This window comes from Nonomuraea spiralis (assembly GCF_014648435.1).
GTDB classification, from domain to species: Bacteria; Actinomycetota; Actinomycetes; order Streptosporangiales; family Streptosporangiaceae; genus Nonomuraea; species Nonomuraea spiralis.
Window position 1 is genome coordinate 57,672 of sequence record NZ_BMRC01000010.1, and the last position, 115,343, is coordinate 173,014.

Here is a 115,343-nt window from a genome sequence, read left to right on the forward strand (position 1 = left end):
CTTGAGCGCCCGCAGCGCGGGCAGCGGCAGCGCGGCGATCGAGCGGGCATGCCTGAGCGCCGCCTTCAGCACCGCGTCCTGCGGCAGTACGGTCACCCCCGCGCCCCGCCGGGCCAGCTCCTCGCCCGTGACGGAACGGCCGGTGTAGAGCATCTCGTACGCCACCGACCGGCCCAGCCGCTCCTCAAGGATGTACGTCGCCCCCATCCCCGGCGTGAACCCGAACTTCATGAAGTTGGCGCTGTAGACGCCTTCGGCGGCCATGACGACGAGGTCGGCGAACAGCCCGAAGGCCAGCCCGCCACCCGAGGCGTGCCCCTGGACGGCGGCGATGACCGGCCGGTCGCACCGCAGCAGCCCTTCGTACAGGAACGGCACGTCCGTGAAGCGTCCCTGGCCGCCCGCGAGCGTACGCAGCGCCTCGGGCGTGGCGCCCATGCTGAAGACGTTGCCGCTGCCGGTGAGGACGACCGCCTTGACGTCCTCGCGCCCGGCGATCTCGGCGAACACGGCCTGGAGGTCGTCGATGAGCTCCCTGGTGAACATGGACGCCCCCGCCCCCATCACCACCAGCGCCACCCCTTCGGGCAGCACCTCGAACCGCACCCCTTCCCCGTCCGGCACGAACTCCCCGACCGCGACCCGCGGCCCGGCGGGCGACCCGGCGTACGCGGGGGACGACTCGACGGGCGCGGCGGACGGCTCGGCGGGCTCGGCGGATGTGGTGCGCTGCCAGCGTCCGAGCCAGCACGACTCCTCCTGGAACGGGTAGACCGGCAGCGACACCCGCCGCCCGCCGTCGTGGCACTCACCCCACGGCACCCGCGCTCCCCCTGCCCAGGCCGCCGCCACCTCCTCCAGCCGCCCGGCACGGAACAGCCGCACACACTCCTCCGCCGTCGGCGTCCCGTCCCCGCCGCCGTCCCCGCCGCCGGAGCCGGTGAAGGCACGGGGGCCGGGACTCTCACCCCGCCCGTACGCCTCCAGCCCCGCCCGCAGCTCGGCCACGTCCTCCACGACGAGCGCCAGCCGCGCCGCCATGCCGGTACGGCCGACCTGCGAGGTGTAGGCGAGATCGGCCAGGGCCGTTCCACGCCCAGCCGAACCGCCGACAGTCTCCACGGCGCTCACGCTGCCGACAGCGCTCACGCTGCCGACTGCGCTCACAGTGTCGACCGCGCTCACAGTGTCGACCGCGCTCACGGTGTCGTCCAGCGAGAGTCCCTGCCCGAGCTGGATCAGCGCGGCCGGGTCGAGGCCGAGGTCGCCCAGCGAGTCGGCGGGATCGAGCTGGTCGGCGGGTACGCCGAGCAACGCGGCCACCCGTTCCACGCCCCCGGCCGGGCCGCCCTGGCTTTCGGCCGAGCCGCCCTGCGACAGGAAGCCGGTCCAGGCGCGGGCGTAGTCGCGCAGCGCCTCGGGCGTACGGGCGGAGAGCACGAAGAGACATGGTCCGTCCGGGCTCGCCGCGAAGGCGGGTTCCGTGTGCTCCTCGACCAGGACGTGGGCGTTCGTACCGCCCGCGCCGAACGCGCTGACCCCCGCCCGCCGGGGCGTTCCGTCGGCGCGGTTCCAGGGTTCGAGCGCGCGCTGCACGTGGAAGGGCGTGTCATCGAAGTCGATCTTCGGGTTCAGCTCCTCCGCGTGCAGGGACGGCACCAGTTGCCCGTGCTGGAGCTGCAGCAGCACCTTGGTGAGCCCGGCGATCCCGGCGGCGCCCTCCAGGTGGCCGATGTTGGACTTGACCGAGCCGATCGCGCAGTCCGCGTCCGACGGCAGGGCCTGGCGCATGCCCTCGACCTCGATCGGGTCGCCGAGCGAGGTGCCTGTGCCGTGCGCCTCGATGTAGCCGATGCTCGCCGGGTCCCAGCCGGACCTGCGGACGGCCGTACCGATGAGCGCGGCCTGCGAGCGCGGGCTCGGGACGGTGGCGCCGCTGGTCCTGCCGGTGTGGTTGACGGCGGTGGCGGCGATGACGCCGTAGATGTGGTCGCCGTCCTCCAGTGCCCGCGACAGCGGCCTGAGCAGGACGGCCCCGACGCCTTCGCCGGGGACGTACCCGCTGCCGCCGGCGCCGAAGGCGCGGCACCGGCCGTCCTCCGACAGCCAGTGTCCCTGGGCGAGTTGCAGGTACTTCTGCGGATGGACGGTCGCGTTCACGCCGCCGGCCAGGGCGAAGCCGCACTCTCCGCGCCGCAGGCTCTCCACGGCCAGGTGCACGGCGGTCAGGGAGGAGGAGCAGGCGGTGTCCAGCGCGATGCTCGGCCCGTGGAGGTCGAAGGTGTAGGAGACGCGGTTGGCGATGGAGGCGTGCATGGCGGTGGGGGCGACGCCGCCCTCCCCGCCCTCGACGAGCTGGTAGTGGTTCCACATCACGCCCGCGAACACGCCGACGCTCTCGTCCGACAACGTCTCCGGCGGGTGGCCGGCGTCCTCCAGGGTGTGCCAGCAGGTCTGGAGGAACAGCCGTTCCTGCGGGTCCATACGTTCGGCGTCGCGGCGGGAGATGCCGAAGAAGGCGGGGTCGAAGCGGTCGACGCCGTCGAGGAAGCCACCCCATTTGCCGTACGTCCTGCCTTCGGCGCCCTTCTCGGGGTCGAAGATCTCGTCGTGGTTCCAGCGGCCGTCCGGGATCTCCTCGATGCAGTCGCGGCCGTCGGCGAGGTTGCGCCAGAAGGCGCGCAGGTCCGGCGCCTGGGGGTAGCGCCCGGCCAGGCCGACGACGGCGATGGGCTCGCCGGCCCACGCCACCGGCTCCCCTGCCGCCGACTGTCCCACCGACCGTCCCGTCGGTCGTGCCATCGGTTCCCGGGTGGGCCCGCCCGGCTCCGGCGGCGGGGCCGGCAGGAGGGTGGGGACGCGCGCGGCGTCGCCGTGCAGCACCGTCAGGACGTCCTCCGGGCCGCACAGGGCGCGGTCGAGCACGTCGAAGGCGGCCTCGCCGGGCAGCGGGACCATCCCGGTGGCCGCGCGGGAGCGCTCGATCGTCTCCGGCCCGACCCGCATCCCGCCCTCGGCCCAGTACGGCCACGCCACGGCCAGGGTCCGGCCCGGCCGGTCCGCCCGCGCCGCCCGCCGCCGGGCGAACGCCTCCAGGTACGCGTTCGCGAAGGCGTAGTCGGCCTGCCCCGGGTTGGCCAGATGCGCCGAGACGGACGAGAACACCACGAAGCAGTCGAGATCATCGTCCTTGGTCGCGGCGTCGAGGTGCCGCACGCTCAGGGCCTTGGCCGCCACCACGTCCCGGATGTCGGCGGCCCGCTTGCCGGGGTAGAGCCCGTCGCGGTTGACGCCGGCGCAGTGGACCACGCCGTCGATGCGGCCGTGGCGCTCGCGTACCGTGGCGAGGGCACGTTCGACCTCGTCCCGGTCGGTGAGGTCGGCGGCGATCTCCGCGCTCCTGCTGACGGGCACGGCCCTGGCCTGGTGGCGGCGTTCCAGGTGGTCGGCGAGCAGCCGGCCGATCCCGCCCGTGCCGCCGGCGATCACGTACACGCCGCCCTTCCTGAACGGGACGGCGCCGCCACTCTCGGGCGGATCGGCCGGGAGCCGGCGGCGGACCAGGCGCTCACCGCGTACGTAGCGGATCTCGGGCTCGGCGGAGGCGTCCCTGAGGGCGGCGTCCGGTGCGGTGTCGTCCAGGCGGATGGCGCGGCAGCGGATCAGCGGTGTCTCGGCGCTGATCGTCCTGGCCAGCGCGCCGACGGCGTCGTGGGCGGGGTCGTCGCCGGTGTACGCGTACGTGAGGGTGACCTGTTGGTCCGGTTTCGTGGCGAGGACGGCCTTCGCCGTCTCCCAGACGGCCAGGCAGGGGTCGGCGGGCTCGCCCGTCGTGCCACGAATGAGGAGATGACGGGATCCGTCGGGACGGGCGCCGGAGGTGATCTCGCGGTACTCGCCGGGATCGTCGCCGTCAGGGGACATCGGCACCCATACGTCACGGAAGCACCGCGTCTCACCATCATCCGACACCAGGTCCGGGGCCGGGTTCGGGTTCGGCTGGGTCAGGTCGTAGGTGGCGGACAGATGGGCGGCGAGGGTGTCGATGTCGCCGTACTCGAAGAGCAGCGTCGGGTAGAGCCGCTGCCCGACGATCTTCTCCAGCCGCTCGCTGAGGTCCACGAGCGTGACCGAGTCCAGGCCGAGGTCGTAGAAGCCGGTGTCGGTGGGCACCTCGCCGGGAGCGCGGCCGAGTGGCCCGGCGACGAGCGCGCGCAGGTGGCCGACCAGGTCGCCGGAGCCGCTGTGGCTCGTGGCGGTCGGCCGCGGCCGTACGGGGTCGTCGAGCAGCCGCTCGATCAGCCGGGGCGACCTGATGCGCTTGCACGACAACCCGCCGAACCCGGCGACGAACCGTCCCTGCTCGTCGTACAGCCCGAAGTCGTTGGTGATCACGTCGCCGGACGGCGCGATGCTCTCCGGGCGCGGCGCGTACACGTGGAAGGCGGCGCCGAGCCGCCGGGGCGCCCGGAACTCGGCGATGTAGACGGGGATGAACGGTTCCTCCCCCGACGCCTGCGTCTGGCCCAGCCCGGCCAGCGTGGCCGCGTCCAGGCGGGCGGGGTGCAGGTGGAAGCCCTCGTGGCCGGGAGCGGGCGACTCCTGCCGCAGCTCGGCGAGCAGGTAGCCGTCGCCGTGGTGCAGCCGTCCCGCGCACTTCATCGGCTCGCCGTGGTTGATGTCCTCGGCCCTGGCGCGGGCGTACAGGTCCTCCATGTCGCCCTGCCGCCGCGCGTCCCGCCGGAGCGCGTCCACGTCGATCGGGCCGGGCGCGGGGCCGGTGGGCATGCCCAGCTTGCCGGTGAGGTTCCGCCGCCAGCCGGACAGCGGCGTCCCGTCCCTGCTCCAGCGGCTCTCCGCCCGTACGTCCTCGCCGTCCACGGTGACACGGAGCTCGCGGTCGGCCTCCGGCCTGGTGACGATCGCCTCGGTGAACAGCACCTCACGCAGGACGATCTCGGCGGGATCGCGCCCGGTCGCGATCAGCGTACGGAACACGAGATCGAGGAACGTCACCCCGGGCATGACGGAGATGTCGTGCACCCGGTGGTTCCGCATGATGAAGTCGGAGTGCTTCAGCGTGGTGTGACACTCGATCGCGGGCATGGAGTCAGCGCCTCCCCGTGGTGATGTGCAGGTCGAGCAGCGAGCCGGCGTCGTCCGGCGGCCCGGGGTCGGGCCCGGGATCAGGTGTGAGGGCCGGGGCGGGGTCGCGTTCCAGCCAGAGCCGCCTGCGCCGGAAGACCGGCGCGGGCGCGGGCTCGCGTTCCCGCCGCGCGCGCAGCCGCGGATCGAGCTCGCTCAGTACGAGGTGCGCGTTCGTCCCGCCCAGCCCGAACGAGCTCACGCCCGCGACCCGCGGCGAGGGCCACTCCCGTGTCTCGGTGGCGGGCTCGAAGGGCGAGGCGCCGAAGTCGAAGCGCGGGTTGGGCCGCTCGCACGACAACGTCGGCGGGATCCGCCCGTGCTCGACGGCCAGCGCCGCCTTGATCAACCCGGCGATCCCGGCCGCGCTGAGCGTGTGCCCGATGTTGCTCTTCACGCTGCCGATCGCGCACGTGCCCGGGTCGCCGCCCTCGCCGAACACCCGCGTCAGGGCGCGCAGCTCGATGGGGTCGCCGATGAGGGTGCCGGTGCCGTGCGCCTCGATCAGGCCGATCTCGTGGGGGGCGCGACCGGCCGCCGCGAGGGCCCGGCGGACCACGTCGGCCTGGGCCTCGGGGTTGGGCGTGGTGACGCCCATGGTGCGGCCGTCGTTGTTCACGGCGACCGCCTCGATGACCGCGTGCACCCGGTCGCCGTCGGCCAGCGCCGCCCGCAACGGCTTGAGCAGGACGACCCCGCAGCCCTCCCCCGGCACGAACCCGTCGGCGCGCTCGTCGAACGTGTGGCACCGGCCGGTGGGCGACAGCGCCTTGGCCGCGCTGAGCTGGAGGTAGTCGTTCTCGTCCAGAAGCACCTCCACACCGCCCGCCAGGGCGACCTCGGCCTCCCCGGCGAGCAGGCTCTGCGCGGCGAGCTGCACGCCGACCAGCGAGGACGAGCAGGCGCTGTCCACGACGAGGTTCGGGCCGCGCAGGTCGAAGTGGTGGGCGACCCTGGCCGCGATGAAGTTCTGGTCGGAGGCGAGCCCGCCCGGCCGCACGCCGACCCGCCGCCCGTAGTCGGACATGCGGGCGCCGGCGAACACACCGGCGCGGCGTCCGCGCAGCTCGGCGGGCTGGTATCCGGCGTCGGCGAGGCAGGCGGCGCAGCACTCCAGAAACAGGCGGATCGCCGGGTCGAGGGCGCGGGCCTCGTCCTCGCCCAGGTCGAAGTAGTCGTTGTCGAAGTCCTCGATGCCCTCGACGAAGCCGCCCCACTTGCTGACGCTGCGCCCGAGTGCGGGCTCGGGGCTGTAGAACTCGCGGTGGTCCCACCGGGAGGCGGGCACCTCGCGTACGTCGCACCGGCCCGCGACCAGGTTCCGCCAGAACGCGGCCACGTCGGGAGCGCCGGGCAGGCGGCAGGCCATCCCGATGATCGCGATCCTGCGGTCCTCAGCCGACGCTTCGACGGCGACGACCTCCGGGGCAGGCTCCGGGACGCTCTCCGGGGCAGGCTCCGGTGTGGCCTGGGTGGGCTCGTCCGGGAGGCCCAGGTGGTCGCGGAGCTGGTCCAGCGTCGGATGGTCCAGCAGCAGCGACGGTTCCAGGCTCTCCCCGAGCCGTTCCTCGATGCGCTGCACCAGCTCGGCCAGCATCACCGACTCCACCCCGAGGTCACCGAACTCCGCCGCCGGATCCAGCGCGTTCACGGGGATGCCGATCGTCTCGGAGAACAGGACGGCCAGCCAGTCGGGCCCCGCAGATCCGGCGTCCCGCGCGGGCTCGGGGGCCGTACGGCGCTCGGCCCGTTCCGGCAGCCTGACCAGCGCCGGTACGTCCACCTCCGCCCCGGCCGGCGGGCACGGCAACACGGTCGCGCCGCGCGGGAGCCCGATCACCCGGTCCAGCACGCGCAGCCCGTCCCGGTCGGCGAGGGCCGCGAGGCCGACGGGCTCGCAGACGTTCGGCTTCCCGCGCGCGCCGCCGGACTCCCGCCACTGCGGCCAGTCGACCGAACGGAACTCCGGCCGCCCGGACCGCCGCCCGACCCCGGTGTAGAGGTCGAGGAAGGTGTTGGCGGCGGCGTAGTCCGCGACCCCGGCGGCCAGGGCGGGCACGGCGGCGCAGACGGAGGAGAAGGTGACGAAGAAGGCCGGACGGTCCTGCGCGCACGCCTCGTCCAGCGCCTCCAGGAGGTCGGCCTTGGGCGCGAGCACGGCACGCAGGTCGTCCTGGGACTTGTGGGCCAGCGACGGGCGGCCCTGGCTGGAACGTCCCGCGCAGTGGACGACGCCGCCGATCGGTCCCAGCTCGCGCCGTACGCCCTCCAGGAAGGCGGCCAGCCCGGACGGCGGCCCGGTGTGCACGACCACCCGGGCGCCCATACGTTCCAGGCCGAGGACGGTGGCGACGGACTCCTCGCCGGAGCCGTCCCACTGGTCGCGCGGCGGCAGCGGCCGGACGCCGAGCAGGGCGAGCCGCCGCGCGCCGCGTCCGGCCAGGTGGCGGGCCACCAGCGCGCCCAGGCCCCTGGTTCCGCCGCTCACGACGTAGACGGCCTCGGGGTCGAGGTCCGGCTCCGCGTACGGCGCGGGCAACTCCCGCAGACCGGGACGGAAACGTCCGCCGTCCCGGTGACAGACCTCCCCGTACGGCTCGTCGGCCGCCCACTCGGCCCGGATCTGCGGGGCAGAGGGCCGGTCGCTGTCCAGCACGGTGGCCTTGACCGTCGGGTACTCGGCGGCGAGCATCCGTACGAACCCCGCCATCCGCGCCCCCGCCAGGCTCGGCCGGGCGCCGTCGAGGTCCAGCAGGCCGCTGGTGACGTGCAGGATCGTGAGCGGCTGCCGCCTGGCCAGGGCGTCCTGGAGGGTGGCGAGCCGTTCCAGCTCGCGGCCCGGGTGGGCCTCGCCCAGGTCGCACAGGTCGATCCAGCCGGTGAACCCGTCCGGGACCGGGTCACCCTCGCGTATGAGCACGACCTGCTCGCCCAGTGACCGGGCCAGCTCCTCCGAGGCGTCGTTGAACAGGCACACCACGCCGCCGCCGCCCAGCGTGCCGGGGTCGGGCGCGGGACGGTCGCAGGCCGTCCAAACCCGCTCGAAAAGCGGCGTCTCAGGACCGAGCGGCTCGGAGGTGGTCGGCTCGGGACCGATCGGCTCGGGGGACGCGGCCGGTTCGAAGGGCCAGCACCGCATCCGGTCGAACGGGTACGTCGGCAGCCCCACCACGCGGGCGCCCGGGGGCGGCGTCCAGTCCACGTCGCCGCCGTCCACCCAGTGCCGTCCCAGCTCAAGCAGGTCGTCCGGCCGCACGAGGGGTGGGGCGGCCGGGCGTACGCGGCCGTGCAGGATGTCGGCGGGCTCCGACCGGGCGAACCGCTCCAGCCGTTCGCACAGCTCCCCCACTTCGGTGGCGACCAGCGCGAGCCGCTCGCGCAGCGGCTCGCGTCCGATCTGGAGGGTGTGGGCGACGTCGGCGAGGCGTTCGGGCGTGGCGCGCAGGTGCGCGGCCAGCCGCCCGGCCATGACGCGCAGCCGCTTCTCGTCGTGCGCCGACATCACGACCAACTGCGCCCCCGCCTCGCCCGCACCGGCCTCAGGGGGTGGGGGTTCCTCCAGCACCGCGTGTGCGATCGTGCCGCCGGCGCCGAAGGAGCTGATGCCCGCCCGCCGGGGCGCGCCGCCGGGCCCCTCGGGCCAGTCGGCCGCCTCGCGCTGCACGCGGAAGGGGATCTCGTCCCAGCGGATGTCCGGGTTGAGCTCGTCGGCGTGCAGGGACGGCGCCAGCCGCCGGTGCCGGAGCTGGAGCACGATCTTGGTGAGCCCGGCGATGCCGGCGCCCGACTCGACGTGCCCGAGGTTGGACTTGACCGACCCGATCGGGATGCTCCCCTGAGCCGCCCCCGCCTGCCCGAAGACCCGCATGAGGGCGTTGATCTCGATGGGGTCGCCGAGCGCGGTGCCCGCGCCGTGGCATTCCAGGTAGCCGATGCCGGCGGGGTCCACCCCCGCGTCGGCGAGCGCGCGGGCGACGAGTTCGCCCTCCTCGACCGGGCTGGGCACCACCCAGCCGTTCGTACGGCCCGAGTGCACCACGGCGGTGCCCCTGATCACGGCGTGGATGCGGTCGCCGTCCGCCTTCGCCCTGGACAGCGGCTTGAGCAGGACGGCCCCGGCCCCCTCGGCGGGCACGAAGCCGTCCCCGCCCGCACCGAAGCTGTGACAGCGCCGGTCGCCGGCCGTCAGCCGCATCCGGGCGTGCTGGACGAACTTGTTCGGGTGCAGGTTGAGGTTGACGCCGCCGGCGATGGCCAGCTCGCACTCGCCCTGGCGCAGCGACCGTACCGCGAGGTGCAGGGCGGCCAGCGACGACGAGCACATCGTGTCGACCGACATGCTGGGCCCCTTGAGGTCCAGGTGGTAGGAGACGCGGTTGGCCACGCCGCCCAGGGTCGCGCCGGTGTCCTGGGGCGTGCCGCGCAGGCTCTGCTCGACGCCGAAGAACGGGTACTCGTTGTACATCACACCCGCGTAGACGGCCACGTTCGATCCGTGCCGGTCGCGCAGGCGGGTGCGGGGGTAGCCGGCGTCCTCCAGGGCTTCCCAGGTGACCTCCAGGAAGACGCGTTCCTGCGGGTCCATGAGGGCCGCGTCGCGCGGGGTGATGCCGAACAGCAGCGGGTCGAAGTCGGTCACGCCGTCGAGGAAGCCGCCCCACATCAGGTCCACGGGCCAGCCGTCGCGGGTCCGGCCGTCGGGGACGCGGGAGAGCGAGTGCCGCCCGGCCGCCAGGTTCTCCCAGAACGTCGCCAGGTCGGGGGCGTCGGGGTAACGCCCGGCGATCCCGATCACGGCCACCGCGCCGTCGTCGTCAGGCTCGGTGGTTCCCGGCCCCGGCCGTCCAGGGCTCGCGGGCTGCTCGGAGGGCTCGGGTCGCTCGGGTCGCTCGGAGGGCTCGGGGCGTGGGGCGGGGGTTCGGGCGGAGAGGGCGGCGGCGACCCCGGCGAGGTCGCCGTGCTCGAAGAAGAGCGTCCGCGACCGTTCCCCAAGGTCTTGTTCCAGCCGCGCGTTGAGCAGGCCGATCTGGTACGACGTCAGCCCGTACTGCTCCAGCGGCACCCGCACCCCCAGCCGGTCGGCGTCGATGCCCGAGACCTCGGCGTAGACGCCCTTGAGGTACTCCTCCATCTCCCCCGTCTCGACCCGGGCCGCGACCGGCTCCGCCCGCTCGATCCAGTACGGCTCCCCCTCGGACGGACCGGCGGGCAGCGCCACCCGTCCGGGCGGCTCCGGCCAGAACCGTTCCCAGTCGACCTCCTGCCCGGCCACCCAGGCGGCGGCTGCCTCGGCCTCCTCCGTACCCCCGCCGGGGTGAGCGGCGTCGCCGGTGAGCACGGACGGATGCGCCCTGCCCGCCGCGAACGCCTCCAGCCCCTCGCGCAGCCCCGCCACGTCCCGGCAGACGACGGCGAGCCGATGCGCGAGCGCGGCGCGCCCGGTCTGCGTGGTGTACGCGACCCGGCCGAGCCCCGGCTCCCCGGCCCCGGAGGCCGCTCCGGCCTCGGCGGTCCCGGCGGCGAGGCGGCGGACCGCGGTCACGAGTTGCTCCCCGGTCGCGGCGGAGACCAGCACGGCGTGCTCCCGCCCGTCGCCGGGCACACCACCCGGGGACTCCTCCGGCAGGGGCGCGCGGACGACGGCGTGGGCGTGCGTGCCGGTCGCCCCGAAGGCGTTGACCAGCGCCCGGCGCCGCTCGCCGGTCCACGGCCGCGGCTCCTCGGGCACGGTGACCGCGTCGGTGGGCGGCTCCGCGAGGAGGGTCGGCGCGAGGCGTCCGTGCCGGATCTGGAGCAGCACCTTGGCGAGCTGGGAGGCTCCGGAGGCGGCTTCGAGGTGGCCGATGTTCGGCTTGAGCGTGCCCGCCGCGACCGGCTCGGCGCGTGCGCCGAAGACCTCGGTGAGCGCCTCCGCCTCGGCCGCGTCGGCCAGGGCGGCGCCGGCCGCCGCACACTCGACGTAGGAGATGTCGCCGGGTCCGGCGCCGGCCCGGTCCAGCGCCTGGCGCATGGACTCGGCCATGGCCGTGGCACTCGGCGCGGTGAAACGCCCGGTACGTCCGGTGTGCGCGACCCATGTGGCCTCGACCACGCCGTGCACGTCGTCCCCCGCCCGGACGGCGTCCGCGACGGGCCGCAGCAGGAAGGAGCCGACGCCCTCGCCCACGGTCCAGCCCGGCCGGTCGGCGTCGAACGCGGCGGCCCCGGCCTCCTCGGCCAGCAGGCCGAGCCCGGCCAGCAGCCCGGCGTGGTAGGGGTCGGCGAGCAGGTTGACGCCCGCGACCACGGCCGCGTCGCAGTCGCCCGTACGGATGGCCTGGGCGGCCAGGTGCAGGGCGGTCAGCGTGGAGGAGCACGAGGTGTCCACGGCGATGCTCGGCCCGGTGAAGCCGAAGAAGTACGAGACGCGGTTGACCATGTCGGACGCGGTCGCCGAGACCACCGCCGGGCCGCCCGCGCGCCAGGCGGCGGCGCCCGCGTGCTGGTAGTCGTGCCACATCGAGCCGACGAAGACGCCCACTCTGGGGGCGGTCGCGTGCAGCGAGGCGGGGGTGTGCCCGGCGTGCTCCAGGCATTCCCAGACGCTGTGCAGGAGCAGCCGGAGCTGCGGGTCGAGCGTCACGGCCTCCTGCGGCGAGATGTGGAAGCGCAGGCTGTCGAAGCGGTCGATGTGTTCCAGGTAGCCTCCGGGGCGCTCGCCTCTGGGGTTCGGGCCGAGGCTGCGGGCGCCGGTGCGCAGGTTGTGCCAGAAGCCGTCCAGGTCGTCGGCGCCGGGGTAGCGCCCGGCCATGCCGATCACGGCCAGCCCGGCCGGCCGCGTCGCGGGGCCGGGCGCGGTCGCGGTCGCGGGGACGGGCTCGGCCGCCGTCGCAGGGGCGAACGTGGGGGCGGTGCCGCCGGTCGCGTGGTCGGCGGGGCCGCCCAGAAACGCCTGGAGGAAGTGGTGGCCCTCGTCGAGGTCGAACTGGTCGCGGATGCGGTCGAAGGCCACGTCGCCGATGGGACAGAGCCCGATGCCGCAGGCCGCCTGGCCGGTCATCAGGAGTTGCCCGAGGTAGCCCGCCTCCAGGGTCAGGTAGCGCAGGCTCTGCTCGCCGTACAGCGGCTCGATGCCCTTGGTCTGGCCGATCAGGTAGAGGGTGAAGCCTGCGCGGTCGTACAGGTCGCGGTTGTAGACGAAGTGCACGGAACGGTCGTTCTCGGGGCGGGCGTTCACCAGCTGGAGGGCGTGCTCGTTCGGGTTGTAGTAGTAGACGCCCTCGGCGACGCCGTCGATCGCGCCCCTGGTGACGTGCAGGTACGCCTGCACGGCGTACGTGTCCCCGGCCGACGGGTACAGGTGGCGCGCACGGTCGCCGAGCCGCCGCTCGCGCAGCAGGCTGAGCAGCCGGCACAACGACCGGTACGGCAACGAGCCGGGCCCGAAGTCGCGTACGCTGGCCCGCCACGCGAAGTGCTCCTCGGGCACGTCGATCCGGTCCAGCCGGATGAGGGTGGCGTCCGGCTCCAGCGGGCGCAGGTTCCACCGTCCCGCCTTGAACGCCTCCCGGTCCTCGGCCGAGAAGAAGTCCACCTCACCGGGCACGGCGGGCTCTTCGGAGACGGCGGGCTCTTCGACGGGACGTCTCTCGGGCGGTTGTTTCCGGGCGGGGGGCCCGGTGGGGGCGCCCGCGACGGCGGCGATGCCCATGACGGTCGGGTTCTCCAGGAGCAGCGCCACCGGGACGCGCCGGCCGTACCGCTTCCGCAGCGCCTTGGAGACCTGGACCATGGTGAACGACGTGACGCCCTGGTCCCACAGGTCCTGCTCGGCATCGACCTCCTCGACCCCGAGCAGCTCGGCGAACAGCTCCGCGATCTCCGTCACCACCTCCTCCCCCACGCCCTCGGGCTCGGGCTCGGCTTCGGGAACAGGGTCGGGCGCCTGGGCGGTGAGCGGCCAGGGAAGCGCGTCGCGGTCCAGCTTGCCGTTGGAGGTGGCCGGGAACGTACGCACGAACGCCACATGGTTGGGCACCATGTACGCCGGCAGCGTCCCGGCCGCGTGCGTGCGCAGTTCCCCGACGTCGGGCTCCGCGCCCTCGGCCATCACGTACGCGACCAGCTTGCGTTCCCCCGAGCGGTCGTCACGGGCCAGGACGACGACGTCCCGTACGCCCGGGTGCTGCCGCAGCCGGTGCTCGATCTCGCCCAGCTCGACCCGGAACCCGCGGATCTTGACCTGGTTGTCGGCCCGCCCGAGGAACGTGATGTTCCCGTCGGGCAGCAGCGCGGCCCGGTCGCCGGTCAGGTACATGCGACCGCCCGCGAACGGGTCCGGCACGAACCGCTCGGCGGTCAGCTCGGGCTGGTTGCGGTAGCCGAGGCTCAGGCACCGGCCGCCGATGTACAGGTCGCCCTCCTCCCCTTCCGGGCAGGGCCGCCGGTCCTCGTCGAGGATGTGGTAGAGGGCATCGTCGATCGGCCGCCCGTACGGGATGCTCCGCCACGACGGGTCGATCTGCCCCACCTCGTACCAGTTCGACCAGACGGTGGCCTCGGTCGCGCCGCCCAGGCTGACCACCCGCGCCCGCGGGAAGGTGGCGCGTACGGCGTCGGGCAGCGGCAGCGGCGTGTAGTCGCCGCTGAGGAAGACCAGCCGCAGGTCGCCGGTGCCCCGCTCGCCCTGCCGCTCGGCGAGCAGCGGGGCGAGCTGGTTGAGCGTCGTGGGCGCGGAGTTCCAGAACGTGACGGGCTCGTCGATCAGGACGTCCAGCAGCAGCTCGGGATCACGCTGCTGGCCCTCGTCGGCGATGTAGAGCGAGGCGCCCCGGCCGAGCAGGCCGAAGATGTCGAACACCGACAGGTCGAAGCCGAGCGAGGTGACGCAGAGCCCGACGTCGGACTCGTCGAAGTCGAACGTGCGGTAGCACCAGTCGAGCAGGTTGAGCAGCGGCCGGTGGCTGACCTCGACGCCCTTGGGCTTGCCTGTGCTGCCCGAGGTGAAGATCACGTAGGCGAGGTCGTCCACGGTGTTGACGAGGGGCGGGTCGCCGCGGTCGTCCGTGCCGTCGTCCTCGCTGTCGTCCAGCTCGACGGCGCGCACGCCGTCGGGCATGGCCCAGCCGGACGTCTCCGCGCGGGTGAGCACGATCCGGGCGGCGGCGTCGTCCAGCATGACGGCGGCCCGCTCGTCCGGCAGCGACGGCTCGACGGGCAGGTACGCGCCGCCCGCCTTGAGAATCCCGAGGACGGCGGCCACCATGTCCGGCCCGCGGCACAGGCGCACGCTGACCACCGTCCCCGGCCCCACGTCCAGCTCCTTCAGCCGCCAGGCGGCGGCGTTGGCGCGGCGGTTCAGCTCCCCGTACGTCATGGTGCCGCCGGCGTGCCGCAACGCGACCGCGTCGGGCCGGGCGGCGGCCTGCCGCTCGAACAGCCGGTGCGCCGGGCGCAGCCGGTCCTCGAAGGCCGCGAACAGCTCGGCGAGGTCGGGGAACTCCGGCTCCAGCGCGTCCCAGTGGTAGTGCAGCCGGTCACCCTCCCTGATGACGATGCAGTCGAGCGCGACGTCCGGGGTGTAGGTCAGCCACGGCCCGGCCTCGACGCCGTCCGGCAGCGGGTACGCGGTCAGGTCGAGGGTGCTGGTGTAGACGACGGGGAAGGCGTACGCGCGGTGGCGGCGTTCCCGCATGACGTGGCCGCGCAGGGTGGCCAGGCCGGTCAGGGCGCCGTTCGCGGCGTCGGCGGCGATCCGGTCCGGGTAGGACTCCTCGTCGGTGACCCAGCTCAGGGCGGTGAACTCGCCGGGGCGCAGCGGCTCGGACTCGGCGGTCCAGCGCACCACGGACACGCTGAACGGGTCGGGGAACCGCCTGCCCAGCGCGCCGGCCAGGGCGGCGAAGACGGTCTCGTCGGAGACGGCGGCGACGCTGCCGCTCAGCCGGACGCGACGCGCGGGCGTCGTCGCCACCTCAGGCCCGGGCGGCAGGTCGCGGAAGCGCTCCTGCCAGTACCCATCCCCACGCGGCCCCGCCGGAGCGCCCCCCACCTCGTCGGACGGGCGCGCCTCGACGGACGGCCCCGCCTCGTCGGACGCCCCGACCGCAGGGGACGGGCGTGGGTCGGCGGAGGGGTCGGCGTAGAGCCTGAAGAGCTCGCGCAGCACGATGTGGATGCTCCGCCCGTCGAGCACCGTGAGGTCGACGGCCGCGTGCACCGTCTCGCCGCTGACCCGCAGCTCCCACTGCGGCCAGCGGCCCAGCGGGAAGGCCCGCCCGGCCATCTCCTCGGCCGTCCGCTCCGCCGACGCCGTCCGCTCCGCCGACGCCGGCTGCTCGTCATCGGCCCCACCGGTCTCGGGGATGTTCCAGTTCTCCGGCGCGCGCGGTCTGACCCGTAGCGTCCCGTCGTGGGTGACCTCCGAGCGCAGCGCGTCGTAGGCCGCCACCAGCCGCAGCCAGGCCCGTTCGAGCCGGTCCCGGTCCAGGTCGCGGACGTGGAAGCTGTGGTAGACCTGGCAACCGTCGTACCGGCACGAGCCGCCCGCGCGGGCCACGTAGTACGCCTTCTGGAGCTCGTTGAGCGGCCGGGTCTCCGCCTCGCCGGTGTCGGCCGCGAGAGCACGCAGCGCGTTGGTGAAGCGGGCGAACAGCGCCTCCGGCTCGCCGGGCGCGAAGCAGCCGGGCACGAGGTCCCAGCGCAGCCGCAGCTCGCCGTCGAGCTCCCACATCTGGTGGTCGAGCGCGACGCCTGAGGTCTGGCTCAGCGCGTACGACACCGGCGGCACGGCCTCGTCGGGCCGGGCGTCCAGCAGGCTGGTGAACACGACGGGCAGCGCCGTACGCGCGCGCAGCTCCCGCATGACGGTCACGCCGGGGACGGCCGCGTGGCCGAGGTCGCGCCACAACCGCCGGTGCACCTCGCGGACGGCCTCCTCCAGCGGCTCGCCGAGCGTGCTCTCCACGGCGAACACGGCGGTGCCGGTGAACGGCCCGACCACCTCGTCCACCTCGCGCGGCAACCAGGCGCGGCCGGTCGTGGTGACGGCGAGGGAGCAGTCCTCGCCCCTGCCGACCGTCTCGGCGAACAGGGTGAGCACGAGGGCGGTCGGCGAGACGTCCAGCTCGGCGGCCCTGGCGCGCAGGGCGCTCCACTGGGCGGCGGTGAGCGAGCCGGTCAGCGCGGTACGCGGCGACCCGTCCGGCGTCCGGGCGGCGGGGCCGGGCGGCAGGTCCGTCAGGCGCTCCCGCCAGTAGTCCAGGTCCTCCTGGTGGCGGGGGCCGCGCCGCTGGGCCTCCAGCGCCAGCAGGCAGTCGCGCACGGAGTGACCGGCCTCCTCCAGGCGATGTCCGGGGTCGCGGTAGCAGTGCCACCAGTCGCGCATGAGCACGTCGAGCCCGCGACCGTCGGTCACGCTCGCGTCGATGCCGAAATGCACGGTTCCGGGCGTGGTGACCTCGACGGCGAACGGCGGCCAGACGCCGGGCTCGTAACGCCGGTGGGCGAGGCGTTCGCGGGCGCCGGGCTCGTCCACCGGCAGGTCCCAGGAGGGGGCCCGCTCCAGCACCCGCTGGCTGCCGTCGTCGCCCAGCTCCAGGCGCAGGGCGTCGTGGTGGTCGACGACGCGCTGCCAGGCGGCGCGCAGCCGCTCGGGGTCCACGCCGGGCACCTCGAACTCGCGGTAGACCTGGCAGCCGACCGGGTCTGGGGTGGCGTCCTCGTCCGCGCCCATGACGTACGCCTGCTGCAGGGGCGTCAGGGGGAACGGCTCGTGCCGCTCGCCGGGGGCCGCCTCGATCACCGGCCCGGCCGGGACCGTGCCCTCCGCCGTCCCGGCCGCCTCGGCGATCAGCTCGGTGATCAGCTCGGCCAGCTCCGCCGGTGTCCCGCAGCCGCCCAGCCGCTCGACCGGGAAGTCGAGCGAGAACTCCCGCTGGATCTCGAACCACACCCGTACGGCGGAGATCGAGTCGAGTCCGCTGTCCTTGAGTGAAGCGTCGGGGGTCAGGTCCGCGCCGCCGGGCAGCACCTCGGCCAGCAGTCGGACGACCGTCTCCGTCACGCGCTCGTTGTGCTCCATGAGCCTCCTCCCTCTCTGCGAAGTTAGTGAGGAGGCCGGGCCCTGCCTGCTCAAGACTGAGCAGGCGCCGGCGGACGATCGGACGTAGCTTTCGGACCATGCCTGGTTCCTGGATAGCGGGCGGAGAGCCCAGAGCCGACGCCCGGATGAGACTGTTCTGCTTCGCGCACGCGGGAGGCGGTTCGGCGTTGTTCCGCAAGTGGGAGGAGCACCTGTCGCCGGACATCGACGTCTGCCCGGTGGTGTTGCCGGGGCGCGAGTCGCGTATCCGTGAGCGGCCCTACAACCGTATGGAGCAGCTCGTGGGGCCGCTGTCGGAGGCGATCGAGCCGTACATCGACCGGCCCTTCGCGCTGTTCGGGCACAGCATGGGCGCCGTCGTGGCCTGGGAGACGGCCCGCCGGTTCCCGCCCGCGGTGTTGTTCGTGTCGGGACGCCGCGCGCCGCAGCTCCCGACGCGCCGCCGCCGCTTCACCGACCTGTCGCAGGACGAGCTGCTGGCCGAGCTGGGCAAGCTGAACGGCACGCCGTCCGAGGTGATGGACCAGCGCGGCCTGCTGGAGGTGTTCCTGCCGAGCCTGCGCGCCGACTTCGAGCTGAACGAGTCGTACACGCCGCTGCCCGGCACCCGCCCGGACTGCCCGATCTCGGCGCTGCTGGGCGACGCCGACCCGGAGGTGGACCCGGACGAGATCACCGCCTGGGCCGAGGCCACCGGCGGCGGCTTCACGCTGCGCGTGTTCGGCGGCGACCACTTCTACCTCAAGGGCCCGCGGCCCGAGGTGCTGGCGGCGATCCAGGAGGACCTGGACCGCCACCTGCTGAACGTCTAACCGTCCTTCGTCAGGTCGCGCAGCCGGGCTTCGAGCAGTCCGGCGGCGGCCTCCATCAGCCGGTCGGCGATGACGTCCACGTGCCTGGCCCGCCAGTCGGCCAGCTCGGTGCCGGCGACCCACCGGTTGAACGCGCCCATCGCGGGCCCGCAGTGGACCTGGTAGTCCACCTGCCGTCCGGCCTCGCCGCGCAGGGCCAGCCTGATCGTGTGCACGAAGTACCAGCGGAACACCAGCGCCATGCGGTGCTTGGGGTCGCGCTCGGCGCGGGCCAGCTCACCCGGCCTGCGCGCGGCCAGGAACGCCCGCGTCTCCTCCCACACCTCCTCGAAGGAGCGGCGGAAGAACTTGTCCTGGATGGTACGCCTGGTCCGCTCGTCGATCTCCTCCAGCGAGCCGTGCCGGCGGTAGAGCTGGTAGAGCTGGCCGGCCCGCGCCGGGAAGAGTGTGCCCTTCCTGGCCACCTGCGCCTGCGCGCCCGTCTCGAACATGTCGCCGGCGGGGGCGTAGGCGGTGTCCTGCACGTCGAGCCCGGCGAGCAGGTCCTTGACGGCGTCGGACGTGCCGGCCTCAGGCGTGCACTGGTTGACGCTGCCGGTGACGATGAAGTCCGCGCCGAGCACGAACGCGGCGGCGGCGGCCTCCGGGGCGCCGATCCCGCCCGACGCGCCGACCCTGATGCGTTTGGCGTAGCCGTGCGCGGCCATCTCCTCGTCGCGCAGCCGCAGGATCGCGGGCATCAGCGCGTACGGCGAGCGCCCGTCGGTGTGCCCGGCCGAGTCGGCCTCGACGCAGACGTCCCCGCTGACCGGCAGCTCGGCGGCGACCCGCGCCTCGGCCTCGGTCAGCGCCCCTTCGCGGACGAGCCGGTCCAGGATGTTCGGCGGCGCGGGCCGCATGAACGCGGCGGCGACCTCGGGCCTGGAGACCTTGGCCAGCACGTGCCGTACGGCGACCGGCCGACCGGCGGCGTCGTGGTGGGCGCCGCTGTAGCGGTAGCGGACGAGGGGCGCGGTGATCCGGGGATAGGCGGCGGCCTCGACGTGGCGTACGTCGCGGCGGAGCAGCAGGTCGACGGTCTCGCGTTCCAGGCCCTCCTCGTCGAAGCCGTAGAGCAGGTTCACGCCGTACGCGCCGTCGGGTCCGAGGCCGTTCTCGATCGTGTCGAGGGCCTTGCCGATCTCGTCCGTGGTGAGGCCGCCGGCGCCGAAGAAGGCCATCAGCCCGGCCCGGCCCATCCTGATCACGAGGTCGGCGGAGGCGATGCCCTTGAACATCGATCCGGCCAGGTAGGCGTGGCGGACACGGTAGTCCGCGCGGAACTCGGCCGAGCCGAGCGAGATCCCGGGCTCCGGCGCGGCGGGCGTCTCGACCGGGTGGCGTCTGGTGACCTCCCACAACTTGCCGAGCACGTCGCCGGGGCCGATCTCCTCCAGCTCGCGCACGCCCCGGCCCATCAGGTAGCGCAGGCTGTCCACCCAGCGGACCGGGTTGCAGATCTGGCGGCGCAGCAGCCCGGCCGCCTCGGCCACCTCGTACGGGCGTCCGGTCACGTTGGAGATGACGGGCACCCGCGGCTCGGCGATGTGGACGCCGTCCAGCGCCTCGGCGAAGGCGGCGGCGGCCGGTTCCATGTAGCGGGAGTGCGAGGGCACGCTCACGCTCAGCGGCACCCATTTGCCGGGGACGTCGCGGCTGAGCGCGTCCAGCTCGTCCTTGGGGCCGGCCAGGACCACCTGTTCGGGGGAGTTGTAGTTGGCGATGTCGACGCCGGTGCCGGCGAGCAGCTTCTCCAGCCGTTCCGGCTCGGCGCCGAGCACCGCCGCCATGGTGCCGCCGCTCGCCTCGGCCATCAGCTCACCCCGCCGCTTGACCAGGGCGAGGCCGGTCTCGAAGTCGAAGCAGCCGGCCGCGAACAGCGCCGCGTACTCGCCCAGGCTGTGCCCGGCCAGGTAGTCCGGCCGGTCGCCCGCCTCCTTCCTGGCCAGGTAGCTCAGGGCGTTGACCGTGAAGAGGGCGGGCTGCACGTAGCGGGTCTGGCGCAGCCGTACGGGGTCGTCGCACAATTCGGCGACGGAGTAGCCGAGGATCTCGTCGGCGCGGGCGCACAGGTCGGGGTACCGCTCCAGGACGCCCGTACCCATGCCCTTGCGCTGCGACCCCTGACCGGGGAAAACCCACACGACGGACATCAGGCGCGTTCCTCTCTAGCGTTCCCAGGGGAATCTCTTCTCGGTCGCGTAGTCCACGAGCCTGCGGCGTACCTCGGGGCCGGACATGAGCCTGCCGAACTCCTCGACCGCCACCCGCTCGGTCTCGTCGGAGAGGATCCACAACTCGCGGAAGTAGCGCTTCATGTCCCCGACGATCGGCCGGTCCAGCTTCGTCAGCCGGTACGCCAGCCGCCGCACGAGCGCCTCCGGGTCGTCCGACACCTCGTCCACCAGGTGGAAGGCGGCGGCCTCCGCGGCACTCACCGGCTGGGTGCTCAGCGTCATCGCGTACGCCTTCTGAAAGCCCGTACGCCGGATCAGGAACGGCAGCACGCAGCACGGCAGCAGCCCCCACAGCGCCTCGGGGAGGCTGAAGGTGCTGCGCCCGGCGGCGAAGACGAAGTCGCTCGCGGCGGCCAGCCCCACGCCGCCGCCCGCCGTCCGGCCGTCCACCCGGGCGACCACCGTGACCGGTGTCTCGGTGAAGCGCCGCAGCAGCCCGAAGAAGGCCCGGCCGCCGTCGGCGACGTCGCCGCCGGCCGCCTCCTCCAGGTCCATGCCGGTGCAGAAGACGCCGTCCCCGCCCTCCAGCAGGAGGATGCGGCAGCCGGGGTCGTGCTCGGCCGCGTCCAGGACGGCGCCGAGTTCGTGGATGGCGTGGTCGTCGATCGTGGCCCGGCGCAGCCTGTGGCGCATGACCGCCTGCGTCAGCTCCATCGGTACTCCCGGTGGAAGTCGGCGATGCGGTCCAGCACCAGCAGGTCGCGCCCGGCGAAGGCGTCCTCGTACAGGTCGCCGTACGGCTTGGGGTCGAGCACCGCGTCCCGCACGCCGAAGGCGCGGTCGGCGCTCAGCTCGGTCAGCGCGTCCAGGTCCGCGACGGTGATCTCGCGCCGCTCGTCCAGCGCCTCGGCGATGCCGCTGCGCCGCTGGGGCGGGATCACGCCGCTGAAGAACTCCGACGCGCAGCCCGACCCGTACGAGAACAGCCCAGCCCGTCGCGGCACGTCGAAGCCGCCGTGGTCGATCAGCGAGCACAGCGCCAGGTAGAGCGCGGCCGAGTAGGTGTTGCCCACCCGCATCCCGTAGACCAGGGACGGCGTCACCCGCGCGGCGAAGTCGGCCTCGATCTCGCGCGGTCCCATGCCCTTGAGCTTGCGCAGCAACATCCGGTGCGCGCCCTTCACCATGCCGGCGAACGGCGTGTGCAGCGCCAGGTAGTCGAAGGTGCGCACGATGTCGGCCCCGCTCACCCGCCGCCCGTAGGCCGCGAAGCACTCCTCGACGCAGCGCATGTACGCCAGCAGCGACAGGTCGGGGTCGACCGCGTCCGTGTCGTGCCGCGGCCGGGCCGTGTCCATCACCTCGAAGGTGTGGTAGCCGTTGGCGCCCTGGTCGAGCCGCAACACCCGCGCGTCCTCGCCGACCAGCATCGCCACCGCGCCGGCGCCCTCCGAGGGCTCCCAGTAGGTGGACTTCGCCGTGCCACTGGCCGCGTCCGTGGCGATGGCCAGCGCCTTCACGCCGGGGACCGGGCTCGCGCCGACGACGGCCGCCGCGCACTGCAGCGCGCCCGTCCCGCCGTAGCAGGCGTGTTTGACCTCGAACGACCGGCAGGCCGGGTTCAGCCCGAGATGGTGGTGGATGTAGGTGCTGATCGGCTTGCCGAAGTCGAGGCCCGACTCCGTGCCGACGACCAGCAGCTCGATCCGGTCCCTGTCCTCGGGCGCGAGCGCGTCCACCAGCGGCCGGGCGGCGTTCACCGCGTTGGTGACCGGGTCCTCGCAGGGCAGGTTGACCGAGCGCTGCTCCATCATCAGGTTGCCGAAGCGGTTCACGTCCAGGCCGCGCGCGTCGAACAACGCGCGCACGTCCGTGTACGCCCGGCCGACGTACGCGTTGATCGCCTCGATCCCGGGAGCCATGGGCTAGGGCACCATCAGGACGTCGTTGATGCTGGCCGGGACGAACAGCCGGTCCCACTGGCCGCCGCCGTGCCGCTCCGGCACCCGTTCCACGTCGTAGACCTCTTTGCGCATGCCCTCGCTCCGGTCCACCTCGCGCACCGCCTGGTAGTCGTCCGGTTCGCGCAGGTGGATGAGGGCGTGCAGGCGGTCCTGCCGGCCCCACGTCTGCTCGTAGATGTAGGCGGTGGCCCGGCCTTCGAGGTCGCCGTTGACGTACTGGGACCAGTCGTAGAGGAACTGCCGTCCCTCCTCGCGCAGCTCGTAGCGCACGTCGGCGCTGCGCAACACGATCGCCCCGGCGGTCGCCGAGTTGAGCTGCTCCTTCTGCGTGGTCTGGTGCGTCGCGGGCGGCACGAACGTGCCCGGCACGTCGTGCACGTCGTCGGTGAACCCGTGCTGCGGGCACATGACGGTCTCTTGCAGGCTGCCGTGGACGAACATCTTCTCCCAGTTGCCGCCGCCCTTCTTGGGCAGCCGGTCCTTGAGCGAGATCTGCTGGAACGCCTCGTCGTGGTCGACCATCTCGATGAGCTTGCTGTACTTCTCGGGCGACTTCATGTGCACGAACCAGTGCAGGCGCTCCCGCACGCCGAAGACCTCCTCGTAGCAGAAGGTCGTGGCGACGCCGGCCTGGGCCCGGTTCATGTAGTCGAGCAGGTCGACGCTGAAGTCGCGGCCCTCGCGGGCCATGCCGTACTCCAGCATCCCCACGCGGTGGATGATCAGGCCCGCGTTGCCCGAGTGCAGCAACTGGTCGGGGGGCAGGGTGGTCTGATACTGCGCCGGCTTCGTCATGCCCCGAATGTCGCCCACGAGGGCGGGAACCTCCGCTCAATATTGAGCAGGGCCCTCGCGGGCGTCCCGGGACGGCTCAATTTTGAGCAGCAGGACGTCCGGCCGATCGGCTTAGCCTCTCCTGTGCCTGACATGCCTCTGGGAGCCCGCGAGCTGCTGGTCTTCATGCTGCAACTGGGCCTGCTGCTCGGTCTCGCCGTCCTGCTCGGCCGCCTGGCCGCGCGCCTGCGCATGCCCGCCATCGTCGGCGAGCTGACCGTGGGCGTGCTGCTGGGACCGTCCGTGCTGCACCACGTCGCCCCCGGCCTGAAGTTCACCCAGCTCCACCTGCTGGACGCGGTGGGCCAGGTCGGCGTCCTGCTGCTCGTCGCCATCACCGGCATCCAGCTCGACTTCGGGCTCGTCCGCCGCCGCGGCGCCACCGCCGCCAAGGTGAGCGTCGCCGGGCTGGTCGTGCCGCTGGCGCTCGGCGTGGCCGCCGGCTACCTGCTGCCCGCCTCCCTGCTCACCGAGGGCACGAGCGTCACCGTCTTCGCCCTGTTCCTGGGGGTGGCCACGTGCGTCAGCGCGATCCCGGTGATCGCCAAGACGCTGACGGACATGAAGCTCCTGCACCGCGACGTCGGCCAGCTCTGCCTGACCGCCGGGATGGTGGACGACGCGTTCGGCTGGTTCATGCTCTCGATCGTCTCGGCCATGGCGACCACCGGTGTGCGTACCGGCCAGATCGTGTTGTCGCTGGTCTACCTCGTCGCCCTCGTGCCGTTCGCCCTGTGGGTCGGCCGTCCCCTCGTCCGCTGGACGATGAGGGCGGCCACCCGGTCGGCCGAGCCGGGCCCGGCCGTGGCCGCCGCCGTGGTCCTGGTGCTGCTGGCGGCCGCGGGCACGCACGCGCTCGGCCTGGAGGCCATCCTCGGGGCGTTCGTCTGCGGCGCCCTGATCGGCCGTTCCGGTCACGCCGACGCCGCGTGGCTGGCCCCGCTGCGGACCGTCGTCCTCAGCGTGCTCGCGCCGCTGTTCTTCGCGTCGGCCGGTCTGCGCATGGACCTGACGCTGCTGGCCCGGCCGGACGTCCTGGCGGCGTCGGGCGTCGTCCTCGGCGTGGCCATCGTGGGCAAGTTCCTCGGGGCCTGGCTGGGGGCGCGGCTGAGCCGGCTGGGCGGCTGGGAGGCGTTCGCGCTGGGGGCCGGCATGAACGCGCGCGGCGTCATCGAGGTCATCGTGGCGATGGTCGGCCTGCGCGTCGGCATCATCGACACGGCGATGTACACCATCGTGATCGTCGTCGCGATCGTCACCTCGCTCATGGCCCCGCCGATCCTGCGCGTCGCGATGCGGCGGGTCGAGCTCACCGCCGAGGAAAACCTGCGCCGGGCCGAGCACGACGAGCTCGTCGAACCCGTACGACGGACCTGACCACCGGGGCCTGACCATCGGGGCCTTGCTACCGGGGGACGACGATCGCCGTGGCCAGCAGCCCGGCCGAGGCGCCCCAGCGGCCCGCGAACTCCGTCACCGGCGCGTCCGGCGGCAGCAGCCTGGCGTGGAAGCGCCCGTCGAGCGAGAAGTCCAGGGAGCCGTCGAGGAAGCCCAGCCACTCCCCGGTCAGCGGGAACCACGCCTTGTAGACCGACTCCTTGGCGCTGAACAGCAGCCGGTCCCAGCAGGTGTCCGGCCGCAGGGCGCTGAGCTCGTGCACCATCGCGGCCTCCTCCGGCCGCGCGACCATGCGGAAGACCCGTTCGGGCAGGCGTTCGTGCGGTTCGGCGTCGATGCCGATGGTCCGTACGTCCGCCGCGCCGGCCACCGCCGCCGCCCGGAATCCCGCGCAGTGCGTCATGCTGCCCACGGCGCCGGCCGGCCACCGGGGCGCGCCGCGCCGCCCCGGGACGATGGGCGCGGGGGGCAGGCCGAGGGCCGCCAGCGCCTCGCGGGCGCAGTGCCGTACGGTGGCGAACTCCCGCCGCCGCTTGGCGACCGCCTTCCTGACGGCCGCCCGCTCCTCGGGGAAGAGCCGCACGTCCGGCGCGTCGCCGTACGCGGTCGAGACGGCCACGTTGCCGGGAACGAGTGCTTCGATCACCGGACGCCCCTTCCGATCGGCGGCGCCTGTCCGACTCCGCCTACCCACGGACCGCCGCCTCGATCGCGCTTGCCCGGCTCGTCCCGTCCTATCCCTCGGCGTCGCCGCCGAGCGGTTCGAGCACGAAGACCGGGATCTGGCGGTCGGTCTTGAGCTGGTACGCGGCGTACTCCGGGTACGCGGCCACCGCCCGCCGCCACCAGGTCGCCTTCTCCTCCCCCGACACCTCGCGCGCCCGGTACACCCGGTTCACGGTGCCGTCCTGGAGCTCGACGACCGGCTCGGCGAGCACGCTGGCGTACCACTGGGGGTTGACCGGCGCGCCGCCCAGGGACGCGACGGCCGCGTAACGCCCCTCGTGCTCGACCCGCATCACCGGCGTCCTGCGTACCTTGCCGGTCTTGGCGCCCCGGTAGGTCATCAGCACGACGGGCAGGTCGTGGATGGTGACGCCGTCGGTCGTGCCGGTGCTCATGATCTGCTCGACGTGCTCGCGGACCCATGCCGACGCGCTGGGCTCGTACTCGCCGGTCAGCGCGGCCCGCGGCTCCGCCGCCGGGGCGTGCCGCCGGCCGGGACGCCGGTCCACGTTGTCGGTCAGGGTGTGCAGGACGCCGGGCAGCCCGGCCACCGTCTCGGCCGGCAGGCCGGCCACGGTCTCCTCGGCCAGGTCGCACCAGAGCCGCTTGACCTGCTCGGCCAGCGCCCTGCCGCTGTCGGTGAGCTCGACCACGCTGGCCCGCTTGTCCGACGGCGCCGGCGTACGGCGGATGTGCCCGGACGCCTCCAGCTTGCGGGTCATGAGCGTGACACTGGGCGGCTCGCAGCCGAGCGCCTCGCTGAGCTGCGCCTGGATCCTCGGTCCCGTCCGGTCGAGTTCGAGCAGCAGCGCCTCCTGCCCCGGGTGCAGGCCAAGCGGGGCCAGCAGCGTGGCGGCCCTGGCCCGGTGGCGCAGGCTCAGCAGGCGGATGGCCTGGTTGATGGCGTCGGCTTGCGCGAAGTCCATGATCGCTCCTTGACGAAAATTAGTTATCTGCATAATAGTTATCCGCGTAACCGAATCCTACACGGCTTCGGGCCGCCGCGCGTGGTTCCTCCGACGCGGCCCCCACAAAGACGCGCCCACAGCAGAACGGAAAGAAGTCATGACGAGCATCGGCACCGCCCCCCGGCGGGCCACCACCCCTCGGACAGTCCCCGCCTGGATGATCCTGGCGCTGGCCTGCGCCGCGCAGTTCATGGTCATTCTGGACGCCTCCATCGTCAACGTCGCCCTGCCCGCGATCCGCGGGGAGCTCGGCTTCACCGCCACCGGGCTCGCCTGGGTGGTGAACGGCTACCTGCTCGCCTTCGCCGGCTTCATGCTGCTGGGCGGCCGGGCCGCCGACCTGTTCGGCCCGCGCCGGATGCTGGTCTCCGGGCTGGTGCTGTTCTCGGCCGCCAGCCTGGCCGGCGGACTCGCGACCACCCCCGGGGTCCTGGTCGCGGCCCGCGTCGCGCAGGGCGTCGGGGCCGCCATGATGGCCCCGGCCACGCTGGCCGTGATCAACACCTTCTTCACCGAGCCGGGGGCGCGGGCCAGGGCGTTCGGCGCCTGGTCCGCCGCGGGCGGCGTCGGCGGGATGATCGGCGCGGTGGCCGGCGGGGCCATCACCACCGGCCTGTCGTGGCGCTGGGTCTTCCTGATCAACGTGCCCATCGGCGCGCTGCTGATCACCGTGGCCCTGACCGCGCTGGCCGGCGCGCACACCGGGCGGCGCGAGCCGCTCGACCTCACCGGCGCCGTCACCGGGACGGCGGGGTTGGCCGCGCTCATCTACGGCGTCATGCGGAGCGCCGACCACGCCTGGCTCTCCGGCCAGGTCCTCGTGCCCGTGCTGGCCGGGCTGCTGCTGCTCGCCGTCTTCGTCGTGGTCGAGGCGCGCTTCGCCGACCGTCCGATGATGCCGCTGCGGCTGCTCAGGATCCGGGGGGTGGCCGTCGGCAACGGCATGTTGCTGCTGTTCGGCGGGATCACCATCGCGATGTGGTACTTCTCCTCCCTGTTCCTGCAGAACGTCCTGGGCTTCAGCGCGCTGCAGGCCGGGCTCGGGCAGACGCCGGCGGCGGTGACGTTCATGCTGGTCGCACGGGGGTCCGCGGCGCTGCTCCCGCGTACGGGGGTGCGTCCCCTGGTGCTGGCCGGCAGCGCCGGATTCCTGGCCGGGTTCGGCTGGCTCTCCCTGGCCCAGGCCGACAGCGCCTACCTCACCGGCGTACTCGGGCCCACGCTGCTCGTCGCGGCCGGGATCGGGCTGACGTTCCCCACCCTCATGGCCGCGGCGACCGCCGACGCCCCCGAGGGCGACGCGGGCGTCATCGGCGGCCTGGCCAACACCGCGAGCCAGGTCGGCGGCTCGATCGGCCTGGCGGTCCTGGCGACGGCCGCGAGCGGCGCCGCCGCCGCGGGCACCCCTGCCGCCCTCGCCGACGGCTACGACCTGGTCTTCCTCATCGCGGCCGGGCTCGGCCTGGCCATCGCGCTGGTCAGCTTCCTGCTGCCGCGCCGCCCGCGCGGATGACCGCGCCGCGGGACACAGAGATCACCTTCAGCCCTTCCACCGAGGAGACACCCATGTCCATCGCCTTCGACCCGATCGCCGTCGGCCGTACCAAGCTCGCCAACCGGCTCGTCATGGCCCCGATGACCCGCAGCCGCGCCCGTGACGGGCTGGTGACGGAGCTGACCGCGCGCTACTACGGCCAGCGCGCCTCAGCCGGGCTGATCGTCACGGAGGGCGTCCAGCCGTCGGCGGTCGGCCAGGGTTACCCGTTCACGCCCGGACTGCACAGCGCCGAGCAGGTCGCCGCCTGGCGCGGGGTCACCGGCGCCGTGCACGCCGCGGGCGGGAAGATCTTCGCCCAGCTCCTGCACACCGGCCGGATCGGCCACCCCGTCCTGCTGCCCGAGGGCCTGGTCCCGGTCGCGCCGTCGCCGGTGGCCGCGCGGGGGCAACTCTTCACCCCCGACGGCGCGAAGGACTTCGTCACCCCGCGCGAGCTGACGGCGGCCGAGATCGAGCAGACCGTCGCCGACTTCGCCGCCGCCGCCCGCAACGCCGTCGAGGCCGGCTTCGACGGCGTGGAGCTGCACGGCGCCAACGGCTACCTGATCCACCAGTTCCTCTCCCCCGGCACCAACCGGCGCACCGACGGCTGGGGCGGCTCGGTCCCGGGCCTCGTACGGTTCGCCGTGGAGGTCGTCTCGGCGGTGGCCGGGGCGATCGGGGGCGACCGTACCGGGCTGCGGATCTCGCCCGGCATGCCGAACAACGACATGCACGAGCCCGACCCCCGTCCCGTCTACGAGGAGCTCGTCAGCCGGACGGCCGCGCTGGACCTGGCGTACCTGCACGTCATGGAGGCCGGCGACCGGGAGCTGACCCGGGAGCTGCGGCGGCGGTTCTCCGGCGCGCTGATCCTCAACCCGCACACCGGCGACCGCCCGACCGGCCCGGAGGAGCTCGCGCTGATCGACGACGGGACCGCGGACCTGATCGCCTTCGGGCGGCTCTTCCTCGCCAACCCCGACCTGCCCCGCCGCCTGGCGACCGGCTCGCCGCTCAACGCCGCGGACCCGGCCACCTTCTACGACGGCGGCGCCGAGGGCTACACCGACTACCCGGCCCTCCCCTGACCCGCCGGGACCGAGCGCTCCCCGTCGGCGCTACGGCCCGGGCCAGTACGTGGCCGGGTCGCGGAGCTGGGCGGTGAACGAGCGCACCCAGTCGAGCTCGGCCCTCCGCAGGGCCTGAGGGAAGGCGTGGTCGGCCAGGGACACCGGCGCGCGGCCGTCCCGGACGGCGGCGTCGAGGGCCTGGCCGGTCTCGGCGACGTGCCGTTCCATGCGGGCGGCGCGGTGGTCGAGAAGGGCGATCACCTCGGCCTTGGGCAGGGCGGATATGAACATCAGCGCGACGGTGAAGCCGGGGGTGTCGTCCTCGGGGCCGTCGAGCAGGTCGCGCAGCCACTCCCGCAGCGTCGCGGCGCCCGCCTCGGTGATGCGGTGGACCGTGCGCTCGGGCCGGGCGCCGTCGCGGACCGTCTCGCCCTCGCTGATGAGGCCGGCGCCGGACAGGCGGGGCAGGACGTCGTAGAACGACGCGTTCTTGATCTTCAGGGTGCGGTCGTGGCCGCGTTCGCGCATCGCCGTACGCATGTCGTAGACGTGCCGGGCCCGCTCGGCGAGCAGGCCGAGCACGGCGACGGTCAAGGGGCTGCGTAAAGGACGCGGCGGCACAGGAGGCTCCCAATAGTCGAATTCGACCAACCGAGTTCGATCATGCCGAAGGGCATGTCCGACGTTCCGCAGGGCTCTTTCGGGGAGCCCTGCGGCGCGGAAATTCAGCGTGCGGAATTTTCCGCGGAATTCATTCCCAACGTGACGGCGGCGAGCACGGCGGCGAAAATCCCGGAATCGTTTTGTGATCGGAAAGCGTCCTTATCGATCACCCGCGTCAGGCCGTGGCCTCCCGGACGATCTTCACCATCCGGACCTTGCCGTTGGCCTCCGGGGTGATCGAGTCCACCGTACGCGCGGTCACCTCGAAGTCCGTGGCCACGGCGGCCACGGCGTCACGGACCGTGACGGCCAGGTCGGCGGGGGCCGACGGCGAGGGCACCAGCAGGATCTCCACCGCGCCCGGCCGGTGCTGGAGCACCTGTACGCCGCGTATGCCCGCCGTCGGCATCACCGCCGGGTTGGTGAGGAAGTTGGCGTGCACCGTACGCCCGTCGGCGGCCACGACGCGGTCCTCGGTCCGGCCCTGGATACGCCGGAGGATCGGGGTGTGGAACACGCGGCACGGGCAGTCGTCCGGCTCGATGAGCACGCGGTCGCCGAGCCGGTAGCGGATCAGCGGCATCGCCTCGGCATGCAGCCGGGTCACCAGGATCTCGCCCTCGCCGTCCTCCAGCGACACGCTGCTGTCGTCGTGCAGCACCTCCACCACCACGTCCGCCGAGCGCAGGTGCATCGTGCCCTCGGTGCAGGTCCGGGCGATCGTGTACGCCTCCACCGAGGCGTACACCTCGTGGCCGCGCGCCCCGAAGTAGCCCAGCACGTCCGCGCGGGCCTCGGGGGTGAGCGTCTCCCCGGCGAAGATGACGGTGTGCACGCCGCGGTAGACGACCTTCCTGCGGCGCAGCTCGTCCACGAGGGTGGCGATGCAGCCGGGGAAACCCCACAGGAACGTCGGCCGCCCGCTCAGGAACGCGTCGACCTGCTCGTCCAGGCTCCGGCTGGTGTTGACGTGGACGGTACGGGCCAGGCCGAGCCGCTGGAGCCGGTGCGGCCGGAACTCGCCCACCCGGAAATAGCCGATCCGGTCCCAGGGGCGCAGGCCCGAGGCCAGCAGGTCCTGGAGGTAGGTGGCGCGCAGGTAACCGAGGTCGCCCTCGGAGTAGAAGGGGCGGATGGGCACGCCGGAGGATCCGCTGGTGGGCGCCTCGCGGGTGTTGTCGGGGGTGAACCCGGTGGCCATCAGCTCGGCGGGCGGCAGGTCGCGCAGCGTCGCGCGGTCCAGCATCGGCAGGGCGGCCAGGTCGGCGGCGGTGGACAGCGCGGCCACGGCGTCGGCCGGGAGAACGCGGCGGTAGTACGGCACGTTGGCGTGCGCGTGGCGGACGAGCCCGGTCAGCAGCCGGTCCTGCACGGCCCGCAGCCGGACCGGGTCCAGCCGGTCCCGCGAGCGCGCCAGGTACAGGTTCCGCACCACCGGCACCACCGGGATCGTGCTGGGCAAGCCCTTCATGAGGTCTCCTTCCTCAGCGTGGCCAGCATGACCCCGCCCTTGACCACCTCGCCCGCGCAGTACGCGAGCAGCGCGCCGAACGCCGCCGCGGCGGGCACCAGGAACCATCCGGCGGCGGCGACCACCGCGAACTGCAGGCACGCGGCCACCGCCGCCAGCCGCCGCCCACGGTCGTCGGTGTTCTCCACGAGCAGGAACGCGGGCAACACCGCCGCCGTCAGCACCGCCTCCACCAGCAGCGCCGCGCCGGTCGCCACCACGCCCCGCTGGCCGCCCGCCAGCAACACGGAGAGCACGACCACCGCCACGACCCCGGCCGGCACCGCGGGCGCCAGGATGCGGCGGGCCATCCGCCGGGCGCCGGCCTCGCCCATGCCCTCGATCCAGACCGCCACCCGCGGCTGGAGGATGCGCAGCAGGTACGACACGCCCATGACGACCACGGACAGCGCCACCGACCACACGTAGAAGACGCTGGTCTTCTGCGCGTCGTCCAGGTGCGCGAAGTACGCGAACGTCACCGAGGTGGCCGCGACGCTGGTCACCTCGCCGACGCTGAGCAGGGCCGCGGCCCGTACCGCCGGACGGTAGGCGCCCTTGCCGGGAGCGCCGGGGCGCCTGCGCAGCAGCCCGGCCGCCAGCACGCCGTTGAGCACGGCCAGCACGCCCACGTGGACGGCCAGCAGCCCGTTGGCCCCCATCCCCGTCCAGGCCACCAGCCCCACGCCGGACGCCTGCGCGACGGCGAGCGTCAGGTACGCGAACACGTCGGCCCGCGCCCGCCCGCGCAGCCGGTTCAGCGCCGCCATGACGGCGCAGCAGCCGAGCCCGCAGGCGTAGGCCGCGGCGGCGGCGTACCTGGCGGGCGCGCCGCCGGGATCGGCCGCCGCCAGGGCCAGCCACACCGGCACGGCCAGCGTGAACGGCGTGGCCGCCAGCAACATGAACAGCGGCCGCAGCCCCTGCCCGCCGCGCCGCGGCACCAGCGCGAGCGCCGCCTTCTCGATGCCGCTCGACGTCAGCGCGAGCAGCCAGCCCGACACGCCGTTGGCGGTGGCGTACAGGGCGAACTCGTCGGCGCCCCACATGCCGAGCAGGACCAGGTTGGCGGTCCACAGCGCGGCGCGGAACGCGCCGCGCCCGGCGAACAGGGCCGCCGTCACCGCCACCAGGCGGGGCGGTGGCCTGCGCCGCAGGCCCACGATCACTGCCGGGCCCGCGCCGACTCGACGAACCTGCCCTTGCCGCCCGGCGTCAGCGTGACCCGCTCGGCGCGTTCGAACAGCACCTCGACCGGGCCGCCCACCTGCCGGGCCAGCCCGCTCCGGTAGGCCGCGGCGACCTCCTCGAAGTCCCGGCCCTCCTCGGGGACCAGGTGCACGGTGACCTGCCCGCCGGCGTCCTGGCGGACCATGCTCTCGGCCACGCCCGGCGTCCACATGGCCAGCGACAGGAACGTGGCCGTGTAGACGCGGTGGCCGCCGGGGAAGGTGATGTAGTCGTCGGACCGGCCGCCGGTCACGCGCATGCGCATGAACCGGTTGCCGCACCCGCACTCCCCCGGCACGATCATGCCGCGGTCGCCCAGGCGGTAGCGGAGCAGCGGCATCGCGCGCTCCCTGAAGTGCGTCACCACGACCGCGCCGTCCTCGCCGTCGGGCACGGGTAAGCCGTCGTCGTCCACGATCTCCAGGCGGACGCGGTCCTCGTCCACGTGCATCGAGCCCCGGTCGCACTGGGTGGAGACCGTCAGCACCTCGTACGCCGAGTACTCGTCGTACACCGGGACGCCGAAGCCGTTCGCCAGCAGCTCGCGCACCTCGTCGGTGAGCAGTTCGGAGTCGGTCATGACCATGCGCAGCGTGCGCCGCAGCCGGGCCAGGTCGGCGGGCCCGGCGGCGCGCAGCAGCCCGCGCAGCACCACCGGGTAGCCCATGATCAGGTGCGGGCGCACCTTCAGCACCTCGGCCAGGATCCTGGCGTCGCCCTGACCGGCGCCGATGACCGTACGCGGGAACAGGCCGAGCCGCTGGAACCAGCGCAGCGGGCGCGGGAACGGCTTGATGTGCGCGATCCGCCACCACGGCCGGTAGCCGGACAGCAGGAAGCGGCGGAAGACGGTCGCGCCGTGGTAGCCGTAGGCGGCCACGTCGTGCCGGACCTCCAGGACGCGGCCCGTGGTCCCGCTGGTACGGTCCAGCCGGTAGTCCTTCTCGGTCAGGCCGGGCACGTGGAAGCGGGACAGCTCGCCGTCCAGCACGGTGGCCTTGTCCAGGACCGGCAGCCGGGCCAGGTCGGCCAGGCTGTCCAGGGGCACGTCGTAGCGCGGGTCGGCGTAGTGGGGCACGTGCGCGCGGGCGAAGGCCAGCAACTCGCGCAGGCCGTCGAGGGTGGTGCGGTCGGTCTCGGCGCGCGGGCGGCGGATGGCGCGGAAGGCGTCCACGACGTGCCGCACCTCCCGTACGGCGACGCCGAGTCCGTGGCTCACTGCACGTCCCCGATCTCGAACCGGAGCAGTGCGGCGGCCTCGTCGAGCACCCCGGCCAGCGTGTCCCGGTCGGCGGCGGTGGCGGTCAGGTAACCCAGCTTGGCGCCGGCCCGCGTGTAGCGGTCCACGTGGTCGCCGGGGGCGGCGGCCAGCACGAGGTCGACGATCCCGGGCAGGCCCCTGACCTCGCCCTCGCCGTCCACCCGGATCAGCTTCCCGTCGCGTTCGGCGCCGAGCACGCGGACCGCGCCGTACCTGGCGGCGGTGGGGGTCAGGCGGGGCGTCTCGCCCATCGCCGAGAGCACGTACTGCTCGACCACGTCCACGCCGTGGACCAGGCCCAGCAGCTCGGCCAGGCCGTTGCCGCCCAGGCGGGCGCCCATCTCGACGAGGACGACCTCGCCCGTCCCGGTCACCAGCACGTCGGCGCTCAGCGGGCCCTCGCGCAGCCCGGTCTCGGCGCAGACCGCGTCGAGCATCGGGCGTACGGCGTCGGTGATCGCGGCCTGGCCCGGCATGGTGTGCTGGACGGTGATGAACAGCGGCGGCGGGGTCAGCTCCCGTTCGGCCAGCCCGATCAGCGCCACCTTCCCGCCGATCACGAACGCCTCGGCCGTGTAGTGGGCGCCCTCCAGGTACTCCTCGGCCACGACCCGCCCGGACAGCGACCATTCCCTGGCCAGCCGTACGGCCTCGGGCAGCTCGTCCGGCGTGTGGCACAGCGACACGCCGCGGCTGCCGGAGGAGTCCACCGGCTTGACCATGAGCGGGAAGTCCAGGTCGAGGGCGTCCCGCAGGACCTCCTCCTCGGGGCCGCTCACGTGCCGGGGGCCGGGCAGGCCGAGCCGGGCGCACATCGCGCGGAACCAGCCCTTGTCGACCGAGCCGCGTACGGCGCCGTCCGACAGACCGCAGGGCAGGCCGAGCCGTTCGGCGAGGGCGAGCTGCGAGGGCAGGTTGACGTCGCTGGCCGGGGACACCACGCCGGCCAGGCCGTCCCGCTCGGCCAGCGCCCGCGCGACCCGCGGCACGTCCCGGGTGCTGAGGTCGAGGAACTCGTCGGCGTGCGCGACGCCGGGGGCGTCGGCCCGCATGTCCACGCAGATCGTGCGCACGCCGAGGCGGGCCGCCGCGCGGATGGTGCTGATGGCGCCGTCCGCGCCGCCGAGGACCGCCAGGGTGCGGCGGGCGCCGGTCATGAGATCCTCCCGGCGAGCAGGTCCATGGAGTCGACCGGCACGTTGGCCTCCCGTACGAGGAACAGCGGCGGACGGGCCTGACCGCGAGAGATGTGCAGAAGTGTGCGGGCGACCAGGGCCAGCCCGAACAGGGCGGCGGCCAGCGCCAGCCCGAACAGCGCCGTGCTGCCGGTGAACCCGGCCAGCAGCGCCACGGGCAGGCCGATCAGGCCCGCCCACACCGCGGCCGAGATCGGCCGCGACGAGAAACCGAAGAACAGGTCGAGGGAGTGCCTGGCCAGCCCGCGCACGGTCACCTTGGACGAGCCGTGCGCCCGCGGCCGGTGCGCGGTCGGCACGGTCGTCCAGGCCCGCGTCAGGCGCGGCAGCGTGGCCAGGAAGTACGGTGTGCCGAGCCGCAGGTCCACGATCCGGCGCGCGATCTCCGTACGGACCAGCCGGAACGTCGTCGCGCGCGGCGGGATCTCGATGCCCAGCAGCCGCCGGGCCAGCCAGTCGTGCACGATCGAGGCGGTCCTGCGCGGCCACGGGTCCTTGCGGTCCACCCGGATGCCGAACACCGCGTCGTACCCGTCGGCCGCCCGCTCGATCAGCAGCTTGGCCTCGGCGGGCGGGAACTGCAGGTCGGCGTCCAGGTGCAGCACCCAGGGGTTGCGGGCGTACCGGTAGCCGGCCGAGAAGGCGGCCTCGACGCCGAAGTTCCTGGAGAACGACAGGAACGACACCCGATCGTCACTCTCGGCGATCACGCGAATGCGCGCCAGCGTCTCGTCCGTACTGCCGTCGTCGACGAAGAGTATTTCGAGATCCGCCTGGTCACCCAGCGCGTCGGCGATTTCGCGATACGTGTCAGGGATGTTGTCGGCTTCGTTCAGGCACGGAACGACCACGGTGAGTGCCAGGCCGTCCGGCGGAACTGGAAGCGGGTGTTCATTCATGAAACGGTCTTCACCACGTGCATCATCCCCGGTTCACCCCGTACGGGCCCGGGCATTCCCACCCGGCTACGACCCCGGTTGCGGAATATATCCGGACATGTCAGAAGAAAGATAGGTATTGATTTGGTTCCGGGCGGTTTGTTAGGAAAGATCTTCACGCGGGGCCGCTGGGTCATGCGCATTGTCAGGGGGCATTCATGTTTGTGCTCGGCATCAGCCAGGTCCACGACTCGGCGGCGGCCTTGGTGGCCGACGGGACGATCGTGGCCTTCGCCGAGGAGGAGCGGTTCACCAGGGTCAAGCACGACGGCCGGTTTCCCGCGCAGGCCGTGCGCTACTGCCTGGAGGAGGCCGGCATCACGCTGGCGGACGTGGACCACGTCGCCTACTACTGGCAGGCGCCACGTGAGACGATGCACGCCCTGAGCCACTTCGTCCGCCACCTGCCGGAGACGCTGGCCGTCTTCCGCAACGACGCCGGCGACTACGGCGACAAGGCCAGCGGCCTGCTGGACACGCTCTCCGACCAGAAGGGCCAGGCCCACCCCGACGACTACAACGTCGGCGGCGCGCTGCTGCTGCACCTGCGGCGCGGGTTCACGCTGGAGACGATCCTGCGCGAGTCGCAGGGGTTCAGTGGCCGGACGAAGTTCAAGGTCCACCTGATGGACCACCACCGGGCCCACGCCGCCAGCGCCTTCTTCATCTCGCCGTACCAGGAGTCGGCGATCATCACCTGGGACGGCATCGGCAGCGACGGCACCTCCACCTACCTCGGGCTGGGCAAGGGCGGCCGGATCCACGACATCCGCCGGGTGAAGTTCCCGCACTCGCTGGGCGCCATGTACGCCGGCGTGACCGGCTACCTCGGCTTCAACCCCACCAGGGACGAAGGCAAGGTCATGGGCCTGGCCGCGTACGGCACCGACCGGTACGTGGACGACTTCGCCGACCTGGTCCGCTTCGGCCCCGACGGCTACTTCGAGCTGGACCTGAGCTGGTTCCGCCACCACGCCACCGGCAAGCACCAGATGTCGCCCAAGTTCCTGGAACGCTTCGGCCCGGCCAGGCCGCGCGAGCGCGCCACCCCCTCCCAGCACTACGCCGACGTCGCGTACGCGCTGCAGGCCACGCTGGAGCGCACCGGCCTGCACGTCGCGCGCTGGCTCCAGGCCAAGACCGGGCAGACCCGGCTGGTCACCGCCGGCGGCGTCGCGCTGAACAGCGTCATGAACGGCCGCATCCTGCTGGAGACGCCGTTCGAGGACTTCTTCGCCCAGCCCGCCGCCGCCGACGACGGCTCCGCCCTGGGCTCGGCGCTGCTGCTCGGCGTGGAGAAGCTCGGCATGCGCCGCCCTCGCGACCAGGAGTACATCTTCCTCGGCCCGCAGTTCTCCGAGGAGGAGATGGAGAAGGCGCTCAAGGACGCCGGCCTGGAGTACCGGCGTACCGACGACATCAACGACACGACGGCGCAGGCGCTGGCGGACGGCAAGATCGTCGGCTGGTTCCAGGGCCGCATGGAGTGCGGGCCGCGCGCGCTCGGCAACCGCTCGATCCTGGCCGACCCGCGCCGGGCCGACGCCAAGGACCGGCTCAACGAGAAGGTCAAGCACCGCGAGCCGTTCCGCCCCTTCGCGCCCTCCTGCCTGGCCGAACGCTCCGGCGAGTACTTCGCCAGCGGCTACCCCTCGCCCGTCATGCTGCTCGTGTTCGACGTGCTGGAGCACCAGCGGGACAAGGTGCCGGCGATCACGCACGAGGACGGCACCGCCCGCGTCCAGACGGTCACGGCCGCCGACAATCCGCGTTACCACGCGATGATCTCGCGCTTCGCGGAGCTGACCGGCGTGCCCATGGTGGTCAACACCTCGTTCAACGACAACGAGGAGCCCATCGTGTGCACCCCGGACGACGCCGTGCGCTGCTACCTCAAGACCGACATGGACGCCCTGTCCCTGGGACCGTTCTTCACGGAGAAGGCTGTTCGTTGAGACGATGGTTGTGGCTGGCGCCCGCCGTACTGGGCGCCGCGGCGGCCACTCTGATCATGGTGATCCTGCCGGCGGACCGTACCCTGGACAATCCGCTCGAAGCCCTGTGGAAGGTCAGCCCGCTGGTGTTCGCGGTGCTGGCCGTGGCCGGGTTCCCGCGGCGGCCCGGCCTCGGGATGGCCCTGGTCTGCGCGCTGGTCGTCGGCTACATGGGGGTGCTCGACACCGTCAACGTGCTGCACATCTTCGCCTACGCCGAGTCCGCCGACCAGAAGGCCGCCTTCCCCGAGCTCTACCAGTTCATGATCTTCATGAACGCGTTCACCGTGCTGGCCGCGCTGTTCGCCTACCGGCTGGGCGGGGCGCGCTCGGACCGCGTGCTGAAGGTCGGCCTCGCCGGCATCCTGATCATCATCTCCGGGCTGAACGACCTGGGCATGTGGCTGCTCGGCGACTGGCCCGACGGCCGGCCCGCCGTCCTGACCTGGGCCTCGCACATCGCGGTGTTCGTCGGCGGGCCGCCCAGCGTGGCCGTGGCGGTGATCTTCTGCGTCGTGCACTTCGTCCTGGCCGGGATCGTGCTGGCGCTGCCCGTGCGGCGGTGGCTCGACCGGCTGGTCCCCGCCGCATGAACGCCGATTTAGTCGTCGTCGGCTCGGGCCTGTTCGGGCTCACCGTGGCCGAGCGGTGCGCGAACGAGCTGGGACTGCGCGTGCTGGTGCTGGAGCGCCGCGACCACATCGGCGGCAACGCCTACAGCGAGCCCGAGCCGCAGACCGGCATCGAGGTCCACCGGTACGGCTCGCACCTGTTCCACACCGCCAACGCCCGCGTGTGGGAGTACGTCAACCGGTTCACGTCGTTCACGCCGTACCAGCACCGGGTGTACTCCGTACACAAGGGGCAGGTCTACCCGATGCCCATCAACCTGGGCACGATCTGCGCCTTCTTCGGCCGCCACCTCAGCCCCGACGAGGCGCGTGACCTGGTGGCCCGGCAGGCCGCCGAGGTCACCCGGGCCGGCAACCTGGAGGAGAAGGCGATCTCGCTGATCGGGCGGCCGCTGTACGAGGCGTTCATCCGCGGCTACACCGCCAAGCAGTGGCAGACGGCCCCGGCCGAGCTGCCCGCCGAGATCATCGGCCGGCTGCCGGTGCGGTACACCTTCGACGGGCGTTACTTCGACGACCCGTACCAGGGGTTGCCCACCGACGGCTACGCCGCCTGGCTGGAACGCATGGCCGACCATCCCAACATCGAGATCCGGCTCGGCGCCGACTTCTTCGACCTGCGGGAGAGCCTGGCCGGTGCGGTGCCCGTCGTCTACACCGGCCCCCTGGACCGCTACTTCGGGTACGCCGAGGGCGAGCTCGGCTGGCGCACGCTCGACTTCGAGACCTCCGTGCTGCCGACCGGCGACTTCCAGGGCACGTCGGTGATCAACTACGCCGACGAGGACCTGCCGTGGACGCGCATCCACGAGTTCCGCCACCTGCACCCGGAACGCACCTGGTACCCGGACGACGCCACGGTCATCATGCGCGAGTTCTCCCGCTTCGCCGGCCGCACCGACGAGCCGTACTACCCGATCAACACCCCCTACGACCGTGCCCGGCTGCGCAGCTACCGGGACCTGGCCAAGGGCGAGCGGGACGTGTGGTTCGGCGGCCGTCTGGGCACCTATCAGTACCTCGACATGCACATGGCCATCGCCGCCGCCCTCACCCTGTACGAGAACCGCCTGCGCGCCCGGTTCGCGGCCCGCGTGCCGGAGTAGGGGCGGCCCCGGGCAGCCTCGGGCGGATCGGAATTGTCGGTTGTGCCGGAACAGCGGGAAGGCCACACTTCTGGCATGCAGGTAACCGTGCGCCTCGACGGAGAGGCGCCGACCGCCCCCGCCCTCTCCTCACTGGAACGGCAGCTCCGCGGCGACAGCGCCATCCGCGGCGCGGAGATCAGGCCCCTGCCCGGACCGCCCGAGCCCGGGACCATGAACGGCACGGTCGACGCCCTCATGGTCGCCGTCTCGGCCGCGTCCGGCGGGCTCGGCGTCGCGATCGTCCAGGCGGTGGCCGGCTGGCTCAGGACACAGCGCCACAGCTTCACGGTCAAGGTCAGCCACGGCGAGCGCACGCTTGAGCTCACCGTGGACGCGGCCAAGGACCCCGAGAAGGTGATGGAGGTCGCCCGGCGGCTGGCCGAGATGCTCGAACCCCCCGCCTCATGACCGCCTGGCCCGACCCGGCGCGCTGCCGGGCCGTCCTCATCGGCACGACGACGTACACCGACCAGGTCATGTGGCCCGCCCTGCCGGCGGTGCGGGCCAACGTCACGGATCTGGGCGAGGTGCTCACCAGCCCGCGTTCGTGGCACCTGAGCCGCGACCACTGCGCGCGGCTCATCGACCCGGCCAGCTCCGACCACGTCCTCGACCTGATCCACGACGCGGCCACCGAGGCCGCCGACACGGTCTTCATCTACTACTCAGGCCACGGCGAGAAGACCGAGAACGACCTGCTGCTGCCCATCGCCACCACCCGGCCCGACCGGCTGCGGATCGGCGGCGTGCGGTTCTCGGTCATCCGGGAGATCATCCGCGAGCGCCGGGCTCCGCGCGCCGTGGTCGTGCTCGACTGCTGCTACAGCGGCATGGCCCACGGGATGAGCGGCGCGGCCCTGCGCGGGCTGATCGACACGACCAGCGCGTACGTCCTGACGTCCTCGGCCAGGGACACCCTGTCGCTCGCGCCGCCGGGCGAGCGGCACACCGCCTTCACCGGCGAACTGCTCAAGATCCTCCAGGAGGGCATCCCCGCCGGCCCCGCCGACCTGTCCATCGGCGACGTCACCCGCGCGCTGCGCTACCGGCTGCTCGACCGGCGGCTGCCGCTGCCCGAGTACAGCCAGGCCGGCGCGGCGGACGAACTGCCGCTCATACGCAACAGACCGGCGCCGGGACGCCCCCGGCCCGAGCCGGCCCGGCCGGACATCCGCCCGGCCGGCACGGCACGCGGGACGGGCCGGGCGGCCGGCATCTGCTTCGGCACGGCCAACTCCGTCATCACCGTCATCGAGAACGGCGAGCCCACCGTCGTCCCCAGCGCCGAGGGCTCCCCGTCCATGCCGTCCGTGGTGACCTTCGCCAAGAACGGCGAGGTCCTGGTGGGTGAGGTCGCCAAGCGGCACCTCGTCATCAACAGCGAGCGAACGGTCCAGGGGGTCGCCGGCAAGCTGGGCACCGACTGGTCGCTGCGGATCGACGGGACGACGTACTCGGCGCAGCAGGTCAGCGCGTTCGTGTTGCGCAGGCTGAAGGAGAACGCCGAGGCGCACCTGGGTGAGCCGGTCACCGACGCGGTGATCACCGTCCCGGCCTTCTTCGACGACGCCCAGCGCCAGGCCACCACGGAGGCCGGCGCGCTGGCCGGGCTCAACGTGCTGCGCCTGATCAACGAGCCGACCGCGGCGGCCCTGGCGTACGGGCTCGACGAGGAGCCGGATCGCTCGGCCCTGGTCTTCGACCTCGGCGGCAGCAGCCTCGACGTGTCCGTCCTCTACATCGGCGACGGTTTCGTCGAGGTCCGGGCGACCCACGGCGACACCGGGCTCGGCGGCGAGGACTGGGACCGGCGGATCGTGGAGGAGTTGGTCAGGCGGTTCAAGAAGACCACCGGCGTCGATCTGACCAAGGACCGGATGGCGCTCCAGCGGCTGACCGAGGCCGCGGAGCGGACCAAGATCACCCTGACCGGCGCGCGGGACGCGCGCGTCGACCTGCCCTACATCACCGCCGGCAAGGAGGGCCCCCTCCACCTCGAGACCACGCTGACCCGTAAGGAGTTCCAGGCCCTGACCGCCGACCTGCTCGACCGGATCAGGACGCCGTTCCTGTCGGCCGTCGGGGACGCCGGCCTCAGGATCTCCGACCTCGCGTACGTGGTGCTGGCCGGGGGCGCTAGCCGCATGCCCGCCGTGTCGGCGCTGGTCAAGGAGCTGTCCGGCGGCAGGACGCCCCTCACCCGCCTCGGCCCGGCGGAGGCCGCCTCCATCGGCGCGGCGCGGCAGGCCGGCGTGCTCAAGGCCGACGTGACGCCGATGACGCTCGGCCTCCAGGGCAAGGGCGGCGTCCTGCGCAAGGTCATCGAACGCGACGTGCCGGTCCCCGTCGAGCGCACGGTCACGTTCACCACGACCGCCGACGGCCAGTCGTCGTTGCGGATCCGGGTCTACGAGGGCGAGCAGCCGACCGCCGCGCTCAACGCCGTCCTGGGGACGTACACGGTGAGCGGCATCACCGCGGCTCCGCGCGGCGAGCCGCGGATCGAGGTCACGTTCGGCCTGGACGCCGACCTGGCCTTCACGGTCTCGGCGCGGGAGGCGGCGACCGGCCGGCGGCTCACGGTGACCCAACAGCCCACCTGACCCCGCGTCGCGTTCGGGGACGGGCCGCGCGCGGGCGGCCCGTCCCCGCTCCCGCTACGGGGCGGCCTGCCAGGACGTGCGGACGAGGGCGCGTTCGGTGGCGGCCAGGTGGGTGGCCGCCGCGAGCCAGGCCCGCGCGTACCCGTCCGGTCCGGAGTCGGTCAGCCGGCCAAACACGTCGCGTTCGCGCCGGTCGGCCTCGTCGGCCAGCGCGACGGTCAGGTCGGCCGCCGTACGGAACCCGGCGCCGCGCAGCGACCCGGCCTGGCGGCGGGCGTCGCCGCCGCGCGCGGACTCGGCGACCGCCCGGCGCCCGCCGGAGACGGCCAGCTCGACCAGCCGCCGTACCCGCCAGAGCGGCGCGGCCTCCAGCGGGTCCACGTCGTCGTACGCGTGCGCACCGGGCGGCGGGCAGGCGTCGGCGGGCGGGAGGTGCGAGCCCTGGAGGCGGTCGTAGCCGAGGTCGGCCCGGTCCCGCCACTCGGGGGGCAGCCTCAGCGTCGCCTCCTCGCCCGCGACCGGGCCCACCGCGAGCGGGACCAGCGTCGCGGCCCGATCGGGCTCGACCCTGGCCACCACCCGTACGCGCAGGCCGGGCCGTGAGGCGAGCCGCCGCAGGTTCTCGACGTGCGCGAGATCGGGATGCCGGTTGGCGGGGACCAGCCGGATCAGCGGCCCTTCCTCCCGGACCGCCGGGTCTCCCTGGACTCCCTCCGACCCGCCTCCGTCCTGAGGCGCGCGGTCTCCCGCTGGGGTCCGGAGCGTCACGGACGCGGACGGCAGGAGCTCGCGGGCGAGTACGTGGTCGCCCGCCGCGCCGACGATCACCAGATCGCAGCCCACCGGCTCCCTGACCTGCTCGGCCGACTCCTCCTCGCTCCACACCCCCGCCGACAGCCGCTCCCCTGCCGCCTCGCTCAGCGGCCGGGCGAACAGCGTGCCGAGCGGCCCGTCCGTCCAGGCCCGGCCCGCGACCGGGGTGGCCCGTACACCCTTGCCCGCGCCGAGGCGGCCGTCCGGGGACACGGTCGCGCCCGCGATCAGCAGGCCGCCCCGGGCCAGGTGGGCGTGGCTCATCATGGCCGCGCCGATGGCCACCGTCGCGGTGGCCGCACCCCGGGCGCGGGCGGGGCCGCCGGGTTTGACGTCGGCCACGGAGAACCAGCGTCCGTCCTCGGTGACGAGGTGGGTGACCACGCCGCCGTAGCCGGTGCTGCTGATCACGGGCTCGCGGAAGACGCCGTAGACCTTGAGGCCGCCGTTCGGGCTGTAGCCGCGCCGTACGGTGCCGACCAGCGCGGGGTCGGGATCGGAGGCCGCCAGCCGGCCCACGGTGAGCAGCAGTTCACGCAGGGCCGACACCAGGTCGGCCAGGCGGTGGCCGTCGTACCGGGCACGGGCCGCGCGCAGCCCGCGGACCACCCGCAGCGTGGCGGCCTCGGCCTTGGGCAGCCCGGCCAGGCGGGCGGTGTGCGCGGCCCGCAGCAACTCCGCCTGCGGCACCGCGCCGGCCCCGGGCACACCCGCGGACAACACCGCGGCCGCCGCCCGCCACAACCCACCGGCCGCCGCCACCTGCGCGGCCCCCGGCACCGCGCCGGACTGCGCGACTTCCGCCACCACCCCGCCTTGCGCGGCCCCCGGCGCCGCACCGGCCTGGGCCGGCTCGGGTGTCCTCTCGTCCGTGGCGGCGGTTTGTGGGTCCGCGGGCGGTGGTGGCGTTCGTACGGGGGTGGTGGCCTCGGTCTCCGGCAGGTCGCCGGAGGGTGGCGCGGGGTCGGCCAGCGGGCAGGCGGTGAGCAGGGCCGCGCGGTGCAGGCAGCGGGGCGCGAGCAGGCAGGAGCAGCGGGCCTGCCCCTCCTCCTCGATCGCCCCCGACGGCCCCGGCGAGAGCGTGACCACCGCGTCCTCGCCGCACGTGATCACCAGGTCCGTCCCGTCGGCCACCCGGTCGAGGGCCGCGTACTGGTCGACGGCCGCGTCCAGCTTCTTGCGCAACCTGCTGGTCAGGCCGTCGACGGCGGCGGCCACCACGTGCGGCGCGGCGGGCGGGAGCGTTGCTGAGGTGTTCACCGGACTTCTCCCCGGAGGCGGTCGCCCACCCAGCGGGCGAGGGCGAGCGGGCTGAGCGCGGCGACGGGCATCCCGGCCGCGACGAGCTGCTGGGCGATGGGCAGCGAGTAGCGGGGCACGCCCTGGTCGTCGAGCGCCGCGCACCCCATCAGGTGTACGCCGGACCCGGCGAGCGAACGCACCTCCGCGAGCAGGCCGCCCACGGGGTAACCCTCCTCGAAGTCGCTGACGACGACCACGAGCGTACGGCTCGGCACGGTCACCAGCGTCCGGGCGTGCGCGAGCCCGGCGGCGATGTGCGTGCCGCCGCCGACCCGCACTTCGAGCAGGAGGGACAGCGGATCGTCCACCCTGTCGGTCAGGTCGATCACCTTCGTGGAGAACGTCAGGAAGTGCGTCGAGAGCGTCGGAACGCCCGCGAGGACGGCGGCGGTCAGCGCGGACCAGATGACCGAGGCCTCCATCGACCCCGACACGTCCACCACGAGGATCAGCCGCCAGTCGGCCTCCTTCCTGGAGCGCGTGCTGAACACCGGCCGTTCCGGCACCACCACGAGCGACCCGTCGTCGAGGCGGCGGGTGTGGGCCAGGTTGGCGCGCAGCGTGCGCGGCAGGTCGAGCCGGCCGCCCGGACGCCTGGTCGGGCGCGGGTTGGCCAGGCCCGTCAGCGCGGGTCTCAGCCGGGTCGCCAGCTCGCGGGTCAGCTCGGCCACCAGGCGGCGGACGAGCGGCCTGAGCCTGGCGACCTGCTGCTCGGGCAGCCCGCCGGCCAGGGACAACACCGAGGTCAGCAGCTCGACCGAGGGGCGTACGGCGTCGGGGTCCAGCTCGGACAGCACGTCGTGCCGTCCCGCGTCGGCGGCTCTGGCCAGCACCTCCTCGCGTACGTCGCCGCCGAACAGGGACTCCAGCTCGTCCGCCCATTCGCGGGCGGTCGGGAACGGCTCGCCCTGGCCGCCGGTGTCGCCCTGCTCGAAGTCGTCGGCGCCCTCGCCGCGTCCCGTGCCGTAGAGCTCGTCCAGGGCGCGGGCGTACGGGCGGGCGCCGGCGGGCAGCCGTTCGTGCTCCCGGCCGAGCAGCAACCGCCAGCGGTCGGCCGGCCCGATGAGCGGCTCCCTCGGCCCGGACCTGGGAACGCCGTCCACGGAAGCGACCGCGGTGTCGGATGGGAAGCGGTTGAGGGGGGTGGACGGGGTCTGGAGGCCGAGGGTCCGGAGGGCGGCGAGGCCCGCCAGGTCGGCGGCGGTCCAGGCGGCCAGCAGGTCAGGGGGCGCCCCCAGCGCCAGGTCGGGCCGGTCGCCCAGCCGTTCCGACACCGCCGCCAGCACCCGGCCGCGCGCCGCCGGGGCGAGCGTGTCGAACCCGCCGCGCAACGCCGGCAGCCGGTCCAGGAACTCCTTGTCCGCCAGCTCGTCCACCCGGTCCATCAGCGGGCCGAGCGCGGCCGGCGCGGTCTGGAGCAGCGGTCCGGCGGCCGTGAGCACGCCGGTCAGCAGCAGGCTCAGGCGGCGGCGGCCGTCCGGGGTGGTGGCGGCGTCGATCCACCCGGCGGCCCGCGCGCCCAGGAGGCCGGGGCCGTCCAGGTCGAGCAGTACGCGGGCGGCCAGCGCGGCCCCCTGGACGAGCGGCGCGCCGGTACGCGCGAGCGCGCCCAGGGCGTCGTCCATCCGCAACCCCAGCCGGTCCTCACCGGCCCGCGTGGCGAGCTCGACCAGCGCGACCGCGTCCTCGGGCCGGTCGCTGCCGGCGAGTCCGGGCAGCGCGCGGACCGCGGCCTCCAGCAGCGTGACCGTCAGCTCGCCGGCCTGCTCGCGCCCTTCGGGCGTGGTGCCGGGCAGGTGCTCGCGGCGCAGCGCCTCCATCAGGTCGAGGGCGTCCAGCAGTTCGGGGAGGGTGGCGGTGGCGGGCAGCGTGACGGCGGCGTCCTCCAGTCGTACCGCGACCAGCTCCGGCAGGTCGCAGCGGGCGGCGGCGCGCAGCCCGTCGAGGATCGTGCGGCAGGTGGGCCCGCCGTCGGCGGACTCGCGCCGGTACGCCTCCCGCAACGTCCCCGCCGCCGCCTGGGCAGCGGTCACGCCCCGGACGCCCGCCAGGTCCAGCAGCGCCGGGACGGCCGGCGTCCAGGACAGACGCCACTTGGTGCTGAGCGCGGTGCCGTCGCCGGTGCCCGCGACCTGGATCGGCTCGCCGTAGCCGACGCCGCACACGTGCAGCCGGCGCAGCAGCACCTCGCGGCGCGCGTCCAGCTCGGAGCGGAGCGGGTCGAGGCGTACCTCGCGGGGGTCGGGGTCGACCGGGCAGGGCAGCCTGAGCGCGGCGAGCTCCTCCTCGACGGCGGGGCCGAGGCCGGAGCGCGGGGTGCCGGGGGCGGTGCGGCCCCTGGCCGTCCCGACGAACACCGCGTCGAGCGCCTTGGCCAGCGCCCGTCCGCGTCCCAGGGGTTCGCCCTGGCCGAGTACGGTCGTGACCGCCTCCAGCAGCTCGCCGCGGCCGGGAGCGGGCAGCCCGCGCAGGCGGGCCAGGTCGCACGCCAGGCGCAGCGTCTCGACGGCCTCGCCGGTGCCGGCGGTGTGCCCGGCGGCCCGCAGCTCCCTGCACAGGTCGGTGATCGACCGCGCGGCGCCGTCCCTGACCCGGTCCGGTACGCCGCCCGCCTCGAACACCGCCTGCTGCCAGCGCGGGTCCCGGATGCCGGCCGGGTAGCCGGACCGGGAGTCGAGCAGGTCGAAGGCGTACGGGACCAGCGAGGTGACCACGTCGGACGCGGCGGGCGCCGCCGTGGCGGCTTCGGCGGTGTCCGCGTCGGCGAGCAGGGTGGGGGCGTGGAAGGCGCCGATCACGGCGGCGACCCGGCGGCCACCGGCCGCGGCGGCGGCCACGACGCGCCGCATGTGCGCCTCGCGTGCCAGGTCCCTGGCCTGGACGCCGCCACCGGTCACCGCGTCGTGCCGCAACGCCCAGCCGACGCCGAGGGCGGCCCGGCGTACGGCCTCGGGCTCGCAGCCCGGCGCCAGCACCTCCACGGCCCGGTCCCACATGTCGTCACCCGCCCGCCCGGTGCCCGAGGCGGCCAGCGCGTCGGCGAACCGGCGCACCTCCAAGGCAGGCTGATCGGCCTCACCGGCCTCACCTGCGGGATCGGCGGGGGTGTGCCAGGCCGGGTCCGGCAGCGGGAGGTCGCAGCACAACACCTCGACCCCGCGTTTGAACGCCCACCGGATCGCCACCAGCTCCGGCGAGAAGTCGGCGAACGGGTAGAAGCCGAGCCCGCCCGGCCCGTTCCCGGCCAGGGCGACCGGGGCGAGGGTGGCGGGGTCGGCCAGGTGCGGCAACCACGGCTGGAAGTCGGCCGGCAGCTCGACGCACACCGCCTCGGGGTCGGCCGCGTCCAGCAGCTCGGGCAGCACCGCCGCCAGGGCGGGGCTGTGGTGGCGCACCCCCAGCAGGTACGGCCGGGTGGCCGCGGCCAGCGCCGCCACCGCCCGCCGGGGGTCGCCCGGGCCGGAACCGGCCGGCAGATCCGGCTCGGGGCCGGCCGGATCGGGCGAGGTGAGGGGGTGGGCGGTCAACGCAGGCTCTCCCGGAGGTCCCAGAGGCGGCGCCACATGGCGGAGCCGTCCTCGGCGCGGCGCCGCACCGGACCGTCCCAGTAGCCGAGCAGCCGCCCGTGGTCGGCCGGGTCGTCCTTGCGTACGACGCCCAGCAGGTGACCGGGCACCAGGTCCAGGACGTCACCACTCGGCAGGTACGCGGCGGCCACGCCGAGCGAGGCGGCCACCTGCACGGCCTCGGCCGTGGACATCACGGTGCCCGGCCGCTCCACGTCCCAGCCCTCCCCGGACCGCCCGGTACGCAGGTCGCGGAAGACCGTGACCAGCGCTTCGAGCACCGCGTCGTCCACGGCGAACCCGGCCCCGGCGCGCTGGACGACCGCCGTGGCCTGCCGCCGGACCAGGGACGTCTCGGCCGCGGCGTCGGAGATGGGATCGACGGTCTCGAAGTTGAAGCGCCGCTTGAGCGCGGCCGACATCTCCGACACGCCGCGGTCGCGCAGGTTGGCCGTGGCGATCACGGTGAACCCGGGCACGGCGGCCACCTGCGCCTCGTCGGTCCCGGCCAGCTCGGGGACGCTGACCCGCCGGTCGGACAGGATCGACACCAGGGCGTCCTGCACCTCGGGCAGGCAGCGGGTGATCTCCTCGATCCTGGCCACCCGCCCGGACCGCATGGCGGTCAGCACCGGCGAGTCCACCAGCGCGGCCCGGCTCGGCCCCTGGGCCATGAGCAGCGCGTAGTTCCAGCCGTAGCGGAAGGCGTCCTCGGTGGTGCCGGCGGTGCCCTGGACGGTGAGCGCGCTGGTGCCGCAGACGGCGGCGGCCAGCAGTTCCGACAACATCGACTTGGCCGTGCCGGGCTCGCCGACCAGGAGCAGGCCGCGCTCGCCGGCGAGCGTCACGACACACCGTTCGACCAGGGCGCGTTCGCCGACGAACTTGGGCGCGATGCGCAGCTTGGACGGCAGGTCGTCGCGGGCGGGCTGGGAGAGGGTCTCCTCGCCGCTGCCGCAGATGAAGGTCACGACGGCGCGCGGCGTCAGCAGCCAGCCGGGCGGGCGCGGGCCGTCGTCGTGGGCGGCGAGGAAGGCCAGCTCGGTGGCGTACCGCTGCTCGGCGGAGACCACCTGCGTGGCGGAGGTCGCCTCGTCGGTGAGGGTCATGGGGTTTTCCGGTCCTTAGGGAAGTGAGAAGGGACAGGTCAGCGGCGACGGCCGCGTTTGACGTCGAGCCGCGCGAAGCGGGGCACGTCGCCGTCCTGTACGCGGCGCCAGGCCCGGTCGTAGAGGTCGGCCACGGGTTCGGCGGGCACGATGGGGCCGCCGAGACCCACGTCCCGGACGAACATGGGCAGCTTCCACTGCTCCAGCGGGAGCCGCGGCGTCACCTGCTCCGACCAGCCGCCGGGCAGGAACAACGAGCGCCCGGCGCGGGTGCGTACGGCCTGGACGACGAGGTCGGTCGCGGCCAGCTCGGCCCGCGCCGCCTTGAGCCTGGCCGGCTTCCAGCCGGTCCACCGGGAGACGTTGCGGTCGGCCGGGTCGGGCATGGCCAGCAACATCAGGTAGACGGCGGCGGCGTCCTCGCCCAGCCCGTACGCCTTGGCCGCGTCCACGACCAGGTCGGGCACGGACCGGGTGGGGTCCTGCGGCCACCATGTGCCGTCGGCGTCCCGGTCGCCCTGCCGCGGGTCGCCGGGGTCGTCCAGCAGCGCCGCGAAGCGGGGGTCGAGGACCGTGCGCAGCGCGATCACGGCGGGGAAGGAGCCGTTGAGCCCGATCAGGGCCCGCAGGTACGGGTCCTCGCCGGCCGGGTCGAGCAGGTCGGGGCGGATCGCGGGCGAGGGCTGGCTGTCGTGGGTGGCCATGATGAGCGCGCCGTACCGCTCGTAGCCGTCGCGGACCTCGGTCGGGGTGCCGGCGACCTTCCTGAACGCGGGCAGGCCGACGTACCTGTCGAGGTCGATCAGCAGCGCGGGGTTGGCGAGCCGGTCGCGGACCGCCGACAGCGTGGCGGGCAGCCCGGCGCGCAGCGGGTGCCCGGCCGGCAGCCGGTGGGCCAGCCAGCCGGCCGCGGTGACGGCCATGACCAGCGACTGGCCGGTGAACCCGGTGCCCTGGCCGACGGAGTGGACGCGGTCGCCGCGTACCTCCCACTCCAGGTCCACGCTCAGCTCGGGATGGTCGGCGCCGAGCACGCCGCGCAGGGCGTACGCCGCGTCCCGGCCGGTGCGCAGGGTGCGCGCGGCCTCGCCGAGCAGCCACTCGGGCAGGGCGAGCCGCTGCCCGACGCGGTCGTTCCAGACCCGCGCGGCGGCGGCCACGTCGGGCCCGCCGCTCCACAGCAGGGCCGGGTCGGCGGGCAGCAGCGCCGCGGTGACGGCCCGCCTCACGCCTTCGTCGAGCGCGCGCAGCTCGTCCTTGGCGACGGCGGCCTCGGCCACCTTCACGCCGATCGTGGTGCGGGCCTCCTTGTCGAGGAAGGTCCGCTCGTACGTGTCCACGTGCGGGAATCCGGCCACGATCAGCCGCGCGGCGGTCTGCGAGACCCCGGTGAGCCGCGCGAACTCCTCGGCGGCGGCGTCGTGCCAGGGCGCCGGGCCGCGTTCGGCCAGCTCGGTGAGGAACGCCTCCAGCCAGCCCGCCTCCCGGTCCCCGCCGACGGGCGAGGAGTCCGCGACCGTGTAGGGCGCGGGCACCTCGAACGTCCCGGCGGGGTCGTGGCACAGCGCCGTCCATTCGAGCTCGTCGAGACCGGCCTCCCGGGCGTCGAGGAAGAGGACGAACGCGCCGCCGCCCAGCGGCAGCACGCCGGAGAGCGAGCCCCCGGACGGGGTGCCGTCGGTCACGACCATGTGCTCGCGCCCGAGCTTCAGCGTCATGCCGCGCCAGCGTGCCGAGCCGGCCGAGGTGGGCAGGCCGCCGTCGCGCAGCTCGTCCAGCAGCGTGCGCAGCGCGTCGCGGTGCGCGGCCGGGGTCGTCGGCGCCGCGGTCCGGTACGCCACGGCGGCGAGGTGGTCGAGCAGCCGCTCCCACCGCAGGCCGGTGGCCGGAAGTCCGGGCAGGCGGAGGTGGTTGGGCACCTCCGGCCGGTCCGGCGCGGCGGCAAGCGCCCGGCCGGCCGCCCGGATCTGCTGGACGACGGCGTCGCGGCTGTGCCGGTGGTAGCCGTGGCCGCCGCCGACGCCGTTGAGCGCCTCGTCCAGCAGCAGGTCCGTGGGCCCGGACGGGCCTTGCTCCTCGGCGGGACCGCCGGCCAGCGCGCGGGTGAGGTTGCCCACGACGGTACGCACCGCGGCCTGCTGGGCGGCGGCGAAGCCGACGACGCCGGCCAGGCCCTTGAGCAGCGACTCGTGGGTCACGCCCGGCAGCAGCACGCGGATCGCCGCGGGCAGGTCCGCGCCCTGAGGCTCGGCCGCCTCCAGCAGGGACGCGGCCGTCTCGCGGTCCATGCGGCGCAGCGCCGCCGAACCCTCGGGGTCGCGGGGACGCAGGCAGTTCCAGTAGCGCTCGGGCGGCAGGATGAGCGTGCCCGCGCCGAACGCGCCGGGCCTGGCGTCCGTCCTGAACTCGGCCAGCACGCCGTCGGCGTCCACGAGGCTGATCCGGTAGCTGGAGCGCACGACGGCGCACGGCCGTTCCGCGCCGGGGAACGTCAGCACGCGGGCCGGTACGCCGGCCTCCGGCGGCAGCGTCACGGCGATGCCGGACAGGTCCTCGGCGCGGTGGGAGCCGTCGGGCAGCTCGGTCACGCGCAGGCCGTACAGGCCGTCCACAGGGGTGCCGACCGGGGTGGGATCGGCGGAGGGGGCGGGCAGCAGCCATCCCTCGGCGGGCCTGTCCTGCGACGCGCCGGCCAGGAAGCCGGGCAGCGACTTCCTGCCGAGCTGTCCGCCGGCGGGGTCGAACTCGTACCAGCCGCTGTCGCGCTCGGCCCAGACCCACGTCCAGAACGAGGTGCCGTCGGTGAGGACGGGACGCTCGTCGGGGACGGCCGTGTCACCGGCGTGCAGCACGCCGTACCCGGTGGTACGGCCGCCGCCGGGGACGGGGAGGCTGACCGGGTCCTCGCCCGTGTAGTAGTCCAGCCGGGTACCCCGGCTGCGGTCGGTCCCGTCGAGGTCGCGTACGCGGTCGGCGGCGGTGTGCCAGTAGCCGCGCAGCCCGTTGACGCGGTCGCGGGAGTCCCAGTAGACGAGCAGTTCGCCGTCCACGTAGTGGAAGCCGGGATCGCTCCAGGTGTCCTCCCTGGGGATGCGCAGGTCGTGGGTGAGCACGACGCCGTCGGCGGTCAGCACGCGGGCCTGCGCGGTGCCCGCGACGACCAGGTGGGGCCAGGCGTCGCACACGACGAGGTCGTCGACGTCCTTCTCCGGCACGAGCTCGGCGGCGGCCTCCTCGAAGGCGGGCCAGCCCAGCTCGTCGATGATCCCTGCCCGCAGGGCGCGGGCCAGCACCCCGGCCACGTCGGCGTCGGTCACCGCCTGGCGCACCTCGTCCTCGGCCAGGGCCAGGGCCTCGCCGGGCAGCCAGGCCAGGCGGCGCAGGGCGTCGGGCAGGGTGGGCAGGCCGGCGGCGGCCGAACGCCGGGCGACCAGGCGTACCCACTCGGTCAGCATGGGACGCCCGCCGGGTGAGGCGGCCAGGGCCCGGACGGTGGCCCGGCCCTCGTCGTCGGCGTCCAGGTAGTCGGCGCCGTGGCGGAAGGCGGTGTGGAAGCGGCCGTCGGCGGCCAGCGCCAGCAGGTCGCGGCGGTCCTCCCGCTCGGCCCAGTGGGCCAGCCGGAGCCGGGCGCCGTCGCCGGGGTCGGCCACGGGAACGCCGAGCGCGAGCAGCAGGTCGATCAGGCCGGGGTCGTCCTCGACCGAGATCGTCCCGCCGCCGGCGGTCAGCTCGGCGCGCAGCCGGTCGGCCATGCGCTCGATCAGCGCGTGCAGCGCGGGCAGGTGCGGCGCCACGCCCCAGGCCCGCTGCCGGGCGGCGAGGAACCTGCGCAGCCAGCCCGCGGCGCCGTCGGCCGCGCGCTCCCGCTCCGGTACGTCGGTGTGGAGGCCGGCGGTCGCGCCCGCGCTCTCCAGGATGTCGAGCCAGATGCCCGGCAGCTCCCGGTCGTGGCTGTCCGGGATGACGTCGAGCAGCGTGCCCCGCAGCTCGGGCCGCTGCCGGGCCAGCGCCGCGACGGCCGGGGCGTGGGACTTCCACCAGCCGGTCGGGGCCTGCATGACGGCCGGCAGCGCCAGCACCTCGGCCAGGTAGTCCTGCTCGGCCGTCTCGGCGTCCACGCCGGCGGCCTTGGCGAGCCTGCGGATGTCGGCGGCCATCTGCGCCGCGGGGGCCAGCCCGCCGGCGGTCCTGCGTACGCACAGCCGCGCGTACCTGAGCAGCGCCTCCGCGGCGGGCAGCCGGGCGGTCAGCTCCTTGGCGTACCCGGACAGCGCCTTGACCGGCAGCGCCCCGGCCAGCGCGAACTCCAGGAACACCGCGTCCAGCCGGTCCTCGTCGACGGCGAGGCCGTGCTGGGCCTCGGCCCTGCGGGCGGCGGAGAAGAGCTGCCCGGCGTACTGGGTGTTGTCTGCGGCGGCGAAGACCCGCGCGGCCTGCTCGTAGAAGGTCGGCAGGAAGTGCGGGACGGACGCGGCGAGCTGCCCGGCCAGGCGCTGGTAGGCGTCGAGGGCCATCTTGGGCTTGGACCTGGCCTGCCGGGCGACGCGCTCCAGTTCCGGCACGACGGCCAGGGCGTGGTGCCCGTCCAGGGGGTGGTGGACCAGCACCCATTCGGGGAAGCCGAGCGAGCGCCGCAGGCCCAGGCCGACCACGGCGGCCTCGCCCTCGGGCACCATGCCGAGGAAGCCGGCCGCCGCGTCCTCGGCGGTGCTCAGCTCCTCGGTGACCAGGCGCACGATCACCCGGTCGTCGAGGCCGGGGTGCCGGTAGGCGCGGGCGACCAGCGGCACGGCCCGCTCCCCCGCCCCCTCGGCGCCGGCCGGCAGCACCGCGCCGGCGTCGAGCATCTCCTCCGCCTCGGAGGCGGTCGTGTCGGACGTCCTGCCGGTCATGCGCTCTTCCCCTCTTCGACCTGCCGCCCGGCGTACAGCGCCGCGGCCATCCGCATTCCCTCCGACCAGGCGACCGGGCCGACCTCGCGCAGCGCGAGGGTCCTGCCGTCCTGGTCGCGCCACGTCAGATCGCCCGTGGACGTCTCGCTGTCCCAGTAGGGCTCGCCGATCCATACGGCGGCCTCGGTGAGCCGGCCGGCGTCGCGTACGCCGCAGGTGGCGAAGCCGCCGGAGACCCGGTAGCCGAGCTGGGTGGCACGGGCCGCGACGCCGAACCTGGAGGCGTACGTGCCGCCCGCGAAGTCCTTCACCTGGCGCACCCCCTCGGCCTGGTCGGCGGGCTTGCGCCAGATGGCCCGGTGGATCTGCTCGACCTTCTGCGTGATGCCCAGCTCGGCGGCGAACTCGCGCAGGTCGTCGAGGTCGGGCAGCAACACCGGGTGCGGCAGGGTCACCGTGCGCGGGGAGAGCCGGACGGTCTCACCGTCGAGGTTCACCACGCGCAGTTCGCCCGTGGCGGTCGCGTCCCGCAGGAAGCCCACCTCGTCGGGGTCGTCGCCGACCACCGCCACGTCGCGCAGCGCCGTCTGCCACGCCTCGTCCGGCCACACGCGGGCGATCACCTCGGTCGGCACCGGCAACGAGGACACCATCCAGGTGTCCACCTGCGCCACGCACGACGCGGCGTGCCGGTCGAGCCATTCGGCGAAGCGGCGCAGCCGGTCCGCCTCGGGGTGCTCGCGCACCGCCTTCGGCAACGTCTTCAGCTGCCGCCCGGCCGACCGGCCGGACGTGGCCCTGGCCGTGACCCGGCCTTCTATGAGGGCGACCTCGTACGCGTCGCCCGCAGCCAGCCAACCCAATTGCCGCCGCCTTTCATCGTGAAGCCATGGGGAATGAGTCGAGGCGCGGTTCTCCGCCGCCGCGATGCGCGGAACGTTATCGGCGATCACTGACAAATGCCTACCGAGCACCCGAATGCCTGGTTACGGTGCCGGAACGTCACCGGCGGGCGCGGCCGTACGGGCATGGCGTGCTTTCCATCCGGCCCGCCTAAAGACACGGGCAGGATCGCCGCGGGCAGGCTACGGGCGCGGACGGCAGGGGTAGGCCATTCCGGGCCGGGCGCGCCCGCCGGGGAGCGGGCGCGTGGCTCGCTCGACGGGGGGATGGCCGGTGAAAGTCGTCGTCGATCTGACGCGTTGCCAGGGGTACGGGCAGTGTGCCTTCCTCGCGCCCGACGTCTTCACCATGCGCGAGGAGTCCCTCCTGTACGACCTGGCCCCCGACGACGAGCAGCGCGAGCACGTGCTGCGCGCCGCGGCGGCCTGCCCGGTCCAGGCCATCCACCTCGACTGGACGGCGACCCGGCTCACGCCCGAGCCGCCCGGCCCGCCGGCGCGCGGGATGACCGACGGGCACATCGTCATCGTCGGCGCGTCCCTGGCCGGGGCGCGGGCCGCCGGCGTGCTCAGGCGGGAGGGCTTCACCGGGTCGCTGACGGTGATCGGCGACGAGCGCAGCGAGCCGTACGACCGGCCGCCGCTGTCCAAGCAGGTGCTCCTGGGACAGGTGGCGCCCGATCACGTCATGCTGCCCCACCTGCGCGAAGTCGAGGCCGAGTGGTTGTGGGGCACTCCGGCGACGGGTCTCGACGTGGCCGGCAAACGCGTCCTGCTGGCCGACGGCCGCGAGGTCGGCTTCGACCGGGTCCTGCTGGCCACCGGCACCCGCGCCCGGCCCTGGCCGAACGAGGAGGAGGGCCGGCTGGAGGGCGTCCACACGCTGCGTTCCATGGAGGACGCCGCCCGCCTGCGCCAGGCGCTGGCCGCCCGCCCGAACCGGGTGCTCATCCTGGGCGCCGGGTTCACCGGCAGTGAGATCGCCTCGGTCTGCCGCGAGCTGGACCTGCCCGTCACGGTGGTCGAACGCGGCCCGGCCCCGCTGGTCAACGCGCTCGGCGGCGTGATCGGCGACGTGGCCGCCCAGCTCCACCGCGACCACGGCGTGGACCTGCGGTGCGACACGACGGTCATCTCCCTGGACGGCGACGGGCACGGACGGCTGCGCGGCGCCCACCTGTCGGACGGCAGCACGGTCGAGGCCGAGGTCGCCGTCGTCGCGCTCGGCTCGGTGCGCAACGTCGAGTGGCTGCACGACTCGGGGCTGGCCGCCGGCGTGTGGGGCGTGGCCTGCGACGCGGGCTGCCGCGCCGTGGACACCAACGGCCTGGTGACCGACGACGTCTTCGTCGCCGGCGACATCGCGCGTTTCCCGCACCCGCTGTACCAGTACCAGTTCATGACGCTTGAGCACTGGGGGAACGCGGTCACCCAGGCCGAGATCGCGGCGCACAACATGGTCAGCGACCAGACCCAGCGCTGGCCGCACCTGTCGGTGCCGGTGTTCTGGTCCAGCCAGTTCGGGGTGAACATCAAGTCGGTCGGCGTGCCCACGTTCGCCGACGAGCTCGTCGTCACGCAGGGCTCGACGGACGAGCGCCGCTTCGTCGCCGTCTACGGCTACCAGGGCCGGATCACCGCCGCGGTCACCTTCGACCAGGGGATGTGGCTGGAGTTCTACCAGCGGCTGATCGAGCGGGCCACCCCGTTCCCGCCCGACTTCCGGCACGTCAACCGGCGGGGGGAGGCGCGGCCCGTACCGGCCGGGGTGCCCGAGCGGCTGATCGCGGCCGAGGGGGCGACGGTCGTGGTGACCGGCCACGACCCGGCCGAACGCCGCGCCTCGCTGCTGCACACGCCGCCGAGCTGACCACCGTACTGACCGCCGTACCGAGCATTGGGCCGACCGCCGGAGACAGGAGTGCAGGACATGACATCGGACGCCGCCTTCCAGCGCATCCTCGACCCGTCGGGCCGCGCCGACCCCTATCCGTTCCTCGGGGAGCTGCGCCGCAACCCGGTGACGCGGCTGGAGGACGGCACGTACGTCGTCAGCACGTACCGGGAGATCGTCGAGCTGCTGCACGACCCGCGGATCAGCTCAGACCGGCGCAACCTGGCCTCCGCGCCGGAGACGCCGCAACACGCGCCCGCCTTCATCGGGCTCGACCCGCCGGAACACGACCGGCTGCGCCGCCTGACCATGCGCCACTTCGGGCCGCCGCACTCGCCGGGCGTCGTGGACGGGCTGCGTCCCATGATGCTGGCCGTCACCACCGAGCTGATCGACGCCATCGCGGGCAAGACCCGGGCCGACGTCGTGGACGAGGTCGCCTACCCGCTGCCGATCGCGGTGATCTGCCGGCTGCTCGGCGTGCCGGCCGAGGACGAGCAGCAGTTCCACGCCTGGGCCGACGCGATCGTCGAGACGCTCGGACCGGGCGAGGAGCAACGCGCCGAACGGGCCCGCGAGCGCCAGGCGGTGGCGGAGAAGCTGGAACGCTACCTCGCGGGGCTGGCCGAGGCCCGGCGGCAGAAGCCGGGCGACGACATGTTGTCCGGGTTCGTCACCTACGAGGGCCCCGACGGCCGCATGACGCCGGAGGAGGTCGTCGCCACCTCCCTGCTGCTGCTCATCGCCGGGCACGAGACCACGATCAACCTCATCGCCAACGGCATGCTCACCCTGCTGCGCGACCCCGCCCTGCTGGAACGCCTGCGCGCCGACCCCGATCTCGTCATCACGACGGTCGAGGAACTGCTGCGCTACGAGCCGCCGGTGCAGCTCGTGTCCTCGCGGGTCACCCTCGACGACGTCGTCGTCGGCGGCGTCACGATCCCGGCCGGGTCGCCCGTCGTGCTCGCGCTGGCGGCGGGCAGCCGCGACCCGGCGCACGTCAGCGAGCCCGACCGGTTCGACCCGTGCCGCAGGCCCAACGAGCACCTGGGGTTCGGCGGGGGCGTCCACTACTGCTTCGGCGCGCCGCTGGCCCGGCTGGAGGCGCAGGTCGTGCTGGGCGAGCTGGTACGCAGGCTGCGCAATCCGCGGCTCGTGGCCGACCCGCCGCCGTACCGGCCGAGCGCCGTCCTGCGCGGCCCCCGCCACCTGCTGATCGACTACGACGGCATCGCCCCCGTCTGACCTCCCCTCGGAGTGCGCGGCAGGGGGGGTGACGTTGATCCCAGACTTCCGGTGCAGTTGAATGAGCGGGTGCGTGCTGGGCGGGTGGTCTCCCCGGTTCTGGTGGGGCGGGAGAAGGAGCTCGCCCGGCTCGTCGCGCTGGTCGACCGGGCGCCCGCCGTCGCCGTCGTCGAGGGCGAGGCCGGCATCGGGAAGTCGCGATTGACGTCCGAGCTGCTCGGCGGTCCGGCGGTGGCCGGCCTGCGGGTGCTGGCCGGGGCCTGCGTGCAGATCAGGGAGCCGTTCCCGCTGGGGCCCGTCGTCGAGGCGCTGCGCGGGCGCGCGTCCGAGCTGGCCGGTGCGGCACTGTCGCCGGTCGCGGGGGCGCTGCGCGAGCTGCTGCCGGAGCTGGCCGGGGTGCTGCCCGAGACGCCGCCGCCGCTCGACGACCGGGCGGCCGAACGCCACCGGGTCTTCCGGGGGCTCGCCGAGGTGCTGACCGCGCTCGGTCCCGCCGTCCTGGCGGTGGAGGACCTCCACTGGGCCGACGGGCAGACGGTCGAGTTCCTGACGTACCTGATGTCGGTGTTGCCGGGCACGTTGCGGGTGGTGCTGACGTACCGGGGCGAGGAGGCGTCCGGGGCGGTGCGCGCGATCACGGCGCGCGCCCCCGACACGATCGCGGCCGAGCATCTGGTGTTGCCGCCGCTCGACACCACCCAGACGCGGGTGATGGCCTCGGCGATCCTGGAGGCCGAGGAGGTGACGGCCGAGTTCGCCGAGCACCTGTGCCTGCGGGCCTCCGGCCTGCCGCTGGCCGTTCAGGAGCTGCTGGCGCTGCTGCGCACCCGCGGCACGCTCATCCGCTGGGAGGGCGGCTGGGCGCGGCGGGCGCTGGAGGAGCTCGACGTGCCGAGCGGCGTGCGCGCCTCGGTGCAGGAACGGGTGGCGCGGCTCTCCGCCGGGGCCAAGGAGGTGGCGGAACGCGCCGCCGTACTGGGGCTTCCGGTGCCCGTCGCCGAGCTCGCCGGGAACGACGTCGGCGCGATCGACGAGGTGCTCGGCTCCGGGCTGTTCGCCGACACCGGCGGCCTGGTCGGGTTCCGTCACGTGCTGGCGGCGCAGGCGGTCTACGAGGCGATCCCGCTCGGCCGCCGCCAGGCCCTGCACGCCGCCGCCGCCGACACCGTACGCGGCCTGCGCCCGGTCCCGCTGGGCCGCCTGGCCCACCACCTGCGCCAGGCGGGCCGGGCCGGGCAGTGGGTGGAGGCCGCCATCGAGGCCGCCGAGCAGGCCTCCAGGCTGGGCGACGACGCCGAGGCCGCGCGCCTGCTGGAGGACGTGCTGCGCGACGACACCGGCCTGCCCCCGGCCCGGCGGGCGGAGCTGACGGTGAAACTCGGCTGGGCCGCCCTGGAACTGCTGCGCCCGCCGCCGGTCGCCGACCTGGTCACCGGCGCGCTGGAGCAGGACGTGCCGCCTCCGCTACGCGGCCACCTGCGCCTGCTGCTCGCGCTGCACCTGGAGCGCACCCGCATCGACGGCGCCCGCATCGGCGAGGCGTTCGCCCGCGCGGCCGAGGACCTGTCCGGCGAGCCGGGGCTGGCCGCGTGGGCCATGGCCGGGGTCGGCCGGCCGCCGAGCGGCCTGCCGCTGGCGGAGACCCGGTCCTGGCTGGAGCGGGCGCTCGCGACGCTGCCCACCGTCGCCGACCCGGCCATGCGGATGCTGGTGCTCGGCAAGATCGCGATGATCTTCGTGGTGATGGGCGACCCGCGCTGGGCCGAGCTGACCGACGACCTGCGGCGGGAGACCGCCGGACGGCGGCTGCTGCGCCGCGAGGTGAACGCGTACCGCTCCATCGGGGGCGCGGCCCTGTTCGGCGGCCACCACCGCGAGGGCCGCCGCCTGCTGACCGCGGCGGTCGAGGACGGCGCCGAGCCCGACCTGCGCGGGCGGCTCGAAATGCGCTGCCTGGTCAACCTGGCCGCGGCCGACTACTTCGAGGGCTCCTGGCAGGGGCTGCCGGCGAAGATGCAGGAGTTGCGCGACCATTTCGGCGACGAGCCGCACGAGCGCATCCTCGTCGACATCGTGACCGCCTGCGTGAGCGCGGTGCAGGGCCGCCAGGAGGCCGCGCTGCCGCCGCTGCTCGACGTCGCCGCCGAGGCCCGCACCCGCGGCCAGTACGACGACCTCGTGCTGCCGCTCTCCATGCTGCTCAGGCTGGCCGCCGCGCGGGGCGAGCCGGAGCCGGCGATCGAGGCGGTCGCCGAGGCGAGCGTCCATTGGGAGGCGAGCGAGTTGTGGCCGGTGGCGGTCCGGGCGCTGCCCGGGCTGACCGAGGCGCTGCTGGCGGCGGGCCGCCCCGGCGAGGCCGCCGAGGCCGTCGCGCGGCACGCCGCCCGGCTGGCCGGGCTCGACGCGCCGCTGGCCGCGCCCGCGCTCGCGCAGGCCCGCGGCCTGCTGGCCGAGGCCGGCGGGCAGTGGGAGCGGGCCGCGGCGGAGTTCGCCGCCGCCGCCGACGCCTTCGAACGTGTCCCGGCCAGGTACGAGGCCGCGCAGGCCGACGAGCACGCCGCCGCCGCCCTGTTCGCCCTCGACGACCCGGCCGCCGCCACCCGGCTCGGCCGGGCCGTCACCGCGTACGCCGACCTCGGGGCGCGCTGGGACCTCGACCGTGCGACCGGGCTGGGCCGCAGGTGGGGCGTACGGCCGGCGACGCAGAGCACGCCCGCGCAGGCGGGGAACGACCACGTGCTGTCGGCCCGGCAGGAGCAGGTGGCCCGGCTGGCAGCCGAGGGGCTGACCAACCAGGAGATCGCCAGGGAGCTGTTCCTGTCGCCGAAGACGGTGGACAAGCACGTGAGCGCGGCCATGCGCAAGGTCGGCGCGCGGTCGCGGACGGAGCTGGCCCGCCACCTCCCCAGCGACTGAATCCCCAAATTGGGGATTTTTCCCCATAGGGCACCCCATACCCCACCCCATACGCATACCTGGACACTTTCGGCATGTCCGACACCACCGACGACCCCGGCCAGCAGGATCCGGACGAACCCCTACCGGATGGGCCCTCCCTTCATCAGGAGACCCCGGAACCCCCTCGGCCGCCAGACGGCTTCGAACCCGTCTGACCCCCCTCCCCCGCCAGAAAGGCCACCATGGCATTGCCCCGCCCCCCGCTGGTCCGCCGGACAGGCGTGCTGCTGACCGCGGTCACCGCGCTCGCGGCCGTACTGACCGCCGTACCGGCCTCGGCCGACACCCCGGCCCCCTCGCCCGCCCCCTCCGCGCCGTCCGCCGCCAAGGACGTCGCCAAGGACGTCGCCAAGGACGTCGCCCTGACCGGGGTACGGGCCAAGAAGGTCGTCGTCACGCTGATCACGGGTGACAAGGTCCAGCTCAACCGGTCCACCGCCGGCACGTACCGGGTCGAGACCGCTCCCGGCAGCCGCGAGGACGGCCGCCGGATCAACCTGTTCACCCAGTTCACCCCGGACGGCGTCTTCGTGCTGCCGGACGACGCCGTCGCCGCCGTCCAGGCCGGGCTGGTGGACCGGCGGCTGTTCGACGTCAAGTACCTGGCCGAGAACGGCTACGCCGACGACGTCGCCAAGCGGCTGCCGGTCATCGTGCAGTACCCGGGCGACCAGCCCGAGGCGGCCGTGAAGCGCTCGGCCGCGGCCGTACCCGCCAGCGACCCCACCCGTACGCTGGAGAGCATCCACGCCTCGGCCCTCGACGTCACCAAGGCGGAGGCGGGCGCGTTCTGGCAGGCCGTACGCGGCGGGCAGGACAGCGCACAGGACGGCGGGCAGGGGCTGGCCAAGGCGCCCGGCGCGCTGCGCGGCGGCATCGCCAAGCTCTGGCTGGACGCCAAGGTCAAGGCCGACCTGGACGTGAGCGTCCCGCAGATCGGCGCCCCCAAGGCGTGGGAACGCGGCCAGGACGGCACCGGCGTGAAGATCGCCGTGCTGGACACCGGCGCCGACACCGGCCACCCCGACCTGGCCGGGAAGATCGCCGACAGCAAGTCGTTCGTCCCGGAGGAGCCCGTCCAGGACGGGCACGGGCACGGCACCCACGTCGCCTCCACCATCGCCGGCACCGGCGCGGCCTCGGGCGGCAAGTACAAGGGCGTCGCCCCCGGCGCGCAGCTCGTCGTCGGCAAGGTGCTCGACAACACCGGCTCCGGCCAGGAGTCGTGGATCATCGAGGGCATGGAGTGGGCCGCGCGCAGCGGCGCCAAGGCCGTCAGCATGAGCCTCGGCGGCCCGCCCAGCGACGGCACCGACCCGCTCAGCCAGGCCGTGAACGACCTGACCGCCGAGACCGGCACGCTGTTCGTGGTCGCCGCGGGCAACCTGTACGACACCGAGACGATCAGCATGCCCGGCGCGGCCGACGCCGCCCTGACCGTGGCCGCCGTGGACAAGCAGGACCAGCTCGCCGCGTTCTCCAGCCGCGGGCCGCGCCCCGGCGGCGGGCTCAAGCCCGACATCGCCGCGCCCGGCGTGGACATCGTGGCCGCGCGCGCGGCCGGCACCACCATGGGCTCCCCGGTGGACGAGCGCTACACCGGCGCGTCCGGCACCTCCATGGCCACGCCGCACGTGGCCGGCGCCGTCGCGATCCTGGCGCAGCAGCACCCGGACTGGACGGGCGCGCAGCTCAAGACCGCGCTGATGTCCACCTCCAAGGACGACGGCTTCACCGTGTACGAGCAGGGCGCCGGCCGGGTGGACCTGGACCGCGCGACCCGGCAGCAGGTGTTCACGACCAGCGGCGGCGTGGACTTCGGCCTGCTGGAGGCCGGCAGCGCGCCGAAGACCGGCGAGGTCTCCTACCGCAACCTGGGCGACCAGCCCGTCACGCTCACGCTGAAGGCGGCGATGAGCGGCGGGGCGAAGCCGGCCCTCGCCGACGCGACGCTGACCGTCCCCGCGGGCGGCACGGCCGCCACCACCGTCACCCTCGACCCGGCCGAGCTCGGCGTCGGGACCTACAGCGGGGCCGTGACGGCCGAGGCCGACGGCGTACGGCTCACCACGCCGCTCGGCGCGGTACGGGACGCCCCCAAGTACGACCTGACCATCCGCACCCTCGACCGGGACGGCAAGCCGCGCACCCCGACGGCCATGAACGTCCTGGACGTCGACGGCAACAAGGGCGAGCTCGGCCCCCACCGCGTCGACGACGTGGGCCTGGTCGTCACCCGCGTCCCGGCCGGCACCGTCAGCCTGCTGCAGGTGCTCGACTGGGTGGACGGCGACGACCGCGCCAACCGGGCCTGGTTGTTCGAGCCCGAGCTGACCGTCACCGGCGACACCGAGATCACCCTCGACGCCCGCAAGGCCACCGAGATCAGCTTCAGCGCCCCGAAGACCGCGCAGCCGCTGAACAACACCTACGACGCCTACTTCCAGCGCACCCTGCCGAACGGCAAGGTCTTCGGCGGCACGCTGCTGGCCGGCCGTCCGCTCGGCGCGTGGGAGAAGACGTGGGTGCTGCCGACCAAGAAGGTCACCAAGGGCGGCTTCCGCTTCACCGGCCAGTGGGAGCTGGGCGTGCCCGAGGTCACCATGACCATGCGCGCCTCCAAGCGCACGACCCTGCGCCCGGTCTCCCGGGTCCACATGATCGACGCGGGTGAGATCCACCCCGGGTACGTCCCGTTCGAGGGCAGCAAGAACCTGCGGGTGGTCGACGCGGGCAAGGGCCGTCCGGAGGAGCTGGCGGGCAAGGACCTGCGCGGCGCGCTCGTGCTGATCGACGCCGAGCCCGCCGATGGGGTCTTCGGGCCGGTGTGCGGCCTGCAGATCGAGCGTGTGGGCCCGATCAGGGACGCGGGCGCGGCCGGCGTCCTGGCCTTCAACGAGAGGGCCGCCAGCTGCCCGATCCCGCTGCCCATCTCGCAGAAGCCGTTCAGCGGCCCGTTCAAGCCGGTCGGCATCCCCGTCGCCTACGTCTCCAACACCGAGGGCACGAAGATCCGCGCGGAGGCCGCCCGGGGCAAGGTGACCGTCCAGGTCGAGGGCACGCCGAACACGCCGTACTCGTACGTGCTCCGGCCGTCGGCCGACGGGCGCGTCCCGGACTCGATGCGGTACGAGGTGACCGAGCGTCAGCTCCACCGGGTCGACCTCGACGTGCACGGCGGGCCGTACACGAAGTACATGAGCTGGCGTGCGTCGTGGCGGACCGACGACATCTCGTACACGACGACCAACACCGACATGCTGCACTGGTCCACCCCGATGCCGGAGCGCAGGTCGCAGTACATCTGGCCGCTCGACCCCAAGATCGTGAGCGAGGCGGGCCTGTCCGCGCTCGTGTCGTCCACCCCTGGGGAGGAGGTCCAGGAGACCCGCTACCGGCACGAGGTGTTCGACCGGCCGGGCACCACCGTCCAGAAGTGGTTCGCCACTCCGAGCACGCCGGGCGCCTCGACGGCCTCCGACAAGCTGTACGCGCTCGGCGGCGCCCCGGACGCGCCCCCGCTCAAGCAGCTCGTCATCGGGGTGCCGTGCGCGATCTGCGTGCACGACGGCAACCTGTGGGTGACGCCGTCCCTGGTCAACGGGGTCGGTGAGCGGCGCGACGACGGCAGCGCGTTCGGCGACCTCGCGCCGCAGTACGAGCTGCACCTTTACCGCGACGGCAAGGAGGTCCCGAACGCCCCGCTGCCGGGCCTCGACACGCTGCCGCGCTACCCGCTGCCCAAGGAGCCGGGCACCTACCGGCTGACGGCCAAGAACGCCCTTCAGGACGTCGAGTGGACGTTCACCGCCCCGCCGGCGAAGGAGCAGCTCAGGCCGGGCGCCAACTGCTACGCCTGGTTCGTGGACGGGCTGGTCGAGCAGTGCCGGACGACCCCGGCGGTCTACGTCAGCTACGACCTCGGTGACAGCCTGTCGGCCGAGAACACGGTCGCGGCCGGGCGCCGGCACACGTTCGAGCTGGAGGCCTACCACGGGCCGTCGGCGGCCAGGATGCCGGCGATCAGCGGCGTACGGCTGTGGACCAGCACGGACGACGGCGCCACCTGGCAGCCGGCCGACCTCAGGAAGGGCCGGGACGGCCTCTACACCGCCGCCGCGAAGTACCCGGCACTCCGCGCCACCAAGGGTGCGGTGAGCCTGAAGGTGGAGGCGTGGGACGCGGCGGGCAACCGCGTCAAGCAGACCACCCTGCGCGCTTTCAACCTCCGCTGACCCGCCCCGACCCGACCTGATCCGATCCGACCTGACCTGACCTGACCTGACCCGATCCGATCCGACCCGACCTGACCGCGACCGCCCGGTCGCCGGCCCGCCGCCTGCCCCCGGCCCCGGCGACCGGGCTTCGCGGCGCCCGCGATCACCGGCCGAGCGTGCCGGGCGGCGCGAGGGCGTGTTCGACCTGCTCGCGGGGGAACGGCGTGGCGCGGTCGGCGCCGAACAGGTCCCAGTAGAAGCCGTTCATGGCCGCCGCCACGGGCGCGTGGCGGCGGATGATCGCGGCGGCGACGGGCGGGATGCCGGAGAGGTCGGCGTCCCCCTCCGCGCAGGCGCGGACGAAGGCGTCGCGCGGCGCCGGCGGGCCTGCCACGGGCACCCCGCAGACGTTGGAGACGAGCCAGTTGACCAGCCGCATCAGCGCGTAGCCGAGGTCGTGTCCGGCGTTGCGGCCGAGGAACGCGCGTTCCTCGCCGGACAGCTCGAACCGGGGCGAGGTGGCCAGGCCGAGATCGGCGACGTAGAGGCGGTCGCCGTCGGTGAGCAGGTTGCCGAAGTGGCCGTCGAAGTGCGTCAGCCCGTGGCCGTTCATGAAGGACACGTCGGCCGTCAGGCGTGCTTCGACCATGGCACACGCCTCGGCCGCGGCCTCCGGGCCGTCCGCCAGCCGCGCGGCGAGCCAGGCGTCCAGGTTGTGCGGGACGTACTCCTGGAACAGCACGATTCCGGCCGAAGCCTCCGCGAGGGCGCGCAGCCGCTCCCCCACGGCCGGCGCCCCGCCCCAGTACCGCACGGCGGCCTCGACGTCGGCGTGCTCCTCCGCGGGCGGCGGCGCGCCCGGCAGCACCCGCCAGTGGTAGAGCAGCGGGAAGGCGTCGGTGTGCCCGGCCAGCACCCAGTTGGTCGTCATGACGTGGGCCGCCAGCTCGCGCCAGGAGCCGAAGCCGGGCGAGCCGACGCCGTACTGGCAGAACGGGGGCAGCTCGAACAGGTTCGCCGTGGACATGACGTTGGCCGGCTCGCGTTCCAGGTCGGTCAGCGGCACACGCTTGGCGAAGACGGGCACGCCGTCCACGTCCAGCAGCGCGGAGGCGCCGCCGATGCCCGTGCCGAGGGCGCCGGCCCGTTCCAGCAGCCCGGCCAGCCGCCGGTCGCTGTGCAGGGCCAGGGTGCTCGCCACGTCGGCGTACCTGCCGAGTCGCGCGTTCCTGGACATGTCTTGCGGTTCCGTCAAAGTGCCGTCCTCCGGTCGCAGGGGCGTTCCCCTCATGATTCACCCGAAGCGGTACGGTGAGCACCCGGCGGCCTCCGGCCACCGGACGCGTCCGCGAGGAGGATCCTGCTCCATGAACGCCACCAGACCGTTCAAGGGACTGGCGGCGGCCTGGCTGCGGGCCCGCGACCGGCACGCCTGGCTCGACCATCTGGCCCGCGCGGTGGTGCGCTACGACAAGGCCGACGGCGGCCGGTTGTCGGCGGCCCTCACCTACTACTCCTTCTTCGCCACCTTCGCCCTGGCCCTGCTGGCCTTCGGCATCCTCGGCCACGTCATGGACGACCCGACGGTCCTGGCCACGGTCCAGCACTACCTGAGCGAGAACTTCCCGCGCCTCGACGTGGACGCGATCCGGGAGGCCGGGGGCACGGCCGGCGCGGTGGCCTTCGTCGCGCTGCCGCTGACCGGCCTGTTCTGGATGGACACCCTGCGCTCGGCCACCCGGGCGATGTGGCGGCTGGAGGAGTATCCGGGCAACTTCTTCCTGCGCCAGCTCATCGACCTGGGCGTGCTGGCCGGGCTCGGGCTGCTGCTGGCCCTGTCGCTCGCCGTCGCCTTCGCCGCCGAGCGGCTGCTGACCTGGTTCGCCGTGCTCACTGTGGGCGTGGAGGCCCTGCCGGCGCAGTGGGTGCTGACCGCCGCCGGGTTCGTGCTCGGCCTCGGCGTCAACACCCTGCTGGCCATGGCCCTGCTGACCGCGCCGCCCCGGTTACGCGTGCCGCTGCGGCGGGTGATGGGCCCGGCGCTCGTCATCACCGCCGGGCTGGAGATCCTCAAGACGCTCGGCCTGGTCTACGTCAACCTCACCGCGGCCAATCCGGCCTACCGGGTGGTCGCGGGCGCGGCAGGCATGCTGCTGTTCCTGAAGGTGCTCAACCAGCTCGTCCTGTTCGCGACCGCGCTGACGGCCACCGGCACCTCGGGCAGGGTCAGGGATCTGGCCGTACGGGAGCGTTGACAGGGATACCAACCAAGCGCATGCTCGTTTTCGGCGAGGGGGCCGACCGGCTCTCCCCTTCCGAAGGGATCACCGATGCGACCTGCCTCACCGGCCTCCGACGACCTCACCCCCCGTGGACGCAGCCGCCGCACCCTGCTCGTCGCGGGCGGGATCCTGGTCACCGGCGCGGCGCTCGGCCAGGACCCGGCCTACGCCGAGGCCGACTACGACGTGGTGGTCGTCGGGTCGGGGGCCGCCGGGATGACCGCCGCCCTCACCGCCGCCAAGCGCGGGCTGAGCACCGTCGTGCTGGAGAAGGCGCCGACGTTCGGTGGGTCGGCGGCTCGGTCGGGGGCGGGCATCTGGATCCCGTGCAACGAGGTGATCCTCGCCGCCGGGGTGCCGGACACCCCGGCCAAGGCCGCCGCCTACCTCGCGCGCGTGGTCGGCGACACCGTACCGGTCGCGCGGCAGCAGGCGTTCCTCGCGGCGGGGCCGGACATGATCTCGTTCGTGACGCGCAACAGCCCGCTGCGCTTCCGGTTCATGGACGGCTACTCCGACTACTATCCGGAGTTCCCCGGCGGGATGCCGGGCGGGCGTTCCATCGAGCCCGACCAGTTCGACGGCAACCTGCTCGGGCCGGAGCTGGCCCGGCTCAACCCGCCGTACATCCCGACCCCGGCGGGCATGGTCGTCTTCAGCGCCGACTACAAGTGGCTGACGCTCGCCGCGGTCAACGCGCAGGGGGCCGCGGTGTCGGCCGCGTGCCTGCTGCGCGGCACCCAGGCGGCGCTGCGCGGCGAGAAGCCTCTCACCATGGGGCAGGCGCTGGCCGCGGGGCTGCGGGCCGGGCTGCTGGCGGCCGGGGTGCCCGTGTGGCTGAACACGCCGCTGCTCGACCTGCACGTCGAAGGCGGCCGGGTCGCCGGCGTGGTCACCTCGGCCGGGCTGGTCAGGGCCAGGCGCGGGGTGATCGTGGGGTCGGGCGGGTTCGAGCACAGCGCGGCGATGCGGGCGGAGTTCCAGCGCCAGCCCATCGGTACGAGCTGGACCGTCGGCGCCAAGGAGAACACCGGCGACGGCATCGAGGCCGGCGAGCGGACCGGCGCCGCCCTGGACCTGATGGACGACGCCTGGTGGGGGCCGGTGATCCCGCTGCCCGGCGAGCCGTACTTCTGCCTGGCCGAACGGACGTTGCCGGGCTGCGTCATCGTCAACGGCAACGGCCGGCGCTTCGTCAACGAGGCCGCGCCCTACAGCGACGTCGTGCACGTCATGTACGACCGCAACACCCCGGCCGACCCGCACATCCCCGCCTGGCTGATCATCGACCAGCAGTACCGGAACAAGTACCTGTTCAAGGACGTCGCCCCGCTGCTGCCCTTCCCCGACTCCTGGTACGACGGCGGCGCCCTGTTCAGGGCCCCGACGATCGAGCAGCTCGCGCGGAAGATCGGAGTGCCCGAGGCGGCCCTGCGGGCCACGGTCAACCGCTTCAACGGGTTCGCCCTGGCCGGGCGGGACACCGACTTCCACCGCGGCGACAGCGCCTACGACCACTATTACGCCGACCCGTACGTCCGGCCCAACCCGTGCCTGGCGCCGCTCTGGCTGCCGCCCTTCTACGCGTTCAAGATCGTCCCCGGCGACCTGGGCACGAAGGGCGGACTGCGCACCGACGCCCGCGCCCGCGTCCTGCGGGCCGACGGCTCGGTCGTCCCCGGCCTGTACGCGGCCGGCAACGCCAGCGGCGCGGTCATGGGCCACAGCTACGCGGGCTCGGGCTCGACCATCGGACCGGCCATGACCTTCGGCTACGTGGCCGCGAACGACCTGGCCGCCGGCGGCTGACCGCCGTCGTCAGTCGGCCAGGTACGTGACCGAGCGGACGTCGTAGCCGGTCGCCTTGGAGCCGCGTACGTGCATGATCATCGCGCCGCCGTCGTAGGACCAGGCGCACGCGTAGCCCTTCGGCTCCTTCGAGCAGCCCTGGAAGTGGTGGGTGACGCCGCGCGGGTCGTACCTGACCCGGAACAGCGTGCGCACCGCGGCCTCGGCGCCGACCTCCAGCCCGGCGTACCGGTCGCCGCGCTTCCAGGCGGCGAACAGGTGCGTGGCCGCGGCGGCGGGCCGCTCGACGTGCCGTGACAGGTAGACCTTGGTGACCTTGGAGCCGGTCACGGTCATGGCGATGCCGTTGAGGCCGCCGGGTACGCGCACGCTCGTGTGCACGTACCGGCACACGTTGCCCGAGCAGCCGTCGAAGCGGTCGGGCGCGCGGAAGGCGTAGGAGAAGATCGTGTTCACCGCGGCGGGGGTGGCGACCCGGGCGGCGGCGGCGCGGTCGCCGGCCAGCCAGGCGCGGAACAGCTTGCCGGCCGTCCCGGCGGGCGCCTGCGCGGCCGTCCTGGCGGAGGCGGAAGCGGAGGTGGGAGCGGTCGTGCGGGCGGAGGCGGGGGCGGCGGTGGTGAGGCCGAGGGTCAGCGTCGCGGTCGCCGCGAGGGCGGCGCCGCCGCCGAGAACCAGTCGTCTGGACACGGCACCGACGCTAGAGGCCGTCCCTTGCGCGGCGATTGCTCCCGGCTTGCAGCCATTCCAGTACGCGACCGGCCCACCACCCGCCCGACGCCGGCGTACGCTCCGGGCATGGCTGAGGTCGAGTGGATGAGCATCGATCCTGACAACTTCGATCCCAAGAGCGTCTCCGCCCGCGAGGGGCGTTGCACGTGGCACGGCGAGGCGAACCCCGGCGAGCTCTGCGCGGGCACTCCGGTGGCGGGGGTCAGGGCGGCGGGCGGGCGGTGGCTGGCCTGCGAGCGTGCGGTCGCCCAGATCACCGAGCGGTACGGGGTTCCGCGCCCCGAGCTGTGATCGGCGCGTTTTTCGGCGCTTGAGCGAAACTTTCACAGCCCAAGAGAGCTGTCATCCAGGGGTTGTGTCCGCCGATCGGCGGTGTTCGCACAGAGGGCGTTGACAGCTGCACGGGATCAGGCCGACACTTTCGTGAGCGTACCGATAGTTTCGCCGACCTCCGTCCCCCCAAGGAGGAAGCACGCACATGAACGGCGTCCCCGCTCACCCCGGAAACCGCAGGCGCGGCCGCGCCCGGATGCTCGCCGTACGGGCCTGTGCCGTGGTCGCGGCGCTGGTCGTGGCCGTGACGATGCCGCCCGGCATCGCGAACGCGGCCCCCGTCACCTCCAATCAGACCGGCACCAACAACGGGTACTTCTACTCCTTCTGGACCGACAGCCCCGGATCGGTCTCCATGGACCTGGGATCGGGCGGCGCGTACAGCACCTCGTGGCGCAACACCGGGAACTTCGTCGCCGGCAAGGGCTGGAACCCCGGCGGACGCAGGACCGTGACCTACTCGGGCAGCTTCAACCCGTCCGGCAACGCCTACCTCGCCGTGTACGGCTGGACCAGGAACCCGCTCGTCGAGTACTACATCGTCGACAACTGGGGCACCTACCGGCCCACCGGGACGTACAAGGGCACGGTGACCAGCGACGGCGGCACGTACGACATCTACCAGACGACCCGCTACAACGCCCCCTCGATCGAGGGCAACAAGACCTTCAACCAGTACTGGAGCGTCCGGCAGTCGAAGCGGACCGGCGGGACCGTCACCACGGGCAACCACTTCGACGCCTGGGCCCGCAACGGCATGAGCCTGGGCGGCCACGACTACATGATCCTGGCGACGGAGGGCTACCAGAGCAGCGGCAGCTCGGCCATCACGATCGGCGGCTCCCCCGGCGGCGGCGACCCGGGCGGCAACCCCGGCGGCTGCACCGCGACCCTGTCCGCCGGCCAGCAGTGGAGCGACCGGTACAACCTCAACGTCGCGGTCAGCGGTTCGAACACCTGGACCGTGACGATGAACGTGCCCGCCCCCGAGAAGATCATGTCCACCTGGAACATCACCGCCGCCTACCCCAGCGCCCAGGTGCTGACCGCCAAGCCCAACGGCAGCGGGAACAACTGGGGCGTGACCATCCAGCGCAACGGCAGTTCGACCTGGCCCACGGTCTCCTGCAGCGCGAGCTGACCCCGCGCGCCACCGCACACCCCGCGGCGCGGCGGCCTCCCCGGCCGCCGCGCCGTCGTGCTGCTCGCGGACGGGACGGAAGCTGAGCGTGACGACGTGTTCACGGATGACAAGCCGGGATCGTACAGTGTCAGGATGACGGTCGAGATCACGTGGTCGCGGCGGCGTACGGCGGCCGGCCGGCGCTCGCCGTCACCCCCACGCGGGACGCATCCCATCATCCTCACGGACGAGAAGGACCACCCCCATGGCTCAGATCAGTCCCCCCAGCCCACCGGAGGCCGGTAGCGGCCAGCCCAGCCTGAAGCGGGTGATGGGCCCCGGCCTGTTGCTGCTGTTCATCGTCGGCGACATCCTCGGCACCGGCATCTACGCACTGACGGGCCAGGTCGCGGGCGAGGTGGGCGGCGCGGCCTGGCTGCCCTTCTCCATCGCCTTCCTCGTCGCGCTGATCACCGCCTGCTCCTACCTGGAGCTGGTCACGAAGTATCCGGAGGCCGCGGGCGCCGCCCTCTACGTGCACAAGGCGTTCGGCAAGCAGGCGCTGACGTTCCTGGTGTGCTTCGCGGTGATGTGCTCGGGCATCACCTCGGCATCGGCGGCCTCGCGCGCGTTCGCCGCCAACCTGGCCACCGGGTTCGGCTTCGACGCCGGCAACGGCGTCATCCTCCTGATCGCCGTGGGCTTCATGCTGCTGGTCCTGGCCGTCAACCTGCGGGGTGTGGGCGAGAGCGTCAAGCTCAACGTCGTGCTCACCGCGGTCGAGCTGTCGGGGCTGCTGCTCGTCATCGTGCTCAGCCTGTACTTCATCGCCGGCGGCGACGCCGACTTCTCCCGCGTCGTCGCCTTCGAGACCCCCGCAGACAAGAGCGTGTTCCTGGCCGCCAGCGCCGCGACCTCGCTGGCCTTCTTCGCCATGGTCGGCTTCGAGGACTCCGTCAACATGGCGGAGGAGACCAAGGACCCGACCCGGATCTTCCCGCGCATGATGTTCACCGGCCTCGGCATCACCGGGCTGATCTACGTGCTCGTGTCCATCTGCGCGGTCGCCGTGGTCCCGGTCGGGCAGCTCGCGGAGAGCGAGACACCCCTGGTCACGGTGGTGCAGACCGCCGCGCCGGGCGTGCCGATCGCCTCGCTGCTGCCGTTCATCTCGATGTTCGCCGTCGCGAACTCGGCGCTGATCAACATGCTGATGGCCAGCAGGCTGCTGTACGGCATGAGCAAGCAGGGCGTGTTGCCGCCGTTCCTGTCGGCCGTGCACGCCACCCGGCGCACCCCGCACGCGGCGATCCTGTTCACCACCCTGATCGCGGTCGGGCTCATCACGTTCGTCTCGCTGGTGCCCGACAGCCCGGTCGTGGCGCTGCTGGGCGGCACGACCTCGCTGCTCCTGCTCGCCGTCTTCGCGGCCGTCAACGTCGCCGTCCTCGTCCTGCGCCGGGACGTGCGGACCGACCGGCACTTCAACGCGGGCCGCGTGCTCCCCGTGGTGGGCACGGTCACCTGCCTCTACCTGGTGCTGCCGTGGTCCTCCGGGCGTCCGGCCGGCCAGTACGAGATCGCCGGGATCCTGCTGGTGGTCGGCGCGATCCTGTGGGTGCCGTCCTGGTTGTCGGCCAGGCGGCGCAGCTGATCAAGGTAATGGGCATTTCCGCCCGGCCTTTCGCGGTTTTCCGGGGGCGGCGGCCCGTCATTCGCGAACCCGCCGCCCATTCCGGGGCTCATTCGCCGGGCATTTCCCGCCGGTTGTCGTTCCTGCCGAGGGCCGCCGAGGGACCTTAAGCCCGGCGGAAGAAGACCGTAAGTCTGCTCCGGCACAGTGGGAACACACAGACCGGAACCGGAAGGAAAAGATCGATGCGCAAGGTCAAGCTCCAGCTCCAGATCACCGCGGACGGCTTCGTGGGCGGCCCCGCCGGCGAGATGGACTGGGTGACGTTCCCCTGGACCGACGACATCAACGCCCACGTCGCGGCCCTGTGGGAGCCGGTCGACTGCATCGTGCTGGGCCGCAGGCTGGCCGAGGGCTTCATCCCGGCGTGGGAGTCCCGCCCCGAGGGCGAGACGGAGGAGGGCATCGACAAGATGATCAACACTCCGAAGGTCGTCATCTCCCGCAGCCTCACCGAGTCGCCCTGGAAGAACGCCGTCGTGGCCGGCGGCGACCCGGCCGAGACGATCGACGAGCTGAAGGCGAAGCCCGGCGGCGACGTGATGGTCGCCGGTGGCGCCTCGATCGGCCGCGAGCTGATCTCCCACGGGCTGATCGACGAGCTGCACCTGTTCGTCAACCCGGTCGCGATCGGGGCCGGGCTGCCGCTGTTCCCGACCGGCTCGGGTTACCAGAGGCTGCGCCTGGTCGCCGCGCGCCCGTTCGACTGCGGTGTGGTGGGCCTGCACTACGAGCCGGAGCGTTCCTGACGGACTTCACGGGCCCGCCGGTAAATCCCGCGGCGAACGAGGAACGCGCTTCCCGAAGCGGCCGGAGAATGGCCGTACGGGTGGCGCGTTTTTTGGTCGGAAGGGCATTGACCTGGAGAAAGTCCAGCCAGTCAACCAGCGTGATGGCGATACGGGAAAGAAAGGCCGCCGGCGTACGCGGGAGCACGCCGAGAGAGGGCGGCGGCCGGACCGATCGCCCGGCGGTACGGGCGATCCCGCGCTCCGCGGCCCGTTCGCGAGCGGCCCGCGGCGGACCCGCGAGGCTCCCCCGACGCGGTACGACGGCCCGGGACGCCGGCCGAATACGGGATTCACTCGAGGGTTGACACCCATCTGGTGACCAGGTCATCCTGTTCGGCGGCGTGCCCAAAAGGTCCCAAAAAACTCAACAATCGGCAGGCGCGACAATGACGTCAGATGCACCCCCCTCGGCATCTGTTCTGCACCTTTACCAAGAGCGGCTGCTCGCGACCCCAGAAAGGGTCGCTGTTTCGGCTGGTCAAGAACACCTCACGTACGGCGAGCTGGACCGCCTGGCGAACGGCGTGGCCGTGCGGCTGGGCGAGTCCGCCCTGGCCGGGCGGCGCTGGGTGGCCGTGCTGGCGGGCCGGTCGATCAGACAGGTCGCGGGCCAGCTCGGCGTCATGAAGGCGGGTCTCGCGTTCGCGCCGATCGATCCGGCCACGCCCGCCGAGCGGGTCCGCGCGATGCTGGCGGGAGCCGCCGCCGTGGTGACCGCGCCGGAGTGGCGCGACCTGGTGCCGGACGGCGTCCCGGTGATCGACACGCTCGCCGCCGCCGACGGGCCGCCGCCCACGCCCGCGCCCGGCCCGGACGACCTGGCGTACGTCATCCACACCTCCGGCTCGACCGGGACCCCCAAGGGCGTGCTCGTCCCCCACCGCGCGCTGTCCAACCTGATCGCCTGGTCGCACGAGACCTTCGGGCGGGACGGCCGGGCCCCGCTGCTCACCAGCCCGAACTTCGACCCGTCGGTCTGGGAGATCTGGATGTACCTGACCGGGGGCACCACGATGGTGATCCCCGACGAGCGCACCCGGCTGTCCCTGCCCGCACTGCGCGACTGGATCGTGGAGCAGGAACTGACCACCTGCTACGCGCCCACCCCCATCGCCGAGGGCCTGCTCGGCCTGTCCTGGCCGGAGGGGACCGGCCTTGCGACGCTGAGCACCGGCGGCGACCGGCTGACCCTCTACCCGCGCCCCGAGCTGCCGTTCCGGCTGGTCAACCTGTACGGCCCGGCCGAATGCGCGGTCAACACGATCGCCGGCGAGGTGCCCGTCCACGACGGCCGGACCCGTCCGCCCGCGCTCGGCAGGCCGCTGCCCGGCGTCACCGTCCACCTGCTGGACGAGGAGCTGCGGCCGGTCGAGGAGGGTGAGATGTACCTCGGCGGCGTGTGCGTCGGCCTGGGCTATCTCGACCGGCCGGACCTGACGGCCGAGCGCTTCGTCCGCGACGGCGAGGGACGGCTGCTCTACCGGACCGGCGACCTGGCCCGCCGCGACGCCGCCGGCGACTACGAGTTCCTGGGACGGCTCGACGACCAGGTCAAGATCCGCGGCAACCGGGTCGAACTGGGCGAGATCGAGACCGTGCTCGGCCGCCACCCCCGCGTACGGGCCGCCACCACCGCCGTGCGCGGCGGCGACCTGGTCGCCTACGTCGTGGGCCCGGCCGCCGAGCAGGAGGTCCGCGCCCACCTGCGCAGGTTCCTGCCCGACTACATGATCCCCACCGCCTGGGTGTTCCTGGACGAGCTGCCGCTGACCGTCAACGGCAAGGTGGACCGGGCCGCGCTGCCCGACCCGGTCCGGCGGCCCCGCGCGATCACGCCGCCCGGCACGCCCACCGAGTCGGCGCTGGCCGAGATCTGGCAGGACGTCCTCGGCGCCGCGCCGATCGGCGCCGACGACGACTTCCTGGCGCTCGGCGGCCAGTCGCTGCTGGCCATGCGCGTCGCCGCCCGCGCCTGCGAGCGGTTCGGCCGGCCGGTCGAGCCCCGGATGTTGTTCGAGCACCCCACGGTCGCCGCGCTGGCCCGCGCGATCGACGCCCTTCCGCAGGCGGCGGCAGCGCCGGCCGTCGCAGGAGCCGCTGCGGGAGCCGCTGACGGCGTCACGCCCGCCCAGCGCCGCCTGTGGTTCATCGACCAGATGGCGCCCGGCGGCTCGCAGTACAACGTGCCCATCCTGTTCGCCCTGGACGGTCCCCTCGACGCCGGACGGCTGGAGCACGCGATCAACGAGATCGTGCGCCGCCACCCACCGCTGCGCACCCGCTACGAGGAGCACGACGGCGAGCCGGTGCCCGTGGTCGAGCCGGCCGCGCCAGTCGCCCTGAAGGTCATGGACGCCACCCCGCGCGGCGCGGACGCGCTGGCCCGGCACGCCGCCCGCGACCCGTTCGACCTCCGGAACGGTCCCATGTTGCGGGCGCTGCTGCTGCGGCTGGGCGGCGACCGGCACCGGCTGCTGGTGACCGTGCACCACATCGCCTTCGACGGCTGGTCGGCGGGCGTCTTCCTGGACGAGCTGGCGCGGCTCTACGCAGGCGAGAGCCTGCCCGAGCCGGCCGGGCCGTACCGGCGGGGGCCGGCGGGCGACGGGCTGCCGTACTGGCGCAAGATGCTGGAGTCGCCGCCGGAGCGGCTGGCGCTGCCCGGCGACGGCCCGGGATCGGCGCAGCCGCTGCGCCGCGGCGCCCGGGTGCGGGCGACGCTGCCGGACGGGCTGCTCGCCGAGTTGGAGTCCCTGGGCCTGCGGGCCCAGGCCAGCCCGTTCATGGTGCTGTTCGCGGCCTTCCAGGCGCTGCTGCACCGCTACAGCGGCCAGGACGACCTGGTCACCGGCGTGCCGTTCGCCGGCCGGGAGGCGCCCGGCGCCGACGCCCTGATCGGCTTCTTCGTCGAGACGCTGCCGATCAGGACCGGGCTGGCGGGCGATCCGTCCTTCGAGAGCCTGCTCGCGCAGGTGCGGGCGGCGGTCCTGGCCACGCCCACGGACGTGCCGCTGGAGGAGATCGTCAGGGAGCTGTGCCCCGACGGGCGGCCGCCGTTCGACGTGATGTTCGCGATGCAGGACCCGCCGGACGCCCGGCGCGGCGACGGGGTCACCTTCCGCCTGCTGGAGGAGGTGGAGAACGGCGGCGCCAAGGCCGGCCTGGTGCTCTACGCCGAGGGTCAGGAGATGAGCCTGGAGTTCGCCGCCGACCTGTTCGAGCGGCCCACCGCCGAGCGCCTGCTGGGCCACTACGTACGCGTCCTGGAGCAGGTGGCGGCCGACCCGGCCGCGCCGGTCTCCGCGCTGCTCGCCCGCGGGCACGAGCCGCCGGGCCGCGGCCCCGACCGGTGCCTGCACGGGCTCTTCGAGCAGCAGGCGGACCGGACGCCGGACGCGGTCGCCGTCGAGTTCGAGGGCGCCTCGCTCACCTACGCCGAGCTCGACCGGCGGGCCAACCAGCTCGCCCACCTGCTGCGCGAGCAGGGTGTGGGCCCGGAGGTGCCGGTCGCCCTGCACGTACGGCGCTCGCTCGACCTGCCCGTGGCGCTGCTGGGCATCCTGAAGTCGGGCGGCGCGTACGTCCCGCTCGATCCCTCCTACCCCGAGGGCCGCCTCACCCAGGTGCTCGGCCGGGTCGAGACCCCGGTCCTGGTGACCCACCGGGCGCTGGCCGGCAGCCTGCCGCATCCCAACCCCGTGCACGTCGACACCGACCTCGGCGGCCGTCCGGACCACCGGCCCGACAGCGGTGTCACGCCCGACGACCTGGCCTACGTCCTGTTCACCTCGGGTTCGACCGGACAGCCCAAGGGTGTGGAGATGACCCACCGCCCGGTCGCCAACCTGATGGCCTGGCACGGCGGCGCGTATCGGAGCCTGCAGTTCACCGCGCTCGGCTTCGACGTCTCGGTGCAGGAGATCTTCAGCACCTGGGCGTACGGCGGGACGCTGGTCATGGTCAGCGACGAGGTCCGGCGCGACCCGGCCGCCCTGCTCGACCACATCGCCACGAACCGGGTGGAACGCATCTTCCTCCCGTTCGTGGCGCTGCAGTCCTTGGCCGGCGCCGGGATCGAGCCGCCCGAGACGCTCCGCGAGGTGATCACCGCGGGCGAGCAGCTCCAGGTCACCCCGCAGCTCGAACGGTTCGTCAGGCCGTGGATGCGGCTGCACAACCAGTACGGCCCGACCGAGGGCGCGATCATCGACATCGCCCACACGCTCACCGGCCCGCCGCGGGACTGGCCCAGGCTGCCGCCGATCGGCCGGCCCGTGCCGGGCGTCCAGACACCGATCCTGAACCGGCTGGGCCACGAGGTGCCCGACGGCGTGCCGGGCGAGCTGCACCTCGGCGGCGCCTGCCTGGCCAGGGGCTACCACGGCCGGCCCGACCTGACGCGGGAACGTTTCATCACCTGGCGGGACGGCCGCCGGCTCTACCGGACCGGCGACCTGGCCCGCCGCGACGCCGCCGGGGACATCGAGTTCCTGGGCCGCGCCGACGACCAGGTCAAGATCCGCGGCTACCGGGTCGAGCCGGGCGAGATCGCCGCGGTGCTGACCGGGCATCCGGCCGTGCGCGAGGCGTTCGTCATGGTCAGGGACGGCGCCCTGGTGGCGTACGTGGTCGCCGGCGGCACGCCCGAGCTGCGGCCGTACCTGGCCGAGCGGCTGCCCGAGTACATGGTGCCGAGCGCTTACGTGCCGCTGGCGGCCCTGCCGGTCAACCCGTCGGGCAAGGTGGACCGCCAGGCCCTGCCCGAGCCCGGCCGGGTCGCGCGGGCCGTCACGGCGGCCCCGGCCACGCCGGTGGAGCAGGCCGTCGCCGCCGTCTGGCAGGAGGTGCTGGGCGGAGAGGTCGGACGCCACGACAACCTGTTCGACCTGGGCGGCAACTCGCTCAACGCCACCCGGATCGCCTCCCGGCTGCGCGAGGCCCTGGACGTACGGGTGCCGCTGCGCACGCTCTTCGCCCGCCCGACCGTCGCCGAGCTGGCCGCCGAGCTGGCCTCGCCCGACGTGGAGACGGCCGCCGAGCTCTATCTGATGGTGGCCGCGTACTCCGACGAAGAGGCCGAGGCCCTGCTGCGTTCGATGGAAGGTGATCAATGAGCCTGTCAGCCCAGCAGCGCCAGCTCCTGGAAGCGTTACGCAAGAAGAAGCAGCAGCAGGCGGCCGGGCGGCCCAGGCCGGCGCGGCTGCCGATGTCCTTCACCCAGCTCCGCGCCTGGTACCTGGACAGGATGGCGCCCGGGGCCGCGCACTACCTGATCCCGCTCGCCTTCCGCGTCGAGGGCCCGCTCGACCGCGAGGCGCTGCACCGGGCGCTGAACGCCCTGGTCGCCCGGCACGAGAGCCTGCGCACCACGTTCGCCATGGACGAGGACGGCCCGTACCAGGTCGTGGCGGACACGCTGACGATCCCCTTGGCCGACGCGCCCGACGACGCGCCGATGGACCTGACCGCCGGCCCGCTCCTGCGCGCCCGCCTGGAGCGCGAGGGCGACGACCGGTACGTCCTGCACCTGACCCTGCACCACATCGTGGCCGACGCCTGGTCCCTCGACGTGCTGCGCCGCGAGCTGAGCGACCTGTACGCGGGCCACGAGCCGCCGCCGCTGCCCCGGCAGTACCCGGACTACGCGATCGAGCAGCGCGGCCGGGACCACGGCGAGGACCTGGAGTACTGGCGGGGGACGCTGGCGGGCGCGCCGCCGGTCACCGAGCTGCCGCCGGACCTGCCGCGGCCGGACGTCCAGACGTACGCGGGGGCCGAGCTGCCGTTCTCGCTCGACCTGCCGCGCGAGGAGTTCGCGGCGTACTGCCGGGACCTCGGGGCGACGCCGTACATGGTGCTGTTCGCGGCCTACCTGGTGGTGCTGGCCCGGCGTTCCGGCCAGGACGACCTGGTGGTGGGCACGCCCATCGCCAACCGCGACCAGGTCGAGTACGAGGGCCTGATCGGGTTCTTCACCAACACCCTGGCCGTGCGCGCCGACCTGTCGGGCGGGCCGTCGTTCGCCGAGGTCGTCGAGCGGGTCAGGGAGGCGGTGCTCGACGCCCACGACCACCAGGCGATGCCGTTCGAGAAGCTGGTGGAGGAGCTCAACCCCGAACGCCGCCTGGACCGCAGCCCGGTGTTCCAGACGATGTTCAACATGTTGCCCGAGGCCACGGCGGAGCTGGAGCTGGCCGGGCTGACGGTCACGCCGGTGGAGATCCCCGAGCGCACGGCCAAGTTCGACCTCACCGTGGGCGTCCGCGAGACGCTGGACGGGCTCGTCGAGTACAACACCGACCTGTACCGGCCGGGAACGGTCCGCGCCCTCGTGGCCGACCTGCGTCAGGTGCTGGCCACGGCGATGGGCGCGGCGGCGGCAAGCGACGAGACCGCCGGCGCCCTGCCGCGCCACCAGGTCGTCCAGCTCGTCACCCGGGCCTGGCGCGAGGCTCTGCGCACCGGCGACTTCGGCCCCGACGACAACTTCTTCGAGGTCGGCGGCCACTCGCTGCTGGTGTTGCAGGTGCACGAACGGCTGCGCAAGCGGTTCGCGCTGACGGTCACCGACCTGTTCAGGTACCCGACGATCACCTCGCTGGCGGCCTTCCTGTCCCCCGGCGACCCGGCCCCGGCGGCCCCGGCGGCCCCCGCCACCACGGCGACCGCGGGCGGCGCGCTCGCCGTCGTCGGCATGGCCTGCCGTTTCCCCGGCGCGAACGGCCCCGAGGAGTTCTGGGCGGCGATCCGCGACGGCGTCGAGGCCGTACGGGACTTCACCGACGAGGAGTTGCTCGCCGACGGCGAGGACCCCGAACGGCTGGCCGACCCGGCCTACGTCAGGTCGGGCACGGTGCTGGACGGCATCGACCTGTTCGACGCCACTCTGTTCGAGTTCACCCCGCGCGAGGCCGAGATCCTCGACCCGCAGCAGCGCCTGTTCCTGGAGACCGCCTGGGAGGCGCTGGAGGACGCGGGCTGCGACCCCTCCCGCCATCCCGGCCACATCGGCGTCTTCGCCGGCTCGGCGATGAGCAGCTACTTCATCGAGAACCTGCTGGCCGCGCCCGACGTGCTCAAGGCCGTGGGCGAGTACCAGGTCATGCTGGCCAACGACAAGGACTCGCTGCCCACGCGGACCTCGTACAAGCTGGACCTGCGCGGGCCGAGCGTCAGCGTCAACAGCGCCTGCTCCACCTCGCTGGTCGCGCTGCACCTGGCCAGGCAGAGCCTGCTGGCCGGCGACTGCGACATGGCGCTGGCCGGCGGCGTACGGGTCAACGCCTGGACCCGCCGCGGCTACGTGTACCAGAGCGGCGGCATCGGCTCGCCGGACGGCCACTGTCGGCCCTTCGACGCCGACGCCCAGGGCACGATCGGGGCCAGCGGCGTGGGCGTCGTCGTGCTCAAGCGGCTGGAGGACGCGATCGCGGCGGGCGACACGATCCACGCCGTCGTCCGCGGCTCGGCGGTCAACAACGACGGCACCAGGAAGGTCGGCTACACCGCCCCGGCCGTGGACGGGCAGGCCGAGGTCATCACCGCGGCGCTGGCCGCGGCCGGCGTCGAGCCGGACACGATCGGCTACGTCGAGGCGCACGGCACGGGCACCGCGCTCGGCGACCCCATCGAGGTCGCGGCGCTGTCGCAGGTCTTCACCGGCGACCGGCCGATCGCGCTGGGCTCGGTCAAGTCCAACATCGGCCACGCCGACGCGGCCGCCGGCATGGCCGGGCTGATCAAGACCGTGATGGCGCTCAAGCACCGCACGCTGCCGCCCACGGTCAACTTCGGCACGCCCAACCCGCGCATCGACTTCAGCCCGTTCTACGTGCCGACCGGCAGCGCCGAGTGGCCGGCGGGCGAGGCGCCGCGCCGGGCGGGCGTCAGCGCCTTCGGCATGGGCGGCACGAACGCCCACGTCGTGCTGGAGGAGGCGCCCGTACCGGCCGCCGTACCGGCCGCGGTGGAGGGGCCGCACCTGCTCGTCCTGTCGGCCGCGTCCGAGCCGGCGCTGGCCGAGTCGGCCACCCGGCTCCGCGACCACCTCCGCGCGCGTCCGGACCTGGAGCTGGGCGACGTCGCCGGCACGCTGCGGCACGGCCGCCGCGCGCTGCGGCACCGCGGCGCCCTGGTCGCCGAGGACCACCGCGCGGCCCTCGACGCCGAGCTCATCACCGGTGAGGCCCGCCCGCGCGAGATCGCCTTCGTCTTCCCCGGCCAGGGCGCGCAGCGCCGCGGCATGGGCGCGGGCCTGTACCGTTCCGAGAACGTCTTCCGCGACGTCGTGGACACCGGCGCCGCGGTCCTGGAGCCGCTCCTCGGCCTCGACCTGCGCGACGCCCTGTACGGCGAGGCCGCCGACCTCGACCAGACCTGGCTCACCCAGCCCGCGCTGTTCGTCACCGAGTACGCCCTCGCCCGCACGCTCATCGGACGCGGCCTGCGCCCGTCGATGATGGCCGGGCACAGCATCGGCGAGTACGTCGCCGCCTGCCTGTCCGGCGTCCTCACCCTGGAGGACGCCCTGCGCCTGGTCGCCGCCCGCGGCCGCCTGGTCCAGGGCCTGCCGCCCGGCTCGATGCTGGCCGTGCCGCTGCCCGAGGCCGAGGTGCTCGGCCTGCTCGGCGACGAGCTGTCGCTGGCCGCGGTCAACACCCCCGAGACGTGCGTCGTGGCCGGTCCGGACGAGGCCGTCGCCGGTCTGGAACGGCGGCTGGCCGAGCGGGGTGTCGCCTGCCGTCCGCTGCGCACCTCGCACGCCTTCCACTCCGCGATGCTGGACCCGGTGCTCGACGCGTTCGCCGCCGAGGTCGCCTCGGTGCGGCTGGGCGTGCCCGAGGTGCCGTACCTGTCGAACGTCACCGGCGGCTGGGTGACCGGCGCCGAGACCGCCGACCCCGGCTACTGGGTGCGCCACCTGCGGGAGACCGTCCGGTTCGCCGACTGCGCGCACGCCCTGGTGACGGCCGGCGCGGCGGTGGCGGAGGCCGGCCCCGGCCGCACGCTGAGCACGCTGGTCCGCCGCCAGGGCGGGCAGGCGGTCGCCCTCCTCGCCGAGCCCGAGGGCGGCCCGGCCACCCTGCTGGAGGGCGTCGGACGGCTCTGGGTGACCGGCGCGGACGTCGACTGGACGGCGTTCGCGCCGCCGGGCCGGCGGGTGCCGCTGCCGACGTACCCGTTCGAGCGGCGCAGTCACTGGATCGGGCCGCGCGCCCGCCGCCACGAGCTGACCGCGACGCCCGTCGCGGTGGCCGCCGACGGGCTCGACCCGGTCGCCGCCGCCTGGCGCGACGTGCTCGGCATCACGCCCACCGGCCCGCAGGACGACTTCTTCGAACTGGGCGGCGACTCGCTCGTGGCCACCCAGCTCGCCTCCCGGCTCGGCCTGCCCATCGAGGCGATCTTCGAGCACCCCACCCTCGGCGGGCAGCGGACGCTGGTGGCCCCGGCGGACGAGCCCGAGGTCATCCCGGCCGCCGAGGAGCCGGGACCGACGCCGGTGTCGTTCATCCAGCGGCGCATGTGGTTCATCGACCAGGTGCACGGCTCGGCCGCCTACGCCGTGGCCAACGCGCTCGACCTGGGCGGCGACCTGGACGTGGAGAAGCTGCACGGCGCGCTGCGCGAGCTGGTACGGCGGCACGAGGCCCTGCGGACCGTCTTCCGCGACCTGGACGGCGAGCCGGTGCAGGTCGTGCTGCCCCCCGGCGAGCCGCCGCTGCCGGTCGAGGACTGCGACGACCTGGAACGCGCCCTGACCGAGGACGCGACCGGGCCGTTCGACCTGGAACACGGACCGCTGTTCCGGGCCCGGCTGCTGCGCCTGGCCCCCGACCGCCACGTGTTGTCGCTGGCCTTCCACCACATCGTCGTGGACGGCTGGACGATCACCATGCTCCAGGGCGAGCTGGCCGCGCTCTACAACGGCGAGAGCCTGCCCGAACCCCGGTACGGCTACCGCGCCTACGCCCGCTGGCAGCGCGAGCAGGCCATCGACCTCAGCTTCTGGACCGAACGGCTGCGCGGCGCCCCGCACAGCCTGGACCTGCCGACCGACCGGCCGCGTCCGCCGATGCAGACCTTCGAGGGCGCGGTCGCCGCGCACGTGCTGCCCGCGGAGCTGGCCAAGGGGCTGCGGAAGCTGAGCCAGGAACGCGGCGCCACGCTCTACATGACCCTGCTGGCCGCGCTCCACACGCTGCTGTACCGCTACAGCGGCCAGGAGGACGTCTGCGTCGGCTCGCCGGTGGCCGGGCGCACGCGTCCGGAGTTCGAGGACGTGGCCGGCTGCTTCATCAACACGCTGGTGATGCGGGCCCGGCTCGACGGCGACCTGGCGTACACCGACCTGCTGGCGCAGGTCCGCGAGTACGCGCTCGGCGCGTACGCCCACCAGGGTGTGCCGTTCGAACGGCTGGTGGAGGAGCTGAACCCGCCCAGGGACCTGTCCCGCAACCCGCTCTTCCAGGTGCTGTTCAACCTGCTCAACCTGCCCAAGAGCGACCTGGGCATGAACGGCCTGACCGTGGCCGAGCGGTCGGTCGAGACCGGCGCCGCCCAGGTCGATCTGGCGCTCCAGGTCTACGACCAGGACGACGAGCTGCTGTGCCGGCTGGAGTACAACACCGCGCTCTACGACGAGGACACCGCGCGGCGGCTGCTGCGGCACTACGAGCTGCTGCTCGGCGCGATCGTCGAGGACCCCGCGGCCCGGCTGTCCGGCCTGGCCTTCCTCACCGGCGAGGAGCTGGCCGAGCAGCTCGGCGGCCAGGACGGCGCGGCGCCCGGCGGGTGCGTGCACGAGCTGGTGGAGGCCCAGGCCGACCGGACGCCCGGCGCGGTGGCGGTCACCTTCGAGGGCGAGTCGCTGACGTACCGGGAGCTGGAGGAGCGGGCCAACCGGGTCGCGCACCGGCTGCGGGCGGCCGGCGTCGGGCCCGAGACGCTGGTGGGCGTGGCGATGGAGCGGTCGGCCACGATGCTGGTCACGCTGCTCGGCGTGCTGAAGGCGGGCGGCGCGTACGTGCCGCTCGACCCGATGTACCCCCAGGACCGCCAGGACTACATCCTCGACCACTCCGGCATCGGCGTCCTGGTCACCGAACGCGAGCTGGCCGGGCGCTACACCGCCTACCAGGGGCAGGTCCTGACGGCCGACGACGGCTTCCCGGGCGAGAGCTCGGCCCGGCCACCCGCGCTCGCCGGGTCCGGCAACCCCTGCTACGTCCTGTACACCTCCGGCTCGACCGGGCGGCCGAAGGGTGTGCGCGTCCAGCACTCCTCGGTGGTCAACTTCCTGGACTCGATGAGCCGCGAGCCCGGCCTGACCGGCCGGGACACGCTGGTGGCCGTCACCACGTTCGCCTTCGACATCTCGGTGCTGGAGCTGTTCCTGCCACTCACCGTCGGCGCCCGCGTGGTGATCGCCGGCCGCGAGGCCGCCTACGACCCGCTGCGGCTGGCGGCCCTGCTGGAGGAGGCCACCGTCATGCAGGCCACCCCGGCGACCTGGCGGCTGCTGCTGTCGGCGGGCTGGGCGGGCAAGGCCGACCTCAAGGCCCTGTGCGGCGGCGAGGCGCTTCCCGCCGACCTGGCCGCCGACCTGCGCGGCCGGGTGTCGGAGTTGTGGAACATGTACGGGCCCACCGAGACCACGATCTGGTCCACGCTCACCAGGGTCGGCGACGGGCCGATCACGATCGGCCACCCGATCGCCAACACCCGCGTCCTGCTGCTCGACTCCGCGTCGCAGCTCGTGCCGACCGGCGTGGTCGGCGAGCTGTACATCGGCGGGGCGGGCCTGGCCCGCGACTACCTCGGGCAGCCGGAGCTGACGGCCGAGCGTTTCGTCACCTGGCAGGACGGGAGCCGCCTCTACCGGACCGGCGACCTGGCCAGGCGCCGGGGCGACGGCACGATCGAGTTCCTGGGCCGGGCCGACGGGCAGGTCAAGGTCCGCGGCTACCGCATCGAGCTGGGCGAGATCGAGACGCTCCTGCTCGCGCATCCGGCGGTCCGCTCGGCCGCCGTGGTAGTACGCGGCGCCGAGGAGGACAAGAGCATCGCCGCCTACCTGGTCGCCGACGGCGAGCACGACTGGCGCGAGCACCTGCGGCGCAAACTGCCCGACTACATGATCCCGTCGTCGTTCACCCCGCTGGACGCGCTGCCGCTGACCCCCAACGGCAAGGTGGACCGCAAGGCCCTGCCCGAGCCTGTGGGGCAGACGCGCACCGAGGGCACGGCCCCGCGCACCCCGGCCGAGGTACGGCTGGCCGAGTTGTGGTCGTCCATCCTGGGCGTGGGCGGCGTCGGCATCGACGACGACTTCTTCGCGCTCGGCGGCGACTCCTTCAAGGCCGTGCGCGCCGTACGCGACTCCGGGATCCCGGCGACCGTGCTGGACCTGTTCAAGAACCCGACGATCCGGGCGTTCGCCACGCTCGACGGGTCGGCCCAGCACTCCGGGCTGCTGCACGAGCTGACGCCGCCGCGTCCCGCGGCCGCGCTGACGCTGGTCTGCGTGCCGTTCGCGGGGGCGGGGGCGATCACGTACCAGCCGCTGGCCGCGGCGGTGCCCGAGCACATCACGATGCTCGCGCTGGAGCCGCCCGGCCACGACACCGGCAACCCGGACGAGCCCGCGCTGTCCTTCACCGAGCTGGTCGAGGGCTGCGTCAAGGAGATCAAGGAACGGGTACGCGGCCCGCTCCTGCTCTACGGGCACTGCATGGGCGGCGCGCTCACCGTCGAGCTGGCGCGCAGGCTGGAGGAGGAGGGCGTCGACCTGGTGAAGGTGGTCGTCGGCGGCCACTTCCCGGCGCCTCGCCTGCCCGGGAAGACCTTCGCCTGGTTCCGCCGGGTCTTCCCCATGGAACGGTGGACGTCCAAGCGGCAGGCGCTGGAGTTCCTGCGGGCCATGGGCTTCTTCACCGAGGACCTGGACCCGCGCGAGCGCGACTTCATCATGGGCGTCTTCCTGCGCGACACCCAGGAGGGCGAGGACTACTACACCGAGCTGTACCGGGAGCCCATCAAGAAGCTGTCCGCGCCGCTGGTGTGCGTGGTCGGCGAGAACGACCGCGCCACCGAGCTGTACGAGGAGCGCTTCCGCGAGTGGGAGGCGTTCTCCGACTCGGTGTCGCTGGAGGTCATCCCGAAGGCCGGGCACTACTTCGCGAAGCACCAGGCGCCCGAGCTGGCCGAGATCCTCGGCGGGCACGAACGGCCGCCCGCGCCGCTGCCGCCGCGCTTCCAGCAGGCCAGCCTGAAGACGTTCTTCCTGGTGGCCTTCGGCCAGCTCGTGTCGCTGATCGGGACCGGGCTGACCACGTTCGGCCTCGGCCTGTGGGCATACCAGCAGACGCAGTCGATCTCGATGTTCGCCATCGTCTCGGTCATGGCGCTGCTGCCCGCCGTGGTGCTGGCGCCCATCGCCGGGACGGTCGCCGACCGCTGGAACCGCCGGGTCGTCATGATCGCCGCCGACTCGGCGGCCGGCTGCTCCTCCGCCTGCCTGGCCGCCCTGCTCTGGACCGGCTCGCTCCAGCTCTGGCACGTCTACGTCATCGTCGCGGTCGGCTCGATCTCGACGGCCTTCCACCAGCCCGCGTACATGGCGGCGGTGGCCCAGCTCGTGCCCAAACGGTATTACGGCAAGGCCAACGGCATGGCCCAGCTCGGGCAGGCCGCGGGCACCGTACTGGCGCCGCTGCTCGGCGGGGCGCTCATGGCCGCGATCGGGCTGCGCGGCATCATCGTGATCGACCTGTCCACGTTCCTCTTCGCGGTCACCGTGACGCTGGCGGTCCGCTTCCCGAACGCGCTGTTCAAGAAGCAGGAGGAACCGTTCTGGCGGGAGGTGACGGGCGGCTGGCGCTACATCACCCGCAGGCACGGCCTGCTGGCGATCATCCTGTTCACCTCGTTCCTGAACTTCCCGTTCGCCATGGTCGAGGTGTTGTCCACGCCGCTGCTGCTCAGCCTCACCGACACCCGCGGGCTCGGCATCGCGTTGTCGATGACCGGCGTCGGCCTCGTGATCGGCAGCGTGATCATGACGGTGACCGGCGGCCTGGCCCGCCGCACGAACGGCATCCTGGGCTGCTTCATCGCCCTCGGCGTCGCCTTCGCGATCATCGGCCTGGCGCCCCACCCGGCGCTGCCCGCGACCGGCCTGTTCCTCGTCGGCCTGCTGACCGCGCTGCTGAACGCGCACTGGTTCTCGATCGTGCAGCAGAAGGTCGGCCTCGACCTCCAGGGCCGGGTCATCGCCACCAACCTGATGCTGAGCTGGGCGATGGTCCCGATCGGCTTCCTGCTGGCCGGGCCGCTGGTCGAGCACGTCTTCGACCCGATCGCCGGAGCCGCGCGGGGCAGGGGGATCGGCCTGCTGACGCTGGTGGCGGGCGCGGTGACCGTGCTGATCGGCCTGGCCGCCTTCCGGTACCGGCCGGTCCGGTACCTGGAGGACGACCTGCCGGACGCGATCCCGGACGCGGTGGCGATCACCGACAAGGACCAGATCCAGCAGGCCGCCGACCGCCACCTCGTCGCCTGACCGGCCGTCCCCCGGTGCGTACGGGCGCCGTACCGGGGGACGTCTCGGTCATTCCACCTCGACCGCGGCCTGGGTGAACTGGGCCGAGTAGAGGCGGGCGTACGCGCCGTCCTGCGCCAGCAGGCTCTCGTGGGTGCCCTGTTCCACGATGCGGCCGTCCTCCATGACCAGGATCAGGCTGGCGTCGCGGATCGTGGACAGGCGGTGGGCGATCACGAAGCTCGTACGGCCCTCGCGCAGCGAGCTCATGGCCCGCTGGATGAGCACCTCGGTACGGGTGTCGACCGAGCTGGTGGCCTCGTCCAGGATCAGGATCGCCGGCTCGGACAGGAACGCGCGGGCGATCGTGATGAGCTGCTTCTCACCCGCGCTGACCGAGGCCCCCTCCTCGTCGATCACCGTGTCGTAGCCGTCGGGCAGCGTGTGCGCGATGCGGTCCACGTGGGCGGCCTGGGCGGCGGCCTCGACGCGCTCGCGGGTGGCGCCCTCGGCCCCGTAGCCGATGTTCTCGGCGATCGTGCCGCCGAACAGCCAGGTGTCCTGGAGCACCATGCCGATGTTGGCGCGCAGCTCCTCCCTGGACATGTCGGCGATGTCGACGCCGTCGAGCGTGATGCGGCCGCCGGTCACCTCGTAGAAGCGCATGACGAGGTTGACCAGGGTCGTCTTGCCCGCTCCCGTGGGGCCGACGATGGCCACGGTCTGGCCGGGCTCCACGGTCAGCGACAGGTTCTCGATCAGCGGCCGGTCGGGGGCGTAGCGGAAGGAGACGTCCTCGAACGCGACGCGGCCCCGCAGCTCGGCGGGCCTGGCGGGCTCGGCCGGCTCGGCCGACTGCTCGGGGGCCTCCAGCAGCTCGAAGACGCGCTCGGCCGAGGCGATGCCCGACTGCACCAGGTTCGCCATGCCGGCCACCTGGGTCAGCGGCTGGCTGAACTGCCGCGAGTACTGGATGAACGCCTGCACGTCGCCCAGCGAGATCGAGCCCGAGGCCACCTTGAGCCCGCCCACCACGGCGACCAGCACGTAGTTGACGTTGCCGATGAACATCATCGCCGGCTGGATGATGCCGGAGATGAACTGGGCGCGGAAGCTGGAGGCGTACAGGGCCTGGTTGTGCTCCTCGAAGGTGGCGGCGGCCTCCTGCTGCCGGCCGAAGACCTTGACCAGGGTGTGTCCGCCGTACATCTCCTCGATGTGGCCGTTGAGCTTGCCCGTGGAGGACCACTGCTTGATGAACTGGGGTTGCGAGCGCTTGCCGACGACGGCGGTGACGTAGACCGAGACCGGCACCGTGACCAGGGCGATGAGCGCCAGGACCGGCGAGATCCAGAACATCACGACCAGCACGCCCACGACCGTCAGCACCGAGGAGATGAGCTGGCTCATGGTCTGCTGGAGGCTCTGGGCGATGTTGTCGGTGTCGTTGGTGGCGCGGCTGAGGATCTCGCCGCGCGGCTGGCCGTCGAAGTAGCTGAGCGGCAGCCGCGCCAGCTTGGCCTCGATCCGCTCGCGCAGCCGGGACGCGGCCCGCTGCACCACGGTCGCCGTGATCCGGAACTGCGCGATGCCGAGCAGCGCCGCCACGACGTAGATCGCCAGCACCCAGCCCAGCACCTGGGCGAGGGCGGTGAAGTCGATGCCCTGGCCGGGCACCACGTTCATCGAGCCCACCATGTCGGCGAAGGTGTCCTGGCCCTTGGCGCGCAGGCCCGCCACGGCCTGCGCCTTGGTGATCCCGGCGGGCAGCCGGGCGCCGATGATGCCGGAGAAGATCAGGTCGGTGGCGTGGCCGAGGATCTTGGGGCCGGTGACGGTGAGCGCGACGCTGACCGTGCCGAGCGCCAGGACGACGCCGAGCAGCGCGCGCTCGGGCCGCAGCAGGCGCAGCAGCCTGCGCAGCGTGCCGCCGAAGTCGAGCGCCTTCTCGGCGGGCCCGCCCATCATCCGGGCCGGCCCGAAGCCGGGTTGTGGCCGCCGTGCGGGAGCCTGGGTGGTCATGCCGCCGCCTCCTGTTCGGTGAGCTGGGACAGCACGATCTCCCGGTATGTCGGGCAGGTCTCCATGAGCTCGGCGTGGTCGCCGCTGCCGACCACCCGGCCCTCGTCGAGCACGAGGATGAGGTCGGCGTCGCGGATCGTGTTCACCCGCTGGGCGACGATGACGATCGTGGCGTCGGTGATCTCCTCGGCCAGGGCGGCGCGCAGACGGGCGTCGGTGGCGTAGTCGAGGGCGGAGAAGGAGTCGTCGAACAGGTAGATCTCGGGCCGGTGCACGAGGGTCCTGGCGATGGCCAGGCGCTGGCGCTGGCCGCCGGAGACGTTCGTGCCGCCCTGGGAGATCGGCTCCTCCAGGCCGCCGGGCATCGCCTCGACGAACTCGCGGGCCTGGGCGATCTCCAGGGCCTGCCACAACTCCTCGTCGGTGGCGTCGGGGCGGCCGTAGCGCAGGTTGGAGGCCACGGTGCCGGAGAACAGGTAGGGCGACTGCGGGACCAGGCCGACCGCCCGGGCCAGCGCCGCGGGGTCGAGGGCGCGTACGTCGACGCCGTCCACCAGCACCTCGCCGGCGGTCGCGTCGAACAGTCTCGGGACGAGGTTGAGCAGCGTCGTCTTGCCGCTGCCGGTGCTGCCGATGATCGCCGTGGTACGTCCGGGCCGCGCGGCGAAGCTCACGCCGGACAACACCGGGTCCTCGGCCCCCGGGTAGCGGAAGCCGACCGACCGCAGCTCCAGCTCGCCCCGGTGACCGTCGGGGGTGACGGGCTCCGCCGGCGGGCGGACGGACGGGTCGGTGCCGAGCACGTCCTCGATGCGCTCGGCGCAGACCTCGGCGCGCGGGATCATCATGAACATGAACATGGCCATCATCACCGACATCAGGATCTGCATGAGGTAGGAGATGACCGCCGTCAGCGCGCCGACCTGCATGGCGCCGTCGACGATGCGGTGACCGCCGAACCAGACGACGGCGACGCTGGAGACGTTCACCACCAGCATGACCGACGGGAACATCAGCGCCATCAGCCGCCCGACCCGCAGCGACACGTCGGTGAGCCGGTCGTTGGCCGCGCCGAAGCGCTCGCGCTCGTGCCGGTCGCGGACGAACGCCCTGATGACCCGGATGCCGGTGATCTGCTCGCGCAGCACCTGGTTGATCCGGTCGATGCGCTCCTGCATGGTGCGGAACAGCGGGCGCATGCGCCAGACGATCAGGCCGACGATGACGATCATCACCGGCAGCGCGACGAGCAGCAGCGACGACAGCGCCGTGTCCTGGCGCAGCGCCAGCACGATGCCGCCGACGCACATGATCGGCGCGGCCACCATCATCGTGAACGTCATCAGCACGAGCAGCTGCACCTGCTGCACGTCGTTGGTGGTCCGGGTGATCAGCGACGGCGCCCCGAACCGGTTGACCTCCTGGGCGGAGAAGCCCTGCACCCGGTGGAAGATCGCGGCCCGCAGGTCGCGGCCGAGGGCCATCGAGGTCCTGGCGCCGTAGTAGACGGCCACGATCGAGCAGACGATCTGGACGAGGGTCACGCCGAGCATCACCAGCCCGACGCGCATGATGTAACCGGTGTCGCCGGTGACGACGCCTTCGTCGATGATGTCGGCGTTCAGTGTGGGGAGATAGAGCGTGGCCAGTGTCTGCACGAACTGGAAGAGGACCACGAGCGTGATCTCCTTCCCGTACGGCCTGAGCTGGACCCGCAGAAGACGGAGCAGCATCAATGGACGCTTTCTGTGGAGGGGGTGAGGGAGGACGGCACCAGGAGCCCGTCGAGCAGGACGGAGACGATCTCCTCGTCGTCCATGTCGCCGAAGTCGTCGGACAGGCCGAAACCGCGGTGGACGCTCACCGAGACGAGCATGAGCAGCAGTTGCGCCGCGGCCCTGGGCGAGCGGCGCAGGTGGTCGCGGTCGGGCTCGACGAGGGCGGCGAGCGCGGCGGTGATACGGCCGCGGCTGTCCATCATGCGCTCGCGGAACTCGACGTCGTCGGTCATCAGCTCGCGGGGCGCGGTGAACAGGTTGGCGTTGGCGGTCATGCCGGCCCGCAGCAGCGCCACCGCCTCATGCAGCCGGGCGCGCAGCTCGGACGTGGTGCCGCCGATGGCGGCCAGCGCCTTCTCGGCCGGTTCCGGGTCGAACGCGCTCATCAGGGCGGCGCGCAGCAGCGTGGCCTTGTCGGGGAAGACGCCGAAGATCGTGCCCTCGGCCACGCCCGCGGCCTCGGCGATCTGGCGGGTGCTGACGGCGGTGCCGTGCGCCCGGAGGAGGGGGATGGTGGCCGCGATGAGGGCGGCACGGCGGTCTTCGGGTGCCATGGCGGGCACCCGTCGCCTTCTTGTCATGCGGACGAGCGTAATGAGTGAGCACTCGCTCGTTCAAATCATTATTTGTCGGGAATGCGTTTCGGCTGGTCAGGGCGTTCTGTCGTCGGCCAGGTTCTTGAGCCACACGCCGGCGCCTCGCATGAGCACGTCCAGTTCGCGGCGCAGCTCGGCGTTCTCGCGGCGCAGCCAGAGCAGTTCGGCCCGCTCCTCCAGGGAGAGCACGCCGGTCTCGGCCGGGCGCGGGTGGTGGTGACCCTCGGGTTCGTGGGAGCGGAACGCGTCCTCCCAGGGGCCGAGGGCGTCCGCCTGGACGAGCACCTGGAGCGGCGGCCGGGCGGCCTCGTCCGAGCGGGCGACCGTGACCGGGGCGGGGGCGAAGGCCTGGGTGGGAGCCTGGGCGGGGGTCGCGGCGGCCGGGGTCGCAGCGGGGGTTTGGGCGGGGGACGGGGCGGTGGCGGGGCTTGGCTTGGGCAGCGTCAGGGTGACCAGCGCGGCGGCCAGCGCGACGCCGCAGCCGATCAGCAGGGCGGTGCGGAAGCCCGTCTCCGACGGCAGCGTGTGGCCGCCGACCGTCACGGTGAGCTGGGCCAGGACGACGCCGATCACCGCGGCGCAGACCGAGGTGCCGATGGAGCGCATCAGGGTGTTGAAGCTGTTGGCGGAGGCGGTCTCGGTCCTCGGGACCGCGCCCATGATCAGGGCGGGCATGGCCCCGTACGCCAGGCCGACCCCGGCGCTGCCGATGCAACCGGCGATCATCAGACCCCAGCTCCAGTCCATCAGGCCGAGCGCGGCGCCGTAGCCGGCCGCGATGACCAGCGCGCCGACGAACAGGCTGGTCTTGGGGCCGCGGGCGGCCGACAGGCGGGCGCCGAGCGAGGAGACGGCCATCATCATCAGCCCGGACGGCGCCATCCAGAGTCCCGCGGCCAGCATCGACTGGCCCAGGCCGTAGCCGAGCGCCACGGGGAGCTGGAGGATCTGCATGAGGACCAGCGACTGGGCGTACATGGCGAAACCGACGAGGATCGAGGCCACGTTGGTGAGCAGCACCTGCGGGCGGGCGGTGGTGCGCAGGTCCACCAGGGGGTGGCGGACGCGCAGCTCCCACAGCGCCCACAGCAGGGCGAGCACCACCGCGCCGCCGAGCATCCCGAGCGTGGTGCCGCTCGACCAGCCCCAGTCGGCGCCCTTCGACACGCCCAGCAACAGGCAGACCAGCACCGCGCCCAGGCCGATCGCGCCGACGAGGTCGAGGCGGCCCCCGGCATTGGCGGGCGTGGCCGGGACCAGCAGCCAGATCAGCACCGCGACCAGCACGCTCAGCGCGGCCGAGCCCCAGAACAGCACCCGCCAGTCGGCGTACTCGGCGACCGCGGCCGAGATCGGCAACCCGAGCGCGCCGCCGATCCCCATGGACGAGCTCATCAGCGCGATGGCCGGGCCGACGCGCTGGGGCGGCAGCAGGTCGCGCAGCGCGCTGACGCCGAGCGGGATCATGCCGACGCCCAGGCCCTGGAGGCCGCGTCCGGCGATCATCGGGATCAGGGAGCCGGACAGCGCGCACACCACGGACCCGGCGATGAGCGGCAGGGAGCAGACGAGCATCATGGTGCGCTTGCCGTAGAGGTCGCCGAGCTTGCCGACCACGGGGGTGGCGACCGCGCCGACCAGGAGCGTCACGGTGATCACCCACGACGTGTCGGCGGCACTGGCGTGCAACATCCGCGGCAGCTCGCCGATCAGCGGCACCACCAGCGTCTGCATGAGCGAGCCGACGATGCCGGCCACCGCGAGCACGCTCACGATCCCGCCACCGGAACGTGCACTGGGCGCGGAATGCACCATTAATCCCCCTATTGTCCGAATGCACCCTACACAGGATGTGGCACCTGCACAACCTGTGCATCATGCATACCGAACCCACCCTTGCGGCCCGCGAGGAGGCATTTGTCCGGAGAAGGCGCAGGGCGCCGGAAGCGCGGGTCAGCCACGGTCGAGGGCGCCGCCGTCGAGGACCTGGTCGATGTGGGCGGCGAGTTCGACGTCGCGCGCGGTGACCCCACCCGCGCTCGGCGTCGAGAGCCGGAACCGGATGCCCTCCCCCGTACGCTCGATCCCGGCCTGGTGGCCCAGCGAGGCGCCCTCGTTGTGCACCGCCTCGCTCAGCCAGCCGTAGTTGTCGGGCGTGATCGGCACGTCCTTGAGCAGGACGTGGCCGTCCCGGCGCCAGCCCTCCAGCGCGGCCAGGGCGGTGTCGATCTCCTCGTCGGTCAGCCGCTCGGTCATGATCCCCCCAAAGTCGTCGTTCCCCGACGCTCGGCTACCACCGATCGGCCGCTTCACACCCGCCCTCTACCTCTATAACGTGTAGTACTACAACTTGTAGAGGATGATTTCATGCGCGTACTGATAGCAGGAGCGGGGATCAGCGGGCTGGCGGCCGCGAGGGGCCTGGTCGCGGCCGGGCACGAGGTCGTCGTGCTGGAGAGCGCGGACGCGCCACGCCTCGGCGGCGGCGCGATCACCCTGTGGTGCAACGGGACGGCGATCCTCGGCGACCTGGGCGTCGACCTGGAGGGCACCGGGCAGCGACTGTCCACGTTATCCCTGCGCACGGCCCGTGGCCGCCGGGTGGCGGAGATCGACCTGGAACTCCTGACCACCCGCTTCGGCTCGGCGCCCCGGGTGATCCCGCGCGGCTCGCTGATCAGCCTCCTGGCCGGCGGCCTCCCGGAGGGCGCCGTACGGTTCGGCGCGCAGGTGGAGGACCTGGAGGCCGACCGCGACGGCGTCCGCGTACGGACCCGGGCGGGCACGGAGTACGAGGCGGACCTCCTGATCGGGGCGGACGGCGTACGCTCACGGGTGCGCACCCTCGTGCTGGGCGACGGCCCGGCGGCGACGACGGGCGCGGCGATCTGGCAGGGCCTGACGCGCGCCCCCTTCGACCCGGGCCCGACCACGACCCTGATGATCGGGCGGCAGGGCGACTTCGGCTTCATGGGCGCGGGCGACGGGCTCATGCAGTGGTTCTTCGAGCTGTCCTGGTCACCGGACGACCCGCCGCACGACAAGCCGGTGGAGATGCTGCGCCGCCGGTACGCCGATTGGGGCCCGCTGGCGCGCCGGGTCCTGGACTCGCTGTCGGACGGCGACGTCGAGCTGTTCCCGCACACCCGGCACCGGGTCCCGCGCCGCTGGGGCGACGGGCGGTGCGTGCTGCTCGGCGACGCGGCGCACGGGATGCCGCCCGTCGGCGCGCACGGCACCAACCAGGCGCTGGAGGACGTGGCCGCCCTCACCGACTGCCTGCGGGCCGCGCCCGATCCGGCGACGGTGGTGGACGCGTACTCGGCCAGGCGCCGGCGGCGGGCGGCGCTGGCCTCGACGGTCGCCTCGAACATGCTCGCGGTGTCGGGCCCGAGATCACTGATGCAGAGCGAGCCCCTGATGCGGTTGAACGGCACCACCCCGCCCCGCCTGGCGACGCTGGGCTTCGCCCGCCTGCTGCGGGCGCTCAGCGACCGCATCTGACACTCGGAGCGCACGCCTGCGCCGCCTCTGACATAGGGGTTGACCTCGCCGTGACGCCCGCCCACCGCCGCCGAGGCCGTGACAGGCCCGGAATCACAAGATCATTTATATAAATGCTTGAATTAAAGCATTTACGTCCTGACTTACCGGGTATTTCGGGCAAGTCATTTCTGTCAGGACGTACAAACTGTTTGCCGAAACAGTGGGAAATGTGATCAGTTTACGGACGTGAGAGATTTTCTCATTGTCGGGGGCGGTGTCGCGGGCGCCTGCGCGGGCTTCTTCCTCGCCGAGTCCGGCACCGTGACCCTGCTCGAAGCCGAGCGGGTCCCCGGCCACCACTCGACCGGACGGTCGGCGGCCCTGTTCTCGGAGTACTTCGGCAACCCTCCCGTCCGGGCTCTCACGACCGCGAGCAGGGCCTTCCTCGCCGCGCCCCCGCCGGGCTTCGCCGCCACCCCGCTGCTGACCCCGCGCGGGGTGCTGGCACTGTGCCCGCCCGGCGGGGAGGGGCTGTTCGACGAGGTGCTGGCCGAAGGGCGGCGGGCCCCGGCGCCGGCCGTGGAGATCGACGCCGCCGAGGCCCTGACACACTGCCCGGTCCTGCGCCCGAACCGGATCGGCCGGGCGATGCTGAAGCCGGGCGCCATGGACATCGACGTGGACGCCCTCCACCAGGGCTTCCTGCGCGGCATCCGGGCCCGGGGCGGTCAGGTGGTCACCTCGGCGCGGGTGCGCGCGCTGTCGCGGACCGGCGGCGTCTGGCGGGCGGTCACGGACGCGGGCGAGCACGCCGCGCCGACCGTGGTCAACGCGGCCGGCGCGTGGGCCGACGAGGTGGCCGGGCTGGCGGGGGTACGCCCGGTGGGGCTGCGTCCGCTGCGCAGGACCGCGTTCCTGGTGGACCCGCCCGCCGGTACGGACGCCGCGTCCTGGCCGATGGTCACCGACGTGGCCGACACCTACTACTTCAAACCCGAATCCGGCCGGCTGCTCGTCTCCCCCGCCGACGCGACGCCCGTCCCGCCCTGCGACGCCCGCCCCGACGACCTGGACGTCGCCGTCGGCGTACGGCGCGTCGAGGAGGCCACGACGCTGACGATCCGCAGCGTCCGGCACGCCTGGGCGGGGCTGCGCAGCGTGGTGGCCGACGGGACGCCGGTGATCGGGCCCGACCCCGGCGCGCCCGGGTTCGTCTGGCTGGCCGCGCTCGGCGGCCACGGGGTCCAGACGTCCCCCGCCGCCGGCCGGATCGCCGCCGCGGCGGCAGAGAGCGGGGCCGCCGACCCGGCGTACGCGCCGGGCCGGCTCTGGAACGACTTGGAACGCCTATGAGGAAGGCGACGGGGGCGCGTGAGGCAAGGGGACCGGTCGCCGTTCGTACATTCCTGACAGAGAGGTGGAAATGACCGGCAACACCCGCGGCTTCACGGGCCGGGCGGTCGACTTCGGTCCGTTCCGCAGCGTCCCGGCGATGATCGAGGAGCAGACCGACCGGAGCCCCGAGCGGCCGGCGGTCACCTATGACGGCAGGACCCTCACGTACGGGCAGCTGGACGACCTGGTCAACGGCCTGGCGGCGACACTGGCCGGACACGGCGTGGGCAAGGGCGACGTGGTCGCGGCCCTGCTGGTCAACTCGCTGGAGCTGCCGGTCGCGTACCTGGCGCTGATGAAGCTGGGCGCGGCGTTCGTGCCGCTCGACCCGTCCTGGCCGGTCGAGCGGGTACGTGACACGCTCGGCGTGCTGCCGGACGGGCCGGTCCTGTGCGCGGGCGGCGAGCGGCTGCCGCCGGAGGCGGCCAACCGGGCCGTCACGGTCGGGATCGACGCGATCGTCCCGACCTCTCACCGCCCGGCGGTCGACGTCGGCCCGGACGACCTGGCGTACGGCTACTTCACCTCCGGCACGACCGGCACCCCCAAGTGCGCGATGAACCGCCACGGCGGCCTGGCCAACCGGCTGCGCTTCATGACCCGCTACTTCGGCGCGACCGGCGACGACGTCGTGCTGCAGAACAGCAGGCACACCTCCGACTCCGCGCTGTGGCAGCTCTTCTGGCCGCTGACCACGGGCGGGCGCACCGTACTGCCCGTGCAGGGCGACTTCCTCAACCTGCGGCACACCATCGACCTGATCGCCCGGTACGGCATCACCACCGCCGACTTCGTCTCCAGCGTCTTCAACGCCCTGGTCGCCATCGTGGACGGCGACCCCGCCGCCCTGCGCGGGTTGTCGTCCCTGCGCCGGCTCGTCGTCGGCAGCGAGGCGGTCAGCCCGCGGGCGGTGCACCGCCTGATGGCCCTGCTGCCCGGACTCGGCATCACCAACGGCTACGGCCCGACCGAGGCGTCCATCGGGATGGTCTTCCACCGGGTGTCCGCGGCCGACGGCGACGCCGTCCCGCTGGGCCGCCCGATCGACAACTGCTACGCGGTCGTGGTGGACGACGACCTGCGTCCGGTGCCGCCCGGCACGACCGGCGAGATCGCGATCGGCGGCGTCTGCCTGGGCGCCGGCTACCTGGGCGACCCCGCCGCCACGGCCAGGGCGTTCGTCGGCAACCCGTTCCCGGATCAGATCCCCGGCGAGCGCCTCTATCTCACCGGCGACCTCGGCCACCTGGACGACGAGGGCCGCCTGTTCTTCTCCGGCCGCAAGGACTTCCAGGTCAAGATCCACGGCGTGCGGATCGAGCTGGGCGAGATCGCCGCGGCGGCCCAGCGCTGCCCCGGCGTGCTCCAGGCCGAGGTGCTGGTGGCCGAGCAGGCGGGCGTGAAGGCGCTGGCGCTGTTCGCCTCCGGCAGGGGCCTGACCGCGGACGCGCTGGCCGCGGAGCTGCGCCGTACCCTGCCCAGGACCAGCGTGCCCCGCTACTTCTTCCCGCTGGCCGAGATGCCGCTGCACGACAACGGCAAGGTGGACCGCGGGCGGCTCCAGGAGATCCTGGACGGCAGGCTGAGCGAGGACTCCGCGCTGCTGGCCGAGAGCGCGCCGACCGCCTGCCTGTCCGACCAGGTGCTCCGGGCGATGCGCTCGGCGCTGGGCTGGCCGGGGCTCACGGCGGAGACGCACTTCGCCGAGTCGGGCGGCGACTCCATCCAGGCCCTGTCCGTCGTCCACATGATCACTGCCGAGACCGGCGTACGGGTGGACGTCAAGGACCTGTACGACCATCCGACCGCCGCCGCGCTGACCCTGCTGATCGAGCGCCGCCGCCGCGACCACGACGCCATCGAGGAGGAGTCCGTGCTGATGGCGCGCGACTCCGCGGTGCCCGACGGGGAGCCCATCCGGCAGGCGTCCAGGCCGGAACGGCTGCGTACGGTGCTGGTCACCGGGGCCACCGGGTTCGTCGGCAGCCGTCTGGTGCACGAACTGCTGGACCGCGGCGGGCTGCGGGTGTGCTGCCTGGTAAGGGCGGCCGACGACGAGGCGGCCACCGCCCGGGTCGTGGCCGCGCTCACCGAGCGGGGGTTGTGGGAGCCGCGCTTCGCCGACCGGCTGGAGGGCTACGCGGGCGACCTGGCCTTACCCGGCCTCGGGCTGGACGGCTCCACCTGGGAGCACCTGGCCCGAGCCTGCGACCTGGTGCTGCACAACGGCGCCATGGTGAACTTCCTGTTCGACTACCGCGCCCACCGCCAGGCCAACGTGCGCGGCACGATCGAGCTGGTGCGGCTGGCGATGGCCCACCATCCCGTGCCGCTGCACTACGTCTCGACGCTCGGCGCTCTGCAGGCGGAGGCGCTCCACAGGGGCGAGCGCGTGCCGGAGGACTGCGACCCGGCGCTGGCCAGGCCGCCGGGCGGCGGCTACAGCCGGTCCAAGTGGATCGCCGAACGCTACCTGGCCGAGGCCCGGCGCCGGGGTGCGCTGGTGACCGTGTTGCGGCTCGGCGAGGTCATGCCGAGCGCCGACAACGGCTACCCCAACCCGGTCGCCTTCACCCACCTGCTGCTCTCGGCGTTCCTGCGGCTGGGCGTGCGTCCCGACGTCCCCACGCGCACGGACTACACGCCGGTCGACTACGTCGCCTCGCGGGTCGCGGCGGCCGTGTCCGATCCCGAGGTCTGGGGCCGTACGCTGCACGTCTTCCGCGCCGAGAGCGTCAGCTTCGACGACGTGCCGGCGCGGGCGGGCGTACCGGTCACGCCGATCCCGTGCGGCGACTTCGCGCGGCTCGTCCGGGAGACGGGCCGGGCGGGCGGGGACCGCGAGCTGATCACGCTCGCCTCGCTGCTGCCCGCCGCGGGGGACGAGGAGGAGCTGCGCCGGGCGTTCGGCGGTCTGCTGACCGACAACCCCGCCCTGTTCCGCAAGGACGAGTGCCACAGGCTCGAACAGCGATGGCGGCTCGGCGAGGGCACCCTCGACGGCCCGATCGCCGCCTACCACGCCCGGCTGGCGGGCACGGCCGGGCAGCGGGTGCCCACCGGTTGATCAGGAAAGGTCAGGAATGCGCTACCGCAAGATGGGAAACCTCGGCTGGGAGGTCAGCGAGGTCGGATACGGCATGTGGGGCATCGGCGGCGGCCCCGGCGGCTTCACCGGCTGGGACTACGACGTCGCGCCCCAATGCCTCGACGAGGCCGTCGAACTGGGCTGCACCTTCTTCGACACCGCCTGGGTCTACGGCCGCGGCGTCAGCGAGCAGTTGCTCGGCGCGCTGCTGCGCCGCCACCCCGGCCGGCGGCTCCACGTCGCCACCAAGATCCCCCCGAAGAACCGCGAATGGCCCCCGGGACCGGACGACACCCTCGACGACGCCTACCCCGCCGAGCACATCCGCGAGTACACCCACCGCAGCCTGGACAATCTCGGCGTCTCACGCATCGACCTCATGCAGTTCCACACCTGGGAGGACCGCTGGGCCCGCGACGAGCGGTGGCAGGAGGCGATCGCCGATCTCAAGCGCGAGGGCGTGATCGACGCGGTCGGCATCAGCGTCAACCGCTGGGAGCCGGCCAACTGCCTCGCCGCGCTCGACACCGGCCTGATCGACGTCATCCAGGTCATCTACAACATCTTCGACCAGGCGCCCGAGGACGAGCTGTTCGACCGGGCCCTGCGTGAGGGCGTGGGCATCATCGCCCGTGTCCCGTTCGACGAGGGCACGCTCACCGGCACCCTGACCGCCGGCAGCACGTGGCCGGCCGAGGACTGGCGCAGCACGTACTTCGGGCCGGAGAACCTGCCGCCGAGCGTCGAGCGGGCCGAACGGCTGAAGGCGGCCCTGCCGGAGGGGCTCTCGCTCCCGGAGGTCGCGCTGCGGTTCGTGTTGCAGCACCCGGCGGTCAGCACGGTGATCCCGGGGATGCGCAGGCCCGCGCACGTACGGGCCAACCTCGGCGTCTCCGACGGGCGGCCGCTCGACCCGGACCTGCTGCGCGAGCTGCGGCGGCACCGCTGGGACCGGGTGCCTGCATGGTGGTCCGGGTGAGCCAGCCGCTGGTCGCCATGTGGGCGCACTCGCGCTCGGCCTCGACGGCGTTCCTGCGCATGATGATCGAGCGGGGCGACGTGGCCGTCCTGCACGAGCCGTTCCTGGCGCTGACCGAGGAGGGCTCGCTGACGCTGCCGTCGCCGGACGGCGGCCAGGTGACGGCCCGGTCGGAGAAGGACCTGCTGGTCCGGCTGGCGGAGCTGGCGCGGGCGCGGCCGGTGTTCGTCAAGGAGGTGCTCGACTACGAGTACCCGCACCTGTTCAAGCATCCGGAGGACCTGGCGGGGTTCGCCCACACGTTCATCGTGCGCGACCCGAGGCCGACCATCGCCTCGCACTACGCGATCAAACCGGCGGTGACCTGCGCGGAGATCGGCTACGAACGGCTGTTCCGGCTGTTCGAGCTGGTACGGGAGGCGACGGGCCGGCGGCCCCTGGTGATCCGTACCGAGCGGCTGGTACGGGAGCCCGCGGCGGTCGTCGAGGAGTTCTGCGCCTACACCGGGCTGCCCTTCCTGCCCGGCTCCCTCACCTGGGCCGCCGGGGACCGGCCGGAGTGGCGGCGCACCCGCCGCTGGCACCTGGACGCGAGCGGCAGCGCCGGGTTCGAGGACCGCCGCAACAGCTATACCGCGACCGTCGACAACCACCCGGCCCTGCGGGCCTTCTACGACCACCATCTCCCCTTCTACCAGCGGCTCGTCCAGTACGAATAGGGAGCATCCATGTCAGAGTCACCGGGCCGGCTGTTCGCGCGGGCCTACGCCGACGACCCCGACCACGCGGAAGTGACCTTCGACTACACCATCACCGAGGCACACGAGCCGACCAAGGACCGGCCCAGGCTGACCGTGCGCAACCTGCTCAGGGTCATCCCGGTCGAGGGTGACAGGGCCCGGTTCTGGACCGAGTCGCCCCCCGGCGAGGAGGAGCGCCGGACGGTGCGCGACTCGGACGTGCGCCGCGAGGCGGCCTTCCGGTTCGGCATGTCGGAGGCCAAGGTGCATCCGATCCAGGCGTGGGTGCAGCTCCCCGACGGCCTGGCCACCGACCCGGACGCGCTGGCCACCTTCCTCGACTACCGCCTCCTGGTACGCCTGGCCACGGCCGAGAACCTGGCCCTGACCACGGCGTTGCTCGGCCACCCGGAGATCGCCCGCCTGCCGTACGAGGACTACGTCCACGGCATCCTGTCGGCCTGCGACGAGGTCGAGCAGTCGGGCGCGACCCCGCACGCGATGATCGTGAACCCGCGCGACTACTACCACCGGCTGGTGGGCCGGGGCGGGCTGCTGGCCGAGCTGGCCGAGGGCAACGGCATGAAGGTCAGCCGCAACCGGTGGGTGGCCCCGGGGGACGCCCTGGTCGGCGACATCTCCGTGGCGGCCAGGCTGCTGGACGCGCGCCGTTCGGTGATCCGGGTGGCCGAGCCGCCGCCCGGCACGTTCGCCCGGCCCGGCGTGGCCGTCTGCGCGGAGGTGTACGAGGGCGTCGCGGTGCATCTGCCGGGTCTGTTCTACCTGGTCACCCCTTCAGGGGAAAAGAAGGCATTTTCCACTTCCTAGCAATCGAGTAGAACGAGAACGACGAAAGGCGGTGACCATGTCGGACCCGAGCCAGGAATACCGGCGCAATGGTTGGTGGCGCAGCGAAACCTTTCTGGACGACTTACGCCGCAACACAGTTGCGTTTCCCGACAAATCAGCACTCATCAGTCGGCGCGTCGCCGACGGTGTCACCGACGTGGTCACGTACGCGGAGCTGGACCGGATGACCGACCGCATCGCGCACGGCCTGGTCAGGCTGGGCGTGCGGCCGGGCGACTTCATCGCCATCCAGCTCCCCAACCGCAGGGAGACGCTGCCCCTCACGCTGGCGTGCATGCGGATCGGCGCGCGCATCGCCCCCCAGATGCCCATCTACCGGCACCGCGAGCTGGACTTCATGATCCGGCTGACCGAGGCGAAGTTGTTCGTCACCACCAGCCGGATCGGCCACGTGGACACCGCCGAGACCGGGATGACCCTGGCGCGGGAGATCCCGAGCCTGGAGCACGTGATCGTCGTCGGCGGCGACGGCCCGCCCGGGTCCCTCAACTTCGACGAGCACCTGCTCGTCCCGGAGCCGGGCGACCCGGCCGACCTCGAGGGCCGCGAGCTGGGCCCGGACGACCCGTTCCTCATCCTGTTCACCTCGGGCACGACCGGCGAGCCCAAGGGCGCGCTGCACAGCCAGAACACCCTGTACGCCGATATCAAGGGCTACGGCGAGGCGTTCGGGCTGGACGACGACCTGGTCATCATGACCGCCCAGACCTCGATGCACTACGTGGGCCTGGTGATGGCGTACCTGACGGCGCTGACGCTGGGCGGCACCGCGGTCACGGCCGACGCCTGGGACGCCGGCGTCTACCTCGACCTGATGTCCGACCACGACGTCACCATGTACTACGGCTCACCGCCGTTCGCCCGGGAGATCAGCGAGGAGCAGGCGGCCCGCCCGCGTGAGCTTCCCGCCCTGAGCATCTTCGTCTCCGGCTCGGCCCCCGTCCCGCCGCACCTGGTGGAACGGGTCACCGAGACGCTGGGCGTACGCGTGTACGCGCTGTGGGGCATGACCGAGAACGGCGGCGTCACCATGACCCGCCCGCAGGACCCGCCCGAGCGCGCCGGCGAGAGCGACGGCACCGTCATCTCCGGCATGGAGGTGCGCATCGTGGACGAGGACAACAAGCCGGTCGAGACCGGCGAGATCGGCGCACTCCAGGTCCGCGGCGCGGCCCAATGCCTCGGCTACTACCTGCGCGACGAGATCTACGCCAAGTCCATCACCCCGGACGGCTGGTTCGACACCGGCGACCTGGCCCGCGACGACGGCTACGGCGGCGTGCGCATCTCCGGCAGGACCAAGGATGTCATCATCGCCAACATGTGCCTCAAGCTGCCGGTCAGCGACATCGAGGCGCTGCTCGGCCGCCATCCCGCGATCCGCGACATCGCCCTCATCGGCATCCCGGACCCGGCGCTGGTCGAGCAGGTGTGCGCGGTCGTCACGCCGTCGGGCGAGCCGCCCACGCTGGAGGACCTGCGGACCTACCTCAAGGACGCCGGCGTGAACGACTGGTTCTGGCCCGAGCGTCTGGAGCTGGTCGAGGAGATGCCGCGGACCGTCACCGGCAAGATCCGCAAGGTCGAGCTGCGGGAGCGGTTCGGCGCGGCGTCGGGCTGAGGTGGCCGGTTCACGGGCGCTCCCGCTGGCCGTCCTGTGCGGGAGCGCCTTCCTCGGGGCGATCGACGTGCAACTGGCGAACATCGCCTTCCCCGACATCCTGCGCAGCTTCCCGGGCAGCAGCCTGCCCGAGCTGTCGTGGGTGTTCAACGGCTACGCGATCGTGTTCACGGCGGCGCTGCTGCCGGCGGGCGGCCTGGCCGACCGGTTCGGCGCGCGGCGGGTGTTCCTGACCGGGCTGGCGGTGTTCGTGGTCGGCGCCGCCCTGTGCGCGGTCGCGCCGTCGGCGGGGACGCTGATCGCGGCCCGGGTCGTGCAGGGCGTGGGCGGCGGGGTGATCACGCCGCTGACACTCGCGCTGATCCTGCCGTACTACCCGCAGGAGCGCCGGGGCACGGCGATCGGGTTGTGGAGCGCGGCGCAGTCGGTGGCGACGGCGTCGGGGCCGTCGCTGGGCGGCATGCTCGTCGGCGTATGGGACTGGCGGACGGTGTTCTTCCTGCACCTGCCGGTGGGGCTGGCCGTGCTGGCGGGCGCCTGGCGGATCGTGCCCCGGCGGGAGCCGGAGGCGGCGGCGTCCAGGCTGCCGGACATCGCCGGGCTGTTCCTGCTGGTCGGGGCCATCGGGCTGCCCTCGCTGGCGATCGTGCAGAGCGACGCCTGGGGGCCGGTCGGCCCCGGGACGATCGCGGCGCTGGCCGCCGGCGTCGTCGTGACCGTGCTGTTCGTACGGCGGGCGCGTACGCATCCCGCGCCGATCGTGGACCTCGGGGCGCTGCGGGCGCGCGGCACCCAGCGGGCCAACCTGGCGATGTTCCTGGTCGGGCTGGTGATGTTCGCGCTGCCGCTGGCCAACATCCTGTTCCTGACCGGCATCTGGGGATACTCGGTGGCCGCGGCGGGGCTCGCCGTCACGCCGGGGGCGCTGGCCCAGGTGCTGACCGCGCCGCTCGCCGGACGGCTGGCCGCCAGGACCGGTCATCGTGCCCTGGCGTTGTGCGGGGTGGCGTTGCTGGCCTTCGCCACGTCGTACCTGGCGTTCGCGGCGGGTGGGGGGCGGGCGTACCTGACGGTGGTCCTGCCCGCGGTGGTGCTGGCGGGGGTCGGGGTGGCGGTGCTGATCACGTCGCTGAGCGGGGCGGCCGTGGCCGAGATCCCGCCCGCGCGGCTGGCCACCGGCACCGCCCTGTCGGTCACCTCCCGGGCCTGCGGGGCAGTCATCGGCGTCTCGGCGCTGGTGCTGGTGTTGTCGGGCGACCGGCTCGGGGTGGTCGGGGCGTACCAGGGGGTGTGGCTGACGATGGTGGGCATCTGCGCGCTGGTCGCCGTCGCCGCCGCCGGCCTGCGCGCCCCGCGGGCCGAGTCGGCCGCGCAGCGGGCCTGAGGACCGTACGCGCGCGGGCCCGTCCCTTCCCGGGGACGGGCCCGCGCGGCCGTCTAGCGGGGCCAGACCGGGTAACCGTCGTAGCGGCCGCCGAGGCAGGAGCGCGCGGTCGGGCTCAGCCAGTCGGGGATGGCCTCTCCACCCGTGTGGACACACTGGGCGACGCTGATGAACTCCTGGTCGGCGGCCTGGGCGGCGGCGCCCGGCACCACGACCAGCGCGGCGGCAGCGGCCGCGGCGAGGAGAGTAAGGACGGGACGACGCATGAGAGCTCCAATCACGGACGGCTACTGAACCGCTACTCATGGTTTCCGCTGCGCTTCTCGACCAAACCCACCTGCTGAGATATCGGTTTCCTTGTCGCCATGACCGTCATATCGGCCTTGGAGGCACTCATCCTCGCCAGGCCGTCACGCCCTCAGGGGGCGTAGGCGAGGACGTGATCGTGCAGCAGGCGGCCGACGCCCGGGTCGTCCCGGTCGAACGCCTCGACCAGGGGTTCGTGGTCGGCCGCGTTCTCGTGGGGCCGCATCCTGAACAGCCGGATCGACACGTGCGTCCACACCTCGACGCCGAGGGACTCCCATACCGACACCAGCAGCGCGTTGCCGGAGGCCGCCACGATCTCGCGGTGGAAGGCGACGCCGTGGCGCACCTGGTCCTCCAGCGACCCGGCGGCGGCGGCCGCGTGCAGGCGGGCCACGTGGGCGCGCAGCGCCGCCACCGACGGACGGCCGAGACGGGTGGCGGTCTCCTCAAGGCCGGCGCGTACCTGGTAGACCTCGCGCAGGTCGTCGGGGGTGAAGCCGCGTACGCGGGCGCCCTTGTTCGGCGCGGACTCGACCAGCCTGAGCGTTTCCAGCTCGCGCAGCGCCTCGCGTACGGGGGCCTGGCTCACCTGGAGCTCGGCGGCCAGGCGGCGTTCGACGATGCGCTCGCCGGGCTCCCAGCGGCCGCTGATCAGGCCGTCGAGCAGCACTTTCCTGATCTCTTCGCGCAACGGCGACCGGACCACGGGCTCCACAGATAATCCTTTCATCGGATGATCGATCATATGGTGTTTAATGGAAGCATGGAGAAAGATCTGGATCCTCAGGAGACCGCCGAATGGCTCGAATCGCTTGAGGCCGTCCGCCGGGCGGCCGGTCCCGATCGGGTCGAATACCTGCTGAGACGGCTCGCCACGAGCACGCGCTATCTCAACACGGTCCCCACCGCCGAGGAGCCCGCCTACCCGGGCGACCTGGAGCTCGAAGAGCGCATCGCGGCCTACGACCGGTGGAACGCCGCCGTCATGGTCAGCCGGGGCAGCAAGCTGAACCTCGGCGGCCACCTGGCCACCTACGCCTCCGCCGCCTGGCTGTACGAGGTCGGCTTCAACCACTTCTTCCACGGTGCCGACGACCAGGTCTTCTTCCAGGGGCACGCCTCCCCCGGCATCTACGCGCGGGCGTTCCTCGAAGGGCGCCTGAGCGAGGAGCAGCTCGACCTGTTCCGGCGCGAGACCCTGGGCGGCCTGCCGTCCTACCCGCACCCCAGGGCGATGTCCGGCTTCTGGCAGTTCCCGACCGTGTCGATGGGCATCGGCCCGCTCAACGCGGTCTACCAGGCGCGCTTCAACCGCTACCTGCACAACCGCGGCATCAAGGACACCTCGCACAGCCATGTCTGGGCCTTCCTCGGCGACGGCGAGATGGACGAGCCGGAGTCGACGGCGGCGCTGACGCTGGCCGCCAGGGAGGGGCTGGACAACCTCACCTTCGTGATCAACTGTAACCTGCAGCGCCTCGACGGCCCGGTACGCGGCAACACCCGCATCGTCCAGGAGCTGGAGAGCGTCTTCCGGGGCGCGGGCTGGAACGTCGTCAAGGCGCTCTGGGGCGCGGAATGGGACCCGCTGCTCGGCTCCGACGAGCTGGTGGCCAGGCTCGGCGAGGTGCCCGACGGCCAGTTCCAGACGTTCGCCGCCTCCAGCGGGGCCTACATCAGGGAGCACCTGTTCCAGGGGCTCGACGTGCCGTACTCCGACGAGGACCTGCGGCGCGTCGTCGGCGGCTCGCGGGCCGGGCACGAGCCGCGCAAGGTCTACGCCGCCTACCAGCGGGCGCTCCAGCACCGGGACGGGCCCACCGTGGTCCTCGTCCAGACGGTCAAGGGCTGGACGCTCGGGGCGGGCATCGAGGCGCGCAACGCCAACCACCAGATGAAGAAGCTCACCCTCGACGAGTTCCGCGTCATGCGCGACCGGCTCGGGCTGCCCGTACCCGACTCGGCGCTGGCCGGGGAGCTGCCGCCGTACCTGCACCCGGGGGCCGGCTCGCCCGAGGCCCGGTACGTCGCCGAGCGCCGCGAGGAGCTGGGCGGCCCGATCCCCCGCCGCACGGTCGCCCGCCGGCCGCTGCCCGAGCCCGGCGAGCGGCCGTTCGCGGGCCTGGCGAAGGGCTCGACGCAGCCGGTGGCCACCACGATGGCGTTCGTCCGGCTGGTCAAGGACCTGATGAAGGAGCCGGAGACCGGGCGGCGCTGGGTGCCGATCGTGCCCGACGAGGCCAGGACGTTCGGCATGGAGTCGCTGTTCCCGACGGCGAAGATCTACTCGCCGCTCGGCCAGCGGTACGAGGCCGTCGACCGGGAGCTGCTGCTGTCGTACAAGGAGGCGGTGGACGGGCAGATCCTCATCGAGGGCATCACCGAGGCCGGGTCGATGGCCTCCTTCACCGCGGCGGCCAGCAGCTACGCCACCCACGGCGAGCCGATGATCCCGTTCTACATCTTCTACTCGATGTTCGGCTGGCAGCGGACCGGCGACCAGATGTGGGCCCTGGCCGACCAGCTCGGCCGCGGATTCCTGCTCGGCGCGACGGCCGGCCGCACCACGATGACCGGCGAAGGCCTCCAGCACGCCGACGGCCACTCCCAGCTCCTGGCCTCCGCCAACCCCGCCTGCCTGGCCTACGACCCGGCCTTCGCCTACGAGGTCGGCGTCATCGTCCGCGACGGGCTCAGGCGCATGTACGGCGAGGCGGGCGAGGACGTGTTCTACTACCTCACCCTCTACAACGAGCCGCTGCCCCAGCCCGCGATGCCCGAGGGTGTCGAGGAGGGCATCCTCAAGGGCATCTACCGCTACTCCGCCGGCGGCGGCGCGGCGCACCTGCTGGCCAGCGGCACCGCCATCCACTGGGCGCTGGAGGCCCAGCGGCTGCTCGCCGACGAGTACGGGGTCGGCGTGGACGTCTGGTCGGTCACCTCGTGGAGCGAGCTGCGGCGCGAGGCCATGTCCACGGACGGGGTGCCGTACCTGCGGCAGGCGCTGGCCGGGACGGAGGGGCCGGTGATCGCGGTCAGCGACTGGATGCGGGCGGTGCCCGACCAGATCAGCCCGTGGATCGACCGGCCGTGGACCTCGCTCGGCACCGACGGGTTCGGGCTCTCCGACACGCGGGAGGCCGTACGCGGGCACTTCGGGGTCGACCCGCGGTCGATCGCGGACGCCGTGCTGAAGGCTGTGGAGGAGTAGCAGGGCGACTCGTCCCGGCGTAACCGTATTTATCGAGGAATCTCCCTAAGTTAGGGCCTGGTACCCCAACCGTGTTCTTCTGATCCCGGGGGGACACGGGTGAGAACACGGTTGCGCCGGTCGCTGCGCACGCGGCTGGCACTGCTCGCCGGCATCGCCATGTTGCTGCTGAACATCGTCGTCAGCGGCTTCGTGTTGTTCGGCATCCACGACGACGTCACCGACGTGCGCGCCGGCGAGGTGTCCGGCAAGGCCCTGCGCGTGCTCCTCATGGTCAAGCGCAACCAGCTTCCCCGCGTACTGGAGGACGGCGGGCTCGACGGCATCCAGGTGGTCGACCCCCTCGGGCGGGCCGTCTCCTGGACGCCGAACCTGACCGCCGCGCCCCGCCAGACGGACCGCCTGCCGCAGCAGGACCAGGCCAACTACGTCAGCAAGAGCTGCGACCTGCCCGCCTTCCCCGGCCGGTGCGAGCTCGTGGTCGCCCTGCGCGCGTTCCAGCCGGAGGGCACCTGGATCATCTACGCCTTCGACCCGGCGGTCCCCTGGTTCGTCAGCCCGCAGGTGATGTTGTTCCAGGCCGGGGTGTCGGTGCTGCTGGTCGCGCTGACGTGGTTCGGGGTGTCGCGGGTCGTGGCCAGGACGCTCGCGCCGGTCAGCAGCATCACCAAGAGGCTCGCCGAGATCACCGCCGACGGCGGAGGGCTGCGCGTGCCCGTACCGGACACCGACGACGAGATCAGGGCCCTGGCCGAGACCGCCAACCAGACCCTGGAACGGCTGGAGACCGCGCGGGCCCGCCAGGAGGCCGCGATGGAGCAGCAACGAAGATTCGCCGGCGACGCCTCGCACGACCTGCGCAGCCCGATCACCGCCATGCGCGCGCAGGTCGAGGAGGCGATGCTGCACCCTGAGGAGACCGACTGGACCGAGACCAGCACCCAGGTGCTGGCCAGCCTCGACCGGTTGCAGGCCATCGTCACCGACCTGCTCACCCTGACCAGGCTGGACGCCGGCGCCCCGAGCGACCACGAGCCGGTGGACCTGGGCGAGCTGGTCGTCGCCGAGACCACCAGGGCCCGTACCAAGCGCGTGGTCACCGACCCGCAGGAGGGCGTGGTCGTCATGGGCGACCGGCTGCAGCTCACCCGCCTGCTGACGAACCTGCTGGACAACGCCGAGCGGCACGCCGAGACGCGGGTGGTCGTGACGGTCCGGGAGGAGGACGGGCAGGCCGTACTGGAGGTGCTGGACGACGGCGGGGGCATCGAGCCGGACCAGCGCGAGGTCGTCTTCCAGCGCTTCACCCGCCTCGACGACTCCCGCAACCGCGACGCCGGCGGCACCGGCCTCGGGTTGTCGATCGCCCGCGAGATCGCGACCGCGCACGACGGCACGCTCACCATCGAGGACTCCCCCAAGGGCGCCCGCTTCGTCCTCCGCCTCCCCCTCCCTGAGCACACTTTGGAGCGCTGACGCCGGGGGTGGGGCTGGGCGCTAGTTGTGCTTGGTCTGTCCGTTGCCCTTGCCGCGGCCGAGGCCCTTGCCGTGCTTGGTGTCGGCCCCCTTGAGGCCGACCTTCCTGCCCTTGCCCGCCCCCGCGCCGACCACGGCGCGGGGCCGGGCGGAGGGCTGGACGGGCAGGCGGCGGGCACTCTCGCGGGCATTCTCGTCGGCGCTTCCGGAGGCCCGGTCAGGGGTACGGTCGCGCGACACGGCGACGGGGTGCAGGTCGCCCTCGTGCTCGGCGACCTGGTCGGGCGCGGGGTCGGCATAGGCGGGCGTACGGGGGGCGGGGGCGTCGTCGCCGGTCCAGGAGGTGGTGACGAGCACGCTGGTGATCAGCGCGGCCAGGGCGGTGACCTGCCGCCACCGCTGCGGCCTGATGGGCTGCGGGATCGACACCGAGAACGGCGACAACTGCCGATGCTCCCGAAGCCCCCGGGCCAGCCCGTGAACGCCGCCGCGCATCGCCCGGCCCCACTCGACGGTCCTGACCCCGGAACGCCCCTCCCGGGCCTGTCCGTGGGGTCGTCGTCCCGGGTGTTCCGGATCGGTGACCGCGCGCGTCACGCCGTCGGCGCCCTCGCCACCGCCCGTCTCCAGGGGGACGGCGGCCGCGGTGGGTTCGGGGCCGAGGGTCGGCGGGAAGAGATCGCCGGTCCGGGGAAGGGCGGCGGCCACCGGGACGGCGGCGGTGTCGCAGGGCTTCTCGTCGTACAGGGCGGCCACCCGGGTCAGGCGCCGCCGGGCTTCGTCGCCGTCGATCCGGCGCGCGGGGTCCTTCTCCAACAGCCCGGCGATGACCGGCGCGAGCGGCCCGGCCTGGTGGAACGGGGCCGGCCGGGAGGTCAGCACCGCGGTCAGGGCCGCCAGATGGCCGCTGTGAGGGAAGGGCGAGTGGCCTTCGACGGCCGCGTACAGGGTGGCGCCGAGCGACCACAGGTCGGCCTGTGGGCTGGCCGGGCCGCCGCGCAGGCGTTCGGGGGCGATGTACGCCGGTGTGCCGACCACCGTGCCCGACTGGGTGAGGTGGGCCTGGTCGTCCAGGGTGGTGGCCAGGCCGAAGTCGGTGAGCAGGGCGTGGCGATCGCCGTTCAGCAGGATGTTCCCGGGTTTGACGTCGCGGTGCACGATGCCGTCGGCGTGCGCCGCGCTCAGCGCCTCAAGGACCTGCAACCCGATGCGCGCGGTCTCGGGCGCGGACAGCGGCCCGCGTTCGGCGATCACGTCGGCGAGGCTGCGCGAGGGAACGAGTTGCAACACGATCCACGGCCGCTCGTCGGCCACCACCACGTCGTAGACGGCGGCGATGTGCGGGTGGGTCAGCCGGGCGGCCAGCCGGGCCTCCCGCATCGTACGCCCGAGCAGCCGCTCCCGCTCGTCGCCCATCGTGTGCCCGAGGGTGACCTCCTTGACCGCGACCGGCCGGTCGAGCAGCTCGTCGTGCGCCCTCCAGACCCGGCCCATGCCACCCTGGCCCAGCTCGGACAGCAGCCGGTAGCGTCCCGCCAGCAACCAGCCCGCACAGTGCGAAAGTGACATGCCGCCAGGCCTACCCGATCATCCCGCCCTCATGCAACGCCCACCTCACAGCCTTCGAACGATCGTGTGAGCACGGACGGGCGGCGCCCTCCTTCGCGATTTGGGCATCTCCCCGTGTACCAGCGAAAATGGCATATTGCGCACGTAGGAGGCATGTGAACGAGAGCCAGTCCCTGGACCAGCTCGCCCGCCGGTTGGAAGAGGTGGTCGGCGAGCTGCGCGGCATCCCGGTGGACATCGAGCGCCTGGAGGACCCCGAGCTCATCCAGCGGCAGATCCTGCGGGCCTCAAGCGCGGCGGACGAGCTGCGCGCCATGCACCCGGTGGGCTCGCGCGAGCAGGGCCGCGACGAGCAGCGCAGCCGGCGCACCGTCCTGGACGCCCTGCGCGACGGCCTGACGATGCGCACCATCGTCCATTCGAGCATGCTGGACGACCCGCGCAAGGCGGCCCGGATCAGGGAGCTGCACGCCGCCGGCGACCTGCACCGGGTCATCGACGAGCCGATCCAGCAGCTCCTCATCTTCGACCGCTCCGTGGCGTTCGTCCGGATCACCCCGCTCGCCTACACGCCCGGGGCGCTGATGGTCAGGCAGCAGGGGCTGATCGCCACCCTCATCGACCTGTTCGAGCACGCGTGGGCACGGGCCAGGGAGGTCACCGAGCCGGCGTACCGGCTGTCGCCGCGGGAGCGGGAGGTGCTGGCGCTGATCGCCGAGGGCCGGTCCAACAGCGCGGTGGCCCGCACGCTGTCGATCACGGAGGCGGCCGTCGGCAAGCACGTGGCCTCCGTGTTCGCCAAGCTCGACCTGCCCGCCACCGAGGACGACAACCGGCGGGTGCTGGCGGTGCTGGCGTACCTGCGCGGCTCGGCGAGGTAGGGCCAGGGCTACCCCGGCCTCGTCCCAGCCCCCGTGTGCGCGGGTCGCTCGGGGCACTTCGATGGACCTCATGCAGCGAATGACTGGATTGCTGGTCGGCGCGGTGTTCGGCGCGGTGTTCGTCGTCGTCAACGCGCGCGGCCCCCTCGACCCCGTGACCGCGAACGTCCTGCGGGCGGCCGCCTGCCTGGCGGCGGCGGCCGTGCTCGCGATGTGGTTCCGTACCGCCCGGCGGGAACGTCCCGCCCCGGCCGCCCCGGCCGCCCGGCGGGGCATGTTCGGGGCCGGTTACCTGGCCGTGGTCGTGGCCGAGGCGGTCCTGCTGTTCGGCGGGCTGCGGGTGCTGGCCGCCCTCGGACGCCCCGAGGAGGGGAACGTGGGGTGGGTCGCGTTCGTGGTGGGCGTGCACTTCGTCGCGCTGGCGCCGATCTGGAAGGACTGGAGCATCGCGGTGCCCGGCGTGGCGCTCACGCTGCTCGGCGCCGGGGGGCTCGTGCTGGCGGCCACGCCGGCGGTGGCGTGGGTGCCGATCGTCAGCGGGGTGCTGTCCGGCGTCGTGCTCCTGGCCGGCAGCCTCACCTTCGGCTGGCGCGGCCTGGCCCAGCCCACGACCTGACCCGGCCGGCGGGCGGCGCGCCTCCTTCTCTCACATCGACCACCTGATACCCTCTGTGATGAATTGATTACTTTCTGTCGCTAGGGGAGCTAGTGTGAAGGTCGCCTGCGTCGGCGGTGGTCCCGCCAGCCTGTACTTCTCGATCCTGATGAAGCGGGTCGACCCGTCCTACGAGGTCACCGTCCACGAGCGCAACCCGGCCGGGTCGACGTACGGCTGGGGCGTGACCTACTGGGACGACCTGCTCAACAACCTGCGCGCCGCCGACGCCGAGTCGGCGGACGTCATCAGGGAGAACTCGATCCGCTGGGACAGCTGGGTCACCCACGTCCAGGACCGCGCGACGGTGACGTTGTCGGAGTCGGACGAGGGCTTCGGCATCTGCCGTCACCGCCTGCTCGACATCCTCGCCGACCGCGCCCGCTCCCTCGGCGTGCAGGTCGAGTACGGCCGCGAGATCACCAGCCGGGACGAACTGGACGCCGACCTCGTCGTCGCGGGCGACGGCATCAACAGCGTGCTGCGCGAGCGCCACGCCGACCACTTCGGCTCCGAGGTCGCGGTCGGCCGCAACCACTACATCTGGCTCGGCACCACCAAGTTCTTCGACTCCTTCACCTTCGCCTTCGTCGAGACCGCGCACGGCTGGATCTGGTGTTACTGCTACGTCTACAGCGACGACCACAGCACGTGCGTCGTCGAGTGCTCCCCCGAGACCTGGAAGGGGCTCGGCCTCGACCAGGCCTCCCAGGCCGACGGGCTGGCGCTGCTGGAGAAGCTGTTCGCCGACATCCTCGACGGCCATCCGCTGATCGGCCGGGCCAACTCCGACGGCACCGCCAACTGGCTGAACTTCCGCACCCTGACCAACCGCACGTGGTACCGCGACGACCTCGTGCTGCTCGGGGACGCCGCGCACACCACCCACTACTCCATCGGCGCGGGCACCGCCCTTGCCTTCGGGGACGCCGCCTTCCTGGTCAACGCGCTACAGGCGGAACCGGAGCTGGGGGCCGCCCTGGCCCGCTACGACCGCGAACGCCGTTCGGCGATCCGCCCGCACCAGAAGTCGGCCCGCTACAGCGCCCAGTGGTACGAGAACCTGCCGCGCTACATCGGCTACCCGCCGATTCAGATGATCGCGCTGCTCGGCCAGCGGCACTCCGCGGTGCTCCCGCACGTGCCGCCC

Annotated in this window: 63 protein-coding genes (2 of these 63 cut by a window edge); 34 read left to right on the forward strand and 29 right to left on the reverse strand. The window is 73.3% G+C overall.

Annotated features, from left to right (window positions below):
- Positions 1–5,106, reverse strand: partial view of an SDR family NAD(P)-dependent oxidoreductase gene (locus tag IEZ27_RS25035; RefSeq protein WP_189649475.1) — the start only. Its footprint begins 15,030 nt before the window's first position; 5,106 of the gene's 20,136 nt are visible here — the first part of the coding sequence; it begins with the start codon at positions 5,104–5,106; its stop codon lies beyond the left edge, outside the window.
- A 4-nt stretch (positions 5,107–5,110) separates the two neighbouring features.
- On the reverse strand, positions 5,111–17,206 hold the full coding sequence (locus tag IEZ27_RS55020) for an amino acid adenylation domain-containing protein (RefSeq protein WP_268246084.1): 12,096 nt from the start codon (positions 17,204–17,206) through the stop codon (positions 5,111–5,113).
- A 98-nt stretch (positions 17,207–17,304) separates the two neighbouring features.
- On the opposite strand from IEZ27_RS55020, the gene IEZ27_RS25050 reads away from it, so the two are divergent.
- Positions 17,305–18,039, forward strand: a complete 735-nt coding sequence (locus IEZ27_RS25050) for a thioesterase II family protein (RefSeq protein ID WP_189649476.1) — start codon at positions 17,305–17,307, stop codon at positions 18,037–18,039.
- Here IEZ27_RS25050 and fabD read toward each other — a convergent pair.
- From fabD to IEZ27_RS25070, 4 genes are read right to left on the reverse strand one after another with little or no spacing between them, the layout of a single operon-like run.
- On the reverse strand, positions 18,036–20,231 hold the full coding sequence (gene fabD, locus IEZ27_RS25055; protein WP_189649477.1) for an ACP S-malonyltransferase: 2,196 nt from the start codon (positions 20,229–20,231) through the stop codon (positions 18,036–18,038). The two genes, IEZ27_RS25050 and fabD, sit on opposite strands and share 4 nt — an antisense overlap.
- Positions 20,232–20,246: 15 nt before the next feature.
- Positions 20,247–20,969: an enoyl-CoA hydratase-related protein gene (locus tag IEZ27_RS25060; RefSeq protein ID WP_189649478.1), complete on the reverse strand. Its 723-nt coding sequence runs from the start codon at positions 20,967–20,969 to the stop codon at positions 20,247–20,249.
- Positions 20,960–22,177: a hydroxymethylglutaryl-CoA synthase family protein gene (locus IEZ27_RS25065; protein WP_189649479.1), complete on the reverse strand. Its 1,218-nt coding sequence runs from the start codon at positions 22,175–22,177 to the stop codon at positions 20,960–20,962. The genes IEZ27_RS25060 and IEZ27_RS25065 overlap by 10 nt, the downstream gene beginning before the upstream one ends.
- Before the next feature lie 3 nt (positions 22,178–22,180).
- A complete protein-coding gene (locus IEZ27_RS25070; protein WP_125645273.1) occupies positions 22,181–23,014 on the reverse strand; it encodes a DUF6039 family protein in 834 nt (277 codons plus the stop codon).
- A gap of 132 nt (positions 23,015–23,146) precedes the next feature.
- Between IEZ27_RS25070 and IEZ27_RS25075 the strand changes: the two genes are divergently transcribed.
- Complete coding sequence (locus IEZ27_RS25075) at positions 23,147–24,430, forward strand: cation:proton antiporter (protein ID WP_229824302.1); 1,284 nt, start codon at positions 23,147–23,149, stop codon at positions 24,428–24,430.
- Between the two features lie 28 nt (positions 24,431–24,458).
- Here the strand turns inward: IEZ27_RS25075 and IEZ27_RS25080 are convergent, their stop codons facing one another.
- Together IEZ27_RS25080 and IEZ27_RS55300 are read right to left on the reverse strand one after the other, a co-directional pair.
- Complete coding sequence (locus IEZ27_RS25080) at positions 24,459–25,097, reverse strand: 4'-phosphopantetheinyl transferase family protein (RefSeq protein ID WP_189649480.1); 639 nt, start codon at positions 25,095–25,097, stop codon at positions 24,459–24,461.
- An 88-nt stretch (positions 25,098–25,185) separates the two neighbouring features.
- The gene (locus IEZ27_RS55300) at positions 25,186–26,103 is read right to left on the reverse strand and encodes a nitroreductase/quinone reductase family protein (RefSeq protein ID WP_189649481.1); all 918 of its coding nucleotides are present in this window, start codon (positions 26,101–26,103) and stop codon (positions 25,186–25,188) included.
- 139 nt (positions 26,104–26,242) lie between these two features.
- On the opposite strand from IEZ27_RS55300, the gene IEZ27_RS25090 reads away from it, so the two are divergent.
- Positions 26,243–27,658: an MFS transporter gene (locus tag IEZ27_RS25090; protein WP_189649482.1), complete on the forward strand. Its 1,416-nt coding sequence runs from the start codon at positions 26,243–26,245 to the stop codon at positions 27,656–27,658.
- 53 nt (positions 27,659–27,711) lie between these two features.
- On the forward strand, positions 27,712–28,773 hold the full coding sequence (locus IEZ27_RS25095; RefSeq protein ID WP_189649483.1) for an alkene reductase: 1,062 nt from the start codon (positions 27,712–27,714) through the stop codon (positions 28,771–28,773).
- 30 nt (positions 28,774–28,803) lie between these two features.
- Here the strand turns inward: IEZ27_RS25095 and IEZ27_RS25100 are convergent, their stop codons facing one another.
- The 6 genes from IEZ27_RS25100 to IEZ27_RS25125 form a co-directional block, all read right to left on the reverse strand.
- On the reverse strand, positions 28,804–29,376 hold the full coding sequence (locus IEZ27_RS25100) for a PadR family transcriptional regulator (protein WP_189649484.1): 573 nt from the start codon (positions 29,374–29,376) through the stop codon (positions 28,804–28,806).
- A gap of 217 nt (positions 29,377–29,593) precedes the next feature.
- Entirely contained in the window at positions 29,594–30,889 is a 1,296-nt protein-coding gene (locus IEZ27_RS25105; RefSeq protein ID WP_189649485.1) for a phenylacetate--CoA ligase family protein, read from the reverse strand.
- Positions 30,886–32,097 (reverse strand): hypothetical protein, encoded by a 1,212-nt coding sequence (locus IEZ27_RS25110; RefSeq protein WP_189649486.1) that lies wholly within the window; start codon positions 32,095–32,097, stop codon positions 30,886–30,888. Before IEZ27_RS25110 ends, IEZ27_RS25105 begins: the two co-directional genes overlap by 4 nt.
- The gene (locus tag IEZ27_RS25115; protein WP_189649487.1) at positions 32,094–33,377 is read right to left on the reverse strand and encodes a phenylacetate--CoA ligase family protein; all 1,284 of its coding nucleotides are present in this window, start codon (positions 33,375–33,377) and stop codon (positions 32,094–32,096) included. Before IEZ27_RS25115 ends, IEZ27_RS25110 begins: the two co-directional genes overlap by 4 nt.
- On the reverse strand, positions 33,374–34,576 hold the full coding sequence (locus IEZ27_RS25120) for an ATP-grasp domain-containing protein (protein ID WP_189649488.1): 1,203 nt from the start codon (positions 34,574–34,576) through the stop codon (positions 33,374–33,376). Before IEZ27_RS25120 ends, IEZ27_RS25115 begins: the two co-directional genes overlap by 4 nt.
- Positions 34,573–35,514 carry a glycosyltransferase family 2 protein gene (locus tag IEZ27_RS25125; protein ID WP_189649489.1) on the reverse strand — a complete coding sequence of 314 codons (942 nt, stop codon included), beginning with the start codon at positions 35,512–35,514 and terminating at the stop codon, positions 34,573–34,575. Before IEZ27_RS25125 ends, IEZ27_RS25120 begins: the two co-directional genes overlap by 4 nt.
- Positions 35,515–35,711: 197 nt before the next feature.
- On the opposite strand from IEZ27_RS25125, the gene IEZ27_RS25130 reads away from it, so the two are divergent.
- The 5 genes from IEZ27_RS25130 (at position 35,712) to IEZ27_RS25150 (ending at position 41,930) form a co-directional block, all read left to right on the forward strand.
- Positions 35,712–37,508 carry a carbamoyltransferase family protein gene (locus IEZ27_RS25130; protein WP_189649490.1) on the forward strand — a complete coding sequence of 599 codons (1,797 nt, stop codon included), beginning with the start codon at positions 35,712–35,714 and terminating at the stop codon, positions 37,506–37,508.
- Entirely contained in the window at positions 37,505–38,140 is a 636-nt protein-coding gene (locus IEZ27_RS25135; protein ID WP_189649491.1) for a hypothetical protein, read from the forward strand. Before IEZ27_RS25130 ends, IEZ27_RS25135 begins: the two co-directional genes overlap by 4 nt.
- Positions 38,137–39,285: a UDP-galactopyranose mutase gene (glf, locus tag IEZ27_RS25140; RefSeq protein WP_189649492.1), complete on the forward strand. Its 1,149-nt coding sequence runs from the start codon at positions 38,137–38,139 to the stop codon at positions 39,283–39,285. The genes IEZ27_RS25135 and glf overlap by 4 nt, the downstream gene beginning before the upstream one ends.
- A gap of 75 nt (positions 39,286–39,360) precedes the next feature.
- Positions 39,361–39,735: an effector-associated constant component EACC1 gene (locus IEZ27_RS25145; RefSeq protein ID WP_189649493.1), complete on the forward strand. Its 375-nt coding sequence runs from the start codon at positions 39,361–39,363 to the stop codon at positions 39,733–39,735.
- Positions 39,732–41,930 carry a caspase, EACC1-associated type gene (locus IEZ27_RS25150; protein ID WP_189649494.1) on the forward strand — a complete coding sequence of 733 codons (2,199 nt, stop codon included), beginning with the start codon at positions 39,732–39,734 and terminating at the stop codon, positions 41,928–41,930. The genes IEZ27_RS25145 and IEZ27_RS25150 overlap by 4 nt, the downstream gene beginning before the upstream one ends.
- 54 nt (positions 41,931–41,984) lie before the next feature.
- On the opposite strand, the gene IEZ27_RS25155 is transcribed toward IEZ27_RS25150, so the two are convergent.
- From IEZ27_RS25155 to IEZ27_RS25175, 5 genes are read right to left on the reverse strand one after another with little or no spacing between them, the layout of a single operon-like run.
- Positions 41,985–44,003 carry an SWIM zinc finger family protein gene (locus tag IEZ27_RS25155; protein ID WP_189649495.1) on the reverse strand — a complete coding sequence of 673 codons (2,019 nt, stop codon included), beginning with the start codon at positions 44,001–44,003 and terminating at the stop codon, positions 41,985–41,987.
- Positions 44,000–47,572, reverse strand: a complete 3,573-nt coding sequence (locus IEZ27_RS25160) for a vWA domain-containing protein (RefSeq protein ID WP_229824303.1) — start codon at positions 47,570–47,572, stop codon at positions 44,000–44,002. Before IEZ27_RS25160 ends, IEZ27_RS25155 begins: the two co-directional genes overlap by 4 nt.
- On the reverse strand, positions 47,569–48,720 hold the full coding sequence (locus IEZ27_RS25165; protein WP_189649496.1) for an ATP-binding protein: 1,152 nt from the start codon (positions 48,718–48,720) through the stop codon (positions 47,569–47,571). The genes IEZ27_RS25160 and IEZ27_RS25165 overlap by 4 nt, the downstream gene beginning before the upstream one ends.
- 38 nt (positions 48,721–48,758) lie before the next feature.
- Positions 48,759–53,612: a DNA-binding protein gene (locus IEZ27_RS25170; protein ID WP_189649497.1), complete on the reverse strand. Its 4,854-nt coding sequence runs from the start codon at positions 53,610–53,612 to the stop codon at positions 48,759–48,761.
- On the reverse strand, positions 53,609–54,475 hold the full coding sequence (locus IEZ27_RS25175; RefSeq protein WP_189649498.1) for a DUF4132 domain-containing protein: 867 nt from the start codon (positions 54,473–54,475) through the stop codon (positions 53,609–53,611). Before IEZ27_RS25175 ends, IEZ27_RS25170 begins: the two co-directional genes overlap by 4 nt.
- 313 nt (positions 54,476–54,788) lie before the next feature.
- On the opposite strand from IEZ27_RS25175, the gene IEZ27_RS25180 reads away from it, so the two are divergent.
- The 4 genes from IEZ27_RS25180 to IEZ27_RS25195 all read left to right on the forward strand — a co-directional run bounded on the left by IEZ27_RS25180 (position 54,789) and on the right by IEZ27_RS25195 (position 64,849).
- Positions 54,789–56,384 carry an FAD-dependent oxidoreductase gene (locus IEZ27_RS25180; protein WP_189649499.1) on the forward strand — a complete coding sequence of 532 codons (1,596 nt, stop codon included), beginning with the start codon at positions 54,789–54,791 and terminating at the stop codon, positions 56,382–56,384.
- A 60-nt stretch (positions 56,385–56,444) separates the two neighbouring features.
- Positions 56,445–57,656, forward strand: a complete 1,212-nt coding sequence (locus tag IEZ27_RS25185; RefSeq protein WP_189649500.1) for a cytochrome P450 — start codon at positions 56,445–56,447, stop codon at positions 57,654–57,656.
- A gap of 69 nt (positions 57,657–57,725) precedes the next feature.
- Entirely contained in the window at positions 57,726–60,572 is a 2,847-nt protein-coding gene (locus IEZ27_RS25190; RefSeq protein WP_189649501.1) for a helix-turn-helix transcriptional regulator, read from the forward strand.
- Positions 60,573–60,796: 224 nt separating this feature from the next.
- Positions 60,797–64,849 (forward strand): S8 family serine peptidase, encoded by a 4,053-nt coding sequence (locus IEZ27_RS25195; protein ID WP_189649502.1) that lies wholly within the window; start codon positions 60,797–60,799, stop codon positions 64,847–64,849.
- Positions 64,850–64,994: 145 nt separating this feature from the next.
- On the opposite strand, the gene IEZ27_RS25200 is transcribed toward IEZ27_RS25195, so the two are convergent.
- Positions 64,995–66,086, reverse strand: a complete 1,092-nt coding sequence (locus IEZ27_RS25200; RefSeq protein ID WP_229824304.1) for a serine/threonine protein phosphatase — start codon at positions 66,084–66,086, stop codon at positions 64,995–64,997.
- Positions 66,087–66,198: 112 nt separating this feature from the next.
- Between IEZ27_RS25200 and IEZ27_RS25205 the strand changes: the two genes are divergently transcribed.
- Both IEZ27_RS25205 and kstD read left to right on the forward strand, forming a co-directional pair.
- On the forward strand, positions 66,199–67,086 hold the full coding sequence (locus IEZ27_RS25205; protein ID WP_189649503.1) for a YihY/virulence factor BrkB family protein: 888 nt from the start codon (positions 66,199–66,201) through the stop codon (positions 67,084–67,086).
- Between the two features lie 75 nt (positions 67,087–67,161).
- Complete coding sequence (gene kstD / locus IEZ27_RS25210) at positions 67,162–68,922, forward strand: 3-oxosteroid 1-dehydrogenase (RefSeq protein WP_189649504.1); 1,761 nt, start codon at positions 67,162–67,164, stop codon at positions 68,920–68,922.
- Between the two features lie 9 nt (positions 68,923–68,931).
- Here kstD and IEZ27_RS25215 read toward each other — a convergent pair whose 3' ends face one another.
- On the reverse strand, positions 68,932–69,609 hold the full coding sequence (locus IEZ27_RS25215; RefSeq protein WP_189649505.1) for a hypothetical protein: 678 nt from the start codon (positions 69,607–69,609) through the stop codon (positions 68,932–68,934).
- Between the two features lie 108 nt (positions 69,610–69,717).
- Here IEZ27_RS25215 and IEZ27_RS25220 point away from each other — a divergent pair, with 108 nt between their 5' ends.
- The 6 genes from IEZ27_RS25220 to IEZ27_RS25245 all read left to right on the forward strand — a co-directional run bounded on the left by IEZ27_RS25220 (position 69,718) and on the right by IEZ27_RS25245 (position 88,154).
- Complete coding sequence (locus IEZ27_RS25220; protein ID WP_189649506.1) at positions 69,718–69,942, forward strand: hypothetical protein; 225 nt, start codon at positions 69,718–69,720, stop codon at positions 69,940–69,942.
- Between the two features lie 187 nt (positions 69,943–70,129).
- Complete coding sequence (locus IEZ27_RS25225; RefSeq protein ID WP_189649507.1) at positions 70,130–71,125, forward strand: glycoside hydrolase family 11 protein; 996 nt, start codon at positions 70,130–70,132, stop codon at positions 71,123–71,125.
- Positions 71,126–71,372: 247 nt separating this feature from the next.
- Positions 71,373–72,761: an APC family permease gene (locus IEZ27_RS25230; RefSeq protein WP_229824305.1), complete on the forward strand. Its 1,389-nt coding sequence runs from the start codon at positions 71,373–71,375 to the stop codon at positions 72,759–72,761.
- 224 nt (positions 72,762–72,985) lie between these two features.
- Positions 72,986–73,549: a dihydrofolate reductase family protein gene (locus IEZ27_RS25235; RefSeq protein ID WP_189649508.1), complete on the forward strand. Its 564-nt coding sequence runs from the start codon at positions 72,986–72,988 to the stop codon at positions 73,547–73,549.
- Positions 73,550–73,977: 428 nt separating this feature from the next.
- A complete protein-coding gene (locus IEZ27_RS25240; protein WP_229824306.1) occupies positions 73,978–78,705 on the forward strand; it encodes a non-ribosomal peptide synthetase in 4,728 nt (1,575 codons plus the stop codon).
- Entirely contained in the window at positions 78,702–88,154 is a 9,453-nt protein-coding gene (locus tag IEZ27_RS25245; protein WP_189649510.1) for a non-ribosomal peptide synthetase/type I polyketide synthase, read from the forward strand. Before IEZ27_RS25240 ends, IEZ27_RS25245 begins: the two co-directional genes overlap by 4 nt.
- A 48-nt stretch (positions 88,155–88,202) precedes the next feature.
- On the opposite strand, the gene IEZ27_RS25250 is transcribed toward IEZ27_RS25245, so the two are convergent.
- From IEZ27_RS25250 to IEZ27_RS25270, 5 genes are all read right to left on the reverse strand, one after another.
- The gene (locus IEZ27_RS25250) at positions 88,203–90,155 is read right to left on the reverse strand and encodes an ABC transporter ATP-binding protein (protein WP_189649511.1); all 1,953 of its coding nucleotides are present in this window, start codon (positions 90,153–90,155) and stop codon (positions 88,203–88,205) included.
- Positions 90,152–91,888 carry an ABC transporter ATP-binding protein gene (locus IEZ27_RS25255; RefSeq protein WP_189649512.1) on the reverse strand — a complete coding sequence of 579 codons (1,737 nt, stop codon included), beginning with the start codon at positions 91,886–91,888 and terminating at the stop codon, positions 90,152–90,154. The genes IEZ27_RS25250 and IEZ27_RS25255 overlap by 4 nt, the downstream gene beginning before the upstream one ends.
- Complete coding sequence (locus tag IEZ27_RS25260) at positions 91,888–92,514, reverse strand: TetR/AcrR family transcriptional regulator (RefSeq protein WP_189649513.1); 627 nt, start codon at positions 92,512–92,514, stop codon at positions 91,888–91,890. The genes IEZ27_RS25255 and IEZ27_RS25260 overlap by 1 nt, the downstream gene beginning before the upstream one ends.
- A gap of 69 nt (positions 92,515–92,583) precedes the next feature.
- Entirely contained in the window at positions 92,584–94,302 is a 1,719-nt protein-coding gene (locus IEZ27_RS25265; RefSeq protein ID WP_308427309.1) for an MFS transporter, read from the reverse strand.
- Positions 94,303–94,482: 180 nt separating this feature from the next.
- Positions 94,483–94,785 (reverse strand): 4a-hydroxytetrahydrobiopterin dehydratase, encoded by a 303-nt coding sequence (locus tag IEZ27_RS25270; protein WP_185845165.1) that lies wholly within the window; start codon positions 94,783–94,785, stop codon positions 94,483–94,485.
- Positions 94,786–94,896: 111 nt separating this feature from the next.
- Here IEZ27_RS25270 and IEZ27_RS25275 point away from each other — a divergent pair, with 111 nt between their 5' ends.
- From IEZ27_RS25275 to IEZ27_RS25310, 8 genes are all read left to right on the forward strand, one after another.
- Positions 94,897–96,033 (forward strand): FAD-dependent oxidoreductase, encoded by a 1,137-nt coding sequence (locus IEZ27_RS25275; RefSeq protein WP_189649515.1) that lies wholly within the window; start codon positions 94,897–94,899, stop codon positions 96,031–96,033.
- Between the two features lie 228 nt (positions 96,034–96,261).
- The gene (locus IEZ27_RS25280) at positions 96,262–97,368 is read left to right on the forward strand and encodes an NAD(P)/FAD-dependent oxidoreductase (protein ID WP_189649516.1); all 1,107 of its coding nucleotides are present in this window, start codon (positions 96,262–96,264) and stop codon (positions 97,366–97,368) included.
- Positions 97,369–97,438: 70 nt separating this feature from the next.
- Complete coding sequence (locus IEZ27_RS25285; protein WP_189649517.1) at positions 97,439–100,477, forward strand: non-ribosomal peptide synthetase; 3,039 nt, start codon at positions 97,439–97,441, stop codon at positions 100,475–100,477.
- 16 nt (positions 100,478–100,493) lie between these two features.
- Positions 100,494–101,477: an aldo/keto reductase gene (locus IEZ27_RS25290; RefSeq protein WP_189649518.1), complete on the forward strand. Its 984-nt coding sequence runs from the start codon at positions 100,494–100,496 to the stop codon at positions 101,475–101,477.
- A complete protein-coding gene (locus IEZ27_RS25295; protein WP_189649519.1) occupies positions 101,474–102,196 on the forward strand; it encodes a sulfotransferase-like domain-containing protein in 723 nt (240 codons plus the stop codon). The genes IEZ27_RS25290 and IEZ27_RS25295 overlap by 4 nt, the downstream gene beginning before the upstream one ends.
- Positions 102,197–102,205: 9 nt before the next feature.
- Positions 102,206–103,045, forward strand: a complete 840-nt coding sequence (locus tag IEZ27_RS25300; protein WP_125645355.1) for a family 3 encapsulin nanocompartment shell protein — start codon at positions 102,206–102,208, stop codon at positions 103,043–103,045.
- 37 nt (positions 103,046–103,082) lie between these two features.
- Complete coding sequence (locus IEZ27_RS25305; RefSeq protein WP_189649520.1) at positions 103,083–104,708, forward strand: AMP-binding protein; 1,626 nt, start codon at positions 103,083–103,085, stop codon at positions 104,706–104,708.
- A gap of 1 nt (position 104,709) precedes the next feature.
- Complete coding sequence (locus tag IEZ27_RS25310) at positions 104,710–106,092, forward strand: DHA2 family efflux MFS transporter permease subunit (RefSeq protein ID WP_189649521.1); 1,383 nt, start codon at positions 104,710–104,712, stop codon at positions 106,090–106,092.
- A 53-nt stretch (positions 106,093–106,145) separates the two neighbouring features.
- Here IEZ27_RS25310 and IEZ27_RS25315 read toward each other — a convergent pair whose 3' ends face one another.
- Positions 106,146–106,358: a hypothetical protein gene (locus tag IEZ27_RS25315; protein WP_189649522.1), complete on the reverse strand. Its 213-nt coding sequence runs from the start codon at positions 106,356–106,358 to the stop codon at positions 106,146–106,148.
- 152 nt (positions 106,359–106,510) lie between these two features.
- Complete coding sequence (locus tag IEZ27_RS25320; RefSeq protein WP_189649523.1) at positions 106,511–107,146, reverse strand: GntR family transcriptional regulator; 636 nt, start codon at positions 107,144–107,146, stop codon at positions 106,511–106,513.
- Positions 107,147–107,164: 18 nt separating this feature from the next.
- Here IEZ27_RS25320 and aceE point away from each other — a divergent pair, with 18 nt between their 5' ends.
- The gene (aceE, locus tag IEZ27_RS25325) at positions 107,165–109,612 is read left to right on the forward strand and encodes a pyruvate dehydrogenase (acetyl-transferring), homodimeric type (RefSeq protein ID WP_189649524.1); all 2,448 of its coding nucleotides are present in this window, start codon (positions 107,165–107,167) and stop codon (positions 109,610–109,612) included.
- Between the two features lie 99 nt (positions 109,613–109,711).
- Complete coding sequence (locus IEZ27_RS25330; RefSeq protein ID WP_229824308.1) at positions 109,712–111,088, forward strand: sensor histidine kinase; 1,377 nt, start codon at positions 109,712–109,714, stop codon at positions 111,086–111,088.
- A 21-nt stretch (positions 111,089–111,109) separates the two neighbouring features.
- Here IEZ27_RS25330 and IEZ27_RS25335 read toward each other — a convergent pair whose 3' ends face one another.
- Positions 111,110–112,657 (reverse strand): serine/threonine-protein kinase, encoded by a 1,548-nt coding sequence (locus IEZ27_RS25335; RefSeq protein ID WP_189649525.1) that lies wholly within the window; start codon positions 112,655–112,657, stop codon positions 111,110–111,112.
- Positions 112,658–112,812: 155 nt separating this feature from the next.
- On the opposite strand from IEZ27_RS25335, the gene IEZ27_RS25340 reads away from it, so the two are divergent.
- The 3 genes from IEZ27_RS25340 to IEZ27_RS25350 form a co-directional block, all read left to right on the forward strand.
- Positions 112,813–113,538 carry a helix-turn-helix transcriptional regulator gene (locus IEZ27_RS25340; protein WP_229824309.1) on the forward strand — a complete coding sequence of 242 codons (726 nt, stop codon included), beginning with the start codon at positions 112,813–112,815 and terminating at the stop codon, positions 113,536–113,538.
- Between the two features lie 79 nt (positions 113,539–113,617).
- Positions 113,618–114,154: a hypothetical protein gene (locus tag IEZ27_RS25345; RefSeq protein WP_189649706.1), complete on the forward strand. Its 537-nt coding sequence runs from the start codon at positions 113,618–113,620 to the stop codon at positions 114,152–114,154.
- Positions 114,155–114,248: 94 nt separating this feature from the next.
- Positions 114,249–115,343, forward strand: partial view of an FAD-dependent monooxygenase gene (locus IEZ27_RS25350; RefSeq protein WP_189649526.1) — the 5' portion only. 63 nt of this gene lie beyond the right edge of the window; 1,095 of the gene's 1,158 nt are visible here — the first part of the coding sequence; its start codon is at positions 114,249–114,251; its stop codon lies beyond the right edge, outside the window.

Coding starts and splice junctions, on each gene's coding strand:
- IEZ27_RS55020 (WP_268246084.1), bottom strand. CDS start 17,206: ATGGAGCACAACGAGCGCGTGACGGAGACGGTCGTCCGACTGCTGGCC.
- IEZ27_RS25050 (WP_189649476.1), top strand. CDS start 17,305: ATGCCTGGTTCCTGGATAGCGGGCGGAGAGCCCAGAGCCGACGCCCGG.
- fabD (WP_189649477.1), bottom strand. CDS start 20,231: ATGTCCGTCGTGTGGGTTTTCCCCGGTCAGGGGTCGCAGCGCAAGGGC.
- IEZ27_RS25060 (WP_189649478.1), bottom strand. CDS start 20,969: ATGGAGCTGACGCAGGCGGTCATGCGCCACAGGCTGCGCCGGGCCACG.
- IEZ27_RS25065 (WP_189649479.1), bottom strand. CDS start 22,177: ATGGCTCCCGGGATCGAGGCGATCAACGCGTACGTCGGCCGGGCGTAC.
- IEZ27_RS25070 (WP_125645273.1), bottom strand. CDS start 23,014: ATGACGAAGCCGGCGCAGTATCAGACCACCCTGCCCCCCGACCAGTTG.
- IEZ27_RS25075 (WP_229824302.1), top strand. CDS start 23,147: ATGCCTCTGGGAGCCCGCGAGCTGCTGGTCTTCATGCTGCAACTGGGC.
- IEZ27_RS55300 (WP_189649481.1), bottom strand. CDS start 26,103: ATGGACTTCGCGCAAGCCGACGCCATCAACCAGGCCATCCGCCTGCTG.
- IEZ27_RS25090 (WP_189649482.1), top strand. CDS start 26,243: ATGACGAGCATCGGCACCGCCCCCCGGCGGGCCACCACCCCTCGGACA.
- IEZ27_RS25095 (WP_189649483.1), top strand. CDS start 27,712: ATGTCCATCGCCTTCGACCCGATCGCCGTCGGCCGTACCAAGCTCGCC.
- IEZ27_RS25105 (WP_189649485.1), bottom strand. CDS start 30,889: ATGAAGGGCTTGCCCAGCACGATCCCGGTGGTGCCGGTGGTGCGGAAC.
- IEZ27_RS25120 (WP_189649488.1), bottom strand. CDS start 34,576: ATGACCGGCGCCCGCCGCACCCTGGCGGTCCTCGGCGGCGCGGACGGC.
- IEZ27_RS25125 (WP_189649489.1), bottom strand. CDS start 35,514: ATGAATGAACACCCGCTTCCAGTTCCGCCGGACGGCCTGGCACTCACC.
- IEZ27_RS25130 (WP_189649490.1), top strand. CDS start 35,712: ATGTTTGTGCTCGGCATCAGCCAGGTCCACGACTCGGCGGCGGCCTTG.
- glf (WP_189649492.1), top strand. CDS start 38,137: ATGAACGCCGATTTAGTCGTCGTCGGCTCGGGCCTGTTCGGGCTCACC.
- IEZ27_RS25145 (WP_189649493.1), top strand. CDS start 39,361: ATGCAGGTAACCGTGCGCCTCGACGGAGAGGCGCCGACCGCCCCCGCC.
- IEZ27_RS25150 (WP_189649494.1), top strand. CDS start 39,732: ATGACCGCCTGGCCCGACCCGGCGCGCTGCCGGGCCGTCCTCATCGGC.
- IEZ27_RS25165 (WP_189649496.1), bottom strand. CDS start 48,720: ATGACCCTCACCGACGAGGCGACCTCCGCCACGCAGGTGGTCTCCGCC.
- IEZ27_RS25170 (WP_189649497.1), bottom strand. CDS start 53,612: ATGACCGGCAGGACGTCCGACACGACCGCCTCCGAGGCGGAGGAGATG.
- IEZ27_RS25185 (WP_189649500.1), top strand. CDS start 56,445: ATGACATCGGACGCCGCCTTCCAGCGCATCCTCGACCCGTCGGGCCGC.
- IEZ27_RS25195 (WP_189649502.1), top strand. CDS start 60,797: ATGGCATTGCCCCGCCCCCCGCTGGTCCGCCGGACAGGCGTGCTGCTG.
- IEZ27_RS25205 (WP_189649503.1), top strand. CDS start 66,199: ATGAACGCCACCAGACCGTTCAAGGGACTGGCGGCGGCCTGGCTGCGG.
- kstD (WP_189649504.1), top strand. CDS start 67,162: ATGCGACCTGCCTCACCGGCCTCCGACGACCTCACCCCCCGTGGACGC.
- IEZ27_RS25220 (WP_189649506.1), top strand. CDS start 69,718: ATGGCTGAGGTCGAGTGGATGAGCATCGATCCTGACAACTTCGATCCC.
- IEZ27_RS25225 (WP_189649507.1), top strand. CDS start 70,130: ATGAACGGCGTCCCCGCTCACCCCGGAAACCGCAGGCGCGGCCGCGCC.
- IEZ27_RS25230 (WP_229824305.1), top strand. CDS start 71,373: ATGGCTCAGATCAGTCCCCCCAGCCCACCGGAGGCCGGTAGCGGCCAG.
- IEZ27_RS25235 (WP_189649508.1), top strand. CDS start 72,986: ATGCGCAAGGTCAAGCTCCAGCTCCAGATCACCGCGGACGGCTTCGTG.
- IEZ27_RS25240 (WP_229824306.1), top strand. CDS start 73,978: ATGACGTCAGATGCACCCCCCTCGGCATCTGTTCTGCACCTTTACCAA.
- IEZ27_RS25245 (WP_189649510.1), top strand. CDS start 78,702: ATGAGCCTGTCAGCCCAGCAGCGCCAGCTCCTGGAAGCGTTACGCAAG.
- IEZ27_RS25250 (WP_189649511.1), bottom strand. CDS start 90,155: ATGACCACCCAGGCTCCCGCACGGCGGCCACAACCCGGCTTCGGGCCG.
- IEZ27_RS25255 (WP_189649512.1), bottom strand. CDS start 91,888: ATGCTGCTCCGTCTTCTGCGGGTCCAGCTCAGGCCGTACGGGAAGGAG.
- IEZ27_RS25260 (WP_189649513.1), bottom strand. CDS start 92,514: ATGACAAGAAGGCGACGGGTGCCCGCCATGGCACCCGAAGACCGCCGT.
- IEZ27_RS25270 (WP_185845165.1), bottom strand. CDS start 94,785: ATGACCGAGCGGCTGACCGACGAGGAGATCGACACCGCCCTGGCCGCG.
- IEZ27_RS25275 (WP_189649515.1), top strand. CDS start 94,897: ATGCGCGTACTGATAGCAGGAGCGGGGATCAGCGGGCTGGCGGCCGCG.
- IEZ27_RS25285 (WP_189649517.1), top strand. CDS start 97,439: ATGACCGGCAACACCCGCGGCTTCACGGGCCGGGCGGTCGACTTCGGT.
- IEZ27_RS25290 (WP_189649518.1), top strand. CDS start 100,494: ATGCGCTACCGCAAGATGGGAAACCTCGGCTGGGAGGTCAGCGAGGTC.
- IEZ27_RS25300 (WP_125645355.1), top strand. CDS start 102,206: ATGTCAGAGTCACCGGGCCGGCTGTTCGCGCGGGCCTACGCCGACGAC.
- IEZ27_RS25305 (WP_189649520.1), top strand. CDS start 103,083: ATGTCGGACCCGAGCCAGGAATACCGGCGCAATGGTTGGTGGCGCAGC.
- IEZ27_RS25315 (WP_189649522.1), bottom strand. CDS start 106,358: ATGCGTCGTCCCGTCCTTACTCTCCTCGCCGCGGCCGCTGCCGCCGCG.
- IEZ27_RS25320 (WP_189649523.1), bottom strand. CDS start 107,146: ATGATCGATCATCCGATGAAAGGATTATCTGTGGAGCCCGTGGTCCGG.
- aceE (WP_189649524.1), top strand. CDS start 107,165: ATGGAGAAAGATCTGGATCCTCAGGAGACCGCCGAATGGCTCGAATCG.
- IEZ27_RS25335 (WP_189649525.1), bottom strand. CDS start 112,657: ATGTCACTTTCGCACTGTGCGGGCTGGTTGCTGGCGGGACGCTACCGG.
- IEZ27_RS25345 (WP_189649706.1), top strand. CDS start 113,618: ATGACTGGATTGCTGGTCGGCGCGGTGTTCGGCGCGGTGTTCGTCGTC.